99 protein-coding genes, 1 tRNA gene, 2 pseudogenes and 1 riboswitch (1 of these 103 running past the window's edge) are annotated in these 115343 nt (G+C 59.9%); of the genes and pseudogenes, 55 read left to right on the top strand and 47 right to left on the bottom strand.

Going from position 1 to position 115343, the window contains the following annotated elements; genetic code table 11:
* Positions 1-413, top strand: the final stretch of a protein-coding gene (locus ACTQ1S_RS03775; RefSeq protein ID WP_441547117.1) for a chloride channel protein. It extends 892 nt beyond the left edge of the window; only the last 413 of its 1305 coding nucleotides appear in the window; its start codon lies beyond the left edge, outside the window; the stop codon is at positions 411-413.
* An 83-nt stretch (positions 414-496) separates the two neighbouring features.
* Here ACTQ1S_RS03775 and ACTQ1S_RS03770 read toward each other — a convergent pair whose 3' ends face one another.
* From ACTQ1S_RS03770 to ACTQ1S_RS03755, 4 genes are all read right to left on the bottom strand, one after another.
* Positions 497-1234 carry an SAM-dependent methyltransferase gene (locus tag ACTQ1S_RS03770; protein WP_441547116.1) on the bottom strand — a complete coding sequence of 246 codons (738 nt, stop codon included), beginning with the start codon at positions 1232-1234 and terminating at the stop codon, positions 497-499.
* Positions 1235-1508: 274 nt separating this feature from the next.
* Positions 1509-2207 carry an ABC-2 transporter permease gene (locus ACTQ1S_RS03765; RefSeq protein WP_441547115.1) on the bottom strand — a complete coding sequence of 233 codons (699 nt, stop codon included), beginning with the start codon at positions 2205-2207 and terminating at the stop codon, positions 1509-1511.
* On the bottom strand, positions 2204-3085 hold the full coding sequence (locus ACTQ1S_RS03760; RefSeq protein WP_441547114.1) for an ABC transporter ATP-binding protein: 882 nt from the start codon (positions 3083-3085) through the stop codon (positions 2204-2206). The genes ACTQ1S_RS03765 and ACTQ1S_RS03760 overlap by 4 nt, the downstream gene beginning before the upstream one ends.
* A gap of 23 nt (positions 3086-3108) precedes the next feature.
* Entirely contained in the window at positions 3109-3489 is a 381-nt protein-coding gene (locus ACTQ1S_RS03755; RefSeq protein ID WP_370450620.1) for a GntR family transcriptional regulator, read from the bottom strand.
* Positions 3490-3960: 471 nt separating this feature from the next.
* On the opposite strand from ACTQ1S_RS03755, the gene ACTQ1S_RS03750 reads away from it, so the two are divergent.
* The 3 genes from ACTQ1S_RS03750 (at position 3961) to ACTQ1S_RS03740 (ending at position 7143) form a co-directional block, all read left to right on the top strand.
* The gene (locus tag ACTQ1S_RS03750; RefSeq protein WP_427719358.1) at positions 3961-5574 is read left to right on the top strand and encodes a peptide chain release factor 3; all 1614 of its coding nucleotides are present in this window, start codon (positions 3961-3963) and stop codon (positions 5572-5574) included.
* 156 nt (positions 5575-5730) lie between these two features.
* On the top strand, positions 5731-6453 hold the full coding sequence (locus ACTQ1S_RS03745; protein ID WP_229770709.1) for a VUT family protein: 723 nt from the start codon (positions 5731-5733) through the stop codon (positions 6451-6453).
* Between the two features lie 9 nt (positions 6454-6462).
* On the top strand, positions 6463-7143 hold the full coding sequence (locus ACTQ1S_RS03740; protein WP_441547113.1) for an SDR family NAD(P)-dependent oxidoreductase: 681 nt from the start codon (positions 6463-6465) through the stop codon (positions 7141-7143).
* A gap of 50 nt (positions 7144-7193) precedes the next feature.
* Here the strand turns inward: ACTQ1S_RS03740 and ACTQ1S_RS03735 are convergent, their stop codons facing one another.
* Together ACTQ1S_RS03735 and ACTQ1S_RS03730 are read right to left on the bottom strand one after the other, a co-directional pair.
* Positions 7194-7919, bottom strand: coding sequence for a uracil-DNA glycosylase (locus ACTQ1S_RS03735; protein ID WP_441547112.1), 726 nt, complete (start codon positions 7917-7919; stop codon positions 7194-7196).
* 88 nt (positions 7920-8007) lie between these two features.
* Entirely contained in the window at positions 8008-8910 is a 903-nt protein-coding gene (locus tag ACTQ1S_RS03730; RefSeq protein WP_441063997.1) for a DMT family transporter, read from the bottom strand.
* A gap of 158 nt (positions 8911-9068) precedes the next feature.
* On the opposite strand from ACTQ1S_RS03730, the gene ACTQ1S_RS03725 reads away from it, so the two are divergent.
* A complete protein-coding gene (locus ACTQ1S_RS03725; protein WP_441068590.1) occupies positions 9069-9935 on the top strand; it encodes a LysR family transcriptional regulator in 867 nt (288 codons plus the stop codon).
* A 27-nt stretch (positions 9936-9962) separates the two neighbouring features.
* Here ACTQ1S_RS03725 and ACTQ1S_RS03720 read toward each other — a convergent pair whose 3' ends face one another.
* Positions 9963-11345: an MATE family efflux transporter gene (locus ACTQ1S_RS03720; RefSeq protein ID WP_427794264.1), complete on the bottom strand. Its 1383-nt coding sequence runs from the start codon at positions 11343-11345 to the stop codon at positions 9963-9965.
* Positions 11346-11523: 178 nt separating this feature from the next.
* On the opposite strand from ACTQ1S_RS03720, the gene ACTQ1S_RS03715 reads away from it, so the two are divergent.
* Positions 11524-12339 (top strand): putative RNA methyltransferase, encoded by an 816-nt coding sequence (locus tag ACTQ1S_RS03715; protein WP_441547111.1) that lies wholly within the window; start codon positions 11524-11526, stop codon positions 12337-12339.
* 129 nt (positions 12340-12468) lie between these two features.
* On the opposite strand, the gene ACTQ1S_RS03710 is transcribed toward ACTQ1S_RS03715, so the two are convergent.
* On the bottom strand, positions 12469-12870 hold the full coding sequence (locus ACTQ1S_RS03710; RefSeq protein ID WP_427719347.1) for a hypothetical protein: 402 nt from the start codon (positions 12868-12870) through the stop codon (positions 12469-12471).
* A gap of 440 nt (positions 12871-13310) precedes the next feature.
* Between ACTQ1S_RS03710 and ACTQ1S_RS03705 the strand changes: the two genes are divergently transcribed.
* The gene (locus ACTQ1S_RS03705) at positions 13311-14015 is read left to right on the top strand and encodes a class I SAM-dependent methyltransferase (RefSeq protein WP_441547110.1); all 705 of its coding nucleotides are present in this window, start codon (positions 13311-13313) and stop codon (positions 14013-14015) included.
* Between the two features lie 48 nt (positions 14016-14063).
* Here ACTQ1S_RS03705 and ACTQ1S_RS03700 read toward each other — a convergent pair whose 3' ends face one another.
* Positions 14064-14360 (bottom strand): hypothetical protein, encoded by a 297-nt coding sequence (locus ACTQ1S_RS03700; RefSeq protein WP_427747514.1) that lies wholly within the window; start codon positions 14358-14360, stop codon positions 14064-14066.
* A gap of 77 nt (positions 14361-14437) precedes the next feature.
* Here ACTQ1S_RS03700 and ACTQ1S_RS03695 point away from each other — a divergent pair, with 77 nt between their 5' ends.
* Entirely contained in the window at positions 14438-14926 is a 489-nt protein-coding gene (locus ACTQ1S_RS03695) for an N-acetyltransferase (RefSeq protein ID WP_427794959.1), read from the top strand.
* A gap of 118 nt (positions 14927-15044) precedes the next feature.
* On the opposite strand, the gene mscL is transcribed toward ACTQ1S_RS03695, so the two are convergent.
* Positions 15045-15470, bottom strand: coding sequence for a large conductance mechanosensitive channel protein MscL (gene mscL / locus ACTQ1S_RS03690; RefSeq protein WP_154517006.1), 426 nt, complete (start codon positions 15468-15470; stop codon positions 15045-15047).
* 245 nt (positions 15471-15715) lie between these two features.
* Between mscL and ACTQ1S_RS03685 the strand changes: the two genes are divergently transcribed.
* From ACTQ1S_RS03685 to ACTQ1S_RS03675, 3 genes are all read left to right on the top strand, one after another.
* Positions 15716-17719, top strand: a complete 2004-nt coding sequence (locus tag ACTQ1S_RS03685) for a GTP-binding protein (protein ID WP_441547109.1) — start codon at positions 15716-15718, stop codon at positions 17717-17719.
* Positions 17720-17812: 93 nt separating this feature from the next.
* Positions 17813-18829 (top strand): AAA family ATPase, encoded by a 1017-nt coding sequence (locus tag ACTQ1S_RS03680; protein WP_441547108.1) that lies wholly within the window; start codon positions 17813-17815, stop codon positions 18827-18829.
* Between the two features lie 93 nt (positions 18830-18922).
* Entirely contained in the window at positions 18923-21436 is a 2514-nt protein-coding gene (locus ACTQ1S_RS03675) for an excinuclease ABC subunit UvrA (protein WP_441547107.1), read from the top strand.
* 40 nt (positions 21437-21476) lie between these two features.
* Here the strand turns inward: ACTQ1S_RS03675 and ACTQ1S_RS03670 are convergent, their stop codons facing one another.
* From ACTQ1S_RS03670 to ACTQ1S_RS03640, 7 genes are all read right to left on the bottom strand, one after another.
* Positions 21477-21761 carry a winged helix-turn-helix transcriptional regulator gene (locus tag ACTQ1S_RS03670; protein ID WP_441547106.1) on the bottom strand — a complete coding sequence of 95 codons (285 nt, stop codon included), beginning with the start codon at positions 21759-21761 and terminating at the stop codon, positions 21477-21479.
* 261 nt (positions 21762-22022) lie between these two features.
* Positions 22023-22622, bottom strand: coding sequence for a tRNA (cytidine(34)-2'-O)-methyltransferase (locus ACTQ1S_RS03665; protein ID WP_441068575.1), 600 nt, complete (start codon positions 22620-22622; stop codon positions 22023-22025).
* Between the two features lie 98 nt (positions 22623-22720).
* A complete protein-coding gene (locus ACTQ1S_RS03660; RefSeq protein WP_441033699.1) occupies positions 22721-23851 on the bottom strand; it encodes a GTP-binding protein in 1131 nt (376 codons plus the stop codon).
* Between the two features lie 86 nt (positions 23852-23937).
* Entirely contained in the window at positions 23938-24279 is a 342-nt protein-coding gene (locus ACTQ1S_RS03655) for an arsenate reductase family protein (protein WP_055252194.1), read from the bottom strand.
* Between the two features lie 184 nt (positions 24280-24463).
* On the bottom strand, positions 24464-25087 hold the full coding sequence (locus tag ACTQ1S_RS03650; RefSeq protein WP_441547105.1) for a flavodoxin family protein: 624 nt from the start codon (positions 25085-25087) through the stop codon (positions 24464-24466).
* A 111-nt stretch (positions 25088-25198) separates the two neighbouring features.
* Positions 25199-26728 (bottom strand): diguanylate cyclase domain-containing protein, encoded by a 1530-nt coding sequence (locus tag ACTQ1S_RS03645; RefSeq protein WP_441547104.1) that lies wholly within the window; start codon positions 26726-26728, stop codon positions 25199-25201.
* A gap of 127 nt (positions 26729-26855) precedes the next feature.
* Positions 26856-29573 (bottom strand): EAL domain-containing protein, encoded by a 2718-nt coding sequence (locus ACTQ1S_RS03640; RefSeq protein WP_441547103.1) that lies wholly within the window; start codon positions 29571-29573, stop codon positions 26856-26858.
* A 323-nt stretch (positions 29574-29896) separates the two neighbouring features.
* Between ACTQ1S_RS03640 and ACTQ1S_RS03635 the strand changes: the two genes are divergently transcribed.
* Positions 29897-30766 carry a patatin-like phospholipase family protein gene (locus ACTQ1S_RS03635; RefSeq protein WP_441547102.1) on the top strand — a complete coding sequence of 290 codons (870 nt, stop codon included), beginning with the start codon at positions 29897-29899 and terminating at the stop codon, positions 30764-30766.
* A 168-nt stretch (positions 30767-30934) separates the two neighbouring features.
* On the opposite strand, the gene ACTQ1S_RS03630 is transcribed toward ACTQ1S_RS03635, so the two are convergent.
* Genes ACTQ1S_RS03630 through thiM form a run of 3 tightly spaced genes read right to left on the bottom strand, consistent with a single transcriptional unit; the run spans position 30935 to position 32817 of the window.
* Positions 30935-31636, bottom strand: coding sequence for a thiamine phosphate synthase (locus tag ACTQ1S_RS03630; protein ID WP_441547101.1), 702 nt, complete (start codon positions 31634-31636; stop codon positions 30935-30937).
* Positions 31633-31974, bottom strand: coding sequence for a thiamine-binding protein (locus ACTQ1S_RS03625; protein ID WP_427719764.1), 342 nt, complete (start codon positions 31972-31974; stop codon positions 31633-31635). Before ACTQ1S_RS03625 ends, ACTQ1S_RS03630 begins: the two co-directional genes overlap by 4 nt.
* A gap of 3 nt (positions 31975-31977) precedes the next feature.
* Positions 31978-32817: a hydroxyethylthiazole kinase gene (thiM, locus tag ACTQ1S_RS03620; protein ID WP_441547100.1), complete on the bottom strand. Its 840-nt coding sequence runs from the start codon at positions 32815-32817 to the stop codon at positions 31978-31980.
* A 51-nt stretch (positions 32818-32868) separates the two neighbouring features.
* Positions 32869-32979: riboswitch (TPP riboswitch) on the bottom strand.
* Between the two features lie 160 nt (positions 32980-33139).
* On the opposite strand from thiM, the gene ACTQ1S_RS03615 reads away from it, so the two are divergent.
* The 4 genes from ACTQ1S_RS03615 to ACTQ1S_RS03600 all read left to right on the top strand — a co-directional run bounded on the left by ACTQ1S_RS03615 (position 33140) and on the right by ACTQ1S_RS03600 (position 37694).
* On the top strand, positions 33140-34048 hold the full coding sequence (locus ACTQ1S_RS03615) for an HAD-IIB family hydrolase (protein WP_441547099.1): 909 nt from the start codon (positions 33140-33142) through the stop codon (positions 34046-34048).
* A 10-nt stretch (positions 34049-34058) separates the two neighbouring features.
* On the top strand, positions 34059-34955 hold the full coding sequence (locus tag ACTQ1S_RS03610) for a LysR family transcriptional regulator (protein ID WP_427796141.1): 897 nt from the start codon (positions 34059-34061) through the stop codon (positions 34953-34955).
* A gap of 148 nt (positions 34956-35103) precedes the next feature.
* Complete coding sequence (locus ACTQ1S_RS03605) at positions 35104-36237, top strand: 5-methyltetrahydropteroyltriglutamate--homocysteine S-methyltransferase (protein ID WP_441547098.1); 1134 nt, start codon at positions 35104-35106, stop codon at positions 36235-36237.
* Between the two features lie 122 nt (positions 36238-36359).
* Entirely contained in the window at positions 36360-37694 is a 1335-nt protein-coding gene (locus ACTQ1S_RS03600) for a uracil-xanthine permease family protein (protein ID WP_441547097.1), read from the top strand.
* 58 nt (positions 37695-37752) lie between these two features.
* On the opposite strand, the gene ACTQ1S_RS03595 is transcribed toward ACTQ1S_RS03600, so the two are convergent.
* Both ACTQ1S_RS03595 and ACTQ1S_RS03590 read right to left on the bottom strand, forming a co-directional pair.
* Complete coding sequence (locus ACTQ1S_RS03595; protein ID WP_441547096.1) at positions 37753-38418, bottom strand: alpha/beta hydrolase; 666 nt, start codon at positions 38416-38418, stop codon at positions 37753-37755.
* A gap of 136 nt (positions 38419-38554) precedes the next feature.
* Complete coding sequence (locus tag ACTQ1S_RS03590; protein ID WP_441547095.1) at positions 38555-39865, bottom strand: NCS2 family permease; 1311 nt, start codon at positions 39863-39865, stop codon at positions 38555-38557.
* Between the two features lie 193 nt (positions 39866-40058).
* Here ACTQ1S_RS03590 and ACTQ1S_RS03585 point away from each other — a divergent pair, with 193 nt between their 5' ends.
* Complete coding sequence (locus ACTQ1S_RS03585; protein WP_441547094.1) at positions 40059-40478, top strand: peptide deformylase; 420 nt, start codon at positions 40059-40061, stop codon at positions 40476-40478.
* A 244-nt stretch (positions 40479-40722) separates the two neighbouring features.
* Positions 40723-41688 carry a choloylglycine hydrolase gene (gene bsh, locus ACTQ1S_RS03580; protein WP_427719772.1) on the top strand — a complete coding sequence of 322 codons (966 nt, stop codon included), beginning with the start codon at positions 40723-40725 and terminating at the stop codon, positions 41686-41688.
* 79 nt (positions 41689-41767) lie between these two features.
* Here bsh and ACTQ1S_RS03575 read toward each other — a convergent pair whose 3' ends face one another.
* The 3 genes and pseudogenes from ACTQ1S_RS03575 to ACTQ1S_RS03565 all read right to left on the bottom strand — a co-directional run bounded on the left by ACTQ1S_RS03575 (position 41768) and on the right by ACTQ1S_RS03565 (position 43290).
* Positions 41768-41929 (bottom strand): hypothetical protein, encoded by a 162-nt coding sequence (locus tag ACTQ1S_RS03575; protein WP_441547130.1) that lies wholly within the window; start codon positions 41927-41929, stop codon positions 41768-41770.
* A 38-nt stretch (positions 41930-41967) separates the two neighbouring features.
* Positions 41968-42111: pseudogene (locus ACTQ1S_RS03570) on the bottom strand (KUP/HAK/KT family potassium transporter); the annotation flags it as partial.
* Positions 42112-42378: 267 nt separating this feature from the next.
* Entirely contained in the window at positions 42379-43290 is a 912-nt protein-coding gene (locus ACTQ1S_RS03565) for a DMT family transporter (protein WP_427796138.1), read from the bottom strand.
* Positions 43291-43408: 118 nt separating this feature from the next.
* Between ACTQ1S_RS03565 and ACTQ1S_RS03560 the strand changes: the two genes are divergently transcribed.
* Complete coding sequence (locus ACTQ1S_RS03560; RefSeq protein WP_370450624.1) at positions 43409-44266, top strand: LysR family transcriptional regulator; 858 nt, start codon at positions 43409-43411, stop codon at positions 44264-44266.
* A 202-nt stretch (positions 44267-44468) separates the two neighbouring features.
* Positions 44469-45950: an aminotransferase class I/II-fold pyridoxal phosphate-dependent enzyme gene (locus ACTQ1S_RS03555; RefSeq protein WP_441547128.1), complete on the top strand. Its 1482-nt coding sequence runs from the start codon at positions 44469-44471 to the stop codon at positions 45948-45950.
* Between the two features lie 226 nt (positions 45951-46176).
* Here ACTQ1S_RS03555 and ACTQ1S_RS03550 read toward each other — a convergent pair whose 3' ends face one another.
* Positions 46177-46587 (bottom strand): peptide deformylase, encoded by a 411-nt coding sequence (locus ACTQ1S_RS03550; protein WP_441547093.1) that lies wholly within the window; start codon positions 46585-46587, stop codon positions 46177-46179.
* 214 nt (positions 46588-46801) lie between these two features.
* Here ACTQ1S_RS03550 and ACTQ1S_RS03545 point away from each other — a divergent pair, with 214 nt between their 5' ends.
* Entirely contained in the window at positions 46802-47734 is a 933-nt protein-coding gene (locus ACTQ1S_RS03545; RefSeq protein ID WP_441547092.1) for a hypothetical protein, read from the top strand.
* Positions 47735-48124: 390 nt separating this feature from the next.
* Here the strand turns inward: ACTQ1S_RS03545 and pdxT are convergent, their stop codons facing one another.
* Both pdxT and pdxS read right to left on the bottom strand, forming a co-directional pair.
* The gene (pdxT, locus tag ACTQ1S_RS03540; protein WP_441547091.1) at positions 48125-48712 is read right to left on the bottom strand and encodes a pyridoxal 5'-phosphate synthase glutaminase subunit PdxT; all 588 of its coding nucleotides are present in this window, start codon (positions 48710-48712) and stop codon (positions 48125-48127) included.
* Positions 48713-48732: 20 nt separating this feature from the next.
* Positions 48733-49623, bottom strand: coding sequence for a pyridoxal 5'-phosphate synthase lyase subunit PdxS (pdxS, locus tag ACTQ1S_RS03535; protein WP_441547090.1), 891 nt, complete (start codon positions 49621-49623; stop codon positions 48733-48735).
* A gap of 145 nt (positions 49624-49768) precedes the next feature.
* Here pdxS and ACTQ1S_RS03530 point away from each other — a divergent pair, with 145 nt between their 5' ends.
* The 3 genes from ACTQ1S_RS03530 to ACTQ1S_RS03520 all read left to right on the top strand — a co-directional run bounded on the left by ACTQ1S_RS03530 (position 49769) and on the right by ACTQ1S_RS03520 (position 52639).
* The gene (locus ACTQ1S_RS03530) at positions 49769-50482 is read left to right on the top strand and encodes an aminotransferase class I/II-fold pyridoxal phosphate-dependent enzyme (protein ID WP_441547089.1); all 714 of its coding nucleotides are present in this window, start codon (positions 49769-49771) and stop codon (positions 50480-50482) included.
* Entirely contained in the window at positions 50464-51219 is a 756-nt protein-coding gene (locus tag ACTQ1S_RS03525) for an aminotransferase class I/II-fold pyridoxal phosphate-dependent enzyme (RefSeq protein WP_441547088.1), read from the top strand. Before ACTQ1S_RS03530 ends, ACTQ1S_RS03525 begins: the two co-directional genes overlap by 19 nt.
* Positions 51220-51766: 547 nt before the next feature.
* Positions 51767-52639, top strand: a complete 873-nt coding sequence (locus ACTQ1S_RS03520) for a hypothetical protein (RefSeq protein ID WP_441547087.1) — start codon at positions 51767-51769, stop codon at positions 52637-52639.
* 250 nt (positions 52640-52889) lie between these two features.
* Here ACTQ1S_RS03520 and ACTQ1S_RS03515 read toward each other — a convergent pair whose 3' ends face one another.
* Positions 52890-53450: a ferritin family protein gene (locus ACTQ1S_RS03515; RefSeq protein ID WP_154517090.1), complete on the bottom strand. Its 561-nt coding sequence runs from the start codon at positions 53448-53450 to the stop codon at positions 52890-52892.
* A gap of 353 nt (positions 53451-53803) precedes the next feature.
* On the opposite strand from ACTQ1S_RS03515, the pseudogene ACTQ1S_RS03510 reads away from it, so the two are divergent.
* The 7 genes and pseudogenes from ACTQ1S_RS03510 to ACTQ1S_RS03480 form a co-directional block, all read left to right on the top strand.
* Positions 53804-54031: pseudogene (locus ACTQ1S_RS03510) on the top strand (iron-containing alcohol dehydrogenase); the annotation flags it as partial.
* 52 nt (positions 54032-54083) lie between these two features.
* Positions 54084-54371, top strand: coding sequence for a hypothetical protein (locus ACTQ1S_RS03505; protein ID WP_441547129.1), 288 nt, complete (start codon positions 54084-54086; stop codon positions 54369-54371).
* An 8-nt stretch (positions 54372-54379) separates the two neighbouring features.
* Positions 54380-55759 carry an aldehyde dehydrogenase gene (locus ACTQ1S_RS03500; RefSeq protein ID WP_441547086.1) on the top strand — a complete coding sequence of 460 codons (1380 nt, stop codon included), beginning with the start codon at positions 54380-54382 and terminating at the stop codon, positions 55757-55759.
* Between the two features lie 123 nt (positions 55760-55882).
* On the top strand, positions 55883-56209 hold the full coding sequence (locus ACTQ1S_RS03495; RefSeq protein WP_117655201.1) for an HIRAN domain-containing protein: 327 nt from the start codon (positions 55883-55885) through the stop codon (positions 56207-56209).
* 18 nt (positions 56210-56227) lie between these two features.
* Positions 56228-56407, top strand: a complete 180-nt coding sequence (locus ACTQ1S_RS03490) for a hypothetical protein (RefSeq protein ID WP_441057136.1) — start codon at positions 56228-56230, stop codon at positions 56405-56407.
* Positions 56408-56473: 66 nt separating this feature from the next.
* Complete coding sequence (locus ACTQ1S_RS03485) at positions 56474-57019, top strand: metallophosphoesterase (protein WP_441547085.1); 546 nt, start codon at positions 56474-56476, stop codon at positions 57017-57019.
* Between the two features lie 150 nt (positions 57020-57169).
* Entirely contained in the window at positions 57170-58927 is a 1758-nt protein-coding gene (locus ACTQ1S_RS03480) for a DUF2130 domain-containing protein (RefSeq protein ID WP_441547084.1), read from the top strand.
* A gap of 79 nt (positions 58928-59006) precedes the next feature.
* On the opposite strand, the gene ACTQ1S_RS03475 is transcribed toward ACTQ1S_RS03480, so the two are convergent.
* From ACTQ1S_RS03475 to ACTQ1S_RS03465, 3 genes are all read right to left on the bottom strand, one after another.
* Positions 59007-61688 carry a DEAD/DEAH box helicase gene (locus ACTQ1S_RS03475; protein WP_441547083.1) on the bottom strand — a complete coding sequence of 894 codons (2682 nt, stop codon included), beginning with the start codon at positions 61686-61688 and terminating at the stop codon, positions 59007-59009.
* 267 nt (positions 61689-61955) lie between these two features.
* Positions 61956-62837, bottom strand: a complete 882-nt coding sequence (gene trmB / locus ACTQ1S_RS03470; RefSeq protein WP_441547082.1) for a tRNA (guanine(46)-N(7))-methyltransferase TrmB — start codon at positions 62835-62837, stop codon at positions 61956-61958.
* A 119-nt stretch (positions 62838-62956) separates the two neighbouring features.
* Complete coding sequence (locus ACTQ1S_RS03465) at positions 62957-63829, bottom strand: class I SAM-dependent methyltransferase (protein WP_441547081.1); 873 nt, start codon at positions 63827-63829, stop codon at positions 62957-62959.
* 267 nt (positions 63830-64096) lie between these two features.
* Between ACTQ1S_RS03465 and ACTQ1S_RS03460 the strand changes: the two genes are divergently transcribed.
* The 4 genes from ACTQ1S_RS03460 (at position 64097) to ACTQ1S_RS03445 (ending at position 68591) form a co-directional block, all read left to right on the top strand.
* On the top strand, positions 64097-64813 hold the full coding sequence (locus ACTQ1S_RS03460) for a helix-turn-helix domain-containing protein (RefSeq protein WP_441547080.1): 717 nt from the start codon (positions 64097-64099) through the stop codon (positions 64811-64813).
* Positions 64813-65733 (top strand): DUF4097 family beta strand repeat-containing protein, encoded by a 921-nt coding sequence (locus ACTQ1S_RS03455; RefSeq protein ID WP_441547079.1) that lies wholly within the window; start codon positions 64813-64815, stop codon positions 65731-65733. Before ACTQ1S_RS03460 ends, ACTQ1S_RS03455 begins: the two co-directional genes overlap by 1 nt.
* Before the next feature lie 74 nt (positions 65734-65807).
* A complete protein-coding gene (locus ACTQ1S_RS03450) occupies positions 65808-67715 on the top strand; it encodes an elongator complex protein 3 (protein ID WP_441546493.1) in 1908 nt (635 codons plus the stop codon).
* Entirely contained in the window at positions 67716-68591 is an 876-nt protein-coding gene (locus tag ACTQ1S_RS03445) for a spermidine synthase (RefSeq protein WP_441546494.1), read from the top strand.
* Positions 68592-68795: 204 nt separating this feature from the next.
* On the opposite strand, the gene ACTQ1S_RS03440 is transcribed toward ACTQ1S_RS03445, so the two are convergent.
* The 8 genes from ACTQ1S_RS03440 to ACTQ1S_RS03405 all read right to left on the bottom strand — a co-directional run bounded on the left by ACTQ1S_RS03440 (position 68796) and on the right by ACTQ1S_RS03405 (position 78466).
* Positions 68796-71240, bottom strand: coding sequence for a DEAD/DEAH box helicase (locus tag ACTQ1S_RS03440; protein ID WP_441547078.1), 2445 nt, complete (start codon positions 71238-71240; stop codon positions 68796-68798).
* 116 nt (positions 71241-71356) lie between these two features.
* Entirely contained in the window at positions 71357-72655 is a 1299-nt protein-coding gene (locus tag ACTQ1S_RS03435; RefSeq protein ID WP_441547077.1) for an ATP-binding protein, read from the bottom strand.
* On the bottom strand, positions 72648-74408 hold the full coding sequence (locus ACTQ1S_RS03430; protein WP_441547076.1) for a TerB N-terminal domain-containing protein: 1761 nt from the start codon (positions 74406-74408) through the stop codon (positions 72648-72650). The genes ACTQ1S_RS03435 and ACTQ1S_RS03430 overlap by 8 nt, the downstream gene beginning before the upstream one ends.
* Positions 74409-74496: 88 nt before the next feature.
* The gene (locus tag ACTQ1S_RS03425) at positions 74497-75213 is read right to left on the bottom strand and encodes a DUF554 domain-containing protein (RefSeq protein WP_441547075.1); all 717 of its coding nucleotides are present in this window, start codon (positions 75211-75213) and stop codon (positions 74497-74499) included.
* 88 nt (positions 75214-75301) lie between these two features.
* Positions 75302-76693: a hypothetical protein gene (locus ACTQ1S_RS03420; protein ID WP_441547074.1), complete on the bottom strand. Its 1392-nt coding sequence runs from the start codon at positions 76691-76693 to the stop codon at positions 75302-75304.
* A 280-nt stretch (positions 76694-76973) separates the two neighbouring features.
* Positions 76974-77576, bottom strand: a complete 603-nt coding sequence (locus ACTQ1S_RS03415; RefSeq protein WP_441547073.1) for a hypothetical protein — start codon at positions 77574-77576, stop codon at positions 76974-76976.
* An 87-nt stretch (positions 77577-77663) separates the two neighbouring features.
* Positions 77664-78173 (bottom strand): hypothetical protein, encoded by a 510-nt coding sequence (locus tag ACTQ1S_RS03410; protein WP_441547072.1) that lies wholly within the window; start codon positions 78171-78173, stop codon positions 77664-77666.
* Entirely contained in the window at positions 78170-78466 is a 297-nt protein-coding gene (locus ACTQ1S_RS03405; protein ID WP_154517147.1) for a hypothetical protein, read from the bottom strand. The genes ACTQ1S_RS03410 and ACTQ1S_RS03405 overlap by 4 nt, the downstream gene beginning before the upstream one ends.
* Positions 78467-78810: 344 nt before the next feature.
* Between ACTQ1S_RS03405 and ACTQ1S_RS03400 the strand changes: the two genes are divergently transcribed.
* Genes ACTQ1S_RS03400 through ACTQ1S_RS03390 form a run of 3 tightly spaced genes read left to right on the top strand, consistent with a single transcriptional unit; the run spans position 78811 to position 82439 of the window.
* Positions 78811-80412, top strand: coding sequence for an FAD-binding oxidoreductase (locus tag ACTQ1S_RS03400; protein ID WP_441547071.1), 1602 nt, complete (start codon positions 78811-78813; stop codon positions 80410-80412).
* Positions 80413-80414: 2 nt separating this feature from the next.
* The gene (locus ACTQ1S_RS03395) at positions 80415-81230 is read left to right on the top strand and encodes an electron transfer flavoprotein subunit beta/FixA family protein (protein ID WP_154517150.1); all 816 of its coding nucleotides are present in this window, start codon (positions 80415-80417) and stop codon (positions 81228-81230) included.
* On the top strand, positions 81231-82439 hold the full coding sequence (locus ACTQ1S_RS03390; RefSeq protein WP_441547070.1) for an FAD-binding protein: 1209 nt from the start codon (positions 81231-81233) through the stop codon (positions 82437-82439).
* On the opposite strand, the gene ACTQ1S_RS03385 is transcribed toward ACTQ1S_RS03390, so the two are convergent.
* Complete coding sequence (locus ACTQ1S_RS03385; protein WP_441547069.1) at positions 82436-83248, bottom strand: HD domain-containing protein; 813 nt, start codon at positions 83246-83248, stop codon at positions 82436-82438. The genes ACTQ1S_RS03390 and ACTQ1S_RS03385 overlap by 4 nt on opposite strands.
* Positions 83249-83762: 514 nt before the next feature.
* Between ACTQ1S_RS03385 and ACTQ1S_RS03380 the strand changes: the two genes are divergently transcribed.
* Entirely contained in the window at positions 83763-84785 is a 1023-nt protein-coding gene (locus tag ACTQ1S_RS03380; RefSeq protein ID WP_427794188.1) for a 2-keto-3-deoxygluconate permease, read from the top strand.
* A gap of 150 nt (positions 84786-84935) precedes the next feature.
* Positions 84936-86087: a diguanylate cyclase domain-containing protein gene (locus tag ACTQ1S_RS03375; protein WP_441547068.1), complete on the top strand. Its 1152-nt coding sequence runs from the start codon at positions 84936-84938 to the stop codon at positions 86085-86087.
* Here ACTQ1S_RS03375 and ACTQ1S_RS03370 read toward each other — a convergent pair.
* The 3 genes from ACTQ1S_RS03370 to ACTQ1S_RS03360 all read right to left on the bottom strand — a co-directional run bounded on the left by ACTQ1S_RS03370 (position 86084) and on the right by ACTQ1S_RS03360 (position 91847).
* Positions 86084-86929, bottom strand: a complete 846-nt coding sequence (locus ACTQ1S_RS03370) for a hypothetical protein (RefSeq protein ID WP_441547067.1) — start codon at positions 86927-86929, stop codon at positions 86084-86086. The genes ACTQ1S_RS03375 and ACTQ1S_RS03370 overlap by 4 nt on opposite strands.
* Positions 86930-87064: 135 nt before the next feature.
* Positions 87065-88000 carry a DMT family transporter gene (locus ACTQ1S_RS03365; protein ID WP_441068751.1) on the bottom strand — a complete coding sequence of 312 codons (936 nt, stop codon included), beginning with the start codon at positions 87998-88000 and terminating at the stop codon, positions 87065-87067.
* Between the two features lie 100 nt (positions 88001-88100).
* The gene (locus ACTQ1S_RS03360) at positions 88101-91847 is read right to left on the bottom strand and encodes a phosphoribosylformylglycinamidine synthase (RefSeq protein ID WP_427747911.1); all 3747 of its coding nucleotides are present in this window, start codon (positions 91845-91847) and stop codon (positions 88101-88103) included.
* A gap of 184 nt (positions 91848-92031) precedes the next feature.
* On the opposite strand from ACTQ1S_RS03360, the gene ACTQ1S_RS03355 reads away from it, so the two are divergent.
* Positions 92032-93594 (top strand): cation:proton antiporter domain-containing protein, encoded by a 1563-nt coding sequence (locus tag ACTQ1S_RS03355; RefSeq protein ID WP_441547066.1) that lies wholly within the window; start codon positions 92032-92034, stop codon positions 93592-93594.
* 408 nt (positions 93595-94002) lie between these two features.
* Here the strand turns inward: ACTQ1S_RS03355 and ACTQ1S_RS03350 are convergent, their stop codons facing one another.
* Together ACTQ1S_RS03350 and ACTQ1S_RS03345 are read right to left on the bottom strand one after the other, a co-directional pair.
* Positions 94003-94752: an SDR family NAD(P)-dependent oxidoreductase gene (locus tag ACTQ1S_RS03350; RefSeq protein WP_441033393.1), complete on the bottom strand. Its 750-nt coding sequence runs from the start codon at positions 94750-94752 to the stop codon at positions 94003-94005.
* Positions 94753-94965: 213 nt separating this feature from the next.
* Positions 94966-96309 carry a homoserine dehydrogenase gene (locus ACTQ1S_RS03345; protein ID WP_427729157.1) on the bottom strand — a complete coding sequence of 448 codons (1344 nt, stop codon included), beginning with the start codon at positions 96307-96309 and terminating at the stop codon, positions 94966-94968.
* Between the two features lie 250 nt (positions 96310-96559).
* Between ACTQ1S_RS03345 and ACTQ1S_RS03340 the strand changes: the two genes are divergently transcribed.
* The 8 genes from ACTQ1S_RS03340 to ACTQ1S_RS03305 all read left to right on the top strand — a co-directional run bounded on the left by ACTQ1S_RS03340 (position 96560) and on the right by ACTQ1S_RS03305 (position 104459).
* Entirely contained in the window at positions 96560-97726 is a 1167-nt protein-coding gene (locus ACTQ1S_RS03340) for an ABC transporter substrate-binding protein (protein ID WP_441547065.1), read from the top strand.
* A 269-nt stretch (positions 97727-97995) separates the two neighbouring features.
* Entirely contained in the window at positions 97996-99183 is a 1188-nt protein-coding gene (locus ACTQ1S_RS03335; RefSeq protein ID WP_427719715.1) for an ABC transporter substrate-binding protein, read from the top strand.
* Positions 99184-99322: 139 nt separating this feature from the next.
* On the top strand, positions 99323-100204 hold the full coding sequence (locus ACTQ1S_RS03330; protein ID WP_154517188.1) for a branched-chain amino acid ABC transporter permease: 882 nt from the start codon (positions 99323-99325) through the stop codon (positions 100202-100204).
* A gap of 9 nt (positions 100205-100213) precedes the next feature.
* Positions 100214-101293 (top strand): branched-chain amino acid ABC transporter permease, encoded by a 1080-nt coding sequence (locus ACTQ1S_RS03325; RefSeq protein WP_441547064.1) that lies wholly within the window; start codon positions 100214-100216, stop codon positions 101291-101293.
* The gene (locus tag ACTQ1S_RS03320; RefSeq protein WP_427719717.1) at positions 101283-102143 is read left to right on the top strand and encodes an ABC transporter ATP-binding protein; all 861 of its coding nucleotides are present in this window, start codon (positions 101283-101285) and stop codon (positions 102141-102143) included. The genes ACTQ1S_RS03325 and ACTQ1S_RS03320 overlap by 11 nt, the downstream gene beginning before the upstream one ends.
* A complete protein-coding gene (locus ACTQ1S_RS03315; RefSeq protein WP_229770701.1) occupies positions 102144-102857 on the top strand; it encodes an ABC transporter ATP-binding protein in 714 nt (237 codons plus the stop codon).
* Positions 102858-102980: 123 nt separating this feature from the next.
* Positions 102981-103658: a copper homeostasis protein CutC gene (locus tag ACTQ1S_RS03310; protein WP_427729154.1), complete on the top strand. Its 678-nt coding sequence runs from the start codon at positions 102981-102983 to the stop codon at positions 103656-103658.
* 3 nt (positions 103659-103661) lie between these two features.
* On the top strand, positions 103662-104459 hold the full coding sequence (locus ACTQ1S_RS03305) for a DUF4931 domain-containing protein (protein WP_441547063.1): 798 nt from the start codon (positions 103662-103664) through the stop codon (positions 104457-104459).
* Positions 104460-104489: 30 nt separating this feature from the next.
* Here the strand turns inward: ACTQ1S_RS03305 and ACTQ1S_RS03300 are convergent, their stop codons facing one another.
* Positions 104490-105488: a bile acid:sodium symporter family protein gene (locus ACTQ1S_RS03300; RefSeq protein WP_441547062.1), complete on the bottom strand. Its 999-nt coding sequence runs from the start codon at positions 105486-105488 to the stop codon at positions 104490-104492.
* A gap of 276 nt (positions 105489-105764) precedes the next feature.
* Here ACTQ1S_RS03300 and recJ point away from each other — a divergent pair, with 276 nt between their 5' ends.
* The 6 genes from recJ (at position 105765) to ACTQ1S_RS03270 (ending at position 115071) form a co-directional block, all read left to right on the top strand.
* Positions 105765-109052: a single-stranded-DNA-specific exonuclease RecJ gene (gene recJ / locus ACTQ1S_RS03295; RefSeq protein ID WP_441547061.1), complete on the top strand. Its 3288-nt coding sequence runs from the start codon at positions 105765-105767 to the stop codon at positions 109050-109052.
* Positions 109053-109066: 14 nt separating this feature from the next.
* A complete protein-coding gene (locus tag ACTQ1S_RS03290) occupies positions 109067-111427 on the top strand; it encodes a RelA/SpoT family protein (RefSeq protein WP_441064168.1) in 2361 nt (786 codons plus the stop codon).
* Between the two features lie 86 nt (positions 111428-111513).
* Entirely contained in the window at positions 111514-112197 is a 684-nt protein-coding gene (locus tag ACTQ1S_RS03285) for an MBL fold metallo-hydrolase (protein WP_441064170.1), read from the top strand.
* 194 nt (positions 112198-112391) lie between these two features.
* Positions 112392-113258, top strand: a complete 867-nt coding sequence (fba, locus tag ACTQ1S_RS03280; protein WP_441064171.1) for a class II fructose-1,6-bisphosphate aldolase — start codon at positions 112392-112394, stop codon at positions 113256-113258.
* A gap of 253 nt (positions 113259-113511) precedes the next feature.
* Positions 113512-114945: a transglutaminase-like domain-containing protein gene (locus ACTQ1S_RS03275; protein WP_441064173.1), complete on the top strand. Its 1434-nt coding sequence runs from the start codon at positions 113512-113514 to the stop codon at positions 114943-114945.
* 39 nt (positions 114946-114984) lie between these two features.
* A tRNA-Leu gene (locus ACTQ1S_RS03270) sits at positions 114985-115071 on the top strand.
* The last annotated feature ends 272 nt before the right edge of the window (positions 115072-115343 follow it).

The following is a 115343-nucleotide window of genomic DNA, read 5'->3' as shown; positions in this document are numbered from 1 at the left end:
CGCTCGCCATCTGTGGCACGCTCCTGCCCTACACCATGTTTGCCGGCGAGACCCAGGCCGATGTGCTCATGGAAACCTATCTGACCATTCCCGCCGGCGTGCTTATCGCGACCGGTCTTGTCAAGGCTATGCTGACCCCCGCCCTCATCAATATGGGCTGGCGTGGCGGTCACTTCTTCCCGGTTATCTTCTCGGGCGTAAGCCTGGGCTATGGCCTTGCCATCCTCACCGGCGCCGATCCGGTCTTTTGCGTCGCCGTCTGCACGGCATCGACGATGGGCGCCGTCATGCGCCAGCCTGTCATGGTTGTGGGCCTGCTGCTCATGTGCTTCCCGCTCAAGGGCATCGTCTGCATGATCATCGCCGCAGCCATCGCCGCCGGCATTCCGCTGCCCAAGCCGCTGCGCAAGTAGCATATTGCGCTTTGCGTTCGTTCAGAACTCGTTTTGAAGAAGCCGCGCGAGGCCATTTGTTTACGGCCTCGCGCGGCTAATGTTTAGAGCTTCCTCAGCACAATGGCGATGGTGTTGAGGTATTCGAGCGCACCGGCTTCAACGGCAGCGCGGTCGCCTGCTGCGTGCTCGTTGTCGCAGGCGAGCCAGTCTTTCCATGCTTCATCCGTGCAGAGCATAGGCTGCATCGAGACAATCTCGACGCCGGGGGTCGGCTCGATCATGGCGCGCCACCAGGCTATGTCGTGCATATAGTCGAGCTGCTCGGGTGTCCAGGACTTGAGCAGGCAAACGGGCAGGTTGTCGTGGCAGTCGTAAACCATGCCGGGGATGCTTAAGTAGAGCATCCCACCTTGCTTTACGTAGGGGAGTAGGCGCTCACCCAGATAGTGTGGGTCACGGCCGTAGTAGTTGTACGAGTCGATACTTACGACCGCATCAAAATAGTCGTGCTCAAACGGCAGCCCCTGCGAGGCGTCTGCCTTAACAGGGTGAATCGTGTCGCGCGAGATACCGAGCGAATCGAAGAACGCACGGTTTTCGACGGGGTCGCTCCACAGATCGACAGCGTAGGTGTCAAACCCGTATTCGCGGGCGAGTAGGGCGCTGGTGATACCGGTGCCCGATCCAAGGTCGCAGACGCGGACGCCGCAGGGGATATGCACATCGCGAAGCAGCTCTTCGCAGAGCTTGAGGGGATTAGGGCCCATAATCTTAGAGCGTACGAGTGTCGCGCCGAAGCTAGTTGCTTTTGGGAAGGATTGAGATTCCTGGGTTTGCATTGTTCTTTCCTATCAGGTGCAAAAATGGCAGATGACGGAGGCGGAACGGCGCAACAAACCACGGCCGTTGGACGGCCGTTTTCGTGGTTCTATGCGATTGACCGTTCCCTAAAGAACAATGACCAAAAAGACATCCCCTTGGATGATCGAGACTGAGCCGAGGCCCGTGACGTTTATATTGTAAAACGTCACGGGCGTGCCGGGATATGCCGTTTGTCACGGATTTGCGGGGAGGGGCGGCGATCGCGTCCTTCGTAGATTGAGACACGCGTGGCTACAGATCGCGTACTCGATAAACCTTGGTGCTGACAGCGCAGCTGATTACACATAGTGCGAGCGCCAGTACTGCAGTTCCTGCACACAGACAGCCAAGGACGGTGGGATCGGGATTCGCCCCGGCAATCGACATGAGCCAGTTGCTGATGGGGTTGGAGGAGCTTAGCGTGGCCATGGCAAGGCATCCGAGCAGGGCAAACAGGCCAACGGATAGGCGCAGCGCCTCCATGTGTCCAAATCGAAAGAACAGCGGCTGCGCCAAAAACACCATCATGAGGGAGATGAGCATCGATGCTGCCGAGGCGATTGCGATTTCAAAGACCGTCTGTCCCGTCGAAGGAATGCCCGCGCTGTTGAAGAGCGGGATGGCGACGATACTCAAAAGCGTGGCGGCGCACGTCATGACGGCCGAGAAGACAACGATGCTCAGGTAGCGTGCGCAGATGATGTCTTTGCGCGAGAGGGGCAGCGTTGCCCGATAACGCTCCCATCCGTTTTGATTGTCGAAGCCTGCCAGCGAGCTCATGACCATGATAGGCGACATGGCGCTGAGCGCGCAGGCGCCGGCACTCATGCCGGAGTCGCCACCTGACGTGTTGGCGAGGGTCAGCACAACGAATATGAACAGGCCGACGCCCGCTATGCTTGGGACAAGCGTGCGAACGATGGCGAGCTCGGACATAAAGGCGCGTTTCATTTCGAAGCCCCTTTCAGCGTGAGGCGTAGATAATCGTCAATGGTTGCCCGATCGCAGGGAATCTCGGGGAAGGCCTCGAGCGTTTCGCGACGGTTGGGCACGAGCACGTCCACGCTATAAGCGTGGTGGGCGGCACGGGCGCCTTCGACGCAAGCCATAAGCTCGGCGGCCTGCGCTTGGGTACAGTGGGCGATGCCGGCGCGGTCGGTAATGTCCTCGCGTGGCAGGTCAAACACAATCGAGCCGTTATCGATGCAAATGATGCGGTCGGCAGCGCGATCGAGGTCGGACGTAATGTGACTCGAGAGCAGCACGCTGCGCTGGCCGTCGGAAACAAAGACGAGCAGCTCGTCGAGCAGCTCCTCGCGTGCCATGGGATCAAGACCCGCGGTGGCTTCGTCCAAAACGAGCAGCTTGGCCTTGTGGCTGAGCGCACAGGCAAGCTGCAGCTTCATGCCCATGCCGCGGGAGAGGTCCTTGACCTTCGCCTTGGGATCCAAGCCAAATCGGTCGATGAGGCTGGCGAAGGTGTCGTGGCTCCAGGTGGGGTACGCCGGGCTTACGAGTGCCTCAACTTCGGTCACCTTGAGTGTGGAAGGGAAGGGGCATGTGTCCAGCACGAGGCCGACACGAGTGCGCAGACAACGCTGCGCTTCACCGGGCGCGTCGGCGCCGCAGTGCTGCCCAAACAGGTGCACCTCGCCGGCATCGAGCTTTATAAGCCCGAGCGCGGCGTGAATGGTCGTTGTCTTGCCGGCGCCGTTTGCGCCCACAAAGCCAACAATCTGGCCGGGCTCCACGGCGAGCGTGACATCGCGTAGTGAAAAGCGGTCGCTTACAGCGCGTGAGATGCCTTTGAGTTCAAGCAAGTTTTGCATGGTATAGCCTTTCTTGCAGATGGCTACTGCATGGTTTCGGGGGCTACCAGGTCGAGCATTTCGTGCAGTTTGTCGCGCGTGACGCCCAAGGCTTCGGCTTGGCTCGCCGCTTTCGCAAGCAGGTCTTCGATATGGCATAGCTGGTTTTCGCGCAAGAGCTCCTGGTTGCCCTCGGCGACAAAACAGCCCTTGCCCTGCACGGTGCAGATAAACCCGAGTTGCTCTAGGTCGGCGTAGGCGCGTTTGGTGGTGATGACGCTCACACCTAGGTCGCTCGCGAGTGCACGGATGCTGGGGAGTTTGGCTCCCGCAGCGAGCGTGCCCGATAAGATCTGAGCTTTGACTTGCGAGGTTATCTGCTCGTAGATGGGCTTGTCGCTCGAATTGGATAGGATGATGTCCACAGCGGCTCCTTAGCTGTTGGGCTACACGTGTATATAACCGGTAAGCACAGTATATATACACTATGCACAGTTATGCAAGAGGTAAATAGGGATTGTCCGCTCGTTCATTCATCTCAATCTGTAACATCTGGAACCGATTTGGACGGCTACCTGTTACAGATTGAGATTTTGCTGGTGGGCCCCACCTGGTTGTCTCAATCTGTAACAACTGGAGAAGTTTTTGGCTGCTAGATGTTACAGATCGAGATCTTTTTGGGACGCCCACCTGTTTGTCTAAATCTGTAACAGGTAGAGGTTCAAAAACCGTCTAGATGTTACTGATCGAGACAAACTGCTGCGGAGTGCCGTCATCGACTGCTACACAGGCCCCAACTGATGAATTTGTCCTGATAGGCGCCCTAGAGCGGAATTTCGCGGCTACAATAGTGCGGTTACAACGACGTAATGCACTCAATGCAAGAAAGGATCCGCATGGCAAGCCTGTCGGATGAAATCTCGTCGCGCCGCACATTCGCGATCATCAGCCACCCGGATGCCGGTAAGACCACGCTTACCGAGAAGCTGCTGCTCTATACCGGCAGCATCCAGACCGCCGGCTCGGTCAAGGGCAAGAGCTCGGCCAAGCATGCCGTCTCGGACTGGATGGACATCGAGAAGGAGCGCGGCATTTCCGTCACCTCCTCGGTGCTGCAGTTCACTTACAACGGCGCCTGCGTCAACATCCTCGATACCCCCGGTCACCAGGACTTTTCGGAGGATACCTACCGTACCCTTATGGCCGCTGACGCCGCAGTCATGGTCATCGACGGCGCCAAGGGCGTCGAGGCCCAGACCAAGAAGCTCTTTAAGGTCTGTACGCTGCGCCACATTCCCATCTTCACCTTTGTGAACAAGCTCGACCACGAGGCTCGCGATCCGTTTGAGCTCATGGAAGAGATCGAGAATGTCCTGGGCATCAATACGTATCCCATGAACTGGCCGATTGGCAGCGGCCGCAATTTCCGCGGCGTGTTCGATCGTCAGACCCGTCGCGTCATTGCCTTTGAGGGTGACGGTCACGCCAACGCCACCAAGAAGGTCGCCGAGGTCGAGGCCGAGCTGGGCGATTCTTCTATGGATGAGCTCATCGGCGAGGAGAACCATAAGAACCTGATGGACGACATCGAGCTGCTCGATGGCGCCGGCGACGAGCTCGACTTGGATGCCGTGGCCTGCGGCAAGCTGAGCCCGGCGTTTTTTGGCTCGGCGCTTACCAACTTTGGCGTGGAACCCTTCCTTAAGGAGTTCCTGCGTCTGGCCCCGACGCCGCGTGCCTATACCGATACGCTTACCAGTGAACCGGTCGATCCCTGCCGCGACGACTTTAGCGGCTTTGTGTTTAAGATCCAGGCCAACATGGACAAGAACCACCGCGACCGCATCGCCTTTGTGCGCATTTGCTCGGGTAAGTTCGAGCGCGGCATGGATGCCTTCCACGTGCAGGGCAACCGCAAGCTTAAGCTTGCCACGGGCACGTCGATGATGGCCGACGACCGCGCCATCGTGGACGAGGCGTACGCGGGCGATATCGTGGGCCTGTTCGACCCGGGTATCTTTAGTGTCGGCGACACCGTGTGCTCCGGCAAGCGCCATGTGCAGTACCCACAGATCCCGACGTTTGCCCCCGAGATGTTCGCTCGCATTACGCAGGTCGACACGCTCAAGCGCAAGCAGTTCGTCAAGGGCATGGAGGAGCTTGCCCAGGAGGGCGCCATCCAGATCTTCCGCGAGCTGGGTGCCGGCATGGAGAGCGTCATTGTGGGCGTGGTCGGCGTGCTACAGTTTGAGGTGCTCGAGCGCCGCCTCAAGGCCGAGTACCGTGTTGAGGTTCGTCGCCAGCCGCTGCCCTATACGGACATTCGCTGGATCCAGAACGACCCCGACACCATCGATATCCCGGGCCTTTCGCTCACGCGCGACACGCTGCGCGTCGAGGACATGCGCGGTGGCAAGCTGTTGCTGTTTACGAGCCCGTGGAACGTGGATTGGGCAACCGACCACAACCCCGACCTTATCCTGTCGGAGTTTGGCAACGTAGTCTTTTAACGCATCGGCGCGGTGGCCCTGCGGGGCTGCCGCGCTGCCTGCTTGCCTGATGCCGCATGAGCGGCTATCATGCCCACCGTCGCCTCAAGACCGGGGCGTCCGAGCAGTTCGGGTCCGATATCCTGCTCGTTAAACCTAAAACCAAAGGAGTACATAATGATCAAGAAGGTCATGGAGGACTACAAGGTCCTGTTGCGGAGCATTCCCGCGGCAACGGTTTCGCTGTTTTTCGTGAGCGTTATCATGATGAACCTGCTGGCCAACAAAGAGCTCATCAGCCTGCCGTATCTGGCACTCGATTGCGGCTTTGTGGTGAGCTGGGTCTCGTTTTTGTGCCAGGACATGATCTGCAAGCGCTTTGGCGCCAAGGCATCCATCAAAATCTCTATCCTCGCACTGGCGGTCAACCTTGCCGTGAGCCTGTGCTTTTGGGCGTGCTCGCTCACACCCGGTATGTGGGGCGCCTACTACGACACGGGCATGATCGAGGTCAACACCGCCCTTAACGCCACCATCGGCGGCACCTGGTACGTGGTGCTGGGCTCTTCGCTGGCAATGTTCGTTTCTGCCGTGGTTAACTCCACGCTCAACCAGTCGCTCGGCCGTATGCTCAAAAAGAATAACTTTGCGAGCTTCGCCTTCCGCTCCTATGTGTCCACGGGTGTTGGCCAGTTTATCGACAACCTGGTCTTTGCCATTGTGGTGAGCCACACGTTCTTTGGTTGGACCTGGGTGCAGGTCCTTATGTGCTCGCTGACCGGCGCTGTTGCCGAGCTGCTGTGCGAGGTCTTCCTGAGCCCCGTGGGCTACAAGGTCGTGCGCGGCTGGGAGCGTGAGAATGTGGGCGCCGAGTACCTCAAGCGTCACGCAACCGCCTAAGGAGCAAGTATGCGGGTTTTGATTACGGGCGCTTCGGGCGGTATCGGAGCCGCGTGCGTGCGGCGCTTTTTGGATGAGGGCCACGAGGTCGTGGGCTTTGATCTGCTGCCGGCGGCGATCGAACACGAACGCTACCGCCATCTGGTCGTTGATGTACGCGAGCCTGACTCGTTTCCAGGCGACCTTGAACCCCAAGTGATCGTGAACGTTGCGGGTACGCAGGATTCGGTCGACGATATCGCCGCCAACCTGCGTGGCACCATCAACGTGACCGAGCGCTACGCTTTTGTGGGGGAGGGGCTTGTCGCCAAGCCGGCGCCCGCCATCAAATCCGTGGTCAATGTGGGGTCGGCGAGCGGGCATACGGGATCGGAGTTTCCCGCCTATGCCGCCAGCAAGGGCGGCGTTATCGCCTACACCAAGAACCTTGCAAACCGCCTGGCACCGCAGGCCATCGCCAACAGTGTGGACCCGGGTGGCGTTATCACGCCGCTCAACCGTTGCGTGATGGAAGACGAACACCTGTGGAACCAGATTATGGAGCTTACACCGCTTAAACGCTGGGCAACCGCCCAAGAGATCGCCGAGTGGATCTACTTTGTGGGCGTGACCAACCGGTTTATGACCGGGCAGAGCCTGCTCATTGATGGCGGCGAGGCCGGCCGCACACAATTTATTTGGCCCGAATAGGAAACGCGCCCGATGGAAAGCCGTCGGGCGTATTTTTGATGTATCGATTTTTAGCCGAGACAAGTCCAGTTGACGGGGGTCGAGCCGTGCTGTTCGAGTAGCCGATTGGCTGCCGAGAAGGGTCGCGACCCCATAAAAGCGGGGAGTTCTGCCGTGGCACGGTTGGCCGAAAGCGGCGAGGGGTGCGTGGAGGCAAGGCAGAACTTGCCGGTTGTTTTGCCCGCGTCGATTGCGGCGAGCTTGCCCTCAACCATCTGCTGGGCAAAGCGGCCCCATGCCAAAAAGACTACCGGTTGGGGTAGCTGGCAGCAGCGTTTGATAACGTAGTCGGTGAGCGTACTCCAGCCCAGCTTGGCGTGTGAGTTCGCGGCATGCTCGCGCACGGTAAGCGTAGTGTTGAGGAGCAGGACGCCCTGTTGTGCCCATGGCGTCAGATCTCCCGTGGCGGGAATGGGACAACTCAGATCGGCTTTGAGTTCCTTATAGATGTTGCGCAGGCTTGGCGGCAGCTTGGTTTGCGTCGCGGGGACCGAGAACGATAACCCCATGGCCTGGTTGGGCCCGTGATAAGGATCTTGGCCCAAGATGACAACTTTGACCTGGTCGGCCGGCGTGTAGGCGAGGGCATTGAGGATGTCGTCTTGTGCCGGGTAGATGGTCTGCTCGGCACGCAAAAGGGCGATGCGCTCGAGCAGCTGGTTCGTAGTGTCACGTACCGGCTGCGGCGCATCGTCCAACCAAGTTGCTATGTTGCGGTCGCGAGTTGCGGTGTTCATGGAGCTCCTTTATGGCAAATGCTATGTTGGCATCTATTGTAAAGGCGCACCGGTTGCCTTTATGCCGCGGCTGCATGAAGAGCGGGGTCTACGAGGCGCGTTCGGGCACTCCTGCCATATGAGCGCGTCCATGTGCGCGGAGGTGCGGAAGCTCGACGGTTGCCGCCATGACGCCGGTGAGGATGAGAGCTGCACCCAGGAAGGCGATGGGGCTCAGGACCTCGCCGACTAGGAAGAACGAAAAGACGGCGGAGCAGACTGGCTCGAGCGAGAAGGCAAAGCCGGTGGTCTCGGCGGGCACGTGGGGCTGCACGAGCGTCTGGGTGATAAAGCCGTAGGCAGAGCAGATGAGTGCGAGTGCGACGACGACCACGACCTCGCCCGGCGTGCCGGGGAGTGTGAAACCGCCAAAGGTGAATGCGGCGATGCCCGAGAATAAGCCGCCAAAGCCCAGCTGCCAAACGCCCAGAGCAAGCGGATCGACTTCTTCGACAAAGCGCTTGGCCACGATAATGTGGCCGGCATAGACAAAGGCGGAGAGCAGCATGATGAGCGCGCCCGGGTTCAGGCTGGTGAAGTCGGCGCCCGAGAGCAGCAACATACCGCAGGTGACGATGGCGGTGCCGACGAGCACTTTGCGCTCGGGGGCGCGGTGCAGCAGGGCGGCGTTGGCAAACGGCACGATCACGACCGTCAGGCTCTGCAAAAAGCCGGCAGTGGAGGCAGAGGTGAGGCTGGAGCCCAGGCACATGCAGGTGAGCTCGGTTGCCATGATGGCGCCGATGATGGCGGCACGGACCATAAGGTCGCGGTTAATGCGCAACGCGCGCTTGTGGAAGAGCAGCAGGCAGGCCACAAAAGCGATGATACAGCGTAGCGCGACGATACTCGTGGCGTTCATGCTGTCCATGCCGATCTTCATGAGGGGATACGAAAAGCCCCATGCGACGGGAACGGAAAATGAGAGCGCGATTGCTTTTTTGCGATCCATGGGACTCCTTTTGTTGCAGAACGGTTTCGTAAAAAGGATTCTGCTCCCAGATTTGGATGTAGTAAAGCGAATGTATCTTCAGTATGATTAAGAAATGCTAATGTCATTAGGAAAAGCACTGGCAAAACGTTTTACGGCTGCATTGTTGTGGAGGCACGATGGCGTCGCGGTATCAGATTGTTTGTATGGTGGTCGATTGCGGCAGCCTTAAGGGCGCGGCGGACGAGCTGGGCTATACGCAAAGTGCGGTGAGCCAGGCCGTCAAGGCACTCGAGCGCGAGCTGGGTACCACGCTTATCGAGCGCGGTAAGCAGGGCGTTTCACTTACGCGCGACGGTAAACAATATCTGCCGTATCTGCGCCAGATTGTGACTGCCGAGGCTGAGCTCGAGGGCAAGCGCCAGGAGCTGCTGGGGCTTTCGTCGTCCGATATTCGCATCGCGACGTTTACCAACGTGAGCCGAACCGTGTTACCGCGCGTGATCCGCGACTTTGGGGCGCTGCACCCGGGCGTACGCTTTACCCTCAAGCAGGGCGACTACACGCGCAACGCCCAATGGGTGCACGACGGCGTAGTGGATTTTTGCTTTACGGCACGTGGGTTTACCGCAGGGCTCGAGAAGCGCGTGGTCTATCACGACGAGTTGGTGGCACTGTTGCCTGTCGCGCATCCGCTGGCGGCAAAGGAAAAAGTGACGCTCGCCGACCTGGCTTCCGAGCCGTTTGTGCTGCTGGATGAGGGCGAACAGAGCCTGGTGCTCGATGCATTCGCGGCGCATGGCCTGTCGCCGCACGTGACGAGCGAGGTCACCGACGACTACACCATCATGGCGATGGTGGAGGAGGGTCTGGGCGTGAGCATGCTGTATCGCCGTACCGTTGAGGGCATGCAGGCCGATATTCGCGTACGTCCCATCGTGCACGCCCCCTCGCGCGACGTAGTGGCGGCCTGGCGCAGCTGGGACACCATGCCTATCGCCACGAGGCGCTTTATCGACTATATGAGCTCGCATATTGTCAATTAATGACTGGCGTGGCGTTGAGTGCGGTGTTTAGCAGGCTGTCGCTTTGGCTTGGGTGGCGCGATAGGTGCGTGTCGGGTGGCAGAGTAGTACCGCCACGACCATAAAGAACGCCGTGGTGCCCAGGCTGATGGGGTAGACCATCATGATGTTCGCAAAGGTGCGGAAGTGCGGGAACACGCAGAATACCCAATAGAAGCGGATGCCGCAGACGCAGATCATGGTGATAAGGGCGGGTATGAGCGAGATACCAAAGCCGCGCAGGTAGCCGGACATGTTCTCGTAGAACATGCTAAAGGCATACGCAGGGAAGATCGAGCACACGCGGATATAGCCGATCGAGACGATGTTGGGATCGCTGTTGAACAACGACAAGATCTCGCGCCCCAGGCCGACAATAACAATAATCGTGGTGAGCGCGACGATACCGCCTTCGACCAGGCAGACCTTAAGGGTCTTGGTGCAGCGGTCGATCTGACGGGCACCGTGGTTTTGCCCCACAAAGGTGGTGCAAGCCTGGCTAAAGCTGTTGAGCAGGTTGTAGCACACGTACTCCAGGCTCATGGCGGCGCTCGAGGCCGCCATGACCTCGGTGCCCAGGCTGTTGATGGCGGACTGGATGATGATGTTGGCGACGGCAAAGACGGCGCTTTGGATGCCGGCGGGCAGGCCGATCTTGACGATGCGCTTGAGGGCGACGGGGTCGATAGCAAGGTCGCGCGGGGTGACGCGGACGACGGAGTCGGTCTTGAGCAGGCGGATAAAGAGTGTAGCGGCGCTGACGGTGTAGGCGATGACGGTGGCGATGGCGACACCCGCGACGCCCCAGTGGAGTACGGGGACAAAGATGAGGTCCAGGCCAATGTTGAGGACGGTGGACACGGCAAGCGCTTGCAGCGGCATGCGGGTGATGCCGACGGAGCGGAAGATCGCGGCCTCAAAGTTGTAGAGCAAGATTGAGGGCATGCTGAGCAAAAAGACGCGTAGATAGAGCGAAGCGAGCGGCATGGTCTCGGCGGGAACGTTGAGCGCGGCGAGCATGGGCTCGGCAAAGATCTCGCCCAGAGCGATGACGACAAAGCCCACGAGCGCCATTAAAATCGAGGTATGGACGGCGCGTTTGACCATGTTCTGATCGTTGCGGCCGATAGCGTTGGCGATGACCACGTTGGAGCCAAGCGACATGCCAATAAACAGGTTGAGCATAAGGCTGGTAAGCGGAACATTGGAGCCGACTGCCGCCATGGCGAGGGTTCCCTGGTCGCCCGAGAAGTTACCGATAATGACCGTGGCGATGAGGTTTGACAGCTGCTCCAAGATGCTCGTGGCGGCCACGGGCAAGGCGAACAGGGGGATATTGCGCCACAGCGAGCCGGTGGTCATGTCGATGTGCTTAGATGCGGTATCAGCCATACGCTCTCAATTTCTAACGTGCTATTTCGTGCTTATTTGCGCAGACGATGATACTCCTAATCACCTAGTCATTGGGGGCGTTCTTAAACGACTAGTCATTCAAGAACGTCCCCAATGACTAGGTGGGGAAGGCGTGCGACAATGGTATACGTTGTGTTGTTCGCGCTAAGGAGTTGCCATGTTGTTGTGTCCCGTTTGCCATGAGCCGTTGGTGGACGACGAGCGCGGTGCTGCATGCGCGGGCGGACACCGGTTTGACCGTGCGCACGAGGGTTATCTATATCTGCTACGTTCGTCCAAGAGCGGCGACTCCATGGGCGATCCCAAGTCGCAGGCACGCAGCCGTCGTGACTTTTTGAACCGTGGCTACTATGCGCCGCTGCGCGATGCAATGGTCGAGCTGGTGCGCAAACGGGTTTCTGGGCGTGCTGCGTCTACAGGCGGCCCCATGACGCTGCTCGATATTTGCTGCGGTGAGGGTTACTACACCAGCGCGATGGGCGCGGTGCCGGGCGTGGACGCTTATGGCTTTGACCTGGGCAAAGAAATGGTACGCCTGGCCGCCAAGCGCGGCGATGCGACCTATTTTGTGGCCAACATGAAAGACATCCCAGTGGCCGATGGCGCCTTCGATATGGTGACCGAGCTCTTTGCTCCCTTTAACGAGCGCGAGTTTGCCCGCGTGTTGGCGCCGGAGGGTTCGCTCTACACCGTGGTGCCGGGTACCCGTCATCTCTTTGGGCTCAAGGAGGTGCTCTACGACACGCCGTACCTCAACGACGAAAAGCTTCCGAAGACGATGGAGCTTAAACTGGTCGGCACACAGCGGGTGTCCGCGAATATTACGCTCCAGACCCAGGCCGACATCGAGGCGGTGTTCCAGATGACGCCGTACTACTACCGCACACGCCCTACCGACAAAGAGCGCCTGGCAAACCTGGACACCCTTAAAACCGACATCGACTTCATCATTGCCGAGTACCGCCACAGCTAACCAACCTGCCAAAAAGGGACAGGTTTATTTTGGCAGGTTTTATCTGGGCAAATGTAAAGGGCCGACCGCGTTACTGCGCGATCGGCCCATGTTAGTTGCTTGGCTGCAGGGGTTATGAGAAGCGAGTGCCTACAGGCGGTCCTTGTTCTCGGCCTTAACGGCGTGCGCCTGCTGAACAAAGAACAGGTCGTAGACCACGATGACAAAGGCACCGATATTGACGGCGCTGCCGCCGAGTGCGGGAAGCGTGAGCACGGCCTGCGCAATCGTGGCGATTGCGGCAACGATGCCGAGCTTAAACGCGCTATCCACCTGCGAGGGCTTGTTGGCGCCCTTGATGCCCGCAACACCTGCGGAAAGATCGACAATGCCCTTGACGACAAGCACGACCGCGGCGAGCATGGCGTTCGACCCGTACGTGGAATCGAGGCTGCCCCTGGCGATACCGATACCGGCGATGACGAGGTTGGCGATGCCCAAAACAAAGTAGATGAGGGCAAGGATTTTGAGAGTCTTGCGAGCGGAGCTCATGGCTGGTCCTTTCGATACGAGTACGCCGATCTGGCGTAGCCCATGTGTTGCACATATGGTGAAGCACATTGTAGTTCAACGCAGCGATGCGTGCGCCTGAAAGCGCTTTGAGCCCGCGCAGCCCAATCCGACCTTTCAAAAAGGAAAGCTAGACGTAAGCCAAATCGATGGCAGCTCATGTGCGGCGCTGCGATGATGAGACCGTAACAAGGAGCTGTTCTTAAGGAGGAGCCATGATGTACGGAGCAGGGCGAGTGCATGAGCCGCGGTCGTTGGGAAGGCGCATGGGCGATTCTGTGATCGCTGCCGTGTGCACGGGATTGATGGCGGTGCTTTGCATTGGGATGCTGTGGGCCATGTCGCATGTGGGACAATAGCGGACGGTTGGGTGCTGGCATAAACGGCGCTCACGTATTCATTTTGCTTGTTAAGGAGTACCCATGGGCGTCGTCGATCCCTTTTCTGTTGCTCGGGCCGCGGGGCTTGAGCTGACCGGGAAGTCCGCGGGCCTCACGCTCACCGACGGCACGATGGAGTTGCGTGCCGATTTTGTCCGCATGCTGCCACGGCTCAAACAGGGCCGTCTGCAGCAAGAGCTGTTGGTAAAGGCTGCGCGCGCAAAAGGCGTCGAGTGCCCATGGGCGATTGATGCCACGGCAGGCTTTGGCGAGGATTCGCTGCTGCTGGCGGCTGCGGGCTTTACCGTCGATCTGTATGAGCAGGATTGCGTGATCGCGGCGCTCCTCAAGGATGCCTTGGATCGCGCGGCAGATAATCCGGCGCTTGCGACTGCCGTGGCACGCATGCGCTTACATGCGGGCGAGGACAGCATTGCCGGCCTTCACCATATAACTGAGTTGATCGGGCAGGGCGAGCTCACCGCTCCCGACGTGGTGTATCTGGACCCCATGTTTCCCGAGCGCACAAAGAGCGCGGCGGTTAAAAAGAAGTTCCAACTCTTGCATCATCTGGAACAGCCGTGTGCCGATGAGGAGACGCTGGTCGAAGCTGCGCTTGCGGTGCGCCCGCGCAAGGTCGTTATCAAGCGGCCGGTGAAGGGGCCGCTGCTTGCCGGCGTTAAGCCGAGCTATCAACTTGCGGGCAAGGCCGTTCGTTACGATGTTTTGGTGCCGCCGCGCCCGTAGCTTGCGTGCGATGGTTGGCGCTCCGTCAGTGCCGTGCCGATGCGGGGCCTATTTCCAAGGGTGCGACGTCAGGTGCCAGCCGCCGCAGTATTCGCATTTGTAGCAGGCCAAACCACGCCGCCCGCGGTTTTCGCAGTCGGCCATAACGGCCTCGGCCTCGGCGCGTGTGTCGTAACGGTTTTTGCGCTCGCACGACTTGTAGCGCCAGGCTTCATCGCGCTCGGCGTTCAGGGCGTCGCGGCGCTCGTCCTCGCGCGCAAACAGGTCGCTCATAGCGCCGCCGGTGGCAGCGCCCAAAAACTCGCTTTTGGCCTTTGACCAGGCGGCTCGCTTTTTGCTTCCCATCTGCTTCTCGCCCCTCTTCAAACGCTGGTATCATTGCTCAATCAAAGTGATACCAATAAACGTGAGGTCGCCGCGTGATGATCAGAAAAACCCTCGATACCGACATTCCCGCCGTCATGGCTATCTATGACGCGGCCCGTGCCTTTATGCGCGCGCATGGCAACGCCACGCAGTGGCCCGAGGGCACGCCTTCTGCCGAGCAGCTGGCTGCCGATATCGCCGCCGGTGGTAGCTATGTGTGCGAAGTCGACGGCCGCGTGGTGGCGACGTTTGCCTTTTTACCGGGCCCGGACGAGTGCTATGACGTAATTGAGGACGGGCAATGGCGTAGCGACACTCCGTACGCCGTGCTGCACCGTGTGGCGTCCGACGGCACCGTGCACGGTATCGCGGCTGCGATGTTCGCCTTTGCCAAAGAGCGTGCCGACCATCTGCGTATCGATACGCATCGGGACAACCTGCCCATGCAGGGCGCGAGTATTAAAGCGGGATTTGAGCGTGCCGGCGTCGTGTATGTGTCGGACGGCACGCCGCGTGTTGCGTTTGACTGGCTGCGCGAGGCATAAGAGCGGGGGCGCGTATCTACGCTCCAAGTAAGCGAAAATGGCCCCGGGTGGGGCCATTTTTAATCGCTGCGCTGTTTTGCAAGGTGGTAGATGCCGCTCGCTGTCGGCTCTAAGGCACCTACGCTCGGGGCAGCTCGCTTCCGCAGTGGCAACACTTGGTCGCGCCTTCGTGCACCTCTTCCAGGCAATACGGACAGACGGGCGCCGGTGCGGCTTCCTCGGCGGTGGCACCGGCGAGCCTGTCGCCGATTTCCTGCGCCTTGTTGAATGCCTTGACGATGGCAAAGACGATTGCCGCCACAATCAAAAAATTGATGCACGAGCCGATAAAGGCGCCAAAGTCGATATTAGTGCCCGGCACCACCAGCCCCGAGATCTCGGTAGCGCTACCGCCGGCAATCACGGAGATAAGCGGGTTGATGATGTTATCGGTAAGTGAGGTCACGATGGCGGTGAATGCGCCGCCGATAATCACGCCGACGGCCATGTCCATCACGTTGCCGCGATTGATGAATTCCTTGAACTCGTTGAGCAATGTCTTCATGGTGACTCCTCGCTGTTGTGGGGTTCGCGTTGTTGCCGCCCCGGATGAGCCCGGGCAGGCAAAAAGGGGAGGTGCCGGCTTTCGCAAGGCGCGAACCTACGAAAATCGCCGCACGGCAACGCGGGGCGATGAGCTCGGTCGGGGGATAGGGCCCGCTTCGCCCGCCGGCCCGTAAATTGTATCATCCAGTGTGGAATGAGAGCGCCCGTTTCCGCGTGCGACGGGCTTGCAATAAGAGGAGAGCCATGTCGAAGCAAGCGGTCGTTGGAATCTTGGCGCATGTCGATGCTGGCAAGACCACGCTGGCCGAGGCCATGCTGTTCAATGCGGGTCGCATTCGTAAGCGCGGCCGCGTGGACGATGGCGATTCGCATCTGGACACTAACGCGATCGAGCGCGAGCGCGGCATTACGATTTTCTCGTCGCAGGCCGTGCTCGACCACGGTGATACCCACGTCATGCTCGTGGATGCACCGGGGCATGTCGATTTTTCTGCCGAGGCGGAGCGCACGCTGCGCGCACTCGACTACGCGATTTTAGTTGTGGGCGCCAACGACGGCGTGCAGGGGCACACCGAAACCCTGTGGCGCCTGCTTGCACGCTATGACATTCCGACGTTCATCTATATCAACAAAATCGATTTGGAGAATCCCGGCCGCGATGTTTTGCTGGCACAACTTGGGCGGCGTCTTTCCGAAGGCTGCCTGGATGCCAACGAACTGCTGGAGGGCGGCGCCGTTCAGGAGGACGCTGCTGCGTTGGACGAGGCGGCGCTCGAGGAGTTTCTTGAGGCAGGCGAGCTTTCCGTCGCAACGCTGTCGCGCATGGTTGCCGAGCGCAAGCTCTTTCCCTGCTTTGCCGGCTCGGCGCTCAAGGACCAGGGCGTGAGCGAGCTGCTGGATGGCATATGCGTGCTGATGCGCGAACAGATATGGCTTCCGGAGTTTGCCGCGCGCGTCTATCGTGTCAGCCGCGGGGATCGCGGCGAGCGCTTGGCATGGGTTAAAGTGACCGGCGGCACGCTGTGTGCAAAACAGATGATCAGCGGACGTTCCGGTGCCGAGGTATGGGAGCAGAAGGTCGATCAGGTGCGCATCTATAACGGCGAAAAGTATGAGCTTGCCCAAGAAGTTGCTGCTGGCGGTATTTGTGCCGTGACGGGTCTTGCGCACGTTCGCCCAGGGGACGCCTTGGGTGCGGAGCCCGTGTGTGATGCGTCCGTCATCGCTCCGGTCCTCACCTATACGGTGCTTCCGGGTGAACACGATGTCCATGCGGTGTTTAAAGCGCTGACTGAGTTGGCGGACGAAGACCCCATGCTCGGCGTAAGCTGGAATACTCATCTGGAGCAGATTCACCTGCAGCTGATGGGCGCCGTGCAACTCGAGGTCGTGCAGCGGGTGTTGGCCGATCGCTTCGGCCTTTCGATTTCGTTTGAGCCCGGCGGTATTCTCTATAAGGAGACCATTTCGCAGCTGGTCGAGGGCGTGGGCCACTTTGAGCCACTGCGCCACTATGCCGAGGTGCATCTGAGCCTGGAGCCGTTGCCAGCGGGTTCGGGCGTGCAGTTTGGCACCGTGACCTCGACTGACGAGCTCGATCTTAACTGGCAGCGTCTGGCGCTCACCAACGCCATGGAGCGCGATCACCTGGGCGTGCTGACCGGCTCGCCCATCACCGATGTGCGCATTACGCTCACAGGTGGCCGTGCGCATGCCAAACACACCGAGGGCGGCGACTTTCGCCAGGCCACGTACCGCGCGATTCGCCAGGGGCTCATGCAGGCGCGTGAGGCCGGCGCGGCGGTGCTGTTGGAGCCGTGGTATCGCTTTGAGCTCGAGGTGCCGGGGGAGTGTGTGGGCAGGGCGTTGTCAGACGCCACGCGCATGGGTGCCGAGTACGAGCCGCCGACGATGGCGGGCGAACGGGCGAAGCTTGTGGGTCGCGTGCCGGCATCCGAGGCGCAGGATTATGCGCTGGAGGTGGCCGCCTACACGAGCGGTCGCGGGCATCTGTACCTGGAGTTCGCCGGTTATGCGGCATGCCATGATGCCGAGCGCGTCATCGAGACGGCCGCCTATGAGCCCGAGGCCGATCTACCCAACACGCCCGACTCGGTCTTTTGCTCTCACGGCGCCGGCTACACGGTCAAATGGTACGACGTGCCCGCCGCGGCGCACGTAAAGGTCGATCCCGCCACCTTCCGCCCCTGGCGAGCGGCGGACGTCGAGTTTTTCGGCCATAGGTGATGGAGGGTCAGTCTCTTTGTCGCATCCTGTTGGTATAACTCGGTATAAGTTGGTATAACTGTTACCAGGGTTTGCCAATCCGAGGAGGCCGACATGAATCCAAATCCCTTTAAGCCCACGGCTGGTAAGCGGCCTCCGATACTCATCGGCCGCGAGTCGGTCATCGAAGATTTCGAGGAAGGGCTCGATAACGGCGCCGGAGCTCCGGGCAGGCTCATGCTCATTACGGGAAACCGCGGCTATGGCAAAACGGTTCTCTTGCGGGAGCTGCAGCGTTTAGCTAGCGAGCGCGGATGGGCGGTTGTCTCTGATTCCGCCTCGCTTGGCCTATGCGACCGCCTGGCCGATGCGCTTCGCTCGAATATGTCGGTTGCGACGTCAATGGAGTTCGGGCCGTCACTTGGCCGGATGTCGGTCGAGGCGGCGCGGGCAAAAGGCGAGACGTTGCGCGGGTTAGTCAACGAACGCCTCGAGAAACTCGGGCCGGGAAAGGGCTTACTGTTTGCGATTGACGAGGCCCAATCGGCATCTATCGAGGAGCTGGCGGCGCTGGCCGTTCTCTATCAGCAGGTGCTCGGAGACCAGGATGCTACGGGCTTGCCCGATAGAGACCAGCACGGTCTTGCGCTGGTTTTTGCCGGCTTGCCCAGCATGGTTGATGACTTGCTCGAAGAGCCGATCGTAACGTTTTTGCGCCGCGCCCAGCAGCGTACGCTGGGTGCGATTTCTTTGCCCAAAGTGCGCGATTCATATATCCAGACGGTCAAAGGCACTGGTCTTTTCGTTGATGCGGAGACGGCGGACCTTGCGGCGCACAAGAGCATGGGGCATCCCTATATGGTTCAGCTGGTGGGATATTACATGTGGAGGTCTGCTGTCCGGCGTGACTCGCGGGTCATTGAAGTGTGCGATGTCGAGGCTGGCTACGCGGATGCCATCTCCGAGTTCTATGAAGCAGCGGACGCTCCCTTGTATTACGGGTTGCGCAGTCCGCAGCGCCTCTTTACCGAGGTCATGGCGGCTGATGGGGGCAAGCCGACGCGCATGGCGGCCATCATTGAGCGCTGCGACCCACCCAAAGCTGAGCGAGCAAATATCGCGCAAGCCTGATTCGCGAGCGCGTCATCGAGGCTGCCGGATACGGTCTCGTCCGGTTTACCGTGCCCATGCTGGGCGAGTGCATCCGCGACCGCGTTTTATGGCATGAGTAGGGTGACAAAGGTGACGGAACAGAAGATGAGCCCGCAGGCTATAGAGGTACGCGGCGCGCGTGTGCACAACCTCAAGGACATCGATATCGATATTCCGCTGGGAAAGCTCGTGGGTATTGCTGGCGTATCGGGTTCGGGCAAGAGTTCGCTGGCACTGGGCGTTCTTTACGCCGAGGGCTCGCGTCGCTACCTGGAGGCGCTTAGCACCTATACTCGCCGCCGTCTGACGCAGGCCGAACATGCCCAGGTGGACGAGGTGCTGCACGTACCGGCGGCGCTTGCATTGCATCAGCGCCCCAGCGTGCCGGGTGTGCGCTCGACCTTTGGTACCATGACCGAGCTCAACAATAGCCTGCGTCTGCTCTTTAGCCGTTGCGCCCATCACGTGTGCCCGCACTGCGGGGCGCGCGTGGAGCCGAGCCTTAACGTGGCCGCGGGCCTGTCGCTCACGTGCCCCGAGTGCGGCCGTGAGTTCTACGCGCCGGGTGCCGAGGACCTTGCCTTTAACAGCGGCGGCGCGTGTCCCACCTGCGGCGGCACCGGTGTCATGCGCGAGGTGGACGAGGCGAGCCTGGTGCCCGACGGGTCCAAGACTATCAACGAAGGCGCGGTGCTTCCTTGGGGCACGCTCATGTGGGATCTGATGAAGCAAGTGGCAGGCGAGATGGGTGTGCGTACCGACGTGCCGTTTAACCAGCTCACGCCTCAAGAGCGTGACATTGTGTTCCACGGTCCGGCGGTTAAGAAGCACATTCTCTACGTTCCCAAAAACGGCGAGGGCGCTACGCCGCTCGACTTCACCTATTACAATGCCGTCTATACCGTCGAGAACGCGCTCGCCAAGGTTAAGGACGATAAGGGCTTAAAACGTGTGGCGCGCTTTTTGCGCGAGGGGCCATGTCGTGACTGTGGCGGCACGCGCCTCTCCGAGGCTGCGCGCCAGCCCCAGGTGCGCGGTATCAATCTGGCCCAGGCCGCGGCCATGACGCTGGGCGAGGCGATTGAGTGGGTGCGCGGGGTGCCCGCATCCTTGCCGGCCGAGATGCGGCCCATGGCGGCGGATATCTGCGATTCGTTTTTGAGCGCGGCCCGTCGCCTGGTCGATCTGGGTCTCGACTACCTTTCGCTCGATCGCGCCGGTGCCACGCTCTCCACGGGCGAGCGTCAGCGCGTGCAGCTCGCCCGCGTGGTGCGCAACCGATCGACGGGCGTGCTCTATGTGTTGGACGAGCCTTCGATTGGCTTGCATCCTGCCAATGTCGACGGCTTGGTGGGCGTGATGCGCGATCTGGTGGATGACGGCAACACCGTGGTTGTTGTCGACCACGATACGCGCGTACTGGCGGAAGCCGACTATCTGGTCGAGATGGGCCCCGTTGCCGGAGCAGGCGGCGGTAATGTGATTGCCGCTGGCACGGTGGACGAGGTCGAACAATCGCAGGGCAGCCGCATCGCCCCGTTTTTGCGCGCAGACCCCAAGCGTATGCGTCCGCAGGTGACTGACGAGGAAATGTTCGATCAGGGCCACATCCGCATGGCAACCGATGCCATCCATACCGTCAAACCGCTCGAAGTCGATATACCGCGCGGTCGCCTTGTCGCGGTGACGGGCGTTTCGGGTTCGGGTAAGACGACGTTGGTGCTCGAGACACTCATCCCGGCGCTTAAGGCCCAGGCAGCTGGCGAGCGCCTGCCAAGCCATGTGCGCTGGGTCGACGCCGAGGGTATTGCACGCGCAAACCTGATTGACGCTACACCTATCGGCGCCAACGTGCGCTCGACGGTAGCGACCTATGCCGACATCCATGATGAGCTGCGTCGCGCCTTCGCCCGTACGCCCGAAGCCAAGGCAGCCGGCTACAAAGCGGGTGCCTTTAGCTACAACACCGGCGCCTTGCGCTGCCCTACGTGCGATGGCACAGGCTCGATATCGCTCGACGTGCAATTTTTGCCCGATGTCGAGATCATCTGCCCAGCATGTCGAGGCTCGCGTTATGCAGACACGGCTTCGCATATCCATCGCGAGGGCAAGGACGGGAGCAAGCTTACGTTGCCGCAGCTCATGGACATGAGCGTGGACGAGGCTCTCGACGCCACGGTGGGACTCAAGAAGGTTCAGGCGCGCTTGCTGACCTTGCACGACCTGGGCTTGGGCTATCTTACACTCGGTGAGCCCACGCCGGCGCTTTCGGGCGGCGAGGCGCAGCGTTTAAAGCTTGCGAGCGAGATGGGCCGCGTGCAGGACGATGCCGTATTCGTATTCGACGAGCCCACGATCGGCCTGCACCCGCTCGATGTTCAGGTGCTGCTGAACGTATTTGACGGCCTCGTCGCCAAGGGCGCCACGGTTATCGTGATCGAGCACGATCTCGACCTTATCCGCAATGCCGATTATGTGATCGACATGGGGCCGGGCGGTGGCGATGCGGGCGGGCAAGTCGTCTGCGCCGGCACTCCGGCGGATATCGCTGCTTGCTCCAAGAGCATTACTGGCCGCTACCTATAGACAATGAGGCAAAGGGACAGTCTCTTTGCCTCATTGATGCCTATTTCACGCATTGAGCGGCGAGATAGTCGCGGAAGAATGGCAATTCAAAAGCGACGATTCCGCGCCCGCGTTCTCCAATGATGCCGGCATCTATCATGCGGCGTCGGTAGCGGGAGACCTGCTGCGGCGAACGCTTAAGGCGCTCGACAAGGTCAGCGGTGGTGGATTCTTCCTCGTCATCGAGCATGGCGATGAGGAATCGCTTGTCCTCTGCCGTGAGTTCCCGATAGGTTGCCGCGAGGATTCGGTCGTCCATCTCGTCGCGCGCGATTTTGATTCCCATGTCAAAGTCGCGTGACGAGATTTCCTTCGAATCGCTTGTGAGATCCCAGGCACGGTAGCCTACGAGTTGCAATAGGAAGGGAAAACCAGAGATCGAGCGAACGGCTCTATCGATTCCCTCAGCATCCTTTCACACCGCCGTTTAACTTCATTTTACTTTAGTTAATTCTGATTAAAAGTAAGGGCTCTTTATCAAGAGCGTCAATTAGGCGTGTGTGCCATCGGCGTGGCGCTTGAATGTGACAAAGGGGCAGTTCCTTTGTCACATTCCCGGAAAGCCTGTTTGGCGCAGGGCTTCGTAGAGGACGATGGCGGCGCTGTTGGAGAGGTTGAGTGCGCTGATGCGGTAGTCGTCCGGATTGACGAAGTTGCCGCAGATATCCTGCCGAAGGATGGCCTCATGGCCGTCCTCGGTATGTCCGAGCGATTCCTCGTGGGCTTCCCAGGCCTCGGCGTTGTCAAGTGAGTCACAATCGCGCAGCATGGGGATGCGCTCGCAGCGCTCGGGCGCTGCGGCGAGCAGCCCTTCGGGAATCCCCGAGCTTTCGCTGCCAAAGACCAAATAGTCGCCGTCACGGTAAGTGCTCTGCGCATAGGTTCGGCGTGCCTTTTTGGTCAGCAGATGCAAGCGGTCGTCGGCGGGGGAGAGGTCATTGCGCGCAAGGAAATCCTCCCAGCTGGCATAGGTCGTCACGTCCAAGTTTTGCCAGTAGCCCAGGCCGGCGCGACGCACCGTTTTGTCGTCGAGCGAAAAGCCCAGTGGCTCCACCAGATGCAGGCGGGCGCCGGTGACCACGCAGGTACGGCCGATATTACCCGTATTGGCCGGAATCTCGGGCGCATACAGCACGATATTGAACATGAATCTCCTTGGCATAGAACGAAAAACCACCACGAAGGGGCAGTCACCTTCGTGGTGGTTTGATGGTTACGTGGGCGGAAAACGCCCACTTGGATAACCTAAGCGCGGTGCCAGTCGGTCAGGCAGGCATCAAGGGCGGCGATGAGCGCATCCTTGTCCATGTGACGGCCGATGATGCACAGGCTCGTCATGCGGTCGCCCGTCTCGTCGTCCCAAATCTGCATGATCTCGGGGTTCTCGTCGATGATCTTCTGCTTCTCGCCCTCGGGCGCCGAGTCAACGAACAAGCCGTTCTCCATCAGGCGCATCTGGCGGCCGGCCTGCTCGAACATGTAGCACATGTCCGGATCGCCGGTCTGCCACAGCGGACCCTTGACGCGAATGACCTCGTCGGGCCACTCCTGCTCAACAAAATCGGTGAACTTCTGCAGGTCAAACGGCTTACGGCGCGAGTACACAAAGGTCTCGATGTCGTACTCGAGCACCTCGGGGTCGTCGTGCTCCTCGGGATGCTCCATGGCCTCGATCCAGGCGGCGGAGTTGTAGGCGCGCATAAAGTCGAAGCGATCGGTATCGAGCAGCTCCTCCATGGGGACCTCGCCGTTTTGAGCCTCGATAATCACGGCGTCTTTCTGCAGACTGCGCACGATGGCCTTGAGCTCGGCGATCTGCTCAGGGCTCACGGTATCGGTCTTGTTGAGGATCAGCGTGGAGCAAAACTCGATCTGCTGGATGAGCAGACTCTCGATGTCGTCCTCGTCGATATCCTCGGCCAGCAGGTCGCGACCGCCGTTGAACTCGTCGTACATGCGGGCGCAGTCGACCACGGCAACGATGTTGTCGAGCGCGAGCTTGGGTTCGCCGCCCACTTTGGCCTCGTCGCAGAAGCTTGAGATGGTGTAGGCGATGGGGATGGGCTCGCAAATACCGGAGGCCTCGATGATGATGTAGTCGAACTTGCCCGAATCGGCGATGCCCTGCAGCTGGTTGGCCAGGTCGTCCGAAAGCGTGCAGCAGATGCAGCCGTTGGTGAGCGGGATGAGGTCGTCGGTCTCGGAAAGGCCACCGTCGGCGATAAGGCTGGCGTCGACGTTGATCTCGCCGATATCGTTGACGATCACGGCGGCGCGGATGCCGCCGTCGTTGGCGAGGATATGGTTGAGCAGCGTGGTCTTGCCGGCACCGAGGTATCCGGTAAGCATGATGATCTTCACGGGTTTGTTGGGCATGTGCCCTCCTTTGTTAGACATGGCTTACAGTAAAATCATATGCCAAACGCCTGCTCTTATACCCACGCGCCGGCAAATAACACAGGCTACTCCCAGGCTCCCCATACATCGGGGCAATAACCGACGGTGGCCTTTTTGCCGTTGCGCACGATGGGCTCGGCCAGTACCTGCTGATTCTCGAGCAGCTTATCAAAGCGCTGGCTGGGAGTGAGGTGCTGGATAAGTGCGAGTGTCTCCTCGTCCTTGGCTTTGGGGTTGAGCAGCTTGTCGATGCCGCCGACCGCCTGCATCACGCTCGTGAGCTCGCCTTTGCTCATCTCCTTTTCCTTAAGGTCAATAAACTGCACCTTAATGCGGCGCTCCTTAAAATAGCGCTGGGCCTTCTTGGTATCGAAGGACTTTTTGGTGCCGAAGATTTGCACGTTCATAGCATGTTCCGCCGTTCTAACGAACGGCGGTCACCTCGACGCTGCAAAGCCATCTGATGGGCAATCTGCCTTTCAATCGTCGGGCGCGGGCAACAGCCCAGCGCCCTCCTCTTTCAAGGCACCTTGCCTCATCAGCTGGCTTTTCGCTGACATTGATAGAACATCGAGGTGACCACCGCTGGACTTATCGAATGAAGTTGGTGCGCTCGCGATCGGCTTCGGGCGCGCTGATGCCGGCGGCCTGTCCTGCTTCGATACATTGCAGGAGCCAGGCCATGTTCTTGCCGATGTTGCGCATGGTGGCAAGGCCCTCGGCATCCCCATCGGCGTCGCCGGGCACGCGACCAAAGACGTTGTTCCAGTACGTGGAGGCGACCACGGGCATCTGGTTGATGGTGAAGTACTTGTTGAGCACATCGAAGGTGGTCGACGTACCACCGCGACGGGCGACAGCGACCGCGGCGCCGGGTTTGTGCGCAAAGGCGTGCCCGCCCGCATAGAAGGCGCGATCGAGGGCCGAAAGGATGCGTCCGCTGGGGTGCGCATAGTAGACGGGTGAGCCAAAGACAAAGCCGTCTGCCTGCTCAGCGGCAGCGATGAGCTCGTTCACCACGTCGTCGTCAAAGGTGCAGCGACCCCCAAGCTTGCCGCACTGGCCGCAACCGATACAATCGCGAATGGGCTTGGCGCCCAGCTGAAACACCTCGGTATCAATGCCTTCGGCATTGAGCTGCTCGGCGACTTCGGCGAGTGCGCGGGCGGTGTTGCCGTCTGCCTTGGGACTGCCATTGACCAAAAGAACCTTCATCACAAACTCCCTCTGCTGTCGGTGACTTCTGCGGAGGATTATCGCACGAGAGGGCAGATGGCGTGGGGAGCGATGTGAAACGGCTTGTGTTTCACATCGCTCCCCACGACGCTAGTCCAGCTTGGTGCCCGGTACTTGCGGCGCCTCTTCAAGCAGCGCTTTGAGCTCGTTCAAAATGGAAACGGGCTGTCGGTCGACAGCGTCTAGATGAAGTGTCGCCACACGAATGGGTGGCTGATATTCAAATGAGCCAAAGAGCACGGGCGACCCCAAGAATCGCTCGATTTCGTCTGCGATCGCGTCGGTCTCTTCGGGATCAAAGTCGTCGAAAAGCGCCACGAACATTGGTCCCGTCGAGCGGAACAGACGACCCTTGCCGCGCGAGCATTCCATAAGGCAGGCGGCACTTTCTGCCAAAACACGGTCGCCCGCATCAAAGCCAAAGCGGGCATTGACCTGAGCGATATCGTTGATTTTAATGGCAATAAAGCCTGCCTCGCGCGCCACGCGACGCATTTCACCAATGGCGTTGACCAGGGCGTGAATATCGCCCAGGCCGGTCACGGAATCTGTCGTATCTGCCAAGCTTCGGTTGATGATAATGCCCACATACATGCTGGGCTCGGTATCGGTGCCGTCCAAGCGGTAGCCCGTGCAGTCGCAAAGCGCGTATTTTCCGGTGGCATCCATTACGCGATACTGCATGTAATGGAAGTGCCACGTACCGTTTATCACCATGTCGAGCTCGGCGCGCACGTTGTCGCGGTCCTCGGGATGAACGCGGGCGAGCCACATGTCGAGTGAGTTAAAAGGGTGCTGGGAGGGCAGGTCAAAATCGCGCACGGCGTTAACCGACCATTGCGATTCTCCCGTATCGAGGTTAAGGATGAACGGATAGCGCGTCTCGGAGCTCATGGAGATCGCTTGGAACACCCGGTCGTTGCAGGGAAGCTGATCGACGATTGGGCGTTGCGGCGCGTCATTGTCTTTCGGTTGCTGCACACGATGCATAAGCTTATAGCGATACATCTTGCGATCGGCATCCATCGTCATCTGGCGACGCGTGTCGCCGGCAAGTGGATCGACGCGCGAGCAGCCAAAGCTAAAGCTGGCGATCATGTGCGCCTTGCCACCTGAGCTCGCCTCGATCAGCCCGGCACGTACCTGCTCCAAGCGCTGCTCGAGTTCAGTCTCGTTTGCGGAGAGCGAGATAAGCACAAACTCGTCTCCACCGATACGGAACAGCATCTCATCGTGCTCCATGGTTTCGGAGAGTGTGCGGCAGATACTCAGAATATAGCGATTGCCTTCGGCGTGGCCAAACATATCGTTGCAATGCTTGAGATGGTCGATGTCAATATAGGCGCAGGTGAAGGGGTCGCCTTTGCGCCAGAGCTGCTCGACGTAACGGTCGAGTCCGCTGCGGTTGCCCAAGTTGGTGAGCGGATCGATATAGGCGTTGCGCTCAAGCAGCTGGCGCTCTTGTTGCAGGATGGCATACGTCTTTTGCAGTTGCTCACCAACGGCGCGTAGCCCGGCGGGCAGCGCGGCAACATCGAGTTCGGCGGTCGAGATGCCATTCGCAAGTCGCTGAAGATAGGCAATAATCGATTGCTCGCCCATGCGGTACGACTCGTTCATGATGGATAACCTCCTTGGGCAGGACAACGGTTTGTATCATATCCCCAATTCGGCTTGGATTGGGGATATGAGTTAGCCAATGGGGACAAATGCTTCCTTCGACGGTGGCGTTTTGCGCGCGAGCGTATCAGTTGTTATTGCCGCCATCGAGCAATGCCTCAAAATCTTTTGCCTGCATGGGTCGGTAGTAGAGGAAACCCTGAGCGTAGCGGGCGCCCATGTGGCGTAGCATGTTCGCCTGTTCATTTGTCTCGATGCCTTCGATTACAACGGGCAGATGGAGCGACTGCGCCATCTCGAGCATCGATGACACGATCCGCGCGCTGCGGCCTTGATCGCGGCCGGTGGGCACAAAGGTGCGGTCGAGCTTGATGACGTCAACATTCACGTTTCTGAGCATCGCGAGCGTGGACTGGCCGGTACCAAAATCGTCCATATAGGTCGAGAAGCCGTGGGTGTGCAGATCCGCGGTCAGCTTATCCACAGCCTCGGACTCTCCGGTATAGGCGGTCTCGGTGATCTCGATACGCATGAGCTCGGGCGGCAGGTTGTATTGGGCGGCGAGCGCCCCCATATGTTCGGCAACGTCGCAGGCAAGAATGTCCACGCGCGACACGTTGAGGGAGATCGGAACCACGCGAAGACCGCGATCGAGACGCTCGCGAAGCCATGTGGCAACGCCCTGCCAAACATATTTGTCGAGCGTTACCACAAAGCCGCTTTCCTCGAGAGCGGGGATAAACGTGACAGGTGAAATGAGGGATCCATCCTTGTCAATCCAGCGTGTGAGCGCCTCGGCGCCAATGATCTCGCCGGTTTCCATATCGACCTGGGGCTGCAGGTAGTAAGTGATGCGGCCGTTTGAGAGCGCATACTGGAACTCGGTTAGCGTGTGGTGGAACGCAACCTCATGCTCGTATTCCTCGGGGCGGAAAACGGCAATGCGCTCCTTAAAGTCGTTTTTGGCGCGTCGATTGGTAAACATGGCCTTGGCCTGGGCATCAATGGTGATTTCCTCGCTCGCGTCGATGGGGCATACGCCCATGGACGGCCAAAAGCCTACGCTGTCGTCGTGCTTGGCTACAGCCTCGCGCACGCGCGCATAGACTCGGTGAACGAAATCGCGCTCAAAGGGTATGAGCAGACAAAAGTCGTCTTGCCCCCAGTATCCCGCGACACCCATGTCGGCGTTCTCGATATCCTTGAGCACCGTGCCCACATCGGCAAGCATACGGTCGCCTTCGGCCTGTCCATACCATTCGTTAAATAGGCGCATGTGGCCCATGTCGACGGTGGCAATACACCAAGCGCCGTCGCGCTTTGCCTTGATGAAGGCATTGGCACGGCGCATAAACTCGCTGGGTCGGCAGAGGCCGGTGAGCATATCGATGCGTTCGGCGATTGCGCTTTTGCGCTCGACCTCGGGTATAGGGAGGCTGTCGTTGGGGACAAGCCCGCCAGCCGTGCGAAGGCGACGGTCGAGTTCGCGCAAAACCGCAGATGTTTGGTAGTCCAGGCGCTCGTAAAAGACCGGGGCGACAATGCAAACGGGAGTGATGGTGTCGCCCGCGATCTGAACGGGGGCAAAAATGGTCTCTTTTAGACGATGGGTCAGGAGTTCAAATGCCCCGTGGTCCAAAGCGTTGCTGAGCACGACGAACTGGACACTTCGTGAACGGAAGACGCGACTCCTACCGCGGGTGATCGACAGCATACGGCTTGCGTATTCGGCAAGCATGCTGTCGACCGCCTCGGCTCCATAGAGCTCGTTGAGCTTCGTCGTGCCGCGAACGCGCACGGCGATGAGTCCTGTTTTGCAGCGGTCACGGCGACAGGCATCGATAGCGTTGACCAGCATACGCTGCGTTCCAAGCCCCGTGGCGGCGTCGACGGTCTCGGCAAGGGAATGATTGACGAGCTCGCCGACATAGAGCGAGGGCTCGTTTTCGCTCCCATCGATGCGAAAACCGCGAGCACGGCAGAGCACGTAGTCGCCTGTGGTGTTGCGTACACGATACTGCATGACTCGATGGTGCTTGGAGCCGTTATAGACTTGGTCGAAGTCGTCGGTAAAAGCCTCAAGGTCATCGGGATGGACGCGCTTTTTCCAGTAATCGCGACAGTTGTCTATGTGCTCTGAAGGAAGTCCGAGATCGCGCAAGGCACCTTGTGACCAAAGGGTGCGATGTTTGTCCAAGTTCTCGATAAAGAAATAACGACCTTCGTTGAGCATCGAAAAGGCGTCGAAAACGCGGTCGCTTATTTCGAAGTCGTCGGTATGGACTTGCGTGATATTGCGTCGATCGAGGTGCAAGGCATGGCGTAGTTTGTAGTCGTACATGCGATGGTCGGCATCGAGCGTCATGCGATTGGGGGCTTCGCCCAGGGCGGGGTCGGCGTGGGACACTCCGTAACTAAACGAGTGGGGCATCCCGGAATCGTTGTTGTTGAGCAAGATTGTTCGGCAGTGTTCCAGACGATCGGCGAGGTCGTCCTCGGTTGCAATCGTAGAGAGGATGGCGAACTCGTCGCCTCCCAGTCGAAACGCCGCCTCGTCCACCTTCATATACAGCTTGAGATAGAGGCTTACCTGCAAGATGTAGCGGTTGCCCTCGTCATGCCCAAAGACGTCGTTGCAGTGCTTAAGGTTATCGATGTCGATAAAAGCCATGGTGACGGGCAGTTCCTGCTCCCAGAGCTCCTCGAGGGAACGGGCAAAGGCGCCGCGGTTGCCAAGTCCGGTAAGCTGGTCGGTAAAGGCGGTCCTGATCAGATCGTCCTGACGTTCAAGAAGGTCGCGGACGGTCTTTTCGAGCGTCTCGGTGTAATTGCTGACAGTATCCATGTCGTAAGCGGCTTTCTGAGGTCGGGCGAATTGCGTCGGGCGAGCTCGTTGTGCACACGCGTTGTTGTTCGGCGCTTTACGTGTATCCAGGCCCCCGCCTCGCTGCGTTGTTGGGTTAATTTACCGGCTAATGTTTGCAGTTGATAACTGCTGAGTAGTATAGACAACAGCGCAGAATTATATATGGGTGCCCATGCTGTGCGCGGCCATTATTCGCTAAACGGTACCGCAATGATGAGATGTCCGATAAAAATGCGACTGAGACGCTATATGTTGACGGGTATACTTGTCCCGGTTTTAAACGCAGGAACGGAGATGGTCGCATGACACAGCCGGATACGACGCGCACGGTGGGGCTTGCGCTCGAGGGAGGCGGCTACCGCGGTATGTATACGGCGGGCGTACTCGATGTCTGGATGGAGCACGGCTTAACTTGTGACCATATGGTGGGTGTCTCGGCGGGTGCGGCGTTTGGGTACAATTTTAAGTCACGCCAGATCGGTCGCGCCATTCGGTATAACAAGGCCTATTGCGCCGACAAGCGCTATGCGAGCGTGACAAGCTGGTTGCGAACCGGTGACATGTTCAATGCCGATTTTGCCTATCATGAGGTGCCGCTTGAGCGCGATCCTATCGACTTAGAGGCGTATCGTGCCTGTCCTATGCGGTTTACGTGTGTGTGCACCGATATCGAGACGGGTGAGGCCGTCTATCACGACCTGCCGTATGGCGATGAGCGCGATATCGAGTGGATTCGGGCATCGTCGGCGATTCCCGTGGCGACCAAACCCGTTCGGATTGACGGACATCGATATCTGGATGGCGGCGTGGCCGATTCCATTCCCAGTGCGTGGTTATTCGAACAGGGGCATGACCGCAACATCGTGGTGCTGACGCAGCCGGCAGGCTTTGTAAAACAACCCAATAGCTTGATGCCTATGCTGCGCCGCGTGTTTCGCCGCTATCCAGAGTTTGTCGCGGCGCTTGAACGCCGGCACGAGGTATATAACGCTGCACTCGACGACCTGGCGCGTCGCGAGGCCAGCGGCGAGGTTTTCGTGGTGCGTCCGAGCGAATCGGTGAAGGTGCCATCGCTGTGTCGCGAGCCAGAGGAGCTCGAGCGCATCTACCAGGTCGGTCGTCGTGATGCGGCCGCGACCTTGTCGGCGTTGGAAGCATATCTGGCAGAGTAGGGCAAACTGCAGAGTCCTCGGCGGAAAGTGCGTCCCAGAATTTGCGTCTGGAATGGGATGCAGTTTCCCAATGGAGTCGCATGCGGAAAACGCATCCCAGAATGGAGGTCCAAACTGGGATGCGCTTTCCGCTATTGAAGATATGAGGCTGCGAATTAGCTGCTCGGCCTATGCCTGTGCCTGCTGCCAGGTGTCGACAAGCTCCTTGGCTGCGGCGTGGGGGTCGTCAGCGCTGCAGACGGCGCTCACCACAAAGAAGCCGTCGACGCCGGTGCCCTTGAGCTGCGGCAGATCGGCTTTTTTGACGCCGCCGCCGACCACGATGGGAACGGGGCTTGCCTCATGGAGCGCGGCCAGGTCCTCAAAGCTCTTGGTGATGATGGAGCCATCTGCCGCGCGTCCACAGTCGCGCTTGGTCTCGGTCTCGTGGAGCGGGCCGATGCCCAGGTAGTCGACTAGGCTCATGTCGGCGGTCTTGACGTACTCGAGCATTTCCTCGCAACGGGCCGAAAGGCCCACGATGGCATCGGGGCCCAGAAGCTTGCGGCAGACCTCGACGGGAATATCGCTCTGGCCCACATGCACGCCGTCGACGGCGATACCCTGTTCGCGTGCGGCGAGTACGCAGTCCAGACGGTCGTCGATAAGCAGGGCGACCTTGCCGGTCTTGCCGGCGCGAGCGATAGCCTGCGCGGCGTCGCCCGTCAGCGCGATGATCTCGCGGGCACTTGCCACCTTGGAGCGCACCTGGATGCAGGTAAAGCCGGCATCCAGCGCCTGCGCTACCACATCGCCCACGGGACGTCCCAGCGTGTTTTCGGGGCCGAGTACCAGATAGGCCGAGATATCAAGGTTGTCGCGGATGCTCATCGTGCTTCCTCCTGCTTTTTGATTTGCGCTTCCATGCGCTCGAGTTTGCCGGTCATGGTGTCGGTAAAACCGGGTCGAATATCGGCTTTGAGCACGACTTCGGTGCGGATGCCCTTGCTTGCCAGCACAAAGGTTGCGTCGCGTACGACCTGCATGACCTCGTCCCAGTCGCCCTCGATCTCGGTGAACATCGAGGTGGTGCGGTTGGGAAGGCCGCTCTCGCGAATGACGCGCACGACCTCGGCGACCTCGGCGGACAGCTCGTCGCCTGTGCCGCACGGGGCGATGGCTACGGCGACGAGCGTGTTCATGTCGGCAGCGGTTGCGGGTTCGGACATGGCTTATGCCTCCTCGAGCTCGAGGTGGTTATTCGCAATATCCTGAGCGGTCGCGCGGTAGAGTTCGTCGATAAAGGCGACCTTAAAGCTTGCCGGGGCATCAGCGACAGCGGCGGCACGCGTGCCGGCAACGTTGTAGACAGCGGTACCGCAGATGGCTGCCGTAAACGGATCGGCGGCGCAAGCGTACACGGCCAGGACGCCGCCCTGCGAGCAGCCACAGCCGGTAATCTTGGACATGAGCGGGCTGCCGCCGTGGGACTTGGCCACGGTCGTGCCGTCGGTAATCAGGTCGACTTCGCCCGAGACCACTACGGCGCCGCCGGTGTAGCGGGCGAGTGCCACGGCAGCGCCGCGGGCGGCGTCGACCGTATCGGTGGTATCGACACCGCGCACGCGGCTCAGGTCAGCCGCCTCGCCTTCAAGACCCCACAGGCCGGCGAGCGCGATGATCTCGGAGGCGTTGCCGCGCACGATGGCGGGCTTGTACTGCTTGAGCTCGTTTACCAGCTGGGTGCGCAGGCTACCGATGCCCAGGCCCACCGGATCGAGCACCCAGGGTTTGCCGGCGTCGTGTGCCGCTTTGGCCGCACGGGGAATCGTCTGCTCGTAGATGGGGAAGAGCGTGCCCATGTTGAGATAGACGGCGCCGCCGCCGGCAACGAGCGCCTCGCCCTCGTCGGGCAGATAGACCATGGCGGCCGAACCGCCTACGGCGAGCTGCGCGTTGGCGACAAAGTCGATCGTCACCGTGTTGGTGATGGAGCCGGCCATCGGGTTGGTTGCGCGAATCTCCTCCACGGCCTTGACCACATTTTGTTTAAGCTGTTTCGAATCAATCACTTCACATGCCTCCTTGGCATAGAAAAGGGGCGCTGTGCATAGACAGCGCCCCTGTAAAGGCGGCATGCTCCCTACGCCAGCATTAACTGACAGGTTCAAAGGATTGGGCCCCATGCCCTCTCAGCCTTGTGGTTTGCACCGCCGGCACTCCCGCATCGAATCTGTTGTTCTCTATACTAGCGCACCTGCCAAAAAGGGACAGGTTTATTTTGGCAGGTGGCAACGGGGGCGTTGCATTTTCCCAGATAAAACCTGCCAAAATAAACCTGTCCCTTATTGGCAGGTCGCTACAATGGATACGGTGAAAATGACTGGGGGCCTTATGATTAAACTTGTGCTGACCGATATGGACGATACGTTGATTCCAGCCGGGCATGACGGCGCCAGCGACTACGCCATCGAGGGCATTCATGCCATGCAGGCGGCGGGCCTGCACTTTGGCCCGGTTTCGGGCCGTCAGCCTTCCGCGATGGGCTGGATGTTTCGTAATCGTTCCGAGTGCTTCTCGACCGGTGCGTTCTGCAACGGCCAGGTCATGTTTGTCGACGGCGAGGTGGTAGCCTCGCATGCGACCGATAACGCCGCCCTTATTCGCTTGGCTGACTACTTGGAGCAAGAGACCGATGATACCTATCTGAAGGTCTACAGCCTGGGTGATGACTTTTGGGACAATGACGCCTATTGTGTGACGAGCGACCCCGAGCGCGTGCGTCGCGCTATGGAGTCGGGCGGCAACGCGTGGCTCAAAGGCGAAGAGGCCCCGTGCCGTCCCGTTGTCGGTGACGCGCCGGTGTTCAAGGCGAATATCTGGAGTGCCCGTTCGCGTGAGGGGCTCGCGGAGCTGCGCGAGCGCGTTGCCGCCGAGGTGCCGGAACTCTCGCTTGTGTTTCCCAACAACCGAGTGCGCCTTTTCGATATCTTGCCGGCTGGTTGGGACAAGGGCTGTGCCACGCTGGAGCTGGCGCGTGCTTTGGGCCTAACGCCCGACGAGGTGGCGGTGTTCGGCGATTCCGATAACGATCTGCCCATGATTAATGCCGTTCCCAACTCCGTTGCAGTCGCCAATGCCAATGAGGCCGTCACGGCTGCCGCGCGTTGGCATATCGGCGCTGCGGCAGACGATGCGGTTGCCGGGGCTCTGCACCAGATTGCCGCCTGCGCCGCGACGGGGGCGATGCCGTCGTTTATGCGCCAGATGGACGCGACGGGTCATGGCGTCACGAACGTCTAGGGAGAAAGTCATGAAGCTTCAGCAGCTCAGGTATGTTGTTAAGGTTGCCGAATGCGGCAGCATTACCGAGGCCTCGCGCCGGCTCTTTGTGTCGCAGCCTTCGATTACCGCGTCGATTCGCGATCTCGAAAACGAGATGGGTGTGCACATTTTTGAGCGCACCAACAAGGGCGTCATTGTGTCCGAGGAAGGCGAGACATTCTTGGGCTACGCGCGCCAGGTACTCGATCAGGCCGACCTGCTCGAGGGCAAGTACAAGGGCGCATCCGAGCAAGTGCCACACTTTAGTGTGAGCTGTCAGCATTATTCCTTTGCCGTTAATGCGTTTGTCGACGTGATCCGTGAGTTCGATGCCGCACGCTACGACTTTACCCTGCGCGAGGAACAGACTCACGAGATCATCGAAGATGTCGCGCACATGAAGAGTGAACTGGGCATTCTGTACTTATCCGAACATAACCGCGAGGTTATCGAGCGCATGCTGGCGGCCAACGAGCTCGTATTCGAAGGGCTCTTCTGCGCCACGCCGCACGTCTTTGTATGCGCCGACCATCCACTGGCGGACCACGCCAGCGTGACGCTCGAGGACTTGGAAGACTATCCGTTCCTATCCTATGAACAGGGCAGCTACAACTCGTTTTACTATTCCGAGGAACTGACCTCGACGTTTGAGCGCCGCAAGAATATCCGCGTGCGCGACCGTGCGACCTTGTTCAACCTAGCCATGGGTCTCAACGGCTACACGGTGTGTTCGGGCGTGATTAGCCACGAGCTTAATGGCCCCGGTATTATCTCGATTCCGCTCGATGTGGATGAATACATGGAGATCGGCATTATCACGCGCAAGAATACGACGCTCACGCGCTATGGACAGGCTTATGTCGAGGCCATCCGGAGGCATATCTAACCGGTAGCGTTTGATGTTGCTGTCTTGGGCTGTCGAAATGGCTATAGGAAAACTATATGGCAAACATATATAAACGCATATTTTACGATAACCAGGAGTGCGCTCATACTCTTTCTCGCCAAAGCAGTCCATGCAAAAGGAGATTCCTATGAGCAATTCCACCCAGCTCAAAGCGCCGTTTCGCGCCGATATCGTCGGCAGTTTTCTTCGTCCGCAGGCCGTAAAGGACGCCCGCGCCGCCTATGCGGCAGGCGCGCTTGATGCCGAGGGACTTAAGGCAGTCGAGGACGAGGCCATTCGCGATTTGGTGGCAAAGCAAAAGGCCGCCGGCCTGCAGGTCATCACCGACGGCGAGTTTCGCCGCAGCTACTGGCACCTCGATTTTATGTGGGGTCTCAACGGTATCGAGCGCCGCACCTCGCGTACGGGCTATATGTTCCACGATGAGGAGACTACCGCCGACACCGCCGTGGTGACCGGGCCTATTAGCGGCGAGAACCATCCGTTCGTCGAGCACTTCAAGTTTGTCAAGGCGCTTGAGGGCGAGGGCCAGGTTGCGCGGCAAACCATTCCGGCGCCGATCCAGACGTTCTCCGAAGTCACGCTCGACCGCTGCGATGGCCAGCAGGAGAGCCTGCGCGCCGTCTACAAGACCGACGAAGAGCTCGCCGATGCCATCACCGCAGCATACCGCACCGTGATTGCCGATCTGTATGCCGCGGGTTGCCGCAACATCCAATTTGATGACTGCACCTGGGGCATCTATTGCGATACTGACTTTGTGTCCAAGACCGGCATGAGCCCGGTTGACCTGCAAAAGGTGAGCGAGCTGGGCGTGGCGCTCAACAATGCTGCCATCGCGGGCAAGCCTGACGACTTGGTGATCAATACGCATGTATGCCGTGGCAACTACCACTCTACTTATGCCTTTGAGGGCGGCTATGATCCCATCGCCCCGTACCTGTTTGCGCATGAGGACGTTGACGCGTTCTATCTGGAGTTCGACACTCCGCGCGCCGGTGGTTTTGAGCCGCTCAAGTACATTGCGCCCGGTAAGAAGGTCGTGTTGGGCCTGGTGACCACCAAGGCAGCCGAGCTCGAGGACGAGGACGCGACCGTCGAGCGTATTCATGAGGCGGCAAAGTACGTGCCGCTTGAGAATCTGTATCTGTCTCCGCAGTGTGGCTTTGCCAGCTGCGAGATTGGCAACAAGCTGACCGAAGGCGAGCAGTGGGCAAAGATCGCGCTGGTCAAGCGTATTGCCGAGCGTGTTTGGAAATAGCGGTACCGTTTGCAAGTGACGGCGCGTGCGAGACATGGCGTATCGCGTACAATGGTTCGGACCGTATCGTTTGGGCAGGTTATCCGCTATGCCCGAGCGCCCTTCCATTCGAAAGGACATCCATGCCCCAGTCCTCGACGCCCGCCGTCACCGATGCCATCTACGACGCTTCGTCGCTCGGCCGCCCGCGCATGTTTCTGCTCGGTCTGCAGCACCTGTTTGCCATGTTTGGTGCCACGGTGCTGGTGCCCGTGCTCACCGGCCTTTCGGTATCGGCAACGCTTTTGTTTGCCGGCTTGGGCACGCTGCTATTCCACTTCCTGTCACGCGGTAAGGTCCCCGCATTTTTGGGCTCATCGTTTGCCTTTATTGCCGGTTATGCCGCAATCGCGCCAAACGGCGAGGCCGAGCTATTGCCCTACGCTTGCCTGGGCGTTGCCTGCGCCGGTTTGCTCTACCCGGTGCTTGCGGCGCTCTTCCGCACGTTTGGCGCCAAGCGCGTCATGCGCTTCTTCCCGCCGGTGGTGACTGGCCCCATTGTCATTTCGATCGGTCTGATCCTGGCGAGTTCCGCTATTGCCAACTGCCAGACTAACTGGCTCGTTGCCGTGGTTGCCGTCGCCGTAATCGTCATCTGCAATATTTGGGGTCGCGGCATGGTCAAGATCGTGCCGATTTTACTGGGCGTCGTGGTGAGCTATGCCGTTGCGGCTGCGCTGGGCGAGGTCGATTTCTCCGGCGTCGCAGCCGCTCCCTGGCTTGGCTTGCCCGTCGTGTGGGACAACACGGTGTTTGCACTCTTTGGGCCGCAGTTCGATAGCGGCCTTGCCACGACGGCCATCATCACCATCATGCCGCTGGCCTTTGCAACCATGATTGAGCATATCGGCGATATATCCGCTATTGGCTCCACCTGCGAGCGCAACTACATCGCCGATCCCGGCCTGCATCGCACGCTGCTCGGTGATGGTCTCGCCACGATTCTGGCTTCGCTCTTTGGCGCTCCGGCCAACACCACGTATGGCGAGAACACCGGCGTGCTCGCCCTGACGCGCGTGTTTGACCCGCGCGTGATTCGCATTGCCGCGTGCTGCGCCATCGTGCTTTCGTTCTGCCCCAAGTTCGCTGCCGTGATCGCCGCCATGCCGGCATGCGTTATCGGCGGCGTGTCGCTCGTGCTCTATGGCATGATCAGCGCCGTGGGCGTCCGTAACCTCATCGAGAACCAGGTCGATTTCCAGAACAACCGCAACGTGCTGGTGGTCGCTCTGGTGCTCGTGCTTTCACTCGGCATTGCCTACAGCGCCGCCGGTGGCATCGTGCTGAAGCTGTTCGGCGTGACGATTTCGCTTTCGGGCCTTGCCGTGGGCTCGCTGGTGGGCATCGTGCTCAACGCGATTCTGCCTGGCAACGACTTTGAGTTCGCCGTTTCCGAACTCGAGGAGACTGTCGAGTAGTAGTTGTGTTCAGCTAAATCAAAAAAATGGCGCCCGTGCGTACGCGTGGGCGCCATTTTTAATGCGTCAGTATCCAGTGTATGCCGCGGGCCATGCGCACACCGGTTTGGGCAAAGTGGTTACCGGGGTTGAGCTCGAAGGTCGCGGGGATGCCTCGGTCGCCGAGTAGTTTTTCCATTGCGCGCGTGTCGTCGAGTACGTGCCGCATCATGCGGTTGGGCGTCTTGGTCTCCTTTTTGCCGAGTGATAGATAAACGGCGTTGGGCGCGGCTGGCATCGTGTGCCCGTGTGCGTAATCGAGAAATCCGGGAAACCATAGGGACCCCGATGCGCTTGCGGCGCGGTCAAAGGCATCGGTCTGCCAGAGCGACCAAAGCGAAAAGAGGCCCGCCAATGAGTAACCGGCAATGCCGCGCCAGGTAGGCGGGCAGGGAAGTGATGGCTCGACCTCTGGGATTATCCGATTCAGCAGTTCATCGAGAAACTCGAACGCCTGTCCACCAAAGGGCTCGGCATCGCGCACGGTTCCGTCGCATTCCCAAGGGCTCAGCTCGCGATTCCAATCGAGCCCGCCAATGGCGACCAGGGTGAATGGCGGGCAATCAAGCTCAAGACAACGGCTATAGACCTCGGTGCCATCACCCATGACCGCGGGAAGGTAAATGACGGGCGCGCTTTCGACATGCTTTGAATGAATGGTTATCTGCTTTTGACGCGCTTCCATGACAGGCTTCTCTCTGCATTTCGACATCTACAAATACGATTGTCGCACGTCGGCGTAGGGACCGTCGCTAAAAGAAAGGCGCAGAGCCGCTTGATACGACTCTGCGCCTTGAGGTTTTGCTTTGGCAGCTTTGCCCTTACGCTACAAAGAAGTAGACGAGGAAGGCGAGTGCTGCGATCCACATGAGCGGCTTGATCTTGGAGGCCTCGCCCTTAAAGAGCGCGACGACCACGTAGGCGATAAAGCCCAGACCGATGCCGGCAGAGATGGAGTAGGTGAAGGGCACGCCGGCGACAATCATGAACGCTGGGAAACCCTGCGACACGTCGGACCAGTCGATCTCGGAGGCCTCGCTCATCATGAGGTAGCCGACGTAGACCAGAGCACCGCAGGTGGCGGCGCTGGAAACGATGGTGACGATGGGGGAGAAGAACGCGGCGAGAATGAACAGCACGCCGGTGGTGACGGAGGTGAGGCCCGTGCGGCCACCGTCGGCAGCGCCAGAGGTGGACTCGACGAAGGTGGTGATGGAGGAGACGCCCATAAAACCGCCCACAGCAGCGGCGGCGGAGTCGACGAGCAGGATCTCCTTGATATTCTCGACGTTGCCGTCGTCGGTGAGGAACTCGCCCTGCTTGGCCACGGCCATCGCGGTGCCCATGGTGTCGAAGAAGTCACTCATGAGCAGCGAGAACGAGATGACGAGGAGCGTGGGGTCGGTAAGGACCTTGACGATGGCGGGCACGCCGCCGGCGTCGGCGATGGGGCCACCGATGCTCGAGAAGTCGAGCGGGGCGATAATACCGGTCGGAGCATGGGTCACACCTAGGGGGATACCGGCGATAACGGCGACGATGATGCCGATGAGCAGCGAGCCGGGGACGTTGCAGCAGGCGAGGGCGACTGTCACCAGGATGGAGATAATGCCGACGATGAAGGTGGGGGAGGTGATGTCGCCCAGACCGACGAGTGTACCGGCGCCAGCGGTGATAATGCCGGCATCGCACAGGCCAATCATGGCGATGAACAGGCCCAGGCCCACCGAGATGGCGTGACGCAGGACAACCGGGATGGCATCCATGATGGCCTCGCGCAGGCCACAAAGCACGAGCAGCAAGATGACGACGCCCTCAAGGAAGATGACGCTCATGGCCACGTGCCAGTCACCGCCGCAGACGGTGGTGGTGATTCCAGCGATCATCGCGTTGACGCCTAAGCCCGACGCGCAGGCGAGCGGGCGGTTGGCGAAGATGCCCATGCAGATGGTCATGATGCCGGCGCCCAGGCAGGTGGCGCAGGCGAGCGCTCCCGCATCGATGCCAGCCCCCGAGAGCACCGCAGGGTTGACGGCGATGATGTAGGCCATCGCCAGGAATGTTGTCAGTCCAGCGCGAAGTTCGGTCCCGATTGTGGACTTGCGCTCACTGACGTGAAAAAGTTCGTCCATGCATACCCTTTCCTTGTTCGGCCCCGAGTTTAGGCCGATTGACACGAACTTACCTACTATATCGCCTTTGGAAGGTCGATGTTTCTCGCATGTTGAAGTTCGGCGCTTTGTAACAGGCGGACGGTATTTTTCGCATGAAAATGTGTAGGTACCGTATACTTAAGCAGTTACATTGAACTCTTTGGAGGAACGTATGATTAAAGAGCTCTGCCGCGACGAGGCCATCCTGTCCCAGCGTTGCGAGGTTGCGACTGTCGAGGACGAGTCGGTCGCACAGGACCTGATCGACACCATCAACTCGCTCGAGGACGCCGGCTGCCTTGCCGCCAACCAGATTGGCGTCACCAAGAAGGTCTGCGTCTATCTGGACGACGCCGGCGAGCCCCACGTGCTCTACAACCCCCGTCTGGTGTTTGGCCTGGGCGCCAGCAAGATGGAGGAGAGCTGCCTGACGCACGACGAAATCACCAAGTCCACGCGCTATATCAAGTGCAAGGTTGCCTTTGACCAGATCGTCGACGGCAAGATGAAGGAGTGCCGCCGCGACTACACGGGCTTTGAGGCACAAATGATCCAGCATATGATCGATCACTGTCTTGGAAAGTTGGTCTAAGGAGACCAAAGCGCCGCACCTTGCCGCTCAATCGTCGCTCGCGTACCTTAAGTACGCTTCGCTCCTCTTTCGTGGCAATCTGCGGTACTTTGACCCCTTAGACGACCTGCGAGGTTGACTTGGTTGAGTTTATCTTGCTTGTGTGGTCCGGGCGTGACGATATTGTCATGTCCGGGCTTTTGTGTTTAGCGCCTATTTGTTTGGTAACAATGAGCTTAGCAAGGACGAATGGCTAGGAGGCGCCATGTGCACGAGCATTCGATTTACCGATAATTCCGGCAACATGTATCTGGGTCGCAACCTCGACTGGAGCTTTAGCTACGGCCAACAGGTTCGCGTGATGCCCCGCGGGTTCCATATCCCGTATTCGTTTATCGACGATGCGTCGGCGGCACACGCGGTAATCGGCATGTGCATCGATTACAAGAACTATCCTATGTTTTTCGACTGTGGTAACGATGCGGGTCTGGCTGTGGCAGGGCTCAACTTTCCCGGTTATGCCGAGTATGCCGAGGACCCGGTTGATGGAAAGACCAATATCGCGGCCTATGAGTTTCCCCTGTGGGTGGCAGCGACGTTCTCGACGGTCGACGAGGTCGAGGCTGCGCTGCGCGACACGGTGATTGTTGCCAAATCTGCCGGAGAGGGGCTGGGTGTGTCGCTGCTCCATTGGATTATCGGCGACAGCCGGCGCAGCATCGTGGTCGAGATGATGGCTGACGGTCTGCATGTATACGACGATCCGGTCGACACCCTTGCCAATCAGCCGACCTTCCCGTGGCACATGGAAAACCTGCGCACTTATATCACCGCCACAAGCGATTTTCCTCAGACGGCGACATGGCGTGGCGCCGAGCTCAAGCCCTATGGCGCGGGTGCCGGCATGCGCGGTATTCCGGGTGACTGCTATTCGCCGAGCCGTTTTGTAAAGGCGGCATACCTCAATGCCAATTACCCGCAAAAAGACAGCGAGGCCGAGAACGTCATTCGCATGTTCCGCTCGCTCGAGGGGGTGGCGATGATCGAGGGCGCGTCCAAGATGGGTGACGGCAAGTTCGAGAAGACTATCTACACCGGATGCTTTAGCGCGCGCACGGGCAATTACTATTACTCAACGTATGAGGATCCGTCGATTCGCTACGTGAGCCTGATGGATGCCGAGGGCGCGAGCCCCGATAGACTCGTGGTTCCCGAGCCGCGTCGTTCGTAGCCGGCGGTTTTACTGCAATGCAAAGCGGCCCTGCGCCTCCCATGAGGCGCAGGGCCGCTGTCGTCGACGCGCGACGTCGTTAGAAGTTGGCGTCGTTGAGTTGTTCGCTCTCGAGGCCGTCGAGCTGTTGCTGTTCGGGCGTATCGGCGACGCTCCCGAGCAGCTCGGTGGGGTCGACGTTCATGTCCCTACCGGCTTCGTTGCCGTTGCCAAGCTCTTCCGAGAAGATACCGACATCCATTTCCTCGGCTTCCTCGATCTGAACCTCGAGCTGGAGTTATTGGCGAGCAGCGCCGCGCCGCCGATCATGGCAGGTAGGATCAGCCACGGCGCCACTTTGCGCACCAGGCTAAACAGGGCAAAGATGCCGCTCTCGTTGTGGTTGTCGGCCTTCATGGCGATTACCACGTACTTGACCGTGCTGGTCTTGGAGGTTTGCCTCCAGTTTGGCGTGCGCCACGTGGACTCCCTTGGACATCCGGTTATCTGTCTTGGACAGATAACTTTTATGCCGTCTTTATACATACAAGAGCTGTTTGGCACATCGGGTAATTTTAGACAATAATCCCCAGCTGGGGATTATTTATGTACGCAGGTAGCATTTCAAAACAGGGGCGCATCCGCTGTATGGCTTTGCTGCAATGTAATAACCGCGGACGCGCTCCTGCTTTGAAACCGAAAAGGGAACTTTTAGACGCGTGCTGCCTGAGCGATACCGGTCTTGGCGCCTGAGCGTTTACCGGCGAGTTCGCAAAAGATCGCGCCGCCGATGATAAGCACGGCGCCCATCAGGCGGACTGGTGTTATGACTTCGCCCAAAAGGGCGGACGAGAACACGACGGCCGAAAGCGGCTCGAGGTAGCCGACGACAGCGACGGTCTGCACGGGCAGTTTGGCGACGGCGCTAAAGTAGAGCAGACAACCGATGCCGGTGTTGACGACGCCGAGCATAGCGACGGCGCGCCAATCGATGGTTGCGGCGATGCTGGCGGACAGGAATGAGGGGGTGCCTTGGGTGACGAGTGTAAGGACCAGCGCGGTCACAAAGGCGGCACTCACCTGGAGCGCGGAGTTCTCGAGGCCTTCGATGTGCGGCGCGCCCTTGCTGGCGATGACCATCAATGCATAACAGAAGGCCGAGGCGATTCCGCAGACGATGCCCGCAATGGGCATATTGCCGCCTAGACCTTGCGCTGCAATGAGAAAAGCGCCGCAGGCGACTGCGATAAACCCGGCGATTTTGCCACCGGTTAGTTTTTCGCCAAAAATAAACGGTGAGAGGGCCATGACGATGATGGGGCCGCAGTAGTACAGCAGCGAAGAAACGCCGACGCCGATCGTCTGATAAGCGCGGAACAGAAAAATCCAGCTGGCGCCCAGCGCGGCTCCCGAGAGGAGGAGGGCTGCGGCTTCGCGGGGGCGAGAAGGCGCCTGCAGATTATGGCGTTGGGTAATGGCGAGGATGGTGACAAGCGAAAGGGCTCCCAGAAAAGTGCGTAGCAGCACGATATCGGAGCTCGGGAGTGCGATGGCCGCAGCGATGATGCCGTTGGAGCCAAACAACAACAATGCTGCTAAATACGTAATCAATCCGTTGTTCATGCGCTGCCGTCCCCTCTATATCTGTGCATGTTCACTATGGGTGAACTGGCTTTAGAAGAAAAGCGAATATAATGCATGGAAAACATGACAAAAACTCATGCAAAGGTGGAGGCATGTCGTGGAAACGAATATTCAAAAGATGCAGGTGCTGCTGGAGACCGTGCGCGCTGGAAGCTTTACGCGTGCTGCCGAGCGCCTGAGCTACTCGCAATCGGGCGTGAGCCGCATGGTGGCCGATCTTGAGGCCGATTGGGGCTTTAAGGTGCTCGACCGCAGTCGTGAAGGTGTTGCTCTTTCTGCCGACGGGCGGCAGGTCATGCCGGCTGTCGAGGCGCTCTGCGAGGAATTCGTTCGCTTGCAGCGACGGGTGGATGAGATGCGTGGGCTCATGCGCGGCAAAATCTGCATCGGTACGTTTTCGAGCGTGGCGACCCACGTGCTGCCGCCGGTGATTGCGCGTTTTCGTGCTGATCATCCAGACGTCGATTACGAGTTGCTGATGGGCGACTATTCAGAGATTGAACAATGGGTTGCAGAGGGTCGCTGCGATCTGGGCTTTATCCCTCGTGAGCCCCGAGAAAACGGCATGACATCGCTGCCTTTGGTGCGTGACGAGTTAATGGCGGTGGTGCCGTCAGGCTCGTTGTTTGCCACGGCGGAGGTCGTCTCTCTTGCCGACTTGGCCAACGAGCAGTTTATTCTGCTAGAACGCGGCACCGATGACGAGATTACGCCGCTGTTTCGTCGGGCGGGACTGGCAGTGCACTCAAAACTGTCGACCTGGGATGACTATGCGATTATGGCTATGGTCGAGGACGGCCTGGGTGTGAGCATTCTTCCCGCGCTCATCATGCGCCGCTGTCAGTTCGATGTTGCCGTGCGACCGCTCGAAGGGCATCCCCATCGGCAGATCAACGCCATATATCGAACGGCCGATGTTTCGCTTGCCGCCGCCCGTTTTCTCGAATACCTCTAAATGGGCGCACGTCGTTACCGCCTTGGGGTAAATCTTGAGGTTTGGGTCATGTTATTTTTGAAATTGAACTTTTAGAAATAGCACGGCGCTATACTGCTTGCTAAATTGAACCTTGGTTCAATTCGTGTTCTGTAAATTGAACTTCGCCAGCAAGGAGGTTCCTGTGACCCAAGAGACGTTTAGCGATCGCCTGCGACAGGCTATGTCCGATCGCGACGTTCGCCAGTCGGACGTAATCCGCGCATCTGAGATGCTCGGCAAAAAACTCGGCAAGAGTCAGATGAGCCAATATGTGAGCGGCAAGACGATTCCGCGGCGCGATGTGGCAGAGCTACTCGCCCGCATTTTGGAGGTCGATGTTACCTGGCTGCTCGCCGGTGACGCCGATCAAGGCGAGACATCATCGACCCACAACGTTTCCAAGCCCGAACCCTATCCCTCAGATCAAATTGCAAGGAGCACCACCATGCGTACTTTTTCTAAATCCACCAAACTCGAGAACGTTCTGTATGACGTGCGCGGCCCCGTTGTCGACGAGGCGGCCCGTATGGAGGACGAAGGCGAGTGCATCCTCAAGCTCAACATCGGTAATCCGGCGCCCTTTGGTTTCCGCACGCCCGATGAGGTCATTAAGGACATGCGCCAGCAGCTGCCCGACTGCGAAGGCTATTCCAACTCGCGCGGTCTGTTCTCTGCGCGCAAGGCGATCATGCAGTATTCGCAGATCAAGGGCCTGCCCAATGTTCAGATGGAACATATCTACACGGGCAACGGCGTGTCCGAGCTCATTCAGCTTTCGATGAACGCGCTGCTCGACAATGGCGACGAGATTCTGATTCCCAGCCCCGATTATCCGCTGTGGACGGCGTGCGCAACTCTTGCCGGTGGACATCCCGTGCACTATCTGTGTGATGAGCAGGCCGATTGGTATCCCGATCTGCAGGATATGGAGTCCAAGATCACGAGCGCGACCAAGGCCCTCGTCATCATCAACCCCAACAACCCCACGGGCTCGGTCTATCCGCGCGAGGTGCTCGAGGGCATCGTTGAGATCGCGCGCAGGCACCAGCTCATGATTTTTGCCGACGAGATCTATGACCGCCTGTGCATGGACGGCTACGAGCACGTCTCCATTGCATCGCTCGCCCCCGACCTGCCCTGCATTACGTTTAGCGGCCTGTCCAAGTCGCATATGATCGCGGGCTATCGCATTGGCTGGATGGTGCTTTCGGGCAACCAGCGCTGCATGAGCGACTTCATCATGGGCATCAACATGCTCTCCAACATGCGCCTGTGCTCCAACGTGCCGGCCCAGTCGATCGTCCAGACGGCGCTTGGCGGCCATCAGTCGGTCAACGACTACATCCGCCCCGGCGGTCGTGTCTACGAGCAGCGCAACTTTGTGTATGAGGCGCTCAGCAAGATCGACGGCATCTCGGTGGTCAAACCGCGTGCGGCGTTTTATATCTTCCCCAAGATGGATGTTAAAAAGTTCAACATCACCGATGACGAGCAGTTTGCCCTCGACCTGCTGCACGAGAAGAAGATCCTCATCACGCGTGGCGGCGGCTTCAACTGGGCTGAGCCCGATCACTTCCGCATCGTGTACCTGCCGCGCATGGAAGTGCTCAAAGAGTCGCTCGAAGACCTCGCCGATTTCTTTGATCACTACCGCCAGTCATAATTGGTTCCGCCGTTCTACCGAACGGCCGACCGCTTGACGCTACGCGAGCCGCATTCACGCCAATCTGACGTTCAATTTCGAGGGCGCGACCAGAAGGTCAGCGCCCTCTCATTTCACGTCACCTTGGCGCAAATGCGGCTCGCTCGCTGTCGTGTGCTCAGCCTGCGTCGTTACCATGATCCAAAGGGGACGGAGGAAAACAGATCATTTTCCTTGACCCGCGGAACTATATAACGACGCCGTTGCAGTGGTCGATTTCGTGCTGGATGATCTCGGCGGTGTAGCCCGAGAAGTTTTTGATGCGGTGGACGAAGTTCTCGTCCAAATACTCCACCTTAATGCGACGATAGCGGGTACAGGGACGCTCGCCGATCAGCGAGAGGCATCCTTCGCTCGTCTGATAGGCATTGACCTGCTCAAGAATTTGAGGGTTGTACATCAGGAGCGTCCTGTTGCCGTCCTTTACGCAGACGATGCGTTTGCGCACGCCGATCATGTTGGCGGCGAGCCCCACGCACTCGTGCTCATGCTCGTGGAGCGTATCCAGGAGGTCCTGCCCGATCACGGCATCGTCGGGCCCTGCGTCTTCGGAAGGCAGGCGCAAAAAGAACTCGGATTTCATGATGGGCTTAATCATGGCGGGCTCCTTAAGGTGGACACGTTTGGTTCAGGCCATGATACCGCGACATGTCGCATTAATGTGTGCATATAGATTCTGCAGCTAGATTGGATGGCGACACCATAAACTAATGGACGTTTTGCCGAGAGGCATGAATGTTTAAAGCGCAAAGAGTGCGCGACGGGCCCCGCGAATGGGGCGATGATGCCCGAGAGGGCCAAGAAGGAGTCTCATGTCCGAGAACGAAGAGATCATGAACGAGACCGAGAACGAGACCATGGCTGCCGAGGTCGAGGCAGTCGAGACCGTGGAGACCGAAGCTACCGAGGTTGAGGCTGCTGACGAGGTTTCCGCCGAGGAGGAGGCCGAGGTTGTCGAGGCCGCCGTTGATTACGATGACGAAGAGCTGATGGACAAGATGCAGAAGGCCGCCCGCCTGCTGCGTAGCCGTCGCTTTGCTATTTCCAAGGAGGAGGAGGCCAAGGCCGAGCGTATGGCGAACATCGAGCGCGCCATCAAGCTCCTTGACCTCAAGCCCAAGATGGAGCAGAAGGAAATGTCCGATCTGCTGGGCATGCGCCTTCGTGAGCTCGATGGCCTGATGGCCGAGGCCGAGGCTGCCGATCTGGTCGGCCGCATCGACAACGCCGAGGGCGATATGCGCAAGATCGTCGTCTTCGCTGCCGAGGATGCCGCTGAGGGCCTGGTCGAGCTTGCCAACAAGAAGGAGAAGCTCCTGCCCGAGCTTTCTTACGAGGAGGCCACCGAGCTGATGGCCGCGCTCGATAAGGTTATCGCTCCGCTCGTCGCCATGGGTCTGGACGAGGATCGCGGTCCTCGCGGCGGCCGTGACGACCGCGGTGGCCGTGGCGGCGACCGTGGCGGTCGCGGCGGCTTTGGCGACCGCGGTGGCCGTGGCGGCGACCGTGGTGGTCGCGGTGGCCGTGGCGGCTTTGGTGACCGTGGCGGCGATCGTGGCGGTCGCGGCGGCTTTGGCGGCAACCGTGGTGCCTATGGCGACCGCGGTGGCAACCGTGGCGGCTTCGGCGGCAACCGTGGCGGCAACCGTGGCGGCTTCGGCGGCAACCGTGGCGGCGACCGCGGCGGTCGAGGCGGCGACCGTGGCGGCCGCAACGGCGGTGGCTTCCGCGGCAACCGCTTTTAGTTACGACGTTTTACCAAACGCCGTAACGGGCCGACGCTGCAAGCCCGCCAGAGCGGCAATCTGCCTTTCAACTTCGGCGGCATGACCAAAAGGTCAATGCCGCCTCGCTTCAAGGCGCCCTGCTCGCGTGTACGGGTTTTCGCTGTCGTTGCCAAAACACCGGCGTTGCCTTGATCCAAACCTGCCAAAAAGGGACAGGTTTATTTTGGTCGGTATTATCTGGGCAAACGTGGCCGTCTATTGCAATGTAGTCGTTGAGAACGTCCCCAACGACTACATTGCATGAGAGTGGATAATCTCCCGGTTTGAGCCTGCATCCAAGCTCAAAGTGGGAGATTATCCACTCTCATTTGCTATGCGTCCGAAAATCCACGTTCGTTTGTTTTCTGCCTACATTTGGAGGAAGAGCTCGTGGAGGCGGGTGTCGTCGTCGAGCTCGGGGTGGAAGGTAACGCCGAGCTGGTTGCCCTGGCGCGCGGCGATGATTCGTCCGTCGACTTTCGCTAAGGCCTCGGCATTGCCGTGCACCTCGACGATGCGGGGTGCGCGGATAAACGTTAACGGCACTTCAACGTCGATACCGCCTACCTGCCCCTTGGTGCGAAAACTGCCGAGCTGCCTGCCATAGGCATTGCGCTCAACGAGTATATCCATGGTTGCCAAGCGCGGTGTCCCCTTGTCATCGTGGGCGGCAAGGTCGCGCGCCAACAGAATCAGACCGGCACAAGTTCCCAGTACAGGCATGCCTTCAACAATGCGGGTACGAAGATCCTCGAGCATATCGAGTTCGGCAAGTAGCTTGCCCTGAACGGTGGACTCGCCGCCGGGAAGTACCAGACGGTCAAAGTTCTGCTGCAAATCGGCCGCCTGCCTCAGCTCAATACAGTGTGCGCCCAGCTCGGATAGTCTTGCTTCGTGCTCGGCAAAAGCGCCTTGGACCGCCAGCACGGCGACCGTTTGGTCTGCATAATCGCTCATGGGCGATCCTTTCTGCCGGACTAGCGCCCGCGCTCCTCCATGATAATCTCGATCTCGTCGGCGTTGATGCCCACCATGGCCTCGCCCAGGTCCTCCGAAAGCTCGGCGATGAGTTTGGCATCGGTGAAGTTTGCCACGGCCTTGACGATGGCGGCGGCGCGCTTGGCCGGGTTGCCGCTCTTAAAGATGCCCGATCCCACAAAGACGCCCTCGGCGCCCAGCTGCATCATCAGCGCGGCGTCGGCGGGGGTCGCTACGCCGCCGGCGGCAAAGTTCACGACGGGAAGCTTGCCCGTGGCGTGGACCTCGCGCACCAGCTCGACCGGAACCTGCAGTTGCTTGGCTGCCTCAAAGAGCTCGTCGTCGCGCAGGGCAACAACGTCGCGGATCTGCTTTTTGATCTTGCGCATGTGACGCACGGCCTGGACGACATCGCCCGTACCCGGCTCACCCTTGGTGCGAATCATCGTGGCGCCCTCGGCAACACGGCGCAGCGCCTCGCCCAGATCGCGGGCGCCGCAGACAAACGGCACGTCAAACTGGGTCTTGTCGATGTGATAGACGTCGTCGGCAGGGGAGAGAACCTCGGACTCGTCGATGTAATCGATCTCGATGGCCTGCAGGACCTGCGCCTCGACAATGTGGCCGATGCGGCACTTGGCCATAACGGGGATGGAGACGGCCTCTTGGATGCCCTTGATCATCTTGGGGTCGCTCATGCGTGAGACGCCGCCTGCGGCACGGATGTCGGCCGGGATGCGCTCGAGTGCCATGACGGCGCAGGCGCCCGCCTCTTCGGCGATGCGTGCCTGCTCGGGCGTGGTGACGTCCATGATGACGCCGCCCTTGAGCATCTGCGCGAGCTCGCGATTGAGTTTGACGCGATCGGCCTTGCTGGTCTGTTCTGCCATGGTTGCTCCCTTGGTTGGCATGTGCATTGCTTGACGGAACATCCTATCGGGGAGCTGGGTATGGCGAAATACTCAGTTTTAGAGATAATAATAAGGCCAGACTAATACCAGATTGAATGACTCAATAAGGTCAGGTGATAAACTCATGCTTGACTACAATTTGGAAAAACGCGGCGAAGCATCGCTCTATGAGTATATTTACCAGCAAATTCGAGATGATATCGTTGCTGGACGCATTGCGGCGGGGGAGCATCTTCCGTCTAAGCGCGCCTTTGCCAATCATCTGGGAATCAGTGTCATTACCATCGAGAATGCATATAGCCAGTTACTTGCCGAGGGCTATATTTGCTCAATGCCGCGTCGTGGCTACTACGCTTGCAAGCTTCCTGATGCACCGGTTTTGGCTTCGGCTGCAGAGGGCATCGACCGGGATGCCGTCTCTGCGGGTTCCGGCGCGCATGATGTCAACGGACAGGTCGAGCGATTCGATGCACTTTCTCCTTCTGCTTTGGAGGCGGCGCGGCTTTGGCAAAGCGCGCTGCGGGCGACGCTGGCATCCGAAGACGAGCGCGAAATCTTTTCGACCGCGCCGGCACAGGGCACCACTCGGCTACGACGCGCAATTGCCCACCATCTGCGCGGGACAAGGGGCATGAATGTCGACCCCAACAACGTTGTTATCGGCGCAGGCGCCCAGCTGCTCGATACCATGTTGGTTCAGTTGCTTGGCGCCGACAAGGTGTATGCCGTTGAGGACCCGGGCTATTTGCGCCTAACGCGCATCTATCAGGCTATGGGTTGCAAAGTTCGACATATCCCGTTGGATGATGAGGGATCCCGTTGGATGATGAGGGCGTAGACTTGAGCGCTCTGCAGAAAACGGGGACCGATGTCCTTCACCTGATGCCGTCCCATCAGTATCCGACCGGCCTTGTGACGAGCATTGCGCGTCGCTATGCGCTGCTGAGCTGGGCCGCCGAGCGACCAGGTCGATATCTCATCGAAGATGACTTTGATTGCGAGTTTCGTCTGGCCGGCAAGCCGATTCCCGCGCTTGCTTCGATCGATGCCGCTCAATCGGTCATCTACACCAACACGTTTTCGAAGAGCCTTTCATCGGCGTTGCGTCTAGCGTACATGGTGTTGCCCGATGAGCTGATGAAGCGGTTTAGGTGCAACCTTGGTTTCTACGCCTCGTCGGTGAGCTCTGTCGACCAGGTCGCTTTGGCTCGTTTGCTGGAATCGGGTGATTACGAGCGACATGTGAACCGCGTGCGCGTTCGTGCTCGTGAGGCGCGTGATGGCCTGGCGGCGCTTGTACGGGATGCGTTTCCAGCAGGAGAGGTTTCGATCGAGCATGCAGACGCAGGCCTTTACTGCACCGTGGTTGCGGAGCGGGGAACGGGCGGAAGCTCTTTTGCGCAGGCCCTCACGCGCTCGAGCATCCCTTTTATCGATATCAGTAACTGTTATTGGTGTGCCGATGGCGCATCTGTCCCTGAAAACTCAACTCAAATTCTTGTCCAGTATGACGACCTGAGTCCGGAGGTGCTTAATACTCTGGAATCGCAGCTAATGGGGCACTCTGTAACCTAAGTGAGTAGACTTTTGGCACTTTGGCGACCAGACAGTTTTGTAACAAGCTATCTACCTGTGGTTTTGAGAAGTGGGATCATCGGTCTGCTCGGGATGTCCCAAAAAGTCTACTCACTTGCCGCGCAAAGCTTCCGTATGAGAAAAAAAATGGGGTTTTCAACAGGGCTTCGTCCAGTTCTCGGTAAGCTTTTGGCCAGTTGGGGAGGGCTGTTGAAAACCTTGCAGTTCGTTCGGCGCCATTTTTGGTGCGTTCGCGCCAATGAGAGACCGACTGGGTTGAAATTCGTGCTTTCCTGTGCCTATGAAGGATCTACTTTGTGACATATCGGCTTTTAGGTACTGGCGTTTGCCCCCTCAAGTCCGCGCTTTGTGTCCTCCGCTTCCGCGGCCGGATGAAGACCGGCAGCGATATGACCTCGTCCGCAACCCGACGGCTGCGGTCGCGCTCGGTTTTCCGTTGTATACATTGGTTCGGACGAGAAACAAACGGACTTGCCCTGCCAACATTAGGCAGCGGCTGTTTCTTGGTGAACTCCCCAGGGAATCCATGCTGGAAACGGAGCATGGATTTTTGGTCACGTCTCCTCTACTGACGGCATTTATCATGTCTCGACATCTGACGGATCTCCAACTTCTTCTGGTATTGGCGGAGATGTGCGGCTTGTTTGCGGTATGCGCCCTGCCGGCGGCACTTGAGGTGGAGCTTTCGCGTGCAATTGATTCGGGTACGATTTCGACAACGTTGGGTTGGGTGCGCTGCCCGTCCGAGGGCGGCGCCGCCTCAAATTTGTGGCGTCGCGACGCTTTGGTTTCGGATGGGGACCTTGACCGTTTTTGTTCAGATGTTTGCGGGATGCGTTACGGCAATCGATTTATGGCGGTGTCGCAACTCGTTCCATTGGGTGCCGCTTCGCCTTTTGAGGTCGAGGCGTATTTGTTGCTTGGACTGCCGCGAGTCCTGGGAGGTGAAGGGTTTTGCGGCATAGAGCTCAATGTCAAAGTGATGCTAAGCACAAGTGCACGAGCGATTGTAGGAAAGACCCGCGTATATATCGATCTACTTCTTTCCTCGCCGGACGGGAGGCGACAGGTGGCCATTGAATGTCAGGGAAAGGCCTCGCACGGGCGCGCGGGGGATGGCTTGCGTGACGCTGATCGCATGACGGCGCTTCAAGCCATGGGCTACGACGTGCTTCTCCTGACACACGGACAGATATCCGATGAGGATAGATTCCGTGCGATCGTTAAGGCCGTATGCAGGATGCTCGATGTTGAATATCGCGAAAAAAGCTCGGATGAGCAAAGGGCTGAGGCATTACTCCGGTCTGAACTATTCGTTGACTGGACAAAATTGGGAGTAATCGACGGAAAGATGTCCATTGGACACAAAACAGCTCGATCGTGGACAGCGCGGATCTAAGTGAGTAGACTTTTGGCGTGATGGCGACCAGGCCGTTTTGCAACAAGTCATTTACCTGCGGCTTTATAGAGCAATATGGATGGTCTGCTCGGCAAGTTCCAAAAAGTCTACTCACTTAGTTTTTGACGAGAAGTCGATGCCGAAGGTGGCCCTATTTCAGGGCGTTAACGAGTTCATGAGACACGAAAAAGGGCCCGAACCATGCGGTTCGGGCCCTTTAAAGTTAGAGATTATCTCTCAGGCGGTTGGCTTAGCCAAAGTAGCGCTTGAGCAGGCCGGCGAAGGCCTTGCCGTGGCGGGCCTCGTCGCGAGCCATCTCGTGCACGGTATCGTGGATGGCATCGAGGCCAGCGGCCTTGGCACGCTTGGCAAGATCGGTCTTGCCGGCGGTGGCGCCGTTCTCGGCCTCAACGCGCATCTCGAGGTTCTTCTTGGTGGAGTCGGTCACGACCTCGCCCAGGAGCTCGGCGAACTTGGCGGCGTGCTCGGCCTCCTCGTGGGCAGCCTTCTCCCAGTATAGGCCGATCTCGGGATAGCCCTCGCGATGGGCGACGCGAGCCATGGCCAGGTACATACCGACCTCAGAGCACTCGCCCTCAAAGTTGGCGCGCAGGTCGGCAACGATGTCCTCGGAGACACCCTCCATCTTGGCGACGCCCACGACGTGCTCGGCAGCCCACTCGAGCTTGCCCTCCTCCTGCTTCAGGAAACGAGAACCGGGAACGCCGCACTGGGGGCACTTAAAATCCTCGGGCAGCTGGTCGCCGTCGAACTCTTCCACATAACCGCAAACGGGGCAAACAAATTTCATGATTCGATCCTTTCGATGGATGGCGATGGGGCGCTTGTCCGATCCCGTAAGGGCCCTCTCCGGACGTGCGTCTTGACGAGTTCTATTATCCATAAATGCAACAAAATGTGAAGCCTATTAGGAATGATTTTTGATAAAACAATTTTGAGAGATGAAGATGGTGATTGATTAACGATTGGCAGGCCGCCCGCGAGCTCTGATGAGTACAATCGGTCGAACAAATGTTGACCAATCAACAAATGAGGGAGTTTCCTTTATGCATCTAGCCCGCTGCGCCTGGTGCCGAACGTATCAAACGGTTTTTCGCATCGCATTGCCGGTGCTGCCCTATACCGAGCCACGCATTCTGGAGCATGCTGAGAGAGAGCGCCTGCCAGGCCATTATCGGCTTTGGCGGTGGCTCGGCCATGGACTGTGCCAAGGGCGTGGGAGCACGCATCGCGCAGCCAAACAAGCCCATCAACAAGATGCGCGGCCTGCTGCGCGTCCACCGTCTCCTGCCGCTGCTTATTGCGGTTCCCACTACCGCCGGCACGGGAAGCGAAGTTACGCTCGCGGCGGTTATCACCGATGACGAGACGCACCACAAGTACCCCATTAACGACTTTGTGCTTATCCCGCGCTTTGCGGTGCATGACCCCGAGTTCGCGCGGTCTGCCCGCCTCCATTACGGGGCAGACGGGCATGGGCGCCCTGACGCATGCCGTCGAGGCCTTTATCGATTGGGTCGATCGAATGAACGCCGCCTTGGACATTCCCAAATATGTGACGGGCATTCGCCGCTCCGACATTCCCGAGATGGCGGCGCCTGCCGATGCCGAGGCCAATCCGCTGTACCCCGTTCCACTTTTGATGGACCGTTTGGAGCTGATGCGCATGTACGAGGTCGTCGCGGGTGGTATGTTTGAGGGCGAGAACTAGGAGGGTCCATGAACACCGAGGAAATTGCGCGCATCGTCGGAGACCAGCGCGTCTACTTTAAGACGCACGCCACGTTTGATGTCGATGCTCGACGTCGTGCGCTCGTGAGTTTACGCGATGCGGTGCGGGCCCACGAGGCCGATATTGCCCATGCGCTCAAGACCGATTTGGGAAAGTCGCATGACGAGGCGTATATGTGCGAGATCGGCACGTCGCTTTCCGAGATTCGTCATCAGATCGCACATGTGGCTCGATGGAGTCGTCCGCGCCTGCGTCCGTGCGACCTTGCCAACGCCGTGAGTGTGTGCAAGACGCAAGCCGTGCCCTATGGCGTCACGCTCATCATGGCCCCGTGGAACTACCCGTTTTTGCTAACGCTCGAGCCGCTCGCCGGCGCCCTTGCCGCGGGCAATACTGTGGTCATCAAGCCGAGCGCCTATGCTCCGGCATCGAGTGCGGTGCTCAAGCAGATCTGCGAAGAGGCATTTGATTCGTGCCTGGTGACAGTTGTCGAGGGCGGGCGCGCCGAGAACGAAGCGCTGCTCGATGAGTGCTGGGACAAGATCTTCTTTACCGGTAGCGTTCCGGTCGGCAAGCTCGTCATGGAGCGCGCAAGTAAAAACCTTACGCCCGTGACGCTTGAGCTGGGTGGAAAGAGTCCCTGTATCGTGGATGCGACGGCAAACTTGAAGGTTGCGGCACGGCGTATCGCCTTTGGTAAATGGCTCAACGTGGGGCAGACCTGTGTGGCGCCCGACTACCTGCTGGTCGATACGCGTGTGCACGACGAGTTGCTGGGCCTCATCAAGGAAGAGGCGCGCCGTATGTTTGGCGAGCATCCGCTCGACAACGAGGATTACGGGCATATCGTCAATGCCAAGCATTTTGCGCGCGTGAATGGGCTAATCGATCCCGACAAGGTCGTGCTTGGAGGTGCTGCGCGCGAGGCTTCGCTCAAGATTGAGCCGACAATTTTGGACGGCGTGGCCCCCGATGACGCCGTGATGCGGGAGGAGATTTTCGGTCCCATCTTGCCGGTGCTGACGTTTGAGAGCCTAGACGAGGCCGAGACGTTTATTACGGATCGTCCGACGCCGCTGGCCCTGTATATCTTTAGCCAGGACCGTGAGGTTCAGCAGCGCTTTGTGCGTTACGTGCCCTTTGGTGGCGGTTGCGTCAACGACACGATCATGCATCTGGCTACGAGCCATATGGGCTTTGGCGGCATGGGAGCGAGCGGTATGGGACAGTACCATGGACGCGAGAGCTTCGATACGTTTAGCCACAAGAAGAGCATCGTGAACAAGGCAACGTGGCTGGACGTGCCATTCCGCTATGCCCCTTACGCAAACTGGAAGCACAAATTTGTGCGCATGTTTGTGCATTAGAATCAGATGACGTAGGGACAAACGGTCGAAAAGACGCAGGCAGGATGAATTTGTGTCCGCACGGACCCGTAGACTTCTCGGTAAGGTTAAGCGCCGGTTTATCCGGCCGTTAGGGGGGTTGCTATGTACGAGCCTTCACGTGTTCTTCTGTCGTTTCACATTGCGGGATTTCAGTATGCCGACGGCGCTTTGGTCCTGGGCGATCTTAAAGCGGGCGATAAACTGACGCTGTGCGCCGAGCGCGATAATCCCCATGATCCCGAGGCGGTTGCGATCTACTACGGCAACACCAAGCTTGGCTATGTTCCGGGAAACGAGGTCGGTCCGCTGTCCTTGATGATGTATTACGGCCATGAGGACGTATTTGAGGCCCGCGTGCAGCAGGTTGCCCCCGAGCGTAGCCCGTGGCACCAGGTGCGCGTTGGCCTCTATGTGGTGGATGCCCGCTAATCGGTAAGGGAGACTGCCATGTTTGATGACGACGACCTGTTCGATCTGACGGACGATCCGTTTGAGTGGGATACGCTACTCGACGACGATGAGCTGGAGCAGGACCGTAAGATGCGACAGGACAAGAAAACTCAGGGTGATGCGTCGAAAAAGAAAGACAAGCGCCGTCGCGGACTGTTTGGCGGGCTCTTTGGGTAACTGCCGCATCGCTGCGTCTGTATACTTAGCACGAGTTGGACGCGTTGCGAAATGAGGACTGAGACGATGATGTGGTTTACCGCCGACCTGCACCTGGGCGATACGAATATCTTGCACGACATGGACCGACCGTTTGGCTCGGTTGAGGAGATGAACCGCAAGGTCATCGATGTCATCAATGAGTGCGTGGCTGCGGACGACCGCCTCTATATTCTGGGTGACTTTACCTATCGTCTGCCCCTAGCGGATGCCGTGCGCCTGCGTAAACGCATTGAATGCCAGAACGTGACGCTCATCCGTGGTAACCATGACGGCGACTGGGAAGATCCCGACGTACCGCAGATTTGGGAAGACGTGCGCGATTACCTGGAGATTGCTCCCGGCTATGCCAAGGGCCATCGTCTGGTTATGAGCCATTACCCCATGCTCAGCTGGAACGGCAAGGCGCGTGGCGCCATCATGCTGCACGGGCATATCCACAGCAGGGGAGACCGCACCAATACGCGCAACCGCGATCGCGAACGTCCTATCTTTCGCTACGATGTCGGCCTCGATGCCAACGAGTACAAGCCCGTAAGCCGTGACCAAATCCTAGGCTTCTTTGGATTGTAATTCTCGAACCGTCACACAAACCGCCACAAAGGGGACGGGCACCTTTGTGGCGGTTCTGGTGCCGTTGCCATTATGGCGGCGGCACCTTTTTTGTCCGTGCGGCGCGGTAGAGTGTAGGCGGTTGAAATTTGCGTCCAGCGAGGAGCTGCTATGAACGAGATCAAGTGCCCGCATTGTGGCGAAGTATTTAAGGTCGACGCGTCCGGCTATGCGGATATCGTCAAGCAAGTGCGCGATGCCGAGTTTTCGCGCGACCTGGATGAGCGTGTGAAGGCGGTCCAGCGCGAGGGCGAGCAAGCGCTGGAGCTTGAACGTTCACGATCGGCTGCCGCTTTGCAGGAGGCAGAGTCCCAGCGCAACGCTCAGCTTACCGAGCAGAAGAACGCTGCAGCTCAACAGCTGGCACAAGAGGTTGCCAAGCGCGATGCTGAGCTCGCCGAGCTGCGTGCCAAGCTCGAGGGCGCTGCCGCAGAGCGCGAGAGTGCAAGCCAGCGCGCGGCGGTAGAGGCACGAGCCAACGCTCAAAAGGAGAATGCCGAACTCCAGCGCGAGATTGACAATTTGCGTGCGCAGCTGGAGCGCAAAGATGACGAAGCCAAGCTCGTCGAGTCGGCGGCGCGCAATGCCGCTCAAAACGATTTAGCTGCACGTGATGCTCAGATTGCCGAGCTGCAGGCCAGGCTTGCCGCGGCGGACAAGGCCCAGGAGATGGCGCTTGCCGCTGCCGCGGCAGAGTCGCAGCGTGAGCTCGATGCCGCTCGCAGCGAGGCCGAGCGCGCGCTTGCTGACTATCGCGCGAAGGTACAAGAGAAGTTTTCCGCCGCAAAGGCTCAGTCTGAGCGCGAGGCCGAGGGCCTTCGTGCACAGCTTCGTGAGCAAGAACTTTCTGCAAAAATGGAGCTGTCGAAGGCGGTCGCCGCGGCGGAGCGAGAGCGCGATGAGGCGCGTGCCAAACTGACGAGCGAGCTGGCGGTGCGCGATTCTCGCGAGGAACAGGCCAAGGCGGCACACGAGCTCGAGCTTGCGCAGGCCAAGCGCGCGAGCGATGACCTGATTCGCTACAAGGATGAAGAGATCGAGCGCCTTAAGGACATGAAGGTCCGTCTGTCCACCAAGATGGTGGGCGAGTCGCTCGAGCAGCACTGCGAGACCGAGTTTAACCGTCTGCGCATGACGGCATTTCCCAACGCGTACTTCGAGAAGGATAACGATGCGTCCGAGGGTACCAAGGGCGACTTTATCTTCCGCGAGTGCGACGCGAGCGGCAACGAGGTCATTTCGATTATGTTCGAGATGAAAAACGAAAACGACGAGACCGCGACCAAGCATAAAAACGAGGACTTCTTTAAGAAACTCGATCACGATCGTCGCCAGAAAGGCTGTGAGTACGCGGTGCTCTGCACGCTGCTCGAGCCCGAGAGCGAGCTCTATAACGTAGGGATAGTCGACGTGAGCTATCGCTACGAGAAGATGTACGTGATTCGCCCGCAGTTTTTCATTCCCATGATCACGCTCCTTCGCAACGCCGCCATGGGCTCACTGCGCTATAAGCAGGAGCTAGCGGAGTACAAACAGCAGAATATCGACGTCACGAACTTCGAAGCCAAGATAGAGAAGTTCAAGAATGATTTCGGTCGAAACTACGAGATCGCGAGCCGCAAGTTCCAAACGGCAATCGATGAGATCGACAAGACGATTAACCATCTGCAGAAAACCAAGGAGGCATTGCTGTCCTCCGAGAACAATCTGCGCCTAGCCAACAAGAAGGCCGATGATCTTACCATTCGCAAGCTCACGTGGGGCAACAAGACCATGAAGGCGGCGTTTGACGAGGCGCGCGGGGCTGCGCCAGAGACAAACGATGAGCCAGCCGAGGCGGATTCGTATGAGGTCGAGGATACCGAGTAAGGCATAGCGTATAGTGCAAAAACGGGGCCGCTGGCGATATTGCCAACGGCCCCGCTTCGTTTCGTTCCAGTATGTTCGACTAGTCCTCGAGCAAGTCTTCGATAAAGCCGACGCGGTAGTTTTTGAAGATGACTTCACCGCCGTCTTGCGTGGCGTCCAGATCGACATCGCCCATGATGCCAAAGTCGTGGTCGCCGTCCTCGTCGGCAAAGATCTGGTGCACGTGCCATACGTGCGCGGTCTTCTCGTCGGATTCATCGATGGAAAACATCGCGGCGCTGCGGGCGTCTCCGTCGGTGAGGATTTCCTCGTGCTGCTCATGGTAGGCATCGAGGGCCTTTTGCCAGCGGATCTCGCTCATGCCCCAGTCGTCGTCGAGCTCGCCCAGGTCGCGAACGTGCTCACGGGCGGCAAGGGTCACGCGGCGGAAGAGCGCATTGCGCACCAGCAGCGTGCAGCCGCGGCGGTCCGCCACGACCTCGTCGATGCCCTGTGGCGGCGCGGCATCGAGGGCTGCCGGGTTGCCGGCGTTCTCCCACTCGTCCACCAGGCTCGAGTCCACCGAGCGCACCACAAAGCCCAGCCACGAGATAATGTCGCGCAGGCGCTCGTCGCGCTTCTCGATGGGTACGGTGCGGTCGAGCGAACGGTAGGCCTCTGCCAGGTAGCGAAGCAAAATGCCCTCGGAGCGGGCGATGCCGAGCTTTTGAATGTAACCCTTAAAATCGCTCGCGCTTTCCAGCATATCGCGCAGGACACTCTTGGGAGAGAGCTGGTAGTCGTTTGCCCAGGGCACTTCCTGGCAGTACTTGTCAAAAGCGGCGTCGAGCAAATCCTCGAGCGGCTTTTCGTACGTGACGTCTTGAATGCGCTCCAAGCGTTCCTCATACTCGATGCCGTCGGCCTTCATCTCGGCCATAGCGCGATCGCGTGCGGCGCGCTCCTGTGCACGCAATACCTGCTTGGGGTCCTCGAGCGTGGCCTCGACCATCGAGATGAGGTCCATGGTATAGGTCTCACTTTCGGGGTCGAGCAGCTCCAGCGCGGCAAGCAAAAACGGCGAGAGCGGCTGGTCGAGCGCAAAGTCCTCGGGCAGGTCGACCGTCAGCGCGTAGTCGATGTCCGGCGCGGCGTCAGCCGGAGCGTCGGGTGCGGGCGGCACCTCGGTGCGCACGACGACGCCGGAGTCGATGAGCGTGGCGAAGATCTCGTCGGCGCGAACCTCAAGCTTGGCCTTTTCTTCGGGGGTCTGCAGGCTTGTCTCGATGAGGTCGTGTACGCGGGCTCGGGCATTGCCGCCCTGCTCGACCACACTAATCACCATAGAGTGCGTGATGCGCAGGCGTGGCTTGAGTGTTTCGGGTTGCGTCTCGATCAGGCGCTCAAAAGTTTGCTTGTTCCATGAGACAAAGCCCTCGGGGGCCTTTTTCTTTTTAATCTTACGGAGTTTTTTGGGGTCGTCGCCCGCCTTGGCCATAAGCTTGGCATTCTCGATCTCGTGCTCGGGTGCCTCGGCGATTACCATGCCCTCGGTATCGAAGCCCGAGCGACCGGCGCGACCGGCAATTTGATGGAACTCGCGGGCGCGCAGGCGACGCATCTTGTAACCATCGAACTTGGTGAGCGCGGTGAGCACCACGGTGTGGATGGGTACGTTGATGCCGACGCCGAGCGTATCGGTACCGCAGATGACGGGCAGCAGGCCCTGCTGCGCCAGGCGCTCGACCAGCAGGCGATAGCGCGGCAACATGCCAGCATGGTGCACGCCGACGCCGCATCCAAGCAGGCGCTTGAGAATCTTGCCAAAGGCCGTGGAGAAGCTCGTTCCCTTTGCCGCTTCCTTAATGGCCTCGCGCTGCTCCTTGCTGGCGATGCCAAAATTGGCGAGCGACTGTGCCGTCGCAAGGGCGGCATCCTGGCTAAAGTGCACGATATAGAGCGGGGCCTCGCCACGGCGCATGGCGAGCTCGACCGTGCCCTCGAGGGAGGTCGTCACATAGTCGTAGCTCAGCGGAACAGGACGCGGGGCATCGACAACCAAGTCGCAAGCAGCGCCGGTGTGCTCCTCGAGCGAGGCGGCGATGGCGGTGACATCGCCGAGCGTGGCGCTCATGAGCATAAACTGCGTGTGGGGCAGGGTGAGCAGCGGTACCTGCCAGGCCCAGCCGCGGTCGGGGTCGGCAAAGTAGTGGAACTCGTCCATGGCGACGCAGCCCACGTCGGCGCCCTTGCCCTCGCGCAGCGCATCGTTGGCAAGGATTTCGGCCGTGCAGCAGATGACGGGCGCCTTGGTATTGATATGCGTATCGCCGGTGATCATGCCGACGTTATCGCGGCCGAGTACCTGTACCAGGTCGAAGAACTTTTCGCTGACCAGGGCTTTGATGGGGGCCGTGTAATAGCAGCGCTTGCCCTGAGCCATGCCCATAAAGAGCATGCCCAGCGCGACGAGCGATTTACCCGATCCGGTCGGTGTGCCTAAAATGACGTGATCGCCGGCGGCCAGGTCCATGAGGGCCTCTTCTTGGTGATCCCACAGCTCAATGCCACGGTCGCTCGTCCATTCAAAGAAGCGTTCGAAGGCCTGATCGGGCGTGAGCCATGGTTCGGGCTCGCTGCCGTCCTCGGGCTCCCACCAGGTGGGAGAGAGCGCGCCGAGCGAGCCAAACTCGGCTTCGGTTCCCGTGCCGCCCGAGAACGAGCTGGCGGCGCCGGCACCGGAGACGGTGCTAGCGGCGGTATCTGTCGTGGTCTGTGCCATGTGTTTGCTTTCTCTCGCGATTGTCCGCCAACTATTATGGCGTAGCGTCGCATCGATGCGTTCGCAGGCAAGAAAATGCAGGAAATGGGCGTTCTGCCCAGCTGTTTGGTGCATTTGCCAGCTAAGTGAGTAGACTTTTTGCAATATCGCGAGCACATGGCTTTTGCGCAAAGGCTCTACCTGCGGTTTTAGTATTGGTTATGCGGGTTGTACTTGGCTATTGCAAAAAAGTCTACTCACTTAGATTTGAGGGTCGTTTGCTGGCGCCTATTTGCGCTTGTTTGCCGAAGCCGCGACCATCAGAGGCCCCTGGGACTCCTGCGGTAAGCGCTTCTTGCCCTTGCGGGCGCGGTTTTTAAAGTTCTCGACGGCCTCTTCCATGCCGAGGGGCACGTAGGTGAGCTCATCGAGATTGTCGGGCAGGTAGCACGCAAGGCTTTGCTCCTGCGCGCGGCCCGCCGTGAGCTGTTCATTGCTGGGCAGCGCGTCGGGAGTGGCGCAAATGCCATAGACGGCGGCACCCATCTCGCGCGTGCGGCGCTCGTATTCGGTCTCGGGATGCTCGGGATGGTCGCGGCGAACGTTGTCACTTACCCAAAGTGTGTCGTAGCCGGCCGCGGTAAACTGCCCCAGGGCGTAGTCGCGCAATGGCTTGCTGTCGGTGCGCAGCGTGACGGTGGCGCCGGCTGAAAAAAGCGGGCGGTAGAGCATCAGATGGTCGACATGGACGAGTCGTTTTTTGGCGTACTTGGCCTTAGGCTGCGGCGTGGGAAAGTTGATGGTGATGGCATCGAGCTCGCCTGTGGCAAACAGCTGCGGCAACGATGCGGCGCCTCGGGGCAGGACGAGTGCGTTGGTCAGTTCCTGCTCGCAGATTTTCTGTGCGGCATAGGCGATGCAGATGGGCTCCTGGTCCATGCCGATAAAGAGCGTGTTTGGCTCGTGGGCCGCGCGCTCTACAAGGTACGTTCCCTTGCCGCAGCCAAGATCCAGGTGAAGGTGTTCGAAAGACTTGCTGCCTGCGGGCGCACAGGCCTCGCGCCAATCTCCGGCATAGATTTCAGGGTTCGTCTCAATCGCATCGGCGTAGCGCTCCAGGCGCTCTTCGAGCACAAAGTTCTTAGGCGTGCGAACGTGGACGGCTCCCATGAGGCTCCTTGGTCATAAGTATGGAACGCATAGCTGCGCGTTCCGTCAATGGGTTGAAAAAAGGGTAGGCATAGCTTGCCCGAAAGATGCGGTGCGGCTCGTCGGCGGCTCGTCGGTGCCTACAGGCGCTTGAGAATCACGTAGCGGTTGAGCTCGCCACTGCGACCGTCGGCATGGAAGCGCTCAAGCTCGCGTACGGGGACCTCGCCGCTCTTGTAGAACGTGCGAACGCCGCGCACCAGGTCGGTGATCTGCTGATCGTCAAAGTGATGGCAATAGCGGTAGGCGTGGCGGTCGTTTTGCCAGCCAATGAGGTGGTCGCCGGCTTCAAACTGCGCTGAATCGTAACCCTCAAACGGCGGGGTGAGCTCGGCGCGGGCCTCGGCGCGAACGGCCTTGCGCGCCATGCGCTCGTCGTTCATGAACTCCCAAAAGCTAATGGCGATGATGCCGCCCGGGCGCGTCTGGCGCACCAGGGCGTCGAGTACGCGTACGCGGTACTCGCACGACGGCACGTGGTGCATAAAGCCAAAACAGACCGAGATGTCGGCGAGCGGGGCATCGAAAAGCGCGTCGGGCGCCTCGGCGGGGTTGAGCTTCATGAGGGCGTCGAGCACGTCGAGTTCCTGGAAGTGCAGGTTGGGAATGCGCAGGGCGTGACCGTGCGCATCGATAGCCAGGTCTTGGCACGAGTCGACGCCATAGAACTCAAACGGGCAGCTGACATCTGCCGAGGAGTTTGCGCCGTCGACGCCCTTGGCGGCAAGTGCGCCGCCGGCGGCAAAGTTCTCGAATCGCATATTGCCGCAGGCAAGGTCAAAGACGCGGACGGGATGCTCGATTGTGGCGACGTCGAGCTGCCCGAGCGCGATGTCCATGGTGCGCACCCAGCCGGGCCACGGGGCCTGACGCGTATCGGAAAAGGAGGCGGAGTGCTCGCGATAGAACGTGTTGTTGAGCTGGATGAGCGATGAGGCGAAATCGCGGTTCACGGCGCGGGACTCCCTCCGTTGGCGGTGCGGAATAAACAGTACGACCATACTACCGTTAACGCCGCAGCGGGGACAACCAAGCTAGGTGCCATTGCTTTGTTTGGACACATTTCCGCAGCTCATATGCACCCGCAACCGCCGGTTGTCAAAAATCTCACTAGAATAGGTGGCATGCTTTTGGCGGTGGCGGATAGATTTTTAACTATGCAAGGCGCCTTAAGAACATAAACGGTCCGGCGGCACGGCTGGCATCACATAGGAGGAACCATGAATGTAGAAACTGCGCAGCGGCTCGCCGACCTTCGCCGCAGCAAAGGCTTTAGTCAAGAAGGGCTGGCACGAAAGCTGGGACTGTCGCGCCAAGCGGTCAGCAAATGGGAACGCGCAGAGAGCTCGCCCGATACCGAGAACCTGATCTCGCTCGCCAAGCTCTATGGCGTGAGCCTGGACGAGCTGCTCAATCCGAGCGACGAGATCGAGGACGATATCGAGTTTGAGAACGAGGACCGCGCCCGCCAGCGCGAGGCCGAGGCCGCGGAGCGCGCCCGCACCCATGAGGCGGCGGCACGTGCCACCGAGGCGGCAACACAGGCGAGTGATGCTGCGGCCAAGGCGGCGCAAGCGGCAAGCTGGAGTGCGCAGGCCGCCAATGCCGCTACGGCGCAGGCGACGAGTGGCGGTGCAGTTGGCTCGACTCCGGCGAAGGGCCCGTTCCAGTCGTTCCCGTATTGGGCCGTGTGCTGGCTGCTGTTCTTTTTGCTGATGTTCCCGTTTGGCGCCGGCCCCTTTGCTGCGCTCATCTTCTTTACGATCCCTATCTATCACTGGGTGGCGCGTGCGCTCGATGGCGATTGGGCGCGCGGTGATATTCAGGTTGGTCCGGCATCGGTGACGGCTAGGGCTCAGAATGTTTCCGCTGCGGTTGATGCTGACGTGGCTACCGCGACCACCGCTGAGCCGATTGCCAAAGAGGGTGATGAATGATGAAGCTTTCGCATGAATCCAAGGTACGCTTGGGCGTTGGCATCGGAGCGTTTGTGCTCATCATTGGGCTTGTCTTTGGCATTTCGCGGCTATTGGCTCATTCCGATATGGTGCGTACGACCGGTATTCTATCTGGCCATTTGTCTGATTTTGACGATATGTTTGACGAGGACGATTCCTTGAATAGCGGTAACTATTCCGCTCGGCCTCAGCAGCTTTCGAGCACGACTTTTGATGCCGATGAGTTCCGCTACCTCGATTTCGATATCAATGCGGCTTCGGTGGACGTCAAGGTTGTTGATGGCAACAAGGCTCGCGTTATCGAGCGGGGACGCGTTGCCAAGGGTATGGATGCCTCCAAGGCCGCGACGCAAAACATCGCATCTGTCGAGGACTCGACGCTCAAGGTTTCCCAGTTTGGAAGTGATGACGGTAAGGCAATCGATCGCTCAGTTACGGTTGAGCTGCCACGCCGTGTTGCCGAACATCTGAAGGGAGTCAACGCGCACGTGGGCTCGGGTGATCTGCAGATTGCCGGTGTCAGCTGTGATGGTTTCGACCTTTTCCTGGGTGCGGGAGATGTAGAGTTTTCGGGCAGCGTGACTGATGCGCTCAGCGCTGAGGTCGGTTCGGGCGATGTGACGTTCGAGCTTTACCAGGCCCCCGCGAAGTCGATGGACGTGAGTGTGGGCTCGGGCGATGTGGAGATGACGGTTCCGAACTCGACGGGCTTTAAGGCGAGCGTCACCTTGGGCAGCGGCGACTTCGAGAGCGATTTCCTTCCGCTTGGCTACGACGGCGAGACCATTTTGAATCTTGAATTCGATAACGGCGATAAGTCTGCCACGTATCGTTTTGAGGTCGGTTCGGGTGACATGTCGTTTGATCCGGAGAGAGAAACGGATATCGAAGACTTATAAACCCTAGACGCGCTGTTTGATGAAGGCGCCGGAGCCGTGACGGGCTCCGGCGCCTTTGCCTTTACAATGGGGGCATGGAACAGATTATCTTGAACATACTTAAAGCCCTGCGTCGCGGCGAGACCGTAGACGACAAGGCGCTCGTCAAACTGATACATGCCGAGGCGCGCCGTGAGGGTGCCGACAAGCGCGATCTGGCCAAGCGCCGTCTGCTGCCGTTCTACCAGCGGGTTAAACGTGAGGATCCGGCTCGTTGGGCTGCGTGGAATGTCGATTCCGATCTGGAACGTCAACTGCTGCAGGTGCTACGCATGAAGCCGCGCCGCACGGCTTCGGGCGTGGCGACCATTACCGTCATCACCAAGCCGTGGCCGTGCTCGGGCGATTGCCTGTTTTGCCCCAACGACCTGCGTATGCCCAAAAGCTATTTGCATGCCGAGCCCGCGTGCGCCCGTGCGGAGCAAAATTGCTTCGATCCGTATCTGCAGGTGAGCGCTCGTCTGACCGCGCTTTCGCAGATGGGGCATGCGACCGATAAGATTGAGCTCATTGTGCTCGGTGGCACCTGGAGCGACTATCCGGAAGGGTATCAGACGTGGTTTATGTCGGAGCTCTTCCGTGCGCTCAATGACGATGCCGTGGCTGGTGTGGCTGCCAACCCCATGTTGGCGCGTCCGGGCATCAGCCGTGCCGAGGCGGGGCGTCTGCTCGACGATGCACCCGCCGATGCGCTGCCGCCGGTGGTGTCGGAGCGCCGCGAGCGCTATCGGGCTGCCGGCATTGCGACAGACGAGGCTGAGCTCGCTGCCGGCGTTGCCGACGAGCAGGAGCGTGTGGATGCTGCCGTGGGCGGCTATAACCGTGCGGTGCGTCGTTTGTACGGCCCCGGTACGCCGTGGGGCGAGGTCACCGAGTGGCAGACGGCAACGATGGAGGAGCTCGAGCGTCAGCAGCGCATCAACGAGACGGCGAAGCATCGCGTGGTGGGACTCGTTATCGAGACGCGCCCCGATGCCGTAACGCCGCAGGCGCTTACGCTCATCCGCCGCCTGGGCTGCACCAAGATCCAGATGGGCATCCAGAGCCTCGACCAGTACCTGCTCGATATCAACGAACGTCGCATTTCGGTGGGCCAAATCGAGCGGGCGTTTTCGCTTGCGCGCCTGTTTGGCTTTAAGATCCACGCGCATTTTATGCTTAACCTGCTGGGCGCCACACCCGAGGGGGACAAGCGCGACTACGAGCGCTTTATGACCGAGGGGGTCTTTATGCCCGACGAGGTCAAGGTCTACCCGTGCGCGCTCATCGAGGGCTCGCGTCTGGTGGGCTGCTACGAGCGCGGCGAGTGGCGCCCCTATACCGAGGAGGAGCTACTCGACGTGCTAGCCGATGACATCGTGGTGACGCCGCCGTTCTGCCGTATCAGCCGCATGATCCGCGATTTTAGCTCCGATGACATTATGGTGGGCAACAAGAAGCCCAACCTGCGTCAGCTCGTCGAGAACCGCCTGGCTGCTCGGGGTGACGGTGCGACGGTGCGTGAGATTCGCTATCGCGAGATCAGCACGGCGGGTGCCGACTTGGATGAGCTGACCCTTGACGAGGATGTAGCGTACGAGACGCCGGTGACGCACGAGCGCTTTTTGCAGTGGGTGACGCCGCAGGGCAAGATTGCGGGCTTTTTGCGCCTGTCGCTGCCCGACCATTCGTTTGTTGCCGCGCATGCGGACGAGTTACCGACGACGCCGGACGAGGCGATGATTCGCGAGGTGCACGTGTACGGCATGACGGCGCGCGTGGGCGACCAGGGCCAGGCGGCGCAGCATCACGGGTTGGGGCGTTTGCTCGTAGAGCGTGCGTGCGAGATTGCCCGGGATGCGGGTTATGCGCGCATCAACGTGATCAGCGCGATCGGTACGCGCGAGTACTATCGCCATCTTGGATTTTATGACCATGGCCTTTATCTGCAAAAGGAGCTCTAGATGAACAAGCCGAGTGTTTCTGCCGGCGTTGTTGCCGGCGTTGCTCTGGGAGCCGCGGCGCTGGGCGCGGCTGCCGTCGCTGTTCGCGCTGCCTGTCTGCAGGTTGCGCGAACCCGCAATGGGTTGACGCGCGTGAAACGCGTGCACGATGAGGGCGGCGATGAAGTCCGCGTATTGGTGCAAGGCGGTGTCTACCAAAGCGCGAGTTACGTCGGCGAGCGCTGGGCGGAGCCCGTCTTTGCGTATTATCGCGCGTTTGACGACGTGTTTGAGGCCGAGGATGCGATGCGTGACGTTTATGGTCACGGTATCAGCCGTATGCTTATGCTAGGTGGCGGCGGGTTTGCCTATCCCAAATTTGCGCTGATGTCGCACGAGGGCCTGAGCATGGACGTTATCGAGTATGACGGAGAGATTACGCGCCTGGCGCGCCGCTGGTTCTACCTAGACGAGCTAGAGCGCGCGGCGGGCGATCGCCTGCGGGTGATAACCGCTGAGGCTCGCTCGTATCTGGGTGTGACGAGCGTGGGCCATCGTCGCTACGACGTGGTCGTGAGCGATTGCTTTGGCGGTGCCGAGCCCGTACGCGAGCTGGCGACGGTTGAGGCGTTGCGCTTAGTGCGGGGAAGCCTGAACCCCGGGGGTACCTACGTTGCCAATATCGTGAGCGCAAACGAGGGGAGCGATGTAACGTTCCTGCGCGACTGCGCTGCCACGGCACTCGAGGTATTCGCCCACGCCTGGGTGGTCCCCTGTGGCGATACAGAGTTCGGCGGCGAGGAAAACTACCTGCTCATTGCCAGCGACGGGAACTATGCCTTTGCCGAAGCCGTGCCCTTTGACGCCGACTTCCTCGGCGCCGTCCTTCACGACTAGCGCGTCTTTCTGCGACCAGTCTTTCTGGGACGGGGCTTTTTAGCTGCTTTCGGATGCCGGCTCGCTCCACATCGGGAGCAGTCAATTTGGGACGGGGCTTTTTTAGCTATCCCTGCCACTAATCGGCCAAACCTTTCGCTTTACCTGCAAGGGCAGCTAAAATAGCCCCGTCCCAAATTGACTGCTCATATAGTCAGCCCCGTTTTAGGCGTGGTCGCGCCAGCTGCGGACACGCTGCTTCATGCCATCTATGTCGAGCACGCCTTCGGCAAAGCCCTTACGCACGAGCTCTTCGGGAACGAACTCATCGTAACGATCAAAGTAAGGCACCTCGCCGGGATAGACGAGCTCGATGGGATCGAAGTCCTTCTCGGCCTCGGCGGCGAGTACCTCAAAGAACGTCTCTTCGTCGGCCTTCATCTTAAACTGCATAAAGTACGGGCGCGACGGGTCGAGTCCGCGAAGGCCCAGCTCCGCGGCACATTTAATCTTGAGCATGCGCTCGAGCGCCAAAAAGGCATAGCTGCCCAGCCAGGGGAAGAGCACCCAGGTGTCGCCGCCCAGGTTAATGAGTGGCCTAGTGCCCGCACCCGAAATCTCGGCCGTATGGCGAGCCTGCGCCAGACGGGCTCGCGCGTTGCCCATAAGGTATGGATATGTCGCGTGCTCGTTGAGCGCCTTGCGCATGCGCTCGAGTACGTGTGTGTTGATGTCGCCGGGGCAGTCGCCAAAGTAAGCCGGCACACGGCCCTTGACCTGCGTGGCAAAGACGGTATGGCGCTTCCAGTCCACTTCCTCGACAATCCAGCAGTGCCCGGCGATGGCGATACGCTCACCGGGCGGTGGGGGATTGACGATCGTGCCCAGCTCGGCCGACTCGCTGCGGACGGTGAACTCCTCGTTTTCCTGGAACACGGCGTAGAACTTAAAATTGTTGATGATGCGCTCGCCCGCGAGGCCCACGATGAGCCCGCCGCCCTCGGTGACCTGGATATGGTCGATCTTAATGAGGTGACGCAGCAGCACGCGATAGTCATCGGCTGAGACGCGGTGGAAATAACTGAGCGTGAGCACGCGCTGGGCAAGTTCTGCCGGCGTGAGCTCTCCGGTGCTGGCAAGCGTCGACATAGTCTGGTGATAGAGCAGACTGTAGGGGAGTCGATCGAGCTCGGGCGGCTCGACCCACTTTTCCTCGCGATAGAGTTGTACGAGTGCGATGCCCTGTAGGAGCTTCCACGGAATGGTTTCGGGCATCATCGTGCGCGGCTCGGGCTCTTCCTCGCGCATGACAAACCACATCTCGGGCGGAAGGTCGCGGCGCCCCGTGCGGCCCATTCGCTGCAAAAAGGAGCTGACGGTAAATGGCGCATCGATCTGAAATGCACGCTCCAGACGGCCGATATCGATGCCAAGCTCAAGCGTAGAGGTGGTGACGGTCGTCTGTGCCTGCTCCTCATCGCGCATGAGCTCTTCTGCCGTCTCGCGCAACGATGCCGAAAGATTGCCGTGATGGATGAGGAAACGGTCAGGCTCGTGTCGGCTCTCGCAGTAGCTGCGCAGCATGGAACATACGGCCTCTGCCTCCTCGCGCGAGTTGGCAAAGACCAGACACTTGCGCCCGCGGGTGTGTTCGAAGATATAGCCCATGCCGGGATCGGCGTTGTCGGGTGCGGTGTCGGTGGGGTTGAGGAGCGCTTGCTCGGCGGCCCGGGGGATGTCGACTTCGCCCTCGGGGGCCGAGGAAGTGCAGCGGTTCCCGGAGGTAGCCTTACCCTGTGCCCGTTTGCGACGTTGACGGCGCTTGTCCTGTGTGGGCTGTCCGCTGTGGCACGTGCCTTGGGTGTCGGCCGGCAGCGCCGTGGGTGCCGCTGCCTCAATGCGCTCGGAGGCAAGCACTTCGGCCTCTTGAGGACCCATGCTCTCGAATCCCCGCTGCTGTGCCTGGGGACCCGAGTTGTAGAAGTGCTCCATGGAGATGCGCCACACGCGGCGCGGTTCCTCAAAACGGGGGATAACGCAGTCACGTCCCGTTCCCTGTGAGAGAAAAGCGCCCGTGCGCTCGGGGTCGCCGATGGTGGCCGAAAGGCCAATGCGTCGAGGCTGCACGCCGGCCATGCGCGAGAGTCGCTCGATAAGGCAGAGCGTCTGCCCGCCACGGTCGCCGCGCATGAGCGAGTGGACCTCGTCGATGACCACATAGCGCAGGTCGCAAAACATGCGCGGGATCGCCATGTGCTTATGGATCAGGAGCGCCTCGAGTGACTCGGGCGTAATCTGCAAGATGCCGCTCGGCTTTTTGATGAGCTTAGCCTTGTGCGACTGCGAGACATCGCCATGCCAGTGCCAGACAGGGATATCGGCCTCTTCGCAAAGGTCGTTAAGGCGGACGAACTGATCATTGATGAGCGCCTTGAGGGGGCCGATGTAGAGGGCGCCCACGCTCGCGGGCGGCTTCTCCCAAAACTCGGTCAGGATGGGAAAGAAGGCCGCCTCGGTTTTGCCGGAAGCCGTGGATGCCGTCAGGAGCACATTGTCTTGTGTGTTAAAGATGGCATCTGCCGCCGCAACCTGAATGGAGCGGAGACTCTCCCAATCGTGGGAGTAGATGAAGTCTTGGATAAACGGGGCGTAGCGGTCAAAGGCGTTCACGGGGCCTCCTTTCAAAAGCGAATCTCTCAACGCAGCGGGCAGTGGCTTGCTGCATGACTGCTTCAATGTTTGCCCAGATAAAACCTGCCAAAATAAACCTGTCCCTTTTTGGCAGGTTAGATGGCGAATTCGGCGAAGTTGCGGTCGGCGCCTGCGGTGCCGGTGTCGTCTGTTGCGGCTGCTGGCGCGTCACCGCCGACGCTTTGCAGCAGCTCGGCCACGTTGGCGTTGGGGTTTTGGCATAGGATGTCGAGCAGCTCGATAAAGTCACGAATGACTTCGCGCGGCGTCAGATGCGTGTCGGCTCCCACGCGACCGAACTCAATCTTGAGGAAGTCCACCAGGTCGTTCTCGGTAAGCGTGGGCGTCCAGCCAAAGTAGCCGGCGTGAATTTGCATGATTTTTTCGATCAGCACCAGCAACTCTTCGTAGGTGAGTGGCTGCAGACGGATGATGGGCGCGAGCATGTCTTTAAGGTCCTCGCGTGCAAAGCGGCCCTGAGCGAGTCGGCTGCGCAGGGCCTCGTAGGAGAACACGCCGCGGCGGCGGTCTTCGATGGAGGTTGGCGTGCCGCCCATGATCATGCCCAGGTACTGCGCCTTGCCCTGGAGCGTGTCGTTGTACATGGTCAGGATCTTCTCGTAGTTGTATTGGCGCGTGATCGCGTTGGGAATCTTATACAGATTCACGAGTTCGTCGATGAGCACCAGCATGCCCTTGTAGCCGCTGCAGACCAAAAAGCGCGCAATGAGCTTAACGTAGTCGTACCAGTCGTCATCGCTGATGATGGTTGAGGAACCCAGTTCGGCGCGAGCCTCGCTCTTGGTGCGGTATTCGCCGCGGATCCATTTGGTTATGCGGCTCATGGCCTCTCCATCGCCCTCGGATACGGCCGTGCGGTAGCGGCGGAGCATGCGGGCGAAGTCGAAGCCGTGGACCATCTCCTCGAGCGGGGCCAGTTGGGCATTGACGACCGACTCGTCGACGTCGGCACACGAGGCGACCCAGCGATCCAGAATAAGGTTGAGCGCACCGCCCTCGGGGCGCGTCTTGGTCGATATGTTGCGGATGAGCTCACGGTAGGTGGCAAGGCCCTGCCCCTGACCGCCCTGCAGGCGGCGCTCGGGCGACAGGTCGGCATCGGCGACGACGAACCCCTCGCCCATGGCGTGCGTGCGGATGGTCTGGAGCAAAAAGCTCTTGCCTGCGCCGTAGCGACCGACCAGAAACCGGAAGCTCGCGCCACCGTCGGCGATGAGACTCAAATCGGTGAGCAGGGCGCGGATCTCGACCTCGCGCCCTACGGTGATATAGGGAAGGCCGATGCGCGGGACCACACCGCCCTTGAGTGAGTTGAGAATGACGGCAGCGACGCGCTTGGGCACGCGGGGTGCTGCGGATGCGGTATCACTCATGGTCTAGGTATCCTCTCACGTCTGCTTCGTAATCCTCGATAATTTGCGGTCCTGCCGCGCCGAACTCGATAACGGTGTCTCCCACCAGGTCAAAGAGCGTCTCGTTGATGCCGTCGACGAGCATATCCTCGCTCTGGCCCGACCTCTCCACTGCCGATGTCGCTTGCACTGTGTTTTGCTCGAGGAGCGCGCGAAGAAAGGCATCTTCGGCGGGCGCGAGTTTGTTCGTAGCTTCGGCAGACGCGGGCGTTACGGGTGCGGGCGCAGACACGAGGAGCGGTGCCATGACGCCAAACTCTTCGGCGGAGACAGTCGGCTCGTCGGGTTCGTCTTGCTGAATGGTCATCTCGCCAGGTTCGGCAGTCATGCCGGGCGCAGACTCGCGGCCCGGCTGCTCGATAAGCGTTGCCTCGGCTTCCACGGGCGTGCCGTCCTCGCGCTCCTCATCAATCAAAAGCGCTTCACGCGTTTGCGCGGCGGCGCTCCGAATGTGCCCCAGCTGGCTCAAATCGATATCGATCTTGACGGGCTGGTGTGCGGCATCCCACGAAAGCCATGCCACGATCTCGTCATCGATGATTTTGGCCAGATATTTGGGGACCTTCTCCTCCTTCAGGGGGTGGGCGGGGGCTAGGGCCAGGCGCAGACGTTGGTCGCAGGCGCGCATCATCTCACCAAGCTTGCTGCTCTTTTGCCTGCTGCCGTGAATTCGCATGCATTCCCAAAAACCGTTTTGGCAGCGGTAGATATGGATGGGGTCAAGACGGTATTCGCAGTCCTCGTGGCGCTCGGGCGCAAAGAACACGGCCGAGGCAAACATGGTATAGGGCATGGCCGTCTCCTCCCCAAACAAGCTCGCCACGATACCGGTCTTTCGGTGCGTGTCATAGTAGCGCGCCATGCGGACGTACACGGCACATGCCACGTGGCGTAGGTCGCGATGGTGGCTGCGATCGAGTCTAGAGTTATCGAGGTTATACGTGGAGAGGGCGTTAATAGCGGCCATGAGTCGCTCCTCGCCCGCCTCGTCGGGCGGGAGGGGGAGCGTAGGCTCGGAGGTCTTACGACGCGCAGGCGGCAGATCCGACGGCGTCGGTGCAGGTGCAAGGTCTCGAGCCGCGCGCCGCAGCTCGATAAGGGCGTTATCGAACATGACGGTTTTAGAGTCGCGAAGCAGTTTGGGGTCGAGCCCGTGGAAAACGGCGTAATCTTGCAACCACACGCGTGCAAACCGGTCGATGCCGGGCTCGAAGGCACGATAGGCGTTCCAAAAGGCCTTGATCTTGCTAAAGCCATCGAGTGGGTCATCTACGCCAATGCCGCAGATCAGCTCATAGAGATACAGGAAGGCAAAGGACGTAGACGTTTCCTCGACAGTTCCGCGGCGCACTTGGGCACGCCAGGTAAAGTAGCCGCGCAACTGTCGATCGCTCATGGCATTGTAGGTGGGAAAGTACGACTTAAAGGTGCCGTTGTAGGGACAATCGTCCTCGAAGTCGGCCATCAGCAGGCCTTGGCGGTAAAAGAGCTCCGCCTCCGATAGCCAACGTCCCGCGCCGCCTTTGGGATCATCTTGCCAGCGCGATATCTCGCGCATCTTGCGGTACTGGTCGGGGAGGAAGTTCTGCATCTGTCGACCGGTCTTGAGAATCGGCTCGTCAGCATAGATTTCGTTTGAGAAGCGGGCGGACTGATGGGTCCGGGCCTCGGCCATAATGCGCTCGATGAGCATCTTGACGTCCTGGTCGGCCACCGCTTCTCCTCTCCTAACGCAGCTTCGGTGACCTCATATCATAGCACAGCATCAAACAGGTGTTCGAGAAACCGCTACGTAGATAGATTTAGAACAAGAGGGCGTAGATGACCGCCACGACGACGGAGGGGAGCATGTTGGCCGTGCGGAAGGTCTGAGGTCGAATAAGGTTAACCCCAACACAGAAGATGAGCATAGAGCCCACAAGCGAAAGGCTGTCGAGGGCCGCGGTGGTAATGATGGGGGAGAGTGAGCCGGCAAAAAGCGTGATCGTGCCCTGGAATACGGCAACGGGCAGGGCCGAGAAGATGCAGCCGCGGCCAAGCGAGGCCGTCATGGTGCAGACGATGATGCAGTCCAGCGCGCCCTTCAGGGCAAGCGTGGACCAGTCGCCGAGCAGACCGTCCTGAATCGATCCTACGATGGCCATGGCACCGATACACACGGTGAGCGATGCCGAGACAAAGGCGTTGGTGAACTCGTTGTCGCCTTCGCTGCCGGTTTTGCGCTTGAGCCATTCGCCGAGGTTCTCGATGGCGGCCTCCAGGTTGATGGCCTCGCCGATGAGCGAACCGAGGGCAAATGAGACGATAAGCATGGTGGTGCCGGTGGTCGCCAACGCCTCTCCATCGATAACGAGCATCTTTTGCATGGTGCCGCCCAGGCCGATAAACAGAACACACAACCCCGACGCCTTCATGAGCGTGTCTTGGATGCGAGGCGTAATGAAGCGCCCACCCATAAGGCCAAGCAGACCGCCCGCGATCAAAAGCGCGACGTTGATGATCGTTCCTAAACCCGGCATGAACCCTCCTGTAATTGATGCCAACGCGGCAATCGTAGCAGAACGGGGAGGGGGCGCTCAGTATCCGAGCCAAGCGGCGGTTAGCGGTCTAGGACAGGATGGGGCTAAAGTCGAAGCGCAGCGTCATGAGGTGCTGTGGGGATTCGATGGCTGCGGCAATGATGTCGGCATCTCGTGCGCGATCGAACCCTTCAAGTTCCATTTGATAGGGGACGTCTTCTTGGATACCGATGCGACGAGGAACCAAAAGCTTGGTTCCGTCGAATTCTTCGGTTCGCGTTCCGTCTGCTGCAACGGAATAAAGGTGTAACTTGGCGGTCGTTGTGGCATCAAGTGCCGAGATAGCTTGGATATCGTTCGATGCGCTCTTTGCTCCCACTGCTGTAAGTGCCGTAGGCGCGACGACTTCGCCCGAAGGCAAAAAGACGAGCTCGACGGTGTTGGGGAATGCGATGAGGATATTTTTGCGGCGGGGCGCATTGGCAGCGACTGGCTCAATGCTTGCAGCATCGACGGTTTCCGTGTGGTCGAGCGCGACCATCATGCAACAGTTGCCTTCGTCGACACTTGGGGGAGCGGCAAAGTCCAGGCCGTCTTTCGGTTGGGAATCGCCTAGTTCGGTGGCGCTGCCGCTTGGCTTCTCGAGAGGAACCGCAGCGTTGTCTTCTGATGATGCATCGTCAACATGTGCCGGTACGTCTGCGACCTCGTCTTTGGGGGATTTGTCATTATCGCTCGACATAGGAGCGGCAATCTCGACGGATCCCACTCCGTGCCATGTCATTTGGAGCAGCGCCGGATCGGCGAGAATGCGCTGCACGCCCGGCTCCTGGGCATCGATATTGATGGGGGCGGGTTCTGATCCGCGCACGAGGTTAAGCGAGCCCTTCTGCCTGGTGCTTTGAGCCTTTTGGTCGTCCGCGTCGCCAGCGTAGAACAGCAAAGGCGCATCTCCCGTTGCGATGGCTTCGGTGTCCGCCTTGGTCAGCCGCAGCGACGCCGTAAAGGAGATGATGGGCTGCGCGCCATCGACATTCGAGGGAACGCAGCCCAGGCATACACCCCCTTCTTCTTCATGGGCCGCGCTGTCGAAGACGACCTTTGCCCCGTTCGCCGAGTCATCGACCGAGGCAATATCGATGCGCAGCTCTAAGTCGCATGGGTCGCCATCGGCGTCGACTGCAGCCGATTTCCATGTGCAGATGGCGCAACCTGTCTGGGGGCCGTTCTCCTTGTCCGGTCGATTGATATCCACGACTATCGAGTCGACCGTATTGCGGTGAAGGCATCCCGAGGTTCGGACCGTGGCATGTGCGAGCGAAAAACGTTGGCAGGCGATGATACCCGACGAATTCGACGCGGGGTTCAGAGCTTGCGGTAAGGAGCTTGCCGTGGCGGGCGTCGCCCAAGCGGCGAGAGGCGTACCGCTCGCCAGTGCGCTGCAGAGCGCGGCAACGGGCAAAAGGTTTTTGGGTGCCATGGTTCTCCTATCTATTCCGCGTACTCCGGTCGTGCTTGGCTATTGGTTGCGTTTGATGTGCAGGCCAAGGCACGTCAGTCCTGCTCCCACCGTGGCGACGCCTACCGCAATGAGTTGCCGGGTGTCGCTCGTCTGGACGAGCGGCTCGTGACAGCTGCCGCGATTAAGGCCCGAAAGATCGACGGTCACTTCTGTGGCTGCCTGCGCTTGCTCTTGTTGAGCAAAGGCCATTGCGGGTGCGGACGCCAAGATGCTGACGATGGCGGCCAGTGCAATCGCCTTAGGACGTGGCGTGCGCACCGGGCTCGACCGTCCAGGTGATGCTTGCCACTTGATCTCCCGTACCGGCGGCGTGGTAGATGTCACGCGTGACGCGGGCGACGTGGCCTCTCACATTGAGCCTAATTTTGTCCGTTCCGTCGCCAATGTCCTTGTACTTCATGTCGAAGCTTGCGTCTTTGGAAAGATCGAGGCCCGTAGTCTGAGTCGCCGAGCTGGCATCCTTTTCTGCCTCATCGGGGCCAACCTTAAAATCGATGGAGTTCTGGGCCGAGCCCGTCTTTGCGTCTGCAACGATTGTCCAGTCGTTCTGGGCCGTGACCTTCATGTTGGTGACGTGGATGCCGTATGCCGAGAGGTTGTCGATGGTAATCGTCTCGTCGGAGGGTCCTACAAGCGTTCCGTCGGCTTTGGCGGCAAAGGGGATGACCGTTGGCGCCTTAAACGAAACATTGCTAATGTCGGCCTTCACCGTCACATCGGTGGTTCCAACGCGCACCTCTGCCATGGCCGCCGTTGGCGCGGCGCCCATCGCAAGTGCGAGCGTAAGCCCTGCGCCCACGGCGAGTGCCCTGGCTCCGCTCAGGTTCATGGGTGTGTTCATAATTGATCCTTTCTGCTCGTCACGGACTGGTTCCGTGATGGTTGGACGAATGGGGACAGGGTGCTGCCCCTGCGAGCGCGTCGGCCACTAGCCTTCTGCCTGTGCCACCCGCACTTTGACGCGCGTCGGATTGCCGTGGGTGTCGTAGGTCTTGGCATCGAGTGCCTGAATCTCGATATATGCCTCGCCTTCTTGGATATCGCCGGCGGGGCAGGTCTCAACCGTCTTGCCGGCTTCGACCACACCGGACTCATAGATGGTCTCGTCGTTTTGAACCACGCGGAAGCGCTGGGGAAACTTGTTGTCTTGGACGTTTTGCACGTTGACGCGCAACTTGCCGCCTTCCTGCAACTGTGCGACCGGCGCGACCGAGATCGTCATCATGTTGTCGCGGACGATGGCGTCGAGCTCATCCTGGATTTCTTGGCGCGATTTACCTTCTGCCGTCGTGACTGAGGCGCCCGCTTCGGGCACGGGCTGCGACTGCCAGGCGTATAGCCCTACGGCGATGAGGGCGCAGACGACAGCCAGGCAGACAACGACGAGTTTCTTGCGACGCCCCAGTCCTGCAAGGCGGGGCGGCTTCTTCGCACTCATGCGGCGTCCTTGGTGGTGTAGACACGTGCGAACGTGGACGGGTCCGCTCCAAAGAGCATGTGAAGCATCAGGCGGCGCGAGTAGATGAGCTCGTCGAAGTCGTGAGGGAGCTCGATGTTGTGGATACGCGCGATGTGGTGGGCGAGCGCCGAGAACGACTCGGGGTCGCAGATCACATCGGTGGTGACGTGGTAGACCTCCGTACCTGGAAATGCATCTTCGTCGAAAGGCAAGAGATAGGGGTCGTCATCGACTTCGATGGCGAAACCGTATTGGGGCCAGTAATATGCCATGGAAACCTCCCTGCTCTGGGGCCAAAACTCCTATTGGTTTGGCTGTCGATGCCGACCGTATCAGCCGCAACTTGCCCAATAACTAACCAATTGCTTGACGAGCCGAAATCTCCGCAGGTAAAAGCATGTGAAAAAAATCTCAAATATTTTTGACTGATAAATGCACATGTTGTGGCTGCGCGGCAACGTGTGGCAAAAGCGTCGCTTGTCTCGAAAATTCCACCGTTCGCCGAATTGCGCGAACGTTAAAAACGTCAATTATGGAGACGGTCTCGAACATGTCGGTGAAACGATGCGGTAACATTTCCCTGCAAACACTGTAGTTAGCTAAAGGGGGAGTTCGCGTGTCTGCAACCATCAAACCCTTCACCGACGAGTTCGAAGAGTATGGTCGCGATGAGTCTCGCACATCGGGCGAGGCCTCGAGCATCTCGTTTCCGACAACGGAGGACGAGGTCCGCGCCATTATGGAAAAGCTCCATGCCGAGCGTGTCCCGGTGACGGTTCAGGGCGCCCGGACCGGTCTTGCCGCCGGCGCCGTGCCTCATGGCGGTCACATTCTCAATACTTCCCGCATGAATCGCTACCTAGGCATTCGCCGCGATGAGCAGGGCCGCTTTCTTCTGCGCGTGGCGCCCGGCGTCGTGCTGTCTGAGCTGCGCAAGCAACTGGGCAAGAAAGTGCTGCCGACTGCCGGCTGGGACCAGGCATCGCTTGAGGCCTACGAGGAGTTCCAGGAAGCTCCCGAGCAATTCTTTCCTACCGACCCCACCGAGGCATCTGCCTGCCTGGGCGGTATGGCGGCATGCAACGCTTCCGGCGCCCGTAGCTACGCTTACGGCCCCATGCGCCCTCACGTCACGGGCCTTCATGTCGTGCTGACCGATGGCGACCTGCTCGAGCTTCACCGTGGCGAGGTTTTTGCACAGGGCCGTCGCCTTTCGCTCGTCACGGTGCAGGGCCGCACGCTCGAGCTCGACCTTCCCGACTACACCATGCCCAAGACCAAAAATGCTTCGGGCTATTTCGTTGCTGACGATATGGATGCCATCGATCTGTTTATCGGTGCGTGTGGCACACTCGGCGTCATCACCGAGCTCGAGATTGCCCTGCAGGCGGCGCCTGCGGTCGTTTGGGGCGTGAGCTGCTTCTTTGACAGCGAAGACAAGGCCGTGTCCTTCACCGATTCTGTACGTCCCGTCCTGTCCCACGCGGCTGCCATCGAATATTTCGATGCGGGTGCCCTGGATATCCTGCGTCGTCAGCGCGGGCAGTCGACCGCGTTCGCCTCGCTGCCGGCGCTCGACAAAGACGCCAAGGTCTGTGTCTACGTGGAGCTCGACTGCGACGACGAAGCCCAGGCGACTGAGGAGCTGTATCACTTGGGGTGGGTACTGGAGCTTGCGGGCGGCAGCGACGATGCGACATGGGTCGCGCGCACCGAGGTCGATCGCGAGTGTCAGCGATTCTTCCGCCATGCGGTGCCCGAGAGCGTCAACATGCTCATCGACGAGCGTCGCCGCACGGACCCCACCATTACCAAGCTGGGGTCGGATATGTCGGTGCCCAACGCACGCTTGGCCGATGTCATCGCCCTTTATCGCCGCACGTTGGCCGAAAGTGGGCTTGAATCTGCCGCCTGGGGGCACATCGGTAACAACCATCTGCATGTGAACATTCTGCCGCGCGATGCGCAGGATTACCGCCGCGGCGGAGAGCTCTTTGCCCAGTGGGCTTCCGAGGTCACGGCCATGGGCGGCGCCGTCTCCGCCGAACACGGCGTCGGCAAGATCAAGGCGGGCTTCTTGGAGACGATGTACGGTCACGAGGCCATGGTCGAGTCGGCGCGGCTCAAGCTCCAGCTCGATCCTGCCGGGCAGTTGGGCCGCGGTAACCTGTTTTCGGAGAAGCTCTTGGATGAGCTCGTCCAGAAAGGGGGCGCGTGAAGATGAGCGATTTCCATATGGTGGTGTGCGTCAAGGCGGTGCCGGGCAGCACCGAGGTCAAGATGGACCCCAAGACCAATACCATCGTGCGCGATGGCAAGCAGGCGGTCATTAATCCCTTTGACGCGAGCGCTTTGGAATGCGCGCTGGCGCTGAAAGACGACTTTATCGGCTTTGGCATGGACGTGCGCGTAACGGTGGTGTCGATGGGCATCCCCGCGACTGAATCGCTATTGCGCGACTGCATCGCCCGAGGCGCCGATGACGCACTGCTGCTAACCGATCGCGCCTTTGCAGGTGCCGATACCCTGGCAACCACCTATGCCCTCAAGTGTGGCATCGAGGCGCTCGACGAGGACTTCGACCTGCTCATCTGCGGCAAGATGGCGGTGGACGGCGATACGGCCCAGATTGGTCCCGAGCTTGCCGGTGCCTTCGAGATTCCCTGCGTGACCGACGTGAGCTGCGTGCAGAGTGCGGGCTTTACGACCTGTGGTTCACTGGCGCTTGTTCACGGCTGCGATGCCGGCGAGGAGACGGTCTATCTTGAGATGCCGTGCGCGATGACGACTGCCAAGGAGATTGGCCAACTGCGTATGCCGAGTATCGCCGGTATTCGTGCGGCCGAGGAGGCGGACGTGCGCGTGGTCAACGCTGCCGACGTGAACGCCGACCCCGCGCGCTGCGGTCTTGCCGGCTCGCCGACACAGGTCGTGCGATCGTTTGTGCCCGACCGCGACCAAACGTGCGAGGCCGTTGACGGAACGGCGTCCGAGCAGGCGGCGAAACTTGCCAAGATTATCGAGGGGATGGCATAGATGATGAGCGGACTGATTATCGATAGCGAAGCCTGTATCGGCTGTGGTCGCTGCGTTCGCGCCTGTGCCTCGGGCGGCATCGTAGTGGAAGGCGAGCGGCCCAACCGTTGCGCCCGCGTAACCGACGGCTGCATCCTATGCGGCGGGTGCGTCGACGCTTGCCCCGTCAATGCTATTTCGATCGAGCGCGACGAGGCCGCCGGCGCGGTTGACCTCGATGCATATCGAGACATTTGGGTATTCGCGCAGACCGACGAGCACGATACGGTGGCTCCCGTTGCCTTCGAGCTCATGGGCAAGGGCCGCGAGCTTGCCGATGCACGCGGCTGTCGCCTGGTGGCGCTGGTCGGCATGGGCCCCGAGGGTTCTCTCGGCGACCTGGAGCATCTGGTTTGCGCCGGTGCGGACGAGGTCCTGATCTGTCGCGACGAGCGTCTGCGCCAGAACGATGTGGAGGTCTACGCTCGCCTCATCTGCGATTTGGTGGCAGAGCGCAAGCCCGAGGCCATTCTGTACGGAGCGACCGCCTTTGGCCGCGAACTGGCACCCGGCGTTGCCGTGCGTTTGCAGACGGGCCTTACGGCTGACTGTACCGTGCTTTCGATGGATACGGAGACGGGGCTGCTGCAACAGACGCGTCCGGCGTTTGGCGGCAACCTGATGGCCACCATCGTCTGCCCCAATCATCGTCCCCAGATGGCAACGGTGCGCCCCGGCATCTTTAAGGCGCCCGACTTTGACTACGGCCGCTCCGGCACGATCACCCAGATAGCACTTGCGGATGATGCTAAGGCTCGTGTCGAGATCTCGATTCCCGCCGAGGAGTGGGGACAGCAGGCTTCAATCGCCGATGCCGAGCGCCTGGTCGTGGTAGGTCGCGGCATTGGTTCCAAGAAAAACCTGCCGCTGATGCGAAGGCTCGCCGAGGCTTTGGGAGCCGAGCTTGGCTGCACGCGACCCGTCGTGGAGGCCGGCTGGTTGGAGTATCGCCATCAGATTGGCCAGACGGGCGTATCGGTTTCGCCCAAGATTCTTGTGAGTATCGGTGTTTCGGGCGCCATCCAGCATCTTGCCGGCATCGGTGGGGCGGAATGCATTATCGCCATCAACGAGGACCCGGATGCCCCCATCTTTGGTGCTGCCCAGTACAAGGTTGTCGGTGATGCCGTCGAGGTCGTCGAGGAGCTGCTAGCCCAGCTTGAGCGCTAGGCGCGCGCCAGCCAGTCGCGCATCTCTTCCCTAAGACGGCTCCAGGTTGCCTGTGTGGCGGGGTCGGTAAAGGGCTGCGTAATACCAAAGGGCGCGTCGAGCAGGCGGTAGATATCGCCCTGCTCGCGCGCCAGCGCGCGGCTCGCCGGATAGACGAGCTCAAACATAAAGCAGATGAGTCCTACCAGGTAGTCCGCGGGCTCGTCGCGTTCATCACGTGCGACGCAGCGGTGCTCGTCAAAGGCGGCCAACGTCGGCGCCGAGAAGTGGCTGGCGAGAAATGCGTCCTCATCCACCTTGAGGATGGTGTCGACGGTGCTGTCGGCGATGGTGCGCATAATGTCGATTTTGTCGCCATCGCGCACGATATCGCAGAAGCACCGTGTACGCTCGTCGAGTTGTGCCGGCAGGCGAAAGTCACTGTGATAGGCGATGCTCGCGCGGATGAGCTCGTCTTCTGCCGGGCTGTCGATAAAGTCGCGGATACTTGTTGCCGCGGGCGCGTCTGCAGGGTTTTTGCCAAAAAGGACCTCGAGGCCCAACTTCGCATGGCTCATGCTCTCGGCATCCTTAAACGTGTCCCAGCGTCGCAGCTGCTCAAAGCGGCCCATATCGTGCAACAGCCCACAAAGCCACGCCAGGTCAATGTCCTGCGGTGACCAGCCCTGCTCGCGTGCCACGGCATTACATGCCTCGGCAACGTGGTACGTATGCTCGATTTTGAGCGCGATACGCGGATTGGCGGCATCGTAGGCATCGGTGTAGGTCCTGAAGGCCGCGATTGCCCCCGTTCGATCGATAGCTGTCATAACGACTTCCTAAAAAGCTGTGTCTTTCTGTGTCTTTCGATCCGGTGGCAATTGTAGGTGAACTCGGTTGCCGCCGGGCGATGATTCTGCCATGTCGTCGAATGCGGCTCGGAAAGCTTGTCGGGACGAGGAACGCTACGGTGCTCAAAATCGTTAAAACCGTCTGGCCGGTGATGCTTGCCTATGTTGCGATAGGTGCGCCGTTGTCGATGTCCCCACCGCTATTGCGGGTTTTGTCTGCACATCGCTCTTTATTTGCCTGCTCTTTTCGCAGCGGCTGTCGGCGTCGTTGCGGTGGCAATCAAGACAAAGTCGATGTTGTGGTGCTGCGTCTCGGGTATCGGGCTCTATATCGTTTTGAGCCTCGTATAGGAGTGGGGTGCGTTTGCCGTCCGGGCCCAACGAATCGGATTTCTCACCGAGCCGGTCTGCTTCTTCTGGTACCATGGTCAAACTTTACTGTAGCAAAGCATGACGTGGGCTTTTGTTCTGCGTCGGCGGAAATGGGGGTTTCATGGCACAGGAAGCGATCGCCAACGAGCAAAAGAAATTCAAAGTACCGCGCATTCCGGGTGACATCATGATCTACCCGATGATCGTCGGCCTTTTGCTCAATACCTTCTGCCCGCAGGTCTTCGAGATCGGTGGCTTCTTTACCGCCGCCTGCCGCGGCGGTTCCAATACCATCGTCGCCGCGATCCTGTTGTTTGTGGGTGCCGGCATCAGCTTTAAGTCCACACCGGGTGCCATCAAGACCGGCATCGTCGTACTGATTCCTAAGCTTGTGGTGGCAGCCGTGCTGGGCTTGAGCGTTGCGTATTTCTTTAATGACAACTTTTTGGGCCTGAGCTCGGTTTCCATCATCGGCGGCATTACGTTTTGCAACATGGCGCTCTACACGGGCATCATGGGCGAGTTTGGCGACGAGTCCGAGCAGGGCGCCGTGGGCATCCTGTTCTTCACGGCGGGCCCTGCGGTTACCATGATCATTCTTGGTGTCTCTGGTCTTGCCAACATTCCCGTTGGCACCATCATCGGTTCCATCCTGCCGCTCGTGATTGGCATGGTTTTGGGCAACCTCTTCCCGTTCATCAAGAACCTGCTGGTTCCCGGCACCAATCCTGCGATCGCCGTCATCGGATTTCAGCTCGGTGCGTCTATGAGCCTGTCGAGCTTTATCACCGGCGGCATTTCCGGCATCTTGCTGGGCCTTGTCACGTTGTTTGTCGTCGGTCCCATCACCTTTGCGTTCGAGCGCCTGTGCGGCGGTAACGGCAAAGCCGCCGTGGCTTGTTCCACCATCGCCGGCACGGCTATGACCACGCCGGTTGCTCTTGCCGAGGTCGCGCCGCGCTATGCCGATCTTGCGCCCACCGCATACGCTCAGATCGCCACCGCCGTCATCATCACGGCAATCATGGCTCCGATTCTGACCGGTTGGGTCGATAAGAAGTTCTGCCAGGGCAAGGAAGACCTGTCGCCCGCCGGTGTCGAGGCCATCGAGGAAGCCGTCGCGGCCGACATCGATGGCGAGTAGCCATCGGCGCCCATCAATGATGCTGGCGTGCAACTCGCGCCGTGAGAGCGCCCGGGCGCTCTGGTATTATTCCCTCATTCCCCTCTGTATTGGGGGAGTTATGGTGATGCGTGCGGCTCGGAGAAGCGCTGTCGGTTTGATGATGGGGAGATGGGCCTGGTGGTTAAGGCGCTCAAGATTGAGATATTCCTGCTAAGCATGATTGTTCTTATCGGGCTTGCCGTGCGGAGTCGTCGCTCCTTGTTCTCGAGCACCCAGCAGCTATTGTTTAGCATGCTTGGCTACACCTCTGCCGCGTACATATTATTCGATATGATCTGGGTGCTATTGGATGGTGTGGACGGCGCGTTGGGCATTGCTGTCAACTGGATTTCCAACGCGGTTTCGTTTTCGCTCTTTGCCATCGTGTGTCTCACTTGGTTTATCTATTCCGAGACGGTGCAGGGTTCTCGCCTTTTGGCCTCGCGCTATAGGGTGGTGCTTGTAGCGTCGCCTACGGTTCTGGTGGTCGTGCTGGCGTTTACCAGTTACTGGACGCACGCCCTGTTCTATATCGATTCGCAGGGCGTGTATAGTCGCGGCTTTGCTTATATGATCCAGCCCATTGTCAGCTACTGTTACGTTATACATACGTCCCTACATGCGTTTGTGCAATCTCGCAGGGTCGAGAGCCTGCAGACGAAGACCATCTATCGAACCTTGGCATTTTTCGCCATTCCGGCCCTGGTGGGCGGTACCTTTCAGGTTGTATACTCGTTGCCCGGCCTTTGTGTCGGCATAATGATTAGCATATTGCTGCTCTACATTGTCTTCCAGGAGCAGCTTATCTCGACCGACCCGTTGACTGGCCTCAACAATCGCAACCGTTTTGAGATCTATATACTGTCGCTCTTCTCAAATGTGGATCAGGCCAAAGACGTGTATCTGCTTGTGATGGACGCCGACGGCTTTAAGCAGATTAACGACCGCTATGGACATGTGGAGGGCGACCACGCTCTTCAGGTCATATCCGCTGCGCTCAAAGAAGTCTGCTCGGCGTCTGGTAGCTTTATCGCGCGTTATGGCGGCGATGAGTTCGTGGTGCTTCAAAAGGCGATAGCGGAGCAGGATATCTTGCATCTGTGCGCGGCAATCAACGACGAGCTCGCGCGCGCTGAGGTTCCGTATCTGTTGCGGATGTCCATCGGCTACGCACGGGTTGGTGATGGCGTCGATACCTGGCAAGACTTGCTCCGTGCTGCCGACGCGGAGCTCTACCGCGTAAAGCGCGAGAAGAAGAAAGTCGGCGTCCAGATACGCTAGAAAAAAGGGGCGCACGACCGTTGCGATGGTCGTGCGCCCCTTCTGCGCTTTCGGGGACTAGTATCGGCTGTCGAAGATGCGCCTCGTCTTTTTCTCGGAGCGCGGCAGCTCACCAGGCGCGGCGTGGCATCGCCATGGTTTTCGATGGGGTTAAACGCGTCTGCAGTCTTGCCGCTGGAGTAGGCGTCTGCAATCTGCGGCAGGCGCTCGTTAACCTCGCCATGGGCGGTAAACGAACGGCGCGGGAAGATAACCCATTTGGGATCCTTCTCAAAGGTGCCAGCGGGATGTGCGACGGTATGCTCGGGTACCTCCAAATAGGTTGAGGCGTGACATACGCGGGTGGTGGGGCGCACGATAACGGGCGTATGGTAGCGCTCCGAGATTTCAAATGCCTCTTGCATCATCGCGTAACCCTGCTCCAGATTTTGCGGATCGAGCACGGGGATCTTCGCAAATGCGGCAAAGCGGCGCGTATCCTGCTCGGTTTGAGAGGAGATGGGGCCGGGATCATCGGCAACAAACAGCACCAGACCGCCCTTGATGCCCACGTAGTTGAGGCTCATGAGCGGGTCGGAGGCAACGTTTAGTCCGACTTGTTTGCAGGTAAAAAGGCAGCGCGCTCCTGCATACGATGCGCCTGCCAGCACCTCGAGCGCGGCTTTTTCGTTGGTCGACCACTCGACGTGGACACCCTCGGCACTACCTTGGGCCTTGAGTTTGGCAACTGTCTCGACAAGTTCCGTCGACGGCGTGCCCGGGTAACCGGCGACCACGCGAACGCCCGCCGCAAGCGCGGCATACGCAAAGGCCTGGTTTCCCATAACCAGTTTCTTATGCATCTGTATCCCCTCGATGTCGCCGGCGCGTTACGGCAAGACGGCGTCTGCCGCCGCGACTCGGTACGAAATCAACGAGATACAGTGTACTCCATTAAGCTAAAGTGAGAGCTGCCCTTTTCAAAACGGGGTGGTTTGTTAGGCCTTTTTAGGTTTGTTGACAATGATGATGCCACTGCAGACCAAGAGCAGGGCCACAATTACGGTAACGGGGCTCGTGCCAGCACCCTCTCCGAGCAACAACGCGCTCAACAGCACGCCAAAGACCGGGTTCATAAAGCCAAAGACCGAAACGCGGCTAACGGGGTTGACGGCGAGTAGGCGGGACCACAGCGAGTACGCGACGGCGGAAATGAGCGCCATATAAATGATGAGCGCGATGGCGGGGGCGATTTCGGTGGGGAATAGCGCGCCGCCCATCAAAGACCCGATGGCGGTAAGGACCAAACCGCCGACCAAAAACTGCCAGCCGGCGAGCAAGACGCCGTCATGCTCGCGCGAGAAGATGCCAATGAGGCAGGTCGACAGGGCGCCCGCAATAGTGGAAGCCAAGATAAATCCCTCGCCGTCGAGTGTAAAGCCAAAGGTGCCGTCCGCACCCGAAAGGTTGACGAATGCGACGCCGGCAAAGCCCAGTACGCAGCCGAGTACCTTGGTCGCATCGAGCTTTTCGGTGCGAAACGCCAGAGCGGCAAAGAGGATGGCGAGGAAGTTGGCGCTGGCCTCGATGATGGAACTCGACATGGCGCTGGCGCGCGAGAGTCCCAGGTAGAAAAAGAAGTACTGCCCGATAGTCTGGAAGAGCGACAGGATGCAGATGGGCTTAATGTCGCGAGCCTGTGGAACGAGTGGGCAGCGCTGGGCCGCGCTCATCCCAACGATAACCAGGGCGCCGGCAAGCGTGAAGCGCAAGCCCGCAAAGAGCAGTTGCGAGGCGCTATCGTGCGCGGGGATGCCAAAGAGCTCATAGCCGATCTTGATGCAGGGGAAAGCCGACCCCCAGAGTGCGCAGCAGACGAGGCAGCCCAGGATGAGTCCGGGCAGGGTGGCGAGATACGGCTTGCGGCTTTCCATGATGTCCTTCCTGTATGCGCGAAGTAAAAAAGAACCCGCCACCGGGTGTGCCGGTGGCGGGTGTTGTTACCCGAGGGGATTGTACCCGATGGGAACGTATTTAAGCGAAGTAGGCTACGCCGCTCTCAAAGATCGGCATGAACTTATCGCCGGGGACATGCTCGGGCACGTTGCGGTACAGGTTGTCGCCGCGACGCTCGGCATGGCCCATCTTGCCCAGGACGCGGCCGTCGGGGCTCGTGATGCCCTCGATGGCGAGCGCGGAGCCGTTGGGGTTGACGGAGAGATCCATGCTGGGCTTGCCATCCTCGCCCACGTACTGCGTGGCGACCTGGCCGTTGGCGATCAGCTGGGCGAGAACTTCATCGTTGGCGACAAAGCGGCCCTCGCCGTGGCTGATGGCGACGGTGTAGGGGTCGTCCAGACTGCACTGCGACAGCCACGGGGACAGGTTGGACGAGATGCGGGTGCGCACCAGACGGCTCTGATGGCGACCGATGGTGTTGAACGTCAGCGTGGGCGCATCGGGCGTGGCGTCGACGATGTCGCCGTAGGGCACCAGGCCGAGCTTGATCAGGGCCTGGAAGCCGTTGCAGATGCCCAGCATCAGGCCGTCGCGGGCCTTGAGCAGGTCGCGGACTGCCTCGGTGACCTCGGGAGCGCGGAAGAACGCCGTGATGAACTTGGCGGAGCCGTCGGGCTCGTCGCCGCCCGAGAAGCCGCCGGGAATCATGACGATCTGGCTTGCACGGATGCGGCGGGCGAGCTCGTGGGTGCTCTCGGCGACGGCCTCGGGCGTGAGGTTGTTGATCACGAAGGTGTCGGCCTCGGCGCCGGCGGCGCGGAAGGCGCGGGCGCTATCGTACTCGCAGTTGTTGCCGGGGAACACAGGGATGATCACGCGCGGGCGGGCGATCTTGGCGCCGCCGTACACGTGGATATCCTTGGCGCGGAAGTCGATGGCCTCGACCTCGGGGGTCTCGCCGGCGCTGCGGTAGGCGAAGACGCCCTCGATACCGCTCTCCCAGGCCTCCTGGAGCTCGGCGAGCTCGATGACTTCGGAGCCGGTGTCGATGACATAGCCCTCGACGGTGGTACCCAGGGGCTCGACGACAACGCCGTCGGCGACCTCGGGCAGCTCGGCGTCCTCGGCGAGCTCGACGATAAAGCTGCCGTAGAGCGGGGTGAAGAGGCTCTCCACGTCCACATCTTCGGCAAGCTCGATACCGATCTGGTTGCCGACGCACATCTTAAAGAGGCTCTCGGCGCCGCAGCCGTAGCCGGGCGTGGAGACGGCCAGGGCGTCGCCGGTAGCGGTGAGCGCCTCGACGGCGTCAAACGCGGCGAGCAGCTGCTGGGCATCGGGGCGGTAGTCCTCGCCATAGGTGGCGGGGGCAATGCGAACGACGCGGTGCGTGAGGCCCTTAAACTCGGGGGAGACGGCGCGGGCGGCACGGCCCACGGCGACAGCGAAGCTGATCAGGGTCGGCGGAACGTTGAGCTCGCCGGCCTCGTCCTCAAACGAGCCGCTCATGGAATCCTTGCCGCCGATGGCGCCGGCACCCAGGTCGACCTGGGCCATAAGGGCGCCCAGGACGGCTGCCATGGGCTTGCCCCAACGTTCGGGCTCGGTGCGCAGGCGCTCAAAGTACTCCTGGAAGGAGAGGTAGGCGCGCTTGTGCTCAAAGCCGGCGGCAACGAGCTTGGCGATGGACTCGACCACGGACAGGTAGGCGCCTGCAAACTGGTCGGCCTCCATCAGGTAGGGGTTGAAGCCCCATGCCATAGCGCTCGCCGTGGTGGTCTCGCCGTCCACGGGGAACTTGGCGACCATGGCAGAGCTCGGGGTGAGCTGCGTCTTGCCGCCAAAGGGCATGAGCACGGTAGCGGCACCGATGGTGGAGTCGAAGCGCTCGGAAAGGCCCTTGTTGGAGGCGACGTTGAGATCGGTGACAAGCGAGGTCATGCGCTCGGCAAGCGTGGTGCCGGCCCAGCTGGGTTGCCACACGCTACGGGCACACACGTGGGCGACCTGGTGCTTGGGTGCGCCGTTGGAGTTGAGGAACTCGCGGGACAGATCGACGATGGCGACGCCGTTCCAGGCCATACGCATGCGCGGCTCGGCGGTAACCTCGGCGATGACGGTCGCCTCCAGGTTCTCCTCGGCGGCATAACCCATGAACTCCTCGACGTCACCGTCGGCGACGGCGCAGGCCATGCGCTCCTGGGACTCGGAGATAGCGAGCTCGGTTCCGTCCAGGCCGTCGTACTTCTTGGTCACGGTGTCCAGGTCGACATACAGGCCGTCGGCAAGCTCGCCCACGGCGACCGAGACGCCGCCGGCGCCAAAGTCGTTGCAGCGCTTGATCAGGCGGCAGGCGTCGCCGCGGCGGAACAGACGCTGCAGCTTGCGCTCGACCGGGGCGTTGCCCTTCTGGACCTCGGCACCCGAGGTTTCGATGGAATCGGTATTCTGGGTCTTGGAGGAGCCGGTGGCGCCGCCGATGCCGTCACGGCCGGTGCGACCGCCCAGCAGGATGATCTTGTCGGTGGGGGCGGGGCACTCGCGACGCACGTGGTTTGCCGGGGTGGCGCCCACGACGGCGCCGACCTCCATGCGCTTGGCCACGTAGCCGGGGTGATAGAGTTCGTTGACCTGACCGGTGGCAAGGCCGATCTGGTTGCCGTAGCTGGAGTAGCCGGCGGCAGCGGTGGTCACGAGCTTGCGCTGCGGCAGCTTGCCCTCGAGCGTCTCGGAGACCGGGACGGTGGGGTCGCCGGCGCCGGTGACGCGCATGGCCTGGTACACATAGCTGCGGCCAGAGAGCGGGTCGCGGATGGCGCCGCCCACGCAGGTGGCGGCACCGCCGAAGGGCTCGATCTCGGTCGGGTGGTTGTGGGTCTCGTTCTTAAACAGGAACAGCCAGTCCTGGTCCTCGCCGTCGACATCGACCTTCACCTTGACGGTGCAGGCGTTGATCTCCTCGGACTCGTCGACATCGGTCATGACGCCGGTCTTCTTAAGGTACTTGGCACCGATGGTGCCCATGTCCATGAGGCAGACGGGCTTGGCGTCGCGACCGAGCTCGTGGCGCATCTCCATATAGCGGTCGAAGGCCTGCTGTACCACGGCGTCATCGATTGTCACGTCGTCCAGGACGGTACCGAAGGTGGTGTGGCGGCAGTGGTCGGACCAATAGGTGTCGATCACGCGGATCTCGGTGATGGTGGGGTCGCGGTCCTCATCGCGGAAGTACTGCTGGCAGAAGGCGATGTCCGCCTCGTCCATGGCAAGGCCGCGCTCGGAGATAAAGGCGGCAAGGCCGGCCTCGTCGAGTTCGCGGAAGCCGTCGAGCACCTCGACGGGCTGGGGCTCGGGGGTCTCCATGTACAGCGTCTCGGGTAGGTCGAGCGAGGCGATGCGGGCCTCGACGGGATTCACCACGTAGTGCTTGATCGCCTCGATGGCGGCTTCGTCCAGAGCGCCCGAGATCATATAGACCTTGGCGGAGCGCACGGCGGGGCGCTCGCCCTGGCTGATGAGCTGCACGCACTCGCTGGCGGAGTCGGCGCGCTGGTCAAACTGGCCAGGCAGGAATTCGACGGCAAAGACGGCGCCATCGCTTGCGGGGAGTTCGTCGTAGGTCACATCGACCTGGGGCTCGCTAAAGACGGTCGGCACGCAGGAGCGGAAAAGCTCCTCGTCGATGCCCTCGACGTCGTAGCGGTTGATGATCCTCAGGGCCTCGATGCCCTTGATGCCGAGAATTTCGGTCAGCTCGCCCTTGAGCTGCTGAGCCTCGACGTCGAACCCGGGTTTCTTCTCCACGTAAATACGAGAGACCATTGGTTCCTGCCTTCCTGATCGGTTGGGCGTACGGTGCGGTATGCGGCAGCGGTCGGTTTGCGGGACAAGCCTCGCGGTCGCCTTGAGCCACATGTTTGTAAACGTCACTATGATACGACAGCTCATGGCGTATTGAGGACGGCGAGGGTGCTACAGTGAAGCGCAAACAAGAGAAAGGCATCACATGGCATTCGTTTCGCTCGCCATCATCGCGCTTGTGGCTTTCGCAAGCCCCTTTATCGCATCGGCGATTCCCGGAAAGCCCGTTCCCGAGACGGTTTTTTTGCTCGTGTTCGGCGCGGTGCTGGGACCTCACATGCTCGGCGTCATCCATGTAGATGCCGAGGTATCGCTTGTGTCCGAGCTCGGTCTGGCCTTTTTGTTCCTGCTTGCCGGCTTTGAGATCGACCCCAAGAACATCACGGGCGTCGAGGGACGCTACGGTATGGCGACGTGGGTCGTCACGTTTGGCATCGCCTGGCTTGCCGTGCGCTTTACCCCGTGGTTCTCGGTCAGCCATTTCGACGGTATCGCCGTGACGCTGGCGCTCACTTCGACGGCGCTCGGCACGCTCGTGCCCATCATGCGTGAGCGTTCGCTGACCGGCACGCGCGTGGGCGACTCCATCCTTGCCTATGGCACGTGGGGAGAGCTCGGTCCCGTGCTTGCCATGTCGGTGCTGCTCTCCGCTCGTACTGGTATCCAGACGCTCGTGATCCTTGGCTTGTTTGCACTGGTCTGTGTGCTGTTGGCCGTGGTTCCGAGCCGCTCCAAGCGCGTTGGCAGCCGCTTCTTTGCGTTTGTCGAGGAACGGGCCGACACGACGTCGCAGACATTCGTGCGCCTGACGGTGCTCATCCTGGTCACACTCGTGGCATTTTCCGCCATCTTTGACCTCGACATCGTGTTGGGCTCTTTTGCCGCTGGCTTTGTCCTGCGCTATATCATCCTCGAGGGCAACCATACGCTCGAGACCAAGCTCGATGGCCTGGCCTATGGCTTTTTGATTCCGGTGTTCTTTACCGTGTCGGGCGCAAAGATTGACCTGACGGCCGTGGCGTCGCGCCCGGGTCTGCTCGTGGGCTTTATCGCGGCGTTGCTGATCATTCGCGCCGTGCCGATCCTTGTCTCTATGAGCATTTGTCCCGCGACACGTGACGTTTCGGCGTATGGCCGCATTACCGTGGCCCTGTACTGCACCACGGCCCTGCCGATCATCGTTGCCGTGACGAGTGTGGCCGTCAACGCAGGCGCTCTGTCGCAAGACGTCGCCTCGGTTATGGTAGCCGCCGGTGCCATCACGGTGTTCTTGATGCCGCTGCTCGCGCAGCTCTTCTATCGCGTGGTCGATGCCGCGCCGGCCACTGCCGTGGTGGAGGTCGCCGAGCACCCTGCCGACGCACTCGATATCCTGCGCGCTCACCACGACCTAGCGAGCCTGCTCGCGCGCGAGCACGAATTGCTGACCTCGCATGGTCACGGTCGTTCGCTCGACGGCATACCTACCCTTGATTCCATTGCTGACCGCCTCTCGATCGAGGCGGCGAGCGGCCACATCGATGCCCGCATCGTGGACGCCGCTCATTTGCTGGCTGAGAAGACCTATGGCGACGAGATCGACCCGTCCAAGCTGACTCCGCGTGAGCGCCGCCGCCTGGAGCGCGCCAAGCTCGCCGTGCGCGAATACCGTCGCCGCATGCTGGAGCTCTACGCACGCGATGAAGCCCAGGACGACGATGGCAAATAACGAGATGCTTCCCTAGGGGAAGCCGCGTCCCGCTTTAAAGACCCGAAACGGGACGCAGTTTCCGCATCGGCCCCCATCGGGAAGTCACATCCCAGAATGGACGCCCAGAGTGGGATGCGGTTTCCGCTTTGGACTCCTGCCGGAAAGCGCGTCCCAGTCTGAAGGTTCAAAATGGGATGCGCTTTCCGAATCAAAGGCCTTGCGGAAAGCGCGTCCCAGAATTGGCGTTCAAAACGGGGCGCATTTTCCGAAACATGGCCCTGAGGGAAGCTGTGTCCCGTTCGGAGCTGAAATACCGGGACGCAGTTTCCCTTACAAACAGAAGAAGGCGCGCTGCCTGCGGTTGATGCAGGCAGCGCGCCTTTTGCGTCGGGCCTCGTTGAGGTTCGAAGTCGTGGCTTGCGACCTTTAGGAGCGGGCGGCTCCGTCGACGGGGAGCACGGCGCCCGTGACGTAGGAGGACATGTCGCTCGCCAGGAAAACAAAGGCGTTGGCGACATCCTCGGGCTCGCCCATGCGACCCAGCGGAATGGTGGCGATGATGGGCTTGATGACCTCTTCGGGCAGGTTGGCGACCATATCGGTCTTGGTTACGCCGGGTGCGACGGCATTGACGCGAATGCCCATGGGGGCGAGCTCGCGCGAGAGCGACTGGACCATGCCGTTGACGGCAAACTTGGACGTGGGGTAACCGACGCCGGAGGGCTGACCGTACTTGGCGACCATCGAGCTCGTGGTGGTGATGGTGCCGCCGTGGCCGGCCTCGGTCATAATCTTGGCGGCCGCCTGGTGACCGTTAAAGACGGCGACGACGTTGAGGTCCATGACTTTGGCGAACTCCTCGGCCGTGTAGTCCAAAAGCGGCGAGCGCTGGGAGATGCCGGCGTTGTTGACGACCGTGTCCAAGCCGCCCATGTCGGTTGCAGCCTGGGTAAAAGCCTCGGTCACGGCCTCGAGTGAGGTGAGGTCGCAGGAGCGGCCCCAGACCTTGGCGTCGGGATAGGCGGCCGCCAGCTTCTCAACGGCCGCGTCGGCAGTCTCCTGGCGCGAGCCAAAGACGGTGACTGCGGCGCCCTCTTCGATAAAACGGCAGGCGATGGCATAGCCGATACCGCGCGTGCCTCCGGTGACGATTGCTTTCTTGCCCTCGAGCAACATAGTGCTTCCTCTCATCGCGGGCGGACATTCTCAGCCAGCGTAGCGGTAGCCGGAATCGACCGCGTTTGCATATCGGTGAACGGTAGCGTGCGTTACCGATGAGCGGCTCGCGCAAATGTGCTCTGCCGTTGTGCTTAGGGCAGGAGGCAAAAGGGCTCCCGTCCCACATCGGACGGGAGCCCTCAAAGCGCGTATTGCTAGGCGAGCGTTGGGTTAGTTGGCCATGACGCCTTCGGTCCAGGCCTCGACGTTCTCGATGCGCAGGACGTTGGCGACCTCGGCCACGCAGTCGACGCTGGCAAGCTCGGCGGCGGCAGCCTGGACGTCCTTCTCGAGCGCGCGGTGCGTCAGGAAGATGACCGAGCAGGCATCGCTGACGCCCGACTTGCCGTCCTCGACCTGGTTGATGAGCGAGATCGAGATGTTGTGCTTGGCAAAGATATCGACCGTCTCGGACAGGGCACCCACGCGGTCGGCGACCTTCAGGCGCACATAGTACTTGGTCTGGAGCTCGTCCATGGGCTTAAAGGCGAGGTTGTGGCCATAGGGCTCAATCTCGGGCAGCGGAGCCACGCCGCGGCTGATCTGCTCGGAGAGCGACAGGATATCGCCCACGACAGCACTCGCGGTGGGGAAGGAGCCTGCGCCCGCGCCGTAGAACATGGTCTCGCCCACGGCGTCACCCACCACGTAGACGGCGTTCATGGCGCCGTTGACCTTGGCGAGCATGTGGTCGGCGGGGATCAGCGTGGGATGCACGCGGACGTCGACGCCGGCGTCGGTGTTGCGGGCGATGCCGAGCAGCTTAATGGTGTAGCCGAGCTCGCGGGCCTGGGCGATGTCCTCGGCACCGATGGTACGGATACCCTGCTGGTACACATCGTCGGTGGTCACGCGGGTGCCAAAGCCGATGGAGGCGAGAATCGCCGTCTTGCTGGCGGCGTCGAAGCCGTCGACGTCGGCGGACGGGTCGGCCTCGGCATAGCCCTTGGCCTGCGCGTCGGCAAGCACGTCGGCGTAATCGGCGCCCTCGGCGTCCATGCGCGACAGGATGTAGTTGGTGGTGCCGTTGAGGATGCCGGCGATGGTCAGGATCTTGTTGCCCACCAGGTCGTGCTCGAGCGTGCTCACGATGGGGATGCCGCCGCCGCAGCTGGCCTCGCACTTAATCTGCACGCCGCACGCGCGCGCCTTCTCGGCAAGCGTCTCGACGTGGCGGCCCAACAGGGCCTTGTTGGCAGAGACGACGTGCTTGCCGTGCTCAAAGGCGGTGGTGAAGATCTCGGTCGCGGGATGCTCGCCGCCGATCAGCTCGACGACGATATCGACGGCGGGGTCGGTAACGACGTCGTGCCAGTCACTCGTAAAGGCCTCGCGCTCAATACCGGCTGCCTCGGCCTGCTCCCAGGCAAGCGCGCAGGCGCGGGTCAGCTTAAGGTCGATGCCGTAGGCGGCCAGGTACTCATCGTGGTGGCTCTTGATCAGACGGGCCACGCCGCCGCCGACGGTTCCCAGACCGATCAGACCGACGTTCACGGTGCGCAGGGGTTCGCTCATAGATAGCTCCTTCGTGCATCTTATAGATTGATTGATCAAGTAATGTTGAGTGCATTCTAGCGTGAACCGAGAGCGCGCGCTCGCCAGGCAACAGGAGTCGCACAAAACGGCACCCCCGAAACGCTGCGGAAACATTGGAAACATGCTCGCTACAAACGAACTTCCGTAACAAACTGTCAACGTTTGCGCCATAAGGTTTGCCCCGTACCGCAAGACGGCCGCACCGCGGCCAGCGAAAAAGGGGGACACCATGTTCAACATCAACAGCACGCTCAGCCGTAGGAACTTTCTCGCCGGCGCCGCGGCGCTCGGCAGCGCTGCCGCACTCGCTGGTTGCTCGTCGGGTGGCTCGGACGGCGGCTCCGCCGATGACGGTAAGACCTTCAAGGTCGGTGTCATCGGCCCTCTGACCGGCGCCGCGGCAACCTATGGCGTTTCGGCCGAGAAGGGTGCCAAGCTCGCCGCCAAGGATTTCTCGACCAAGGATCTCAAACTCTCGCTTAAGTCCGAGGATGACGTCGCCGACGGCGAGAAGGCCATCAACGCCTTCAATACCTTGTGCGACTGGGGCATGCAGGCGCTCGTCGGCCCCGTCACGACTGGTGCCGCCGTCGCCGTCTCGGGCGAGATCGCCGACGATATGCTCATGGTCACGCCTTCGGCCTCGTCGCTCGACGTCACCAAGGATAAGACCACGGTCTTTCAGGTTTGCTTCACCGATCCCACCATGGGCGCCAGCGCCGCGAAGTTCCTGGCCGAGAAGTATGCAGACGCCAAGATCGCCCTGTTCTACAACTCCGGCGATACGTATAGCTCGGGCGTTGCCGACGCTTTTGCCGAGCAGGCCAAGGCGTCCAAGCTCGATATCGTCGATACCGAGACCTTTAAGGACGACTCTTCCACGAGCTTTACCAACCAGCTCACCAAGGCCAAGGAGGCCGGCGCCACGCTTATCTTTGCCCCGATCTATTACACGCCGGCGTCCGTCCTGCTCAAGAACGCCAAGGACATGGGCTACGAAATGACCCTCATGGGCACCGACGGCATGGACGGCCTGCTCTCCGTTGAGGGCTTCGACACCTCTCTTGCCGAGGGCGTGCTGCTCATGACCCCGTTCTCTGCCGACGATGAGAAGAACGCCGACTTCGTCAAGGCATATAAGGACGCCTACAACGAGACGCCCAACCAGTTTGCCGCCGATGCTTATGACTGCATCCACGCGATTGTCGAGGCAATCGATGAGGCGGACATCGACATTACGGTCGACGGCGCCGACATTGCCGGCGACCTTGCCAAGGCTATGCGCAAGATCAAGATTGAGGGCCTGACAGGCGAGCTCACGTGGAACGACGAGGGCCAAGTCGAGAAGCCCGCTACGGCCTATGTGATTCAGGACGGCAAGTACATCGCCGCCTAAGTGCATATAACGAGACCGGTGGGGCCATGTTATTCAGGGCAGGAAAGCTTGTAACAAAACGGAAACATTACTTTCACACAATAAAATCTCTAAACTGTATAAACCGACAAAAATACGCATAATTATGGATAAATGGACAAGGCAAAAGAAAAGTTGAAATAATCGCCACTTTTCTCAACTAAAGCGTCTACTATTTTGCGAACGCCGAAGACGGCGGAGGATGGCCTGTCGGGTAACCGAAACCCGACGAGATTTGAGAGGAGAGCCGCATGTCGAGCCTCACCGGTAAGTCATTGAACCCTGTTATGAATCGCAGGAGCGTTATCGCGAGCGCAGCAGGTCTGGGGGCGATGTCCATTCTAGCTGGCTGCTCCTCCAACGGCGGCGACAGCGGTTCCGCTTCGAGCGACGCTTCGTTTAAGATCGGCACCATTGGCCCGCTGACCGGTGCCGCCGCGTCTTACGGCAAGTCCGTTACCCAGGGCGTCGAGCTTGGCTGCAAGGACTTCTCCACTAAGGAGCTGCCGCTTGCCAGCAAGGCCGAGGACGACCAGGCCGACGGCGAGAAGGCCGTCAACGCCTTTAATAACCTGCTCGACTGGGGCATGCAGGCCCTCGTCGGCCCGACCACCACGGGTGCGTCGGTTGCCGTTGCCGCAGAGTGCAGCAACGACCCCAAGACATTCATGATCACCCCGTCCGCGTCCTCCGAGGACGTCACCGACGGAAAGGATTGCGTCTTCCAGGTTTGCTTTACCGACCCCAACCAGGGCGTCAACGCTGCCAAGTTCCTGGCAGAGAAGTATGCGGACGAGAAGTTCGTGCTGTTCTATAACTCCGGCGACGCTTATTCTTCGGGCATTGCAGATTCCTTTAAGGCTCAGGCCGCTGAGTCTAAGCTCGAGATTGTTGACGAGGAGACCTTTAAGGACGACTCCGCTACGAGCTTTACCAACCAGCTGACCAAGGCCAAGCAGGCCGGCGCCACCATGATCTTTGCGCCGATCTACTACACGCCGGCGTCCGTCCTGCTCAAGAACGCCAAGGACATGGGCTACGACGTCAAGATGATGGGCTGCGACGGCATGGACGGCATCCTGGGCGTCGAGGGCTTCGACACCTCTCTTGCCGAGGGTCTGCTGCTCATGACCCCGTTCTCCGCCGACGACGAGAAGAACGCCGACTTCGTCAACGCTTACAAGGATAAGTACGGCGATACCCCCGACCAGTTTGCCGCCGATGCCTACGACGGCGTGCACGCGGTGGCCGAGGCCCTCAAGGAGGCCGGTCTTGGTGTCGACGCCGACCCGACCGAGGTCGCCGAGAAGCTGCCCAAGGCTATGCTCAAGATTACCGTTGACGGTCTGACCGGCAAGCTCTCCTGGAACGACAAGGGCCAGGTCCAGAAGGATCCTACGGCGTATGTCATCACCGACGGCAAGTACGTACTGGCCTAATAGGCCGCCTTACATAGAGCGGTTTTGATCCCAAGCAGGGGAGGTTTTCGCCTTCCCTGCTTGCTTGGTATCTGGGGACAACGTAACGTCCCTGTTTCATACATCAACTGGAAACCTATTCGAAAGGGGGATGTGGAACATGACGGTCTTTATCCAATACCTGGTCAACGGCCTGTCCATGGGCAGCGTCTACGCCATCATCGCGTTGGGCTACACCATGGTCTACGGTATCGCCAAGATGCTCAACTTCGCTCACGGCGATGTCATCATGGTCGGTGCCTATGTCTCGTTCTGCGCCACGTCGTATCTCGGCCTCCCGGGCTGGGCATCTGTAGTTCTCTCTTGTGTGGTCTGCACGGTTCTCGGTGTTCTCATTGAGGGTCTGGCCTATAGGCCGCTGCGCCAAGCAGGCCCGCTGGCCGTTCTGATCACGGCCATCGGTGTGTCCTACTTCCTGCAGAATGCCGCGCAGCTTCTGTGGGGCGCCACGCCCAAGAACTTCACTTCGCTCGTCACCTTCCCGGTGCCGGAGTTCTTGGCCAAGTTCAACGTAAGTGCCGTCTCGCTCGTCACCATCGTCGCCTGCCTGGTTATCATGGCCGGTCTGATGATCTTTACAGGTAAGACCAAGATGGGCAAGGCCATGCGCGCCGTGTCCGAGGACAAGGCCGCTGCTCAGCTCATGGGCATCAACGTCAACCGCACCATCTCGATGACGTTCGCCATCGGCTCCGCCCTTGCCGCCATCGCCGGTGTGCTCCTGTGCTCCTACTCGCCGGTTCTGCAGCCCACCACGGGCGCCATGCCTGGCATCAAGGCCTTCGACGCTGCCGTTTTCGGCGGCATCGGCTCCATCCCCGGTGCCTTTGTCGGCGGCATTCTCATCGGCATCATCGAGGCGATGGCGCAGGCTTACATTTCCACGAGCCTTGCCAACTCCATCGTCTTTGGCGTTTTGATCATCGTCCTGCTCGTCAAGCCTGCCGGCCTCTTGGGCAAGTACGTACCCGAGAAGGTGTAGGTGAGCGTTATGAAGTTTCTTACAGACAAGCAGACGCGTCACGACTTTGTCACGTACGCCATGTGCGTTGTGGCGTTCACCATCGTGTTCTTTATGCAGTCTAACCACATGATTCCGCGCATGATTGTCGGTCAGCTGGTTCCCATCACGGCCTATATCGTCATGGCCATCTCGCTTAACCTCGTCGTCGGCATCGCGGGCGACTTGTCGCTGGGCCACGCGGGTTTTATGAGCGTCGGCGCCTATACGGGAATCGTCACCGCCGTCGCGCTGGAGAGCGCCGTTCCGTCTGACCCGGTGCGTCTGATCATCAGCATTGTGGTCGGCGCTATCGCCGCTGCCATTCTGGGCTTCCTGATCGGTATTCCGGTTCTTCGCCTGAGCGGTGACTACCTGGCCATCGTAACCTTGGCCTTTGGCGAGATTATCAAAGAGATCGTTACCTGCCTCATTGTGGGCGTCGATTCCCGCGGCCTGCACGTGATCTTTAACATCACGGGCAATTCCACGATCGACGACCTACACCTGCTCGAAGACGGCACCGCTATCATCAAGGGTGCCCAGGGCGCATCTGGTGTTTCGACCTACTCGACGTTCCTTGCTGGCGCCATCCTGGTTATGGTTGCGCTCGTGATTGTGCTCAACTTGGTCCGCAGCCGCACCGGTCGTGCCATCATGGCCGTGCGCGATAACAAGATCGCTGCCGAGTCCGTGGGTATCTCCGTCACCCAGTACCGCATGATCGCCTTCGTGGTCTCCGCCGCTCTCGCCGGTGCTGCCGGAGCCCTCTTCGGCGGTAACTTCTCGCAGCTCTCCGCCACTAAGTTCGACTTCAACACGTCGATTCTCATTCTGGTGTTCGTGGTCCTGGGCGGTCTGGGCAACATGCGCGGTTCCGTCATCGCGGCGGCGCTGCTCACGGTGCTCCCCGAGCTGCTCCGTCAGTTCTCGGACTACCGCATGCTCATCTACGCCATCGTGTTGATTCTGGTCATGGTCTTTACTAACAACCCGCAGCTCAAGGCGTTCTTCGCGCGCATTAAGGACCGCTTTGCTTCCAAGAAGGAGGTGGCAGCCGATGCCCAGTAAGTTTGAGTTCAACAAGGGCAAGATGGTCCCGTATCCTTCTGGCGCCATCGTTCCCGACCGCGACCTGGGCGAGCGCCCGGCGCTCGAGTGCATCCACCTGGGCATTGAGTTCGGCGGCCTTAAGGCGGTCGACGACTTTAGCCTGACCATCGGTAAGACCGAGATCGCCGGTCTCATCGGCCCCAACGGCGCCGGCAAGACCACGGTCTTCAACCTGCTCACCAAGGTGTACCAGCCCACGCACGGCACCATCCTGCTCGACGGTGAGGACACCTCGGGCAAGTCCGTCTACCAGGTCAACCGCATGGGTATCGCTCGTACCTTCCAAAACATCCGCCTGTTCAACACCATGACGGTGGAGGACAACGTAAAGGTCGGCCTGCACAACCAGGAGCGCTACTCCGGCTTTGAGGGCGTGCTGCGCCTGCCGACGTATTGGAAGCACGAGAAGGCCGCCCATGAGCGCGCCATGGAGCTTCTGTCTATCTTTGATATGGAACATCTGGCAAACGAGCAGGCCGGCTCGCTGCCTTACGGCGCTCAGCGTCGTTTGGAGATCGTCCGCGCGCTTGCCACCAATCCCAAGCTACTACTGCTCGACGAGCCTGCCGCCGGCATGAACCCGTCCGAGACTGCGGAGCTCATGGCGAACATCGTCAAGATTCGCGACACCTTTGGCATTGCCATCATGCTCATCGAGCACGACATGTCGCTTGTCATGAATATTTGCGAGGGTATCTGCGTGCTTAACTTTGGCAAGGTCATCGCCAAGGGCACGGCCGAGGAAATCCAGAACAACGAAGCCGTTATTGAGGCTTATCTGGGCAAGCAGGATAAGGGGGAGAACTAAATGGCAGAGCCGATGCTTTCCGTCTACAACATCAACGTCTGGTACGGCGCCATCCACGCCATTAAGGACATCTCCTTTAACGTTAACGAGGGCGAGATCGTTGCCCTGATTGGCGCGAACGGCGCCGGCAAGTCCACGACGCTCAAGACTGTCTCGGGCCTGCTGCGCTCCAAGACCGGCTCCATCAAGTTTATGGGCGAGGACATTATCCATACGCCCGCCGACAAGCTGGTTGGCAAGGGCCTGTCTCAGGTACCCGAGGGGCGTCGTGCCTTTTTGCAGATGACGGTCGAGGAGAACCTGGAGATGGGTGCCTATACACAGCCCAAGTCCACGGTTGCCCCGGGCCTCGAACGTGTTTACGAGCAGTTCCCGCGCCTGAAGGAACGCCGTCGCCAGGTGGCCGGCACCCTTTCGGGCGGCGAGCAGCAGATGCTCGTTATGGGTCGTGCCCTTATGAGTAACCCCAAGCTGCTCATGCTCGACGAACCCTCCATGGGTCTGGCGCCGATCCTGATCGAGCAGATCTTCCAGATTGTCGAGGATTTGCACAAGGCCGGCACCACGGTGCTCCTGGTCGAGCAGAACGCGCAGATGGCGCTTTCCATCGCCACACGCGGCTACGTGCTCGAGACCGGCAAGATTACCATGACCGGCACCGGCCAAGAGCTGCTGCACGACGACAACGTCCGCAAAGCTTATCTTGGTGGTTAATCCATCCAGTAATAGGGGCGCTGACCAACTCGGTCAGCGCCCCTTTTGAAATGATCCGTTGGCTTGGTTTTTAAAGTGCGACAATGCCGTGTGGAAATAGAAGTGTCATCTGGGGGTCTATCTATGTTGTACGAGTTTTGTGCCGAGAACTTTGAGCGGGTGCCGGCGGCCATTGCGGCCGGTGCGGGACGCATTGAGCTGTGCGACAACCTTGCGGTTGGAGGCACCACGCCCTCGGCCGGCGTTATCAGCGCTACGACCAGCTATGCTCGCGAGCACGATGCACGGGTGATGTGCATGATCCGTCCGCGTGGCGGCGACTTTCACTACAACCAGGACGAGCTGCGCATGATGGAGATGGACTTGGGCCTTGCCGTAAGTGCCGGCGTCGATGGCTTGGTCTTTGGCTGCTGCAAGCCTTGTGCCGGCGGATGGGCGCTCGATGAACTTGCGTTGGGCGCCCTTGTGATGGCTGCGGGCTGCGCGACCGAGGAGTGCAAGCGCGAGCCCATCGACATCACCTTTCACATGGCGTTTGACCAGCTCTCGCCCGAGGCTCAGCTCGACGCGATTGACACGCTCGCCGACTGCGGCATAACGCGCATCCTGACGCATGGCGGTGCCGCCGGCACGCCGATTGAGGACAACCTGGAGCATCTGTCGCACCTTATCGACTACGCGGACGATCGCCTGACCATCCTTCCCGGCGGCGGCATTTCCACGGCCAACCGCGATACCGTGGCTGCGGCACTGGGCGTCTCCGAGCTCCATGGCACCAAGATCGTGCCGCTGGAGGTATAACCCGTGCCCCTGGTATTTGACGTTGAGCAGGCGAGCGGGAAGCCCGACGACAACCGGCGCCCTGGCACCGCGTGCCCCTTTTGCGATACCGAGGAACTCGCCAATATCATCCGGCGCGACGGTGACTGTATCTGGCTCGATAATAAGTTCAAGACCCTGCGCGCCACCCGTCAAACCGTGCTGATCGAGTCGGCCGACCACGACGCAGACCTGGTGACCTATGCGCCGGACGAGCTGCATCATGTGATGCGGTTTGCCCTGGGTTGCTGGCAGCAGATGATCGATTTACGGCAGTATCGAAGCGTGCTCATGTACAAGAACAAGGGTCCGCTCTCGGGCGGTAGCCTCGTTCATCCGCACATGCAGATTGTGGGTTTGGAGCAGGAAGATGGCTATGCTTCGCTGACTTCCGCCAATTTCGAAGGCATCAATGTCTGGCAACAGGGGAGAATTGCGGTCAACATCTCAACCGAACCGATTATGGGATTCTTTGAGGTCAACGTTTCAGCTCCGCGGGGAATCGCCGCCAGCGATGACACGCGGGACCAAGCCGAGGTGGATCTCTTCGCCGATGCGATCCAGGTAGCTCTGCGTTATATCCTAAACGAGCACCACGGTGGCCGTGCAGATTCGTACAACTTGTTCTTCTATCACCTGGGCGGTCGGACCATTGCCAAGGCGCTGCCGCGTTGGGTGGTTTCGCCCTACTTTGTCGGCTATCGTTTGGCCCAGGTCAATGCCGAGACGACGCTCGATATCGATGCTGAGCGTCTGCGCGCGCATCTGGAAACGCTCGTATAGCAAGACTAACACCCGCGTAATGCGGACAGCCTAGCGTGCCATGGCGTCGCGGCCGGCCTCGACGCGCTTGCGCTGGGCAGCGCGCTCCTCGCCGGTTAGACGCTCAAAGAGATGCCCGATAAGCGAGGCAAGTACCTGCTGAAACAGCGTTCCGCACATGACGGGAAATACGACTTCGCCCGGAAAGTATTGCGTGGCGATGACGGCGCCCGAAGAGATGTTGCGCATGCCGCAGGTAAAGCACATGGTAGTCGTTTCGCTATACGGCAGATGCAGTGCGCGGGCGACCAGAATACCGACGACAAAGCCGCTGATGGCGAAGATCAAAATAAAGAGGGCGACTTCCAAGCGCACCGCGTTCATGTGCAGCACGTACTCGCTCATGGCGGTGGAGTTCGACGCGATAACACCCATCATCATGAACTTGCAGGCGGGCGAGAGCGCGGGGGAGAGCTTCTCGTGTCCCCATCCGCGCGTGAGTTCGTTAATCACGATGCCGAGCAGGGCGGGGATAGCGATCATGAAGGCCATGTTCTGCATCATGCCCGGCACGTCGATCGAGACGGTGGCGCCCAGCAAGAGCTTAAGCGTGAGCGGAATCGTAACGGGTGAGATAACCGAGGACGTCAGGATGATGGTGAGCGCGAGCGGGCCGTTGCCGCCGAACATGCTAATCCACATAAAGGCAGTGACTGCCACAGGTACGCTGTACTCGAGCACGATACCGCAGACAAGGTTGGGGTTGGAGCCAAAGAACAGCGATCCCATGGCATAGGCTGTTATGGGAATAAGCACTGCCGAGACCAGCAGCGCCAAAATCAGGTGCAGCGGACAGCGGAATACTTCGGCTACCTGATGGAAGGTGTTGCTGAGGGCACCTTGGAACGTCATAAAGGCAAACAGGGTGGGGACGATGGGCTTGAGTACGCCGATCTGCTGAGGAAAGAGCACGCCGAGCGTCACGCAAATCGGAACGATGACCTGCATATGCCCCGCGAGGAACTTGCCCAGTCCAACCCATTGCTTCATATGCGCTTGTGACTCCCTTTGCTCGTGAATCCGGTTTTGAATGGATATGCTAGACGCTCGCATGCGTCCGTGTGGCTGAAACGCCCGATTATTTCGAGGCTATTACCGCCCTCGTTTATCGAAACCACGGCGTGCTGGCCGTTGTGCGTCCGCGCCGCACGGTATAATAAATCCGTTCAACAGATCTGCCTGCCGAAGCGGGCATACACAGAGGACTCATCGCTATGAACCGTGAGAGGTATCGCGGCGACCTGCCCCTATCGGGGGTGGGCGCCTATGTCATCGCTTAAGACAACGCATCGCTGGGCGGTCGCTCAGCAAAACCCCGAGCTCGAAAAGGAGCTTTCGGCTGGCCTGGGCATACCCGGGCTGGTGGCGCGCATTATGGTTGCGCACGGCATTACATCCATCGAGGAAGGTCAGCTTTTTTTGACGCCTTCGCTCGATCGCGACTGGGCGGACCCGCTCGTTATTCCGGGTATGGCGGTCGTCGTCGACCGCGTTGAGCGTGCTATTCGCAGCCACGAGCGCATCGCCGTCTTTGGCGATTTTGACGTCGACGGCATTACGTCGACTTGTCTGTTGACCGAGGCGCTGCGTTCGTTTGGCGCCAACGTCACGCCGTTTATTCCGCATCGTTTTGACGAGGGCTACGGCCTGTCGCGTGCGGCGCTCGACCGCGTTAACGAGCTCGCTCGCCCCCAGCTGATCGTGACCGTCGATAACGGCATTGCCGCCAAGGAAGAGGCCTCCTATCTGGAGAGCCTGGGGATCGATTTGGTGGTCACGGACCATCACGAGCCGTCCGACCAGGTGCCACAGGGCGTGCCCCTGACCGACCCCAAGCTCGAGGACAAGGGTCCCTCGCGCGAGCTTGCCGGTGCCGGCGTGGCACTCAAGCTGGTGCAGGTCCTGGGCGAGCGTTTGGGCAAGCCGTTGTATTGGCGTTCGCTGATAGAGGTCGCGGCGCTGGGCACCGTGTCCGACATGATGCCGCTTACGCCCGAGAATCGCGCACTGGTCGCCGAGGGCATCCAGCAGATGCGCGTGACGGCCCGTCCCGGCTATATCGCGCTTGCCGCACTTGCCAAGGCCGACCTTTCTACCATTACGGCCGACGGCCTGTCGTTTTCGCTCATCCCCCGTCTGAATGCTGCCGGCCGCATGGCCGATCCCAAACTGGCGCTCGACCTGCTGCTTGCCCGCGACCCCATCGAGGCGAGCGCGCTTGCCGCCGAGCTCGAGGAAATCAATCGCCAACGCCGCGAGATCGAGGCCGAGCTTACGCGCGATGCCATGGCGAAGGTCGAGGAGACTTATGACGGCGGGCGCGCAATCGTCGTGGGCGGCGAGGGCTGGCACGAGGGCGTCAAGGGCATCGTGGCGAGCCGCTTGACCAATCGCTATCACGTGCCGGCGCTGCTCTTCTCGATCGAGGATGGCGTTGCGCGCGGATCGGGCCGCTCGGTGGGCAAGATCAACCTGTTCGACGCCGTCGAGCGTTGCTCCGACCTGCTGATTCGTCGCGGCGGGCATGCCGGTGCGGTGGGTGTGACCATCGAGGCATCCAAGCTCGATGAGTTCCGCCGTCGCCTTTCGGCCGTGCTATCGGAGCTTCCCGCCGAGGACTTTGAGGACACTGACGAGGTTGCCGCCACCGTTGATCTCTCCGAGCTAAATATCGAGACCATTGGGCAAATTTCCCGTCTTGAGCCGTTTGGCCAGGGCAATAAGGTGCCGCTTCTGGCCGCCGAGGGCGTGACGATGTGCGATCGCGCCGTGGTGGGCAAAACCGGCGAGCACATGCGCTTTGTGGCGACCGATGGTGCCGCGAGTGTGCCGGCCATCATGTTCCGCGTGCCGCAGATCGATAGGCTCATCAATTGCGACAGCGCCGTCGACTTGGTGTTCGAGGCCGTGGCCGAGCATTGGCAGGGACGTGTGAAGCCCAAGCTCATGATCAAAGATGTCTTGGTGCGCGATACCGCGGCGCCCAATATCGACGATCCGGCATGTGAGCTTCGCCGCGGCGTGCAACCGGCGGATTCTGGTCTGCGCCTGGAGTCGCGTAAACGCGAGACGCTCGCCCAGCTTTCTTATACCGAGCTCACGCGCTCGCTTATCCATAGCTTTATCGGCTCGAACCAGCCGCATCGCGCGCAGGTCGAGGCACTCGACGCGCTTGCCGACCATCAGAGCGTTTTGGCCGTTATGGGGACGGGGCGTGGCAAGTCTCTGATTTTCCATGTGCATGCCGCGCGCGAGGCGGTTCTTCGCGGGCGTGCGAGTATTTTTGTCTATCCTTTGCGTTCGCTCGTTGCCGATCAGGCCTATCACCTTTCCTCGACGATGGCCGCGCTCGGCATTGGTGTCGGCGTGCTGACTGGCGAGACCGTGGAGGCCGTACGCGATGACGTGTTCGCCGGCCTTGCTTCGGGTCGCACCGGTATCGTTCTCACGACGCCCGAGTTCTTGTCTATCCACCGCGATCGATTTGCGCGTTCTGGACGTATTGGCTTCGTTGTTATCGATGAGGCGCACCATGCCGGTCTTGCTAAGGGTGGTGACCGGAGTGCATACCTCGATATGCCCGATATTCTTAAAGCCCTGGGCGACCCCGTTGTCATGGCGGCAACGGCTACCGCGACGGCTCCAGTTGTGGCAGAGCTTGCTCGCGTATTGCCGATTACCAGCACGGTGGTCGACGAGACCGTTCGCGAGAACCTACAACTCGAGGACGATCGTGACCTTGCGAGCCGTGAAAATCGCCTGGTTTCGATCGTTGCGACGGGGGAGAAGACCGTCATCTACGTGAACTCGCGCGACCAGTCCGTGGCGCTTGCCAAGACGTTGCGCAAACGTGTGCCCGACTGCGCGACCCATATCGCGTTCTATAACGCCGGGCTTGCGCGTTCCGATCGCCGACGCGTCGAGGAGGCGTTTCGAGATGGCAGCCTGAGCTGCATCGTTTCAACCTCGGCCTTCGGTGAGGGCGTCAACCTGCCCGATATCCGCCATGTCGTGCTCTACCACATGCCGTTTGGCGCGATTGAGTTTAACCAGATGAGTGGCCGTGCCGGCCGCGATGGGCAGCCTGCCGTGATTCACCTGCTCTATTCGTCTCGTGACGCTCGTATTAATGAGCGCCTGCTCGATTGTTACGCGCCCGAGCGCGATGAGCTTGTCACGCTCTATCGGGCGCTGCAGACCATGTGGCGCTCCAATCGTGGCAAGACGGGGGACGATTCATTCTGCGCAAGCGATATCGACATTGCGCAGATGTGCCTTGCAATCGACGCGCGCACGCCGGTCGATGAGCGTTCGGTGGCAAGCGGCTTGGGAATCTTCGAAGAGCTCGGTTTCTGTCACGTTTCGGGGTTTGACGATACCCGTCGCATCGCGATGACCGAAAACCCCGGGCGCGTGCAGTTGAGCAGGTCGATCCGCTATTTGGAGGGCTTGCGCTCGCGCATGGAGTTCTCGGCTTTCCGGAGTTGGGCACTCGATTCGTGCGCTTCTGATATGCTTACCAAAATTAACCGCCCGATCGTACCGCGGACCTAGGGAAGGGGACCTCGATGGATGCCGCAGCCCGTACCGCCCATGATTCCGCCCTCCAGCCCTTTTCGGAGATGGAGCACTATACGCATGCCGATGATCTGCCGCCCGAGATTATGGCGGACAGCTACGACAAGCTGGAGCGCCTGTGCCTTAAATATATGAGTGAGGATGACTTTTCCAAGGTGGAGCAGGCCTACTGCTTTGCTGCCGAGAAGCACTGCAACCAAAAGCGGCGCTCGGGTGAGATGTACATTAACCATCCCGTCGAGGTGGCTATCATTTTGGCCGACCTTAAGATGGACTGCGATGTGGTGTGCGCTGCATTGCTGCACGATACCGTCGAGGATACCGATACCTCGCTTGCCGATGTTTCGGGTCTGTTTGGCGAAACCGTGGCAGAGCTCGTCGACGGCGTGACCAAGCTCACCAACATCGAAGTCGACAACATGGACGAAAAGCAGGCGCTTACGCTGCGCAAGATGTTCCTCGCCATGTCCAAGGACATTCGCGTCATCATCGTCAAACTCGCCGACCGCCTGCATAATATGCGCACGCTAGCCGCCCTGCGCGAGGACCGCCGCCTGTTTAAGGCGCGCGAGACCATGGATGTGTATGCGCCCCTGGCCGACCGCCTGGGCATGAGCTCTATCAAGTGGGAACTCGAGGATCTGTCCTTCTTCTACCTTGAACCCGACGCTTACCAGCGCATCGCCCGCATGGTGGCGGAGTCACGCGAGGTTCGCGAACGCTTTCTGGCCGAGACTATCAAGACGCTTACCGATGAGCTCGACCGCATTGGCCTTGAGGGTTTTCAGATCAACGGTCGTTCCAAGCACTATTGGTCCATCTATCAAAAGATGAAGCGCAAGGGCAAGGAGTTCTCCGAGATTTATGATCTGGTGGCGCTGCGCGTCATCACCCATTCGGTGCGCGATTGCTATTCCACGCTTGGTGCCGTGCATACTTTGTGGCATCCCATGCCCGGTCGTTTTAAAGACTATATCGCTATGCCCAAGGTCAATAACTACCAATCGCTCCATACGACGGTTATCGGCCCCACGGCCCGTCCGCTCGAGATTCAGATTCGAACCTACGAGATGCACGAGCAGGCCGAGTACGGCATCGCCGCCCACTGGCTATATAAGAAATCGGGCGGATCGTCTGCCTCCAAGACCAACGACGCACAGCGTCTGGACGATCAGATTAACTGGCTCAAGCACTCGCTCGATTGGGCAGCCTCTGACGAGATCACCGATGCCAAAGAATATCTGCACTCACTGAAGGTCGACCTGTTTGACCAGGAGATTTTTGTCTTTACGCCCAAGGGTGAGGTCATGGCGCTTCGTGCGGGCTCTACACCGCTCGACTTTGCCTACGCTGTTCATACCGAGGTCGGCAACCACTGCGTCGGCGCCAAAATCAACGGCGCGGTGGCTCCGCTCACGCACGAAATCAAGACGGGTGACCGTGTCGAGATCCTGACTAACAAGAGCTCCAAGCCGTCGCGCGATTGGCTCAAGATCGTCAAGACGCCTTCGGCCAAGTCAAAGATTCGCCGTTACTTCGCCGCTGCGACCAAAGACGATGACGCTGCTGCCGGTCGCGATATGCTGGCCAAGGACATGCGCAAGCGCGGGTACGGCATCTCTACGCCGCGATCCACGCGTGCACTCAATGCCGTGGCGGAGCAGTTTAACTTCAAGCAACTCGAGGACCTGTTCGCAGCCGTTGGCGCGGGCAAGGTCGCCCCGCGCGCTGTGGGCAATAAGGTCGAGCAAATCTTGGATCCCAAGCCCGAGGAGCAGCTTACCAAGGCCGAAGCCATCGCTGAGGTCGTCAAGCAGCCTGCCCGCGGTTCCAACCGCAAACCGCAAAAGCGTGGCAAGAGTGCAAGTAACGGCATTATCGTCAAGGGCGAGAGCAACAGCGGCCTGCTGGTTCGTCTGGCGCATTGCTGCAATCCGGTGACGGGCGACGACATCGTGGGCTTTATCACGCGCGGTCGAGGCGTCTCGGTGCATCGCGCCAACTGCCCCAACGTCAAGGGTCTCATGGAACACCCCGAGCGCATGATTGACGTGGAGTGGGATGGTGCTGCCGATACGCTTTTCCAGGTCGAGATCGTGGTCGAGTGCTTGGATCGTATGGGCTTGCTCAAGGATGTCACCATCGCCATTGGCGATGCAGGCGGAAATATCCTTTCCGCCGCTACCTCGACCAACCGCGAGGGCATTGCGACCCTGCGCTTTATGGTCGAGATTTCGGACGCGAGCGGTCTGGATCCGCTGCTGGCATCCATCAGCAGTGTCGACTCGGTCTATGACGCACGCCGTCTGATGCCTGGCGAGGGTGGGGCTCAGCTTAAGCGTCGCGTATAGGCGTGACGAACGCACAACGGTAATGATATTGGCTACGTTCGAGGCATCGTTTGATGCCTCGACGCTTGTAGAAGGAGGACGTGCTCATGGTCACTGCAGCTTTGGACTTAACCCCTCGGGGTACGGCTTCGATTGAGGCGCTTGTAAACGGCCCCATTCAGACCAACAGTTACGCCGTAATCTCGAGCGGCGAATGCCTGATTATCGATCCGGCCTGGGAAGGTGAGCGTCTTGTGGAATATATCTATGCCAAGCATCCTGACGCGCACGTGCTAGGCGCTGTCTGCACCCATGGCCATGCCGATCACGTAGGTGGCGTTGCCGGAGCGCGAGCCGCCGTCGGTAAGGGTTTCCTATATGAGTTAGGTGCGAAGGACGTGTTGGTATCTCGTGAGAATATCGAGGAGCAGCGAGCGATGTGGGGCATCGATACGCCCGATCCGGGCGAGCCGACGCGATTGCTTGCTGAGGGCGATACGATTGAATTGGGTGATATCTGCCTGCAGGTGATCGAGACGCCCGGTCACACACCGGGTGGCATTGTCTTGTTCGCCGCCACCGAGCAGGGAAGCATCGCCTTTGTTGGCGACACACTGTTCCCGGGCAGCCACGGCCGCACCGATCTCGCCGGTGGAGACGAGGCGGCGATTCTGCGCTCGCTCTCCAAGCTCGCCCAGCTGCTTCCAGCCGATACCGTTTGTTTAACGGGGCATGGTGATTCGACCACTATGGCGCGCGAGCTCATGCAGAACCCTTTCATGCAGATGTAGCTTTGTAGTCAGCTGCTTAAGCACGAGAAGTGTCCAAACGTCAAGATATTTTCCCCAACGGGCCGATTCCGTAGGGCAAACGGTCAAAAAAAGTCTGTTTGGACGATATTCGTGAACAAACGAACGTTTACGCTCGGGTACGCCGTGGTAAAATCTCATGCGTTATCGGAGCAACCTTACAGGAGGTTTCTTTTATGCTCGTCAACGCAGCAGACATGCTCAAGAAGGCCGAGGCCGGCAAGTATGCTCTCGGTGCCTTCAACACCAACAACCTCGAGTGGACTCTGGCTATTCTCCAGGCCGCCGAGGAGGCCAAGTCTCCGCTGATCCTTCAGTGCACCGCTGGTGCCGCTAAGTGGATGGGCGGTTTCAAGGTCTGCGCCGACATGGTCAAGGCTGCCGTCGAGGCCACGGGTGTTACCGTTCCCGTCGCCCTTCACCTCGATCACGGTTCTTACGAGGACTGCTTCAAGTGCATCGAGGCCGGCTTCACGTCCATCATGTATGACGGCTCTCACGAGGAAACCTTCCAGCTTAACCTCGATCGCACCAAGGAGCTCGTTGAGCTCGCCCACTCCAAGGGCATGTCCATCGAGGCCGAGGTCGGCGGCATCGGCGGCACCGAGGACGGCGTGACCTCCAACGGCGAGCTCGCTGACCCCGCTGAGTGCAAGCAGATTGCTGACCTGGGCGTCGACTTCCTCGCCTGCGGCATCGGCAACATCCACGGCGTGTATCCCGCCGACTGGGCCGGTCTTTCCTTCGAGCGTCTGAGCGAGATCAAGGCTCAGATCGGCGACCTGCCCCTCGTTCTGCACGGTGGTACCGGCATCCCCGAGGATCAGATCAAGAAGGCCATCTCCCTGGGCATCTCCAAGATCAACGTCAATACCGACCTGCAGCTTGTCTTTGCCAAGGGCGTCCGCGAGTACATCGAGGCTGGCAAGGATCAGCAGGGCAAGGGCTTCGATCCCCGCAAGCTCCTCAAGCCTGGTCGCGACAACATCGTTGCCCGCGCCAAGGAGCTCATGGAGGAGTTTGGCTCCGTCAACAAGGCGTAAGTAGCGGTTTAACTTTCCCGTCGGAGGCCCCGTTCACCCTACGCTTTTCCCTTGCGCTCACCTGGCTTTGCCAGAAGTCGCGCGATGGAATCAGCTCCGGGGAAACGGGGCCTCCTTCGTTAACTCGCTACAGGGTTACTGGGCTGAATTATTTATTTGACTACCGTTCAGCGGTGTTGATGGCTCCCTTGTTGGGGCTTTCTTTTTATGTCGGTACAATGGTCTCGGGTTGTCGTTCTGCGTGGGAGTGGTTATGGCTGTCGTTAATGTTTTGCCTGCCGATGGAAAGGTTGTTGCCGAGGGCCCCGTTGGTTGCTCTTTTGATGTTTGTTGCGATGATTTTCGTCATCTCGACATTGGATTGCCACCTGAGATCCTTCGTCTCAAGGACGCCGGGTACCTGGCGCAGGCTGTTGCGGCTTGCGACCGTCTTTTGGAGCAGAGCCCTGATCCCTCGTTGGCCGCTTGCGTTCGTGCCGAGCGGTATCGCATGATCGAGACGTCGTTTCATTTTTCGGTGTCGCGCGATCAGGCTATTGCGATGATCCGCGAGGAGTGGCCGGAGTTTACCGAGGATCAGTTTGACGACCTGATCGATCGTAAGCGCATCGACTGGCGCTTTATCGATGGTGAACTGTTCGTTCTCGACAACTTCCTTGATTCTTTGCGTGTGTATCCCAAGGAGGTTCCGGGCCTGCGTCCCGATTCTACGGATGGAACTGCGCTGCGCAACCAGATGCTTAAGAAGATGGAATCACAGGGCGGGCTGTCTCGTGCCATTACGCTTAAAGCATCCGTGTCTGTTCCCGGTGCTCTGGAGGGGGAGGCCGTTCGCGCGTGGCTTCCCGTTGCCGCAGCCTGCCGCCAGCAGTCTCATATCGAGATTCTCGATATGACGCCGGAGGGGGTCCTTGCTCCCGCGAACGCTTTGGCGCGTACCGCCTCGTGGGTTTCCTCGGCTGATCGATCGTTCTCAGTGACCTATCGTTATCTGATTGATGCCGCTTATTGCGATATCTACGGGGGAGCGCTTCCGGCGCATCCGTGTATGGACGCGCCGCTGCCCAAGGATATTTCCGAGGACCGACCACATATTGCATTCACGCCGTATCTGCAGCAGCTGACCGAACATGTTATCGATGGTCTCGAGGATCAGCTCGACCGCGCTCGGGCTATCTATGATTATTTGACGCATCATATCGACTATCGATACCAGCCACCGTATCTGCTTCTGGGCTCTATCGCCGATGACTGCGCGCATTCGCTTCGCGGTGACTGCGGTGTTATGGCACTCACGTTTATCACCATGTGCCGCATCGCCGGCGTGCCCGCACGTTGGCAGAGCGGCCTGTACGTTGCGCCCGACTCGGTGGGCTCGCATGACTGGGCGGAGTTCTATACACCGCAGACGGGTTGGCTTAACGCCGATGTCTCGTTTGGATCCTCGGCACGCAGGATGGGGGAGGAATGGCGCCGCCGCCACTACTTTGGCAACCTCGATCCATGGCGCATGGTGGCAAACTGTCGGTTCCAGGCAGAGTTTGAACCCGTCTTTGACGGTATGCGTGAGGACCCCTACGATAACCAGATGGGCGAGGCCTCGGTCGACGGTCGCGGATGCCGTCAGCGCGAGATGCTCCGCACGGTCGAACTCATCGAAATGCTCGAAGTTCCATTTTCGGACTAATCTACGGAAAGCTGTGATAAACTAGCTCACGCAATACGTGCCCGAGTGGCGGAATTGGCAGACGCAGTGGACTCAAAATCCACCGTTGGCAACAACGTGCGAGTTCGAGTCTCGCCTCGGGCACCATACATGCAAAAGAGCGTTCAAGGGGGTCGAGGCCCCCTTTTTCGTGCCGAACTCGCGTGAGCGCGCGGAGCGTTAAGCAAACAGGCCTGTGGCCTGTTTGTAGCGGAGCGTGGCGAGGGCGCCATGCGCCCGAAGCCCGGGGCTTCGCGAAGCGAAGGCCCTTCGAGTCTCGCCTCGGGCACCATACATGCAAAAGAGCGTTCAAGGGGGTCGAGGCCCCCTTTTTCGTGCCGAACTCGCGTGAGCGCGCGGAGCGTTAAGCAAACAGGCCT

This window comes from Collinsella sp. LCP21S3_D3 (assembly GCF_052118305.1).
Taxonomy (GTDB): domain Bacteria; phylum Actinomycetota; class Coriobacteriia; order Coriobacteriales; family Coriobacteriaceae; genus Collinsella.
This window is presented reverse-complemented; position numbering and strand designations above follow the sequence as displayed.

Coding starts and splice junctions, on each gene's coding strand:
- ACTQ1S_RS03320 (WP_427719717.1), top strand. CDS start 101,283: ATGCCCAGTAAGTTTGAGTTCAACAAGGGCAAGATGGTCCCGTATCCT.
- ACTQ1S_RS03660 (WP_441033699.1), bottom strand. CDS start 23,851: ATGCCCAACAAACCCGTGAAGATCATCATGCTTACCGGATACCTCGGT.
- ACTQ1S_RS03380 (WP_427794188.1), top strand. CDS start 83,763: ATGGCACAGGAAGCGATCGCCAACGAGCAAAAGAAATTCAAAGTACCG.
- ACTQ1S_RS03585 (WP_441547094.1), top strand. CDS start 40,059: ATGATTAAAGAGCTCTGCCGCGACGAGGCCATCCTGTCCCAGCGTTGC.
- ACTQ1S_RS03600 (WP_441547097.1), top strand. CDS start 36,360: ATGCCCCAGTCCTCGACGCCCGCCGTCACCGATGCCATCTACGACGCT.
- ACTQ1S_RS03595 (WP_441547096.1), bottom strand. CDS start 38,418: ATGGAAGCGCGTCAAAAGCAGATAACCATTCATTCAAAGCATGTCGAA.
- ACTQ1S_RS03745 (WP_229770709.1), top strand. CDS start 5,731: ATGATCAAGAAGGTCATGGAGGACTACAAGGTCCTGTTGCGGAGCATT.
- ACTQ1S_RS03720 (WP_427794264.1), bottom strand. CDS start 11,345: ATGGCTGATACCGCATCTAAGCACATCGACATGACCACCGGCTCGCTG.
- ACTQ1S_RS03475 (WP_441547083.1), bottom strand. CDS start 61,688: ATGGCACAGACCACGACAGATACCGCCGCTAGCACCGTCTCCGGTGCC.
- ACTQ1S_RS03480 (WP_441547084.1), top strand. CDS start 57,170: ATGAACGAGATCAAGTGCCCGCATTGTGGCGAAGTATTTAAGGTCGAC.
- ACTQ1S_RS03565 (WP_427796138.1), bottom strand. CDS start 43,290: ATGAACAACGGATTGATTACGTATTTAGCAGCATTGTTGTTGTTTGGC.
- ACTQ1S_RS03335 (WP_427719715.1), top strand. CDS start 97,996: ATGTCGAGCCTCACCGGTAAGTCATTGAACCCTGTTATGAATCGCAGG.
- ACTQ1S_RS03370 (WP_441547067.1), bottom strand. CDS start 86,929: ATGCATAAGAAACTGGTTATGGGAAACCAGGCCTTTGCGTATGCCGCG.
- ACTQ1S_RS03725 (WP_441068590.1), top strand. CDS start 9,069: ATGGCGTCGCGGTATCAGATTGTTTGTATGGTGGTCGATTGCGGCAGC.
- pdxT (WP_441547091.1), bottom strand. CDS start 48,712: ATGAGCGATTATGCAGACCAAACGGTCGCCGTGCTGGCGGTCCAAGGC.
- ACTQ1S_RS03625 (WP_427719764.1), bottom strand. CDS start 31,974: ATGTCCGAACCCGCAACCGCTGCCGACATGAACACGCTCGTCGCCGTA.
- ACTQ1S_RS03490 (WP_441057136.1), top strand. CDS start 56,228: ATGTTTGATGACGACGACCTGTTCGATCTGACGGACGATCCGTTTGAG.
- ACTQ1S_RS03770 (WP_441547116.1), bottom strand. CDS start 1,234: ATGCAAACCCAGGAATCTCAATCCTTCCCAAAAGCAACTAGCTTCGGC.
- ACTQ1S_RS03275 (WP_441064173.1), top strand. CDS start 113,512: ATGGCTGTCGTTAATGTTTTGCCTGCCGATGGAAAGGTTGTTGCCGAG.
- ACTQ1S_RS03670 (WP_441547106.1), bottom strand. CDS start 21,761: ATGGGAATCAAAATCGCGCGCGACGAGATGGACGACCGAATCCTCGCG.
- ACTQ1S_RS03390 (WP_441547070.1), top strand. CDS start 81,231: ATGATGAGCGGACTGATTATCGATAGCGAAGCCTGTATCGGCTGTGGT.
- ACTQ1S_RS03685 (WP_441547109.1), top strand. CDS start 15,716: ATGTCGAAGCAAGCGGTCGTTGGAATCTTGGCGCATGTCGATGCTGGC.
- ACTQ1S_RS03415 (WP_441547073.1), bottom strand. CDS start 77,576: ATGAACACACCCATGAACCTGAGCGGAGCCAGGGCACTCGCCGTGGGC.
- ACTQ1S_RS03395 (WP_154517150.1), top strand. CDS start 80,415: ATGAGCGATTTCCATATGGTGGTGTGCGTCAAGGCGGTGCCGGGCAGC.
- ACTQ1S_RS03500 (WP_441547086.1), top strand. CDS start 54,380: ATGAACACCGAGGAAATTGCGCGCATCGTCGGAGACCAGCGCGTCTAC.
- ACTQ1S_RS03740 (WP_441547113.1), top strand. CDS start 6,463: ATGCGGGTTTTGATTACGGGCGCTTCGGGCGGTATCGGAGCCGCGTGC.
- ACTQ1S_RS03455 (WP_441547079.1), top strand. CDS start 64,813: ATGAAGCTTTCGCATGAATCCAAGGTACGCTTGGGCGTTGGCATCGGA.
- ACTQ1S_RS03710 (WP_427719347.1), bottom strand. CDS start 12,870: ATGAGCTCCGCTCGCAAGACTCTCAAAATCCTTGCCCTCATCTACTTT.
- ACTQ1S_RS03550 (WP_441547093.1), bottom strand. CDS start 46,587: ATGATTAAGCCCATCATGAAATCCGAGTTCTTTTTGCGCCTGCCTTCC.
- ACTQ1S_RS03545 (WP_441547092.1), top strand. CDS start 46,802: ATGTCCGAGAACGAAGAGATCATGAACGAGACCGAGAACGAGACCATG.
- ACTQ1S_RS03590 (WP_441547095.1), bottom strand. CDS start 39,865: ATGGACGAACTTTTTCACGTCAGTGAGCGCAAGTCCACAATCGGGACC.
- fba (WP_441064171.1), top strand. CDS start 112,392: ATGCTCGTCAACGCAGCAGACATGCTCAAGAAGGCCGAGGCCGGCAAG.
- ACTQ1S_RS03360 (WP_427747911.1), bottom strand. CDS start 91,847: ATGGTCTCTCGTATTTACGTGGAGAAGAAACCCGGGTTCGACGTCGAG.
- ACTQ1S_RS03650 (WP_441547105.1), bottom strand. CDS start 25,087: ATGAAGGTTCTTTTGGTCAATGGCAGTCCCAAGGCAGACGGCAACACC.
- ACTQ1S_RS03760 (WP_441547114.1), bottom strand. CDS start 3,085: ATGCAAAACTTGCTTGAACTCAAAGGCATCTCACGCGCTGTAAGCGAC.
- ACTQ1S_RS03435 (WP_441547077.1), bottom strand. CDS start 72,655: ATGAGTGATACCGCATCCGCAGCACCCCGCGTGCCCAAGCGCGTCGCT.
- ACTQ1S_RS03735 (WP_441547112.1), bottom strand. CDS start 7,919: ATGAACACCGCAACTCGCGACCGCAACATAGCAACTTGGTTGGACGAT.
- ACTQ1S_RS03385 (WP_441547069.1), bottom strand. CDS start 83,248: ATGACAGCTATCGATCGAACGGGGGCAATCGCGGCCTTCAGGACCTAC.
- ACTQ1S_RS03460 (WP_441547080.1), top strand. CDS start 64,097: ATGAATGTAGAAACTGCGCAGCGGCTCGCCGACCTTCGCCGCAGCAAA.
- ACTQ1S_RS03605 (WP_441547098.1), top strand. CDS start 35,104: ATGAGCAATTCCACCCAGCTCAAAGCGCCGTTTCGCGCCGATATCGTC.
- ACTQ1S_RS03405 (WP_154517147.1), bottom strand. CDS start 78,466: ATGGCATATTACTGGCCCCAATACGGTTTCGCCATCGAAGTCGATGAC.
- ACTQ1S_RS03630 (WP_441547101.1), bottom strand. CDS start 31,636: ATGAGCATCCGCGACAACCTTGATATCTCGGCCTATCTGGTACTCGGC.
- ACTQ1S_RS03575 (WP_441547130.1), bottom strand. CDS start 41,929: ATGGATGTCGGTATCTTCTCGGAAGAGCTTGGCAACGGCAACGAAGCC.
- ACTQ1S_RS03705 (WP_441547110.1), top strand. CDS start 13,311: ATGGGCGTCGTCGATCCCTTTTCTGTTGCTCGGGCCGCGGGGCTTGAG.
- ACTQ1S_RS03675 (WP_441547107.1), top strand. CDS start 18,923: ATGAGTAGGGTGACAAAGGTGACGGAACAGAAGATGAGCCCGCAGGCT.
- ACTQ1S_RS03300 (WP_441547062.1), bottom strand. CDS start 105,488: ATGAAGCAATGGGTTGGACTGGGCAAGTTCCTCGCGGGGCATATGCAG.
- ACTQ1S_RS03645 (WP_441547104.1), bottom strand. CDS start 26,728: ATGAACGAGTCGTACCGCATGGGCGAGCAATCGATTATTGCCTATCTT.
- ACTQ1S_RS03290 (WP_441064168.1), top strand. CDS start 109,067: ATGGATGCCGCAGCCCGTACCGCCCATGATTCCGCCCTCCAGCCCTTT.
- ACTQ1S_RS03700 (WP_427747514.1), bottom strand. CDS start 14,360: ATGGGAAGCAAAAAGCGAGCCGCCTGGTCAAAGGCCAAAAGCGAGTTT.
- ACTQ1S_RS03665 (WP_441068575.1), bottom strand. CDS start 22,622: ATGTTCAATATCGTGCTGTATGCGCCCGAGATTCCGGCCAATACGGGT.
- recJ (WP_441547061.1), top strand. CDS start 105,765: ATGTCATCGCTTAAGACAACGCATCGCTGGGCGGTCGCTCAGCAAAAC.
- ACTQ1S_RS03285 (WP_441064170.1), top strand. CDS start 111,514: ATGGTCACTGCAGCTTTGGACTTAACCCCTCGGGGTACGGCTTCGATT.
- ACTQ1S_RS03450 (WP_441546493.1), top strand. CDS start 65,808: ATGGAACAGATTATCTTGAACATACTTAAAGCCCTGCGTCGCGGCGAG.
- ACTQ1S_RS03520 (WP_441547087.1), top strand. CDS start 51,767: ATGCTGGAAACGGAGCATGGATTTTTGGTCACGTCTCCTCTACTGACG.
- ACTQ1S_RS03495 (WP_117655201.1), top strand. CDS start 55,883: ATGTACGAGCCTTCACGTGTTCTTCTGTCGTTTCACATTGCGGGATTT.
- ACTQ1S_RS03635 (WP_441547102.1), top strand. CDS start 29,897: ATGACACAGCCGGATACGACGCGCACGGTGGGGCTTGCGCTCGAGGGA.
- ACTQ1S_RS03310 (WP_427729154.1), top strand. CDS start 102,981: ATGTTGTACGAGTTTTGTGCCGAGAACTTTGAGCGGGTGCCGGCGGCC.
- ACTQ1S_RS03425 (WP_441547075.1), bottom strand. CDS start 75,213: ATGCCGGGTTTAGGAACGATCATCAACGTCGCGCTTTTGATCGCGGGC.
- trmB (WP_441547082.1), bottom strand. CDS start 62,837: ATGGGAGCCGTCCACGTTCGCACGCCTAAGAACTTTGTGCTCGAAGAG.
- ACTQ1S_RS03610 (WP_427796141.1), top strand. CDS start 34,059: ATGAAGCTTCAGCAGCTCAGGTATGTTGTTAAGGTTGCCGAATGCGGC.
- ACTQ1S_RS03515 (WP_154517090.1), bottom strand. CDS start 53,450: ATGAAATTTGTTTGCCCCGTTTGCGGTTATGTGGAAGAGTTCGACGGC.
- bsh (WP_427719772.1), top strand. CDS start 40,723: ATGTGCACGAGCATTCGATTTACCGATAATTCCGGCAACATGTATCTG.
- ACTQ1S_RS03365 (WP_441068751.1), bottom strand. CDS start 88,000: ATGGAAAGCCGCAAGCCGTATCTCGCCACCCTGCCCGGACTCATCCTG.
- ACTQ1S_RS03350 (WP_441033393.1), bottom strand. CDS start 94,752: ATGTTGCTCGAGGGCAAGAAAGCAATCGTCACCGGAGGCACGCGCGGT.
- pdxS (WP_441547090.1), bottom strand. CDS start 49,623: ATGGCAGAACAGACCAGCAAGGCCGATCGCGTCAAACTCAATCGCGAG.
- ACTQ1S_RS03315 (WP_229770701.1), top strand. CDS start 102,144: ATGGCAGAGCCGATGCTTTCCGTCTACAACATCAACGTCTGGTACGGC.
- ACTQ1S_RS03375 (WP_441547068.1), top strand. CDS start 84,936: ATGGGCCTGGTGGTTAAGGCGCTCAAGATTGAGATATTCCTGCTAAGC.
- ACTQ1S_RS03345 (WP_427729157.1), bottom strand. CDS start 96,309: ATGAGCGAACCCCTGCGCACCGTGAACGTCGGTCTGATCGGTCTGGGA.
- ACTQ1S_RS03340 (WP_441547065.1), top strand. CDS start 96,560: ATGTTCAACATCAACAGCACGCTCAGCCGTAGGAACTTTCTCGCCGGC.
- ACTQ1S_RS03730 (WP_441063997.1), bottom strand. CDS start 8,910: ATGGATCGCAAAAAAGCAATCGCGCTCTCATTTTCCGTTCCCGTCGCA.
- ACTQ1S_RS03655 (WP_055252194.1), bottom strand. CDS start 24,279: ATGAACGTGCAAATCTTCGGCACCAAAAAGTCCTTCGATACCAAGAAG.
- ACTQ1S_RS03680 (WP_441547108.1), top strand. CDS start 17,813: ATGAATCCAAATCCCTTTAAGCCCACGGCTGGTAAGCGGCCTCCGATA.
- ACTQ1S_RS03505 (WP_441547129.1), top strand. CDS start 54,084: ATGACCCCGAGTTCGCGCGGTCTGCCCGCCTCCATTACGGGGCAGACG.
- ACTQ1S_RS03715 (WP_441547111.1), top strand. CDS start 11,524: ATGTTGTTGTGTCCCGTTTGCCATGAGCCGTTGGTGGACGACGAGCGC.
- ACTQ1S_RS03355 (WP_441547066.1), top strand. CDS start 92,032: ATGGCATTCGTTTCGCTCGCCATCATCGCGCTTGTGGCTTTCGCAAGC.
- ACTQ1S_RS03695 (WP_427794959.1), top strand. CDS start 14,438: ATGATCAGAAAAACCCTCGATACCGACATTCCCGCCGTCATGGCTATC.
- ACTQ1S_RS03330 (WP_154517188.1), top strand. CDS start 99,323: ATGACGGTCTTTATCCAATACCTGGTCAACGGCCTGTCCATGGGCAGC.
- ACTQ1S_RS03615 (WP_441547099.1), top strand. CDS start 33,140: ATGATTAAACTTGTGCTGACCGATATGGACGATACGTTGATTCCAGCC.
- ACTQ1S_RS03555 (WP_441547128.1), top strand. CDS start 44,469: ATGTCCGATCGCGACGTTCGCCAGTCGGACGTAATCCGCGCATCTGAG.
- ACTQ1S_RS03750 (WP_427719358.1), top strand. CDS start 3,961: ATGGCAAGCCTGTCGGATGAAATCTCGTCGCGCCGCACATTCGCGATC.
- ACTQ1S_RS03530 (WP_441547089.1), top strand. CDS start 49,769: ATGCTTGACTACAATTTGGAAAAACGCGGCGAAGCATCGCTCTATGAG.
- ACTQ1S_RS03640 (WP_441547103.1), bottom strand. CDS start 29,573: ATGGATACTGTCAGCAATTACACCGAGACGCTCGAAAAGACCGTCCGC.
- ACTQ1S_RS03420 (WP_441547074.1), bottom strand. CDS start 76,693: ATGGCACCCAAAAACCTTTTGCCCGTTGCCGCGCTCTGCAGCGCACTG.
- mscL (WP_154517006.1), bottom strand. CDS start 15,470: ATGAAGACATTGCTCAACGAGTTCAAGGAATTCATCAATCGCGGCAAC.
- ACTQ1S_RS03485 (WP_441547085.1), top strand. CDS start 56,474: ATGATGTGGTTTACCGCCGACCTGCACCTGGGCGATACGAATATCTTG.
- ACTQ1S_RS03325 (WP_441547064.1), top strand. CDS start 100,214: ATGAAGTTTCTTACAGACAAGCAGACGCGTCACGACTTTGTCACGTAC.
- ACTQ1S_RS03410 (WP_441547072.1), bottom strand. CDS start 78,173: ATGAGTGCGAAGAAGCCGCCCCGCCTTGCAGGACTGGGGCGTCGCAAG.
- ACTQ1S_RS03445 (WP_441546494.1), top strand. CDS start 67,716: ATGAACAAGCCGAGTGTTTCTGCCGGCGTTGTTGCCGGCGTTGCTCTG.
- ACTQ1S_RS03765 (WP_441547115.1), bottom strand. CDS start 2,207: ATGAAACGCGCCTTTATGTCCGAGCTCGCCATCGTTCGCACGCTTGTC.